This is a genomic window from Pseudomonas sp. NPDC089422 (assembly GCF_044749405.1).
GTDB lineage: Bacteria > Pseudomonadota > Gammaproteobacteria > Pseudomonadales > Pseudomonadaceae > Aquipseudomonas.
In genome coordinates this window covers 109,862-224,812 of sequence record NZ_JBIVHW010000009.1, presented here as the reverse complement: position 1 = coordinate 224,812, position 114,951 = coordinate 109,862, and the positions used below count along the sequence as shown (strand labels likewise).

At 61.8% G+C, this 114,951-nt stretch carries 96 protein-coding genes, 2 tRNA genes and 1 other RNA gene (2 of these 99 only partly in view); 36 read left to right on the top strand and 63 right to left on the bottom strand.

Going from position 1 to position 114,951, the window contains the following annotated elements; all coding sequences use genetic code 11:
• The 11 genes from infB to rlmE form a co-directional block, all read right to left on the bottom strand.
• Positions 1 to 242, bottom strand: the beginning of a protein-coding gene (infB, locus tag ACIPZ8_RS18730) for a translation initiation factor IF-2 (protein ID WP_261941622.1). Its footprint begins 2,305 nt before the window's first position; the window shows 242 of its 2,547 coding nt (coding positions 1-242); it begins with the start codon at positions 240 to 242; its stop codon lies off the left edge, out of view.
• Between the two features lie 27 nt (positions 243 to 269).
• Positions 270 to 1,751: a transcription termination factor NusA gene (gene nusA, locus ACIPZ8_RS18725; RefSeq protein ID WP_110639657.1), complete on the bottom strand. Its 1,482-nt coding sequence runs from the start codon at positions 1,749 to 1,751 to the stop codon at positions 270 to 272.
• A gap of 59 nt (positions 1,752 to 1,810) precedes the next feature.
• A complete protein-coding gene (rimP, locus tag ACIPZ8_RS18720) occupies positions 1,811 to 2,269 on the bottom strand; it encodes a ribosome maturation factor RimP (RefSeq protein ID WP_054885662.1) in 459 nt (152 codons plus the stop codon).
• A gap of 132 nt (positions 2,270 to 2,401) precedes the next feature.
• Positions 2,402 to 2,478, bottom strand: a tRNA-Met gene (locus ACIPZ8_RS18715).
• 100 nt (positions 2,479 to 2,578) lie between these two features.
• Positions 2,579 to 2,664 (bottom strand) — tRNA-Leu (locus tag ACIPZ8_RS18710).
• 20 nt (positions 2,665 to 2,684) lie between these two features.
• Complete coding sequence (gene secG / locus ACIPZ8_RS18705; protein WP_110639658.1) at positions 2,685 to 3,080, bottom strand: preprotein translocase subunit SecG; 396 nt, start codon at positions 3,078 to 3,080, stop codon at positions 2,685 to 2,687.
• A gap of 4 nt (positions 3,081 to 3,084) precedes the next feature.
• Positions 3,085 to 3,840 carry a triose-phosphate isomerase gene (gene tpiA / locus ACIPZ8_RS18700; RefSeq protein WP_400726083.1) on the bottom strand — a complete coding sequence of 252 codons (756 nt, stop codon included), beginning with the start codon at positions 3,838 to 3,840 and terminating at the stop codon, positions 3,085 to 3,087.
• A 66-nt stretch (positions 3,841 to 3,906) separates the two neighbouring features.
• Entirely contained in the window at positions 3,907 to 5,247 is a 1,341-nt protein-coding gene (gene glmM / locus ACIPZ8_RS18695) for a phosphoglucosamine mutase (RefSeq protein WP_400726080.1), read from the bottom strand.
• Between the two features lie 16 nt (positions 5,248 to 5,263).
• Positions 5,264 to 6,115, bottom strand: a complete 852-nt coding sequence (folP, locus tag ACIPZ8_RS18690) for a dihydropteroate synthase (RefSeq protein WP_400726077.1) — start codon at positions 6,113 to 6,115, stop codon at positions 5,264 to 5,266.
• 8 nt (positions 6,116 to 6,123) lie between these two features.
• Entirely contained in the window at positions 6,124 to 8,028 is a 1,905-nt protein-coding gene (ftsH, locus tag ACIPZ8_RS18685) for an ATP-dependent zinc metalloprotease FtsH (RefSeq protein WP_400726074.1), read from the bottom strand.
• A gap of 201 nt (positions 8,029 to 8,229) precedes the next feature.
• Positions 8,230 to 8,856, bottom strand: coding sequence for a 23S rRNA (uridine(2552)-2'-O)-methyltransferase RlmE (gene rlmE / locus ACIPZ8_RS18680; RefSeq protein ID WP_054885642.1), 627 nt, complete (start codon positions 8,854 to 8,856; stop codon positions 8,230 to 8,232).
• Positions 8,857 to 8,958: 102 nt separating this feature from the next.
• Between rlmE and ACIPZ8_RS18675 the strand changes: the two genes are divergently transcribed.
• Complete coding sequence (locus ACIPZ8_RS18675) at positions 8,959 to 9,267, top strand: YhbY family RNA-binding protein (RefSeq protein WP_085677204.1); 309 nt, start codon at positions 8,959 to 8,961, stop codon at positions 9,265 to 9,267.
• A 12-nt stretch (positions 9,268 to 9,279) separates the two neighbouring features.
• Here ACIPZ8_RS18675 and ACIPZ8_RS18670 read toward each other — a convergent pair whose 3' ends face one another.
• From ACIPZ8_RS18670 to grpE, 8 genes are all read right to left on the bottom strand, one after another.
• The gene (locus ACIPZ8_RS18670; RefSeq protein WP_400726069.1) at positions 9,280 to 9,729 is read right to left on the bottom strand and encodes an MFS transporter; all 450 of its coding nucleotides are present in this window, start codon (positions 9,727 to 9,729) and stop codon (positions 9,280 to 9,282) included.
• Entirely contained in the window at positions 9,707 to 10,189 is a 483-nt protein-coding gene (gene greA / locus ACIPZ8_RS18665; protein WP_177326679.1) for a transcription elongation factor GreA, read from the bottom strand. The genes ACIPZ8_RS18670 and greA overlap by 23 nt, the downstream gene beginning before the upstream one ends.
• Positions 10,186 to 13,407, bottom strand: a complete 3,222-nt coding sequence (carB, locus tag ACIPZ8_RS18660) for a carbamoyl-phosphate synthase large subunit (protein ID WP_400726066.1) — start codon at positions 13,405 to 13,407, stop codon at positions 10,186 to 10,188. The genes greA and carB overlap by 4 nt, the downstream gene beginning before the upstream one ends.
• A gap of 106 nt (positions 13,408 to 13,513) precedes the next feature.
• The gene (gene carA, locus ACIPZ8_RS18655) at positions 13,514 to 14,650 is read right to left on the bottom strand and encodes a glutamine-hydrolyzing carbamoyl-phosphate synthase small subunit (protein ID WP_400726063.1); all 1,137 of its coding nucleotides are present in this window, start codon (positions 14,648 to 14,650) and stop codon (positions 13,514 to 13,516) included.
• Between the two features lie 223 nt (positions 14,651 to 14,873).
• Entirely contained in the window at positions 14,874 to 15,677 is an 804-nt protein-coding gene (gene dapB, locus ACIPZ8_RS18650) for a 4-hydroxy-tetrahydrodipicolinate reductase (RefSeq protein WP_016501648.1), read from the bottom strand.
• Positions 15,678 to 15,691: 14 nt separating this feature from the next.
• On the bottom strand, positions 15,692 to 16,810 hold the full coding sequence (dnaJ, locus tag ACIPZ8_RS18645; RefSeq protein ID WP_110639666.1) for a molecular chaperone DnaJ: 1,119 nt from the start codon (positions 16,808 to 16,810) through the stop codon (positions 15,692 to 15,694).
• Between the two features lie 197 nt (positions 16,811 to 17,007).
• Positions 17,008 to 18,936 (bottom strand): molecular chaperone DnaK, encoded by a 1,929-nt coding sequence (gene dnaK / locus ACIPZ8_RS18640; protein ID WP_400726059.1) that lies wholly within the window; start codon positions 18,934 to 18,936, stop codon positions 17,008 to 17,010.
• 102 nt (positions 18,937 to 19,038) lie between these two features.
• Positions 19,039 to 19,593, bottom strand: a complete 555-nt coding sequence (grpE, locus tag ACIPZ8_RS18635; RefSeq protein WP_400726056.1) for a nucleotide exchange factor GrpE — start codon at positions 19,591 to 19,593, stop codon at positions 19,039 to 19,041.
• A 190-nt stretch (positions 19,594 to 19,783) separates the two neighbouring features.
• Between grpE and recN the strand changes: the two genes are divergently transcribed.
• Positions 19,784 to 21,457 carry a DNA repair protein RecN gene (recN, locus tag ACIPZ8_RS18630; RefSeq protein WP_400726054.1) on the top strand — a complete coding sequence of 558 codons (1,674 nt, stop codon included), beginning with the start codon at positions 19,784 to 19,786 and terminating at the stop codon, positions 21,455 to 21,457.
• Between the two features lie 71 nt (positions 21,458 to 21,528).
• On the opposite strand, the gene fur is transcribed toward recN, so the two are convergent.
• Positions 21,529 to 21,933 (bottom strand): ferric iron uptake transcriptional regulator, encoded by a 405-nt coding sequence (gene fur / locus ACIPZ8_RS18625; RefSeq protein WP_008096237.1) that lies wholly within the window; start codon positions 21,931 to 21,933, stop codon positions 21,529 to 21,531.
• Between the two features lie 97 nt (positions 21,934 to 22,030).
• Between fur and ACIPZ8_RS18620 the strand changes: the two genes are divergently transcribed.
• The gene (locus tag ACIPZ8_RS18620) at positions 22,031 to 22,564 is read left to right on the top strand and encodes an outer membrane protein assembly factor BamE (RefSeq protein WP_110639670.1); all 534 of its coding nucleotides are present in this window, start codon (positions 22,031 to 22,033) and stop codon (positions 22,562 to 22,564) included.
• 61 nt (positions 22,565 to 22,625) lie between these two features.
• Here the strand turns inward: ACIPZ8_RS18620 and ACIPZ8_RS18615 are convergent, their stop codons facing one another.
• Entirely contained in the window at positions 22,626 to 22,916 is a 291-nt protein-coding gene (locus ACIPZ8_RS18615; protein WP_400726051.1) for an RnfH family protein, read from the bottom strand.
• Positions 22,903 to 23,343, bottom strand: coding sequence for a type II toxin-antitoxin system RatA family toxin (locus ACIPZ8_RS18610; protein WP_103448894.1), 441 nt, complete (start codon positions 23,341 to 23,343; stop codon positions 22,903 to 22,905). The genes ACIPZ8_RS18615 and ACIPZ8_RS18610 overlap by 14 nt, the downstream gene beginning before the upstream one ends.
• Before the next feature lie 163 nt (positions 23,344 to 23,506).
• Here ACIPZ8_RS18610 and smpB point away from each other — a divergent pair, with 163 nt between their 5' ends.
• The gene (smpB, locus tag ACIPZ8_RS18605; RefSeq protein WP_152955908.1) at positions 23,507 to 23,989 is read left to right on the top strand and encodes an SsrA-binding protein SmpB; all 483 of its coding nucleotides are present in this window, start codon (positions 23,507 to 23,509) and stop codon (positions 23,987 to 23,989) included.
• 153 nt (positions 23,990 to 24,142) lie between these two features.
• Here the strand turns inward: smpB and ACIPZ8_RS18600 are convergent, their stop codons facing one another.
• On the bottom strand, positions 24,143 to 24,910 hold the full coding sequence (locus ACIPZ8_RS18600; RefSeq protein WP_400726046.1) for an FCD domain-containing protein: 768 nt from the start codon (positions 24,908 to 24,910) through the stop codon (positions 24,143 to 24,145).
• Positions 24,911 to 25,166: 256 nt separating this feature from the next.
• Between ACIPZ8_RS18600 and ACIPZ8_RS18595 the strand changes: the two genes are divergently transcribed.
• From ACIPZ8_RS18595 to ACIPZ8_RS18565, 7 genes are all read left to right on the top strand, one after another.
• Positions 25,167 to 26,837 carry a lactate permease LctP family transporter gene (locus ACIPZ8_RS18595; protein WP_400726043.1) on the top strand — a complete coding sequence of 557 codons (1,671 nt, stop codon included), beginning with the start codon at positions 25,167 to 25,169 and terminating at the stop codon, positions 26,835 to 26,837.
• Between the two features lie 63 nt (positions 26,838 to 26,900).
• The gene (gene lldD, locus ACIPZ8_RS18590; RefSeq protein ID WP_400726040.1) at positions 26,901 to 28,046 is read left to right on the top strand and encodes an FMN-dependent L-lactate dehydrogenase LldD; all 1,146 of its coding nucleotides are present in this window, start codon (positions 26,901 to 26,903) and stop codon (positions 28,044 to 28,046) included.
• Positions 28,047 to 28,121: 75 nt separating this feature from the next.
• Positions 28,122 to 30,932, top strand: a complete 2,811-nt coding sequence (locus ACIPZ8_RS18585; protein WP_400726037.1) for an FAD-binding and (Fe-S)-binding domain-containing protein — start codon at positions 28,122 to 28,124, stop codon at positions 30,930 to 30,932.
• 265 nt (positions 30,933 to 31,197) lie between these two features.
• Positions 31,198 to 31,488 carry a hypothetical protein gene (locus ACIPZ8_RS18580; RefSeq protein ID WP_400726034.1) on the top strand — a complete coding sequence of 97 codons (291 nt, stop codon included), beginning with the start codon at positions 31,198 to 31,200 and terminating at the stop codon, positions 31,486 to 31,488.
• 102 nt (positions 31,489 to 31,590) lie between these two features.
• Positions 31,591 to 31,982, top strand: a transfer-messenger RNA (tmRNA) gene (ssrA, locus tag ACIPZ8_RS18575).
• Between the two features lie 381 nt (positions 31,983 to 32,363).
• Positions 32,364 to 32,606: a hypothetical protein gene (locus ACIPZ8_RS18570; RefSeq protein ID WP_400726031.1), complete on the top strand. Its 243-nt coding sequence runs from the start codon at positions 32,364 to 32,366 to the stop codon at positions 32,604 to 32,606.
• 62 nt (positions 32,607 to 32,668) lie between these two features.
• Positions 32,669 to 32,938, top strand: coding sequence for a DUF3077 domain-containing protein (locus tag ACIPZ8_RS18565; RefSeq protein ID WP_400726028.1), 270 nt, complete (start codon positions 32,669 to 32,671; stop codon positions 32,936 to 32,938).
• A 76-nt stretch (positions 32,939 to 33,014) separates the two neighbouring features.
• Here the strand turns inward: ACIPZ8_RS18565 and ACIPZ8_RS18560 are convergent, their stop codons facing one another.
• From ACIPZ8_RS18560 to zorA1, 8 genes are all read right to left on the bottom strand, one after another.
• A complete protein-coding gene (locus ACIPZ8_RS18560; protein WP_400726025.1) occupies positions 33,015 to 36,137 on the bottom strand; it encodes a type I restriction endonuclease subunit R in 3,123 nt (1,040 codons plus the stop codon).
• A gap of 182 nt (positions 36,138 to 36,319) precedes the next feature.
• Positions 36,320 to 37,258, bottom strand: a complete 939-nt coding sequence (locus ACIPZ8_RS18555; protein ID WP_400726022.1) for a COG2958 family protein — start codon at positions 37,256 to 37,258, stop codon at positions 36,320 to 36,322.
• Between the two features lies 1 nt (position 37,259).
• On the bottom strand, positions 37,260 to 38,489 hold the full coding sequence (locus ACIPZ8_RS18550) for a restriction endonuclease subunit S (RefSeq protein WP_400726019.1): 1,230 nt from the start codon (positions 38,487 to 38,489) through the stop codon (positions 37,260 to 37,262).
• Positions 38,479 to 40,212 carry a type I restriction-modification system subunit M gene (locus ACIPZ8_RS18545; protein ID WP_400726016.1) on the bottom strand — a complete coding sequence of 578 codons (1,734 nt, stop codon included), beginning with the start codon at positions 40,210 to 40,212 and terminating at the stop codon, positions 38,479 to 38,481. The genes ACIPZ8_RS18550 and ACIPZ8_RS18545 overlap by 11 nt, the downstream gene beginning before the upstream one ends.
• Positions 40,213 to 40,613: 401 nt before the next feature.
• The gene (gene zorD / locus ACIPZ8_RS18540) at positions 40,614 to 43,862 is read right to left on the bottom strand and encodes a type I Zorya anti-phage system protein ZorD (RefSeq protein ID WP_400726013.1); all 3,249 of its coding nucleotides are present in this window, start codon (positions 43,860 to 43,862) and stop codon (positions 40,614 to 40,616) included.
• On the bottom strand, positions 43,862 to 45,487 hold the full coding sequence (gene zorC / locus ACIPZ8_RS18535; protein ID WP_400726010.1) for a type I Zorya anti-phage system protein ZorC: 1,626 nt from the start codon (positions 45,485 to 45,487) through the stop codon (positions 43,862 to 43,864). Before zorC ends, zorD begins: the two co-directional genes overlap by 1 nt.
• Entirely contained in the window at positions 45,484 to 46,227 is a 744-nt protein-coding gene (zorB1, locus tag ACIPZ8_RS18530) for a type I Zorya anti-phage system protein ZorB1 (RefSeq protein ID WP_110639689.1), read from the bottom strand. Before zorB1 ends, zorC begins: the two co-directional genes overlap by 4 nt.
• A 13-nt stretch (positions 46,228 to 46,240) precedes the next feature.
• Complete coding sequence (zorA1, locus tag ACIPZ8_RS18525) at positions 46,241 to 48,433, bottom strand: type I Zorya anti-phage system protein ZorA1 (protein WP_400726007.1); 2,193 nt, start codon at positions 48,431 to 48,433, stop codon at positions 46,241 to 46,243.
• Positions 48,434 to 49,317: 884 nt separating this feature from the next.
• On the opposite strand from zorA1, the gene ACIPZ8_RS18520 reads away from it, so the two are divergent.
• From ACIPZ8_RS18520 to ACIPZ8_RS18510, 3 genes are read left to right on the top strand one after another with little or no spacing between them, the layout of a single operon-like run.
• A complete protein-coding gene (locus ACIPZ8_RS18520) occupies positions 49,318 to 51,024 on the top strand; it encodes a dynamin family protein (protein WP_400726005.1) in 1,707 nt (568 codons plus the stop codon).
• A 13-nt stretch (positions 51,025 to 51,037) separates the two neighbouring features.
• Positions 51,038 to 53,281 carry a dynamin family protein gene (locus ACIPZ8_RS18515; RefSeq protein WP_400726002.1) on the top strand — a complete coding sequence of 748 codons (2,244 nt, stop codon included), beginning with the start codon at positions 51,038 to 51,040 and terminating at the stop codon, positions 53,279 to 53,281.
• Positions 53,278 to 55,623, top strand: coding sequence for a dynamin family protein (locus ACIPZ8_RS18510; protein ID WP_400725999.1), 2,346 nt, complete (start codon positions 53,278 to 53,280; stop codon positions 55,621 to 55,623). The genes ACIPZ8_RS18515 and ACIPZ8_RS18510 overlap by 4 nt, the downstream gene beginning before the upstream one ends.
• Positions 55,624 to 56,035: 412 nt before the next feature.
• Here ACIPZ8_RS18510 and ACIPZ8_RS18505 read toward each other — a convergent pair whose 3' ends face one another.
• From ACIPZ8_RS18505 to ACIPZ8_RS18480, 6 genes are all read right to left on the bottom strand, one after another.
• The gene (locus ACIPZ8_RS18505) at positions 56,036 to 56,920 is read right to left on the bottom strand and encodes an EcsC family protein (RefSeq protein ID WP_400725996.1); all 885 of its coding nucleotides are present in this window, start codon (positions 56,918 to 56,920) and stop codon (positions 56,036 to 56,038) included.
• A 32-nt stretch (positions 56,921 to 56,952) separates the two neighbouring features.
• Complete coding sequence (locus tag ACIPZ8_RS18500; protein ID WP_400725993.1) at positions 56,953 to 57,078, bottom strand: hypothetical protein; 126 nt, start codon at positions 57,076 to 57,078, stop codon at positions 56,953 to 56,955.
• 398 nt (positions 57,079 to 57,476) lie between these two features.
• Positions 57,477 to 58,136, bottom strand: a complete 660-nt coding sequence (locus ACIPZ8_RS18495) for an ankyrin repeat domain-containing protein (protein ID WP_400725990.1) — start codon at positions 58,134 to 58,136, stop codon at positions 57,477 to 57,479.
• Between the two features lie 11 nt (positions 58,137 to 58,147).
• A complete protein-coding gene (locus tag ACIPZ8_RS18490) occupies positions 58,148 to 61,558 on the bottom strand; it encodes a TM0106 family RecB-like putative nuclease (protein WP_400725987.1) in 3,411 nt (1,136 codons plus the stop codon).
• A gap of 22 nt (positions 61,559 to 61,580) precedes the next feature.
• Positions 61,581 to 63,188: a hypothetical protein gene (locus ACIPZ8_RS18485; RefSeq protein ID WP_400726167.1), complete on the bottom strand. Its 1,608-nt coding sequence runs from the start codon at positions 63,186 to 63,188 to the stop codon at positions 61,581 to 61,583.
• 141 nt (positions 63,189 to 63,329) lie between these two features.
• A complete protein-coding gene (locus tag ACIPZ8_RS18480) occupies positions 63,330 to 64,865 on the bottom strand; it encodes an MFS transporter (protein WP_400725984.1) in 1,536 nt (511 codons plus the stop codon).
• Positions 64,866 to 65,074: 209 nt separating this feature from the next.
• Here ACIPZ8_RS18480 and ACIPZ8_RS18475 point away from each other — a divergent pair, with 209 nt between their 5' ends.
• The gene (locus ACIPZ8_RS18475) at positions 65,075 to 65,938 is read left to right on the top strand and encodes a LysR family transcriptional regulator (RefSeq protein WP_400725981.1); all 864 of its coding nucleotides are present in this window, start codon (positions 65,075 to 65,077) and stop codon (positions 65,936 to 65,938) included.
• Between the two features lie 411 nt (positions 65,939 to 66,349).
• Here ACIPZ8_RS18475 and gabP read toward each other — a convergent pair whose 3' ends face one another.
• The 3 genes from gabP to ACIPZ8_RS18460 all read right to left on the bottom strand — a co-directional run bounded on the left by gabP (position 66,350) and on the right by ACIPZ8_RS18460 (position 70,508).
• Positions 66,350 to 67,741 (bottom strand): GABA permease, encoded by a 1,392-nt coding sequence (gabP, locus tag ACIPZ8_RS18470; protein ID WP_400725979.1) that lies wholly within the window; start codon positions 67,739 to 67,741, stop codon positions 66,350 to 66,352.
• 366 nt (positions 67,742 to 68,107) lie between these two features.
• Positions 68,108 to 69,451 carry an MFS transporter gene (locus tag ACIPZ8_RS18465; RefSeq protein ID WP_400725976.1) on the bottom strand — a complete coding sequence of 448 codons (1,344 nt, stop codon included), beginning with the start codon at positions 69,449 to 69,451 and terminating at the stop codon, positions 68,108 to 68,110.
• Between the two features lie 106 nt (positions 69,452 to 69,557).
• Positions 69,558 to 70,508 (bottom strand): 2-hydroxyacid dehydrogenase, encoded by a 951-nt coding sequence (locus tag ACIPZ8_RS18460; RefSeq protein ID WP_400725973.1) that lies wholly within the window; start codon positions 70,506 to 70,508, stop codon positions 69,558 to 69,560.
• A 99-nt stretch (positions 70,509 to 70,607) separates the two neighbouring features.
• Between ACIPZ8_RS18460 and ACIPZ8_RS18455 the strand changes: the two genes are divergently transcribed.
• The gene (locus tag ACIPZ8_RS18455; protein ID WP_400725971.1) at positions 70,608 to 71,495 is read left to right on the top strand and encodes a LysR substrate-binding domain-containing protein; all 888 of its coding nucleotides are present in this window, start codon (positions 70,608 to 70,610) and stop codon (positions 71,493 to 71,495) included.
• Positions 71,496 to 71,575: 80 nt separating this feature from the next.
• On the opposite strand, the gene gudD is transcribed toward ACIPZ8_RS18455, so the two are convergent.
• Positions 71,576 to 72,931 (bottom strand): glucarate dehydratase, encoded by a 1,356-nt coding sequence (gudD, locus tag ACIPZ8_RS18450; protein WP_400725968.1) that lies wholly within the window; start codon positions 72,929 to 72,931, stop codon positions 71,576 to 71,578.
• A gap of 19 nt (positions 72,932 to 72,950) precedes the next feature.
• A complete protein-coding gene (locus tag ACIPZ8_RS18445; RefSeq protein WP_400725965.1) occupies positions 72,951 to 74,303 on the bottom strand; it encodes an MFS transporter in 1,353 nt (450 codons plus the stop codon).
• Positions 74,304 to 74,563: 260 nt separating this feature from the next.
• On the opposite strand from ACIPZ8_RS18445, the gene ACIPZ8_RS18440 reads away from it, so the two are divergent.
• Positions 74,564 to 75,262, top strand: coding sequence for a FadR/GntR family transcriptional regulator (locus ACIPZ8_RS18440; RefSeq protein WP_400725962.1), 699 nt, complete (start codon positions 74,564 to 74,566; stop codon positions 75,260 to 75,262).
• Positions 75,263 to 75,305: 43 nt separating this feature from the next.
• Here the strand turns inward: ACIPZ8_RS18440 and ACIPZ8_RS18435 are convergent, their stop codons facing one another.
• The 7 genes from ACIPZ8_RS18435 to ACIPZ8_RS18405 form a co-directional block, all read right to left on the bottom strand.
• Positions 75,306 to 76,067: an ABC transporter ATP-binding protein gene (locus ACIPZ8_RS18435; RefSeq protein WP_400725959.1), complete on the bottom strand. Its 762-nt coding sequence runs from the start codon at positions 76,065 to 76,067 to the stop codon at positions 75,306 to 75,308.
• On the bottom strand, positions 76,064 to 77,125 hold the full coding sequence (locus tag ACIPZ8_RS18430) for a FecCD family ABC transporter permease (RefSeq protein ID WP_400725957.1): 1,062 nt from the start codon (positions 77,123 to 77,125) through the stop codon (positions 76,064 to 76,066). Before ACIPZ8_RS18430 ends, ACIPZ8_RS18435 begins: the two co-directional genes overlap by 4 nt.
• The gene (locus ACIPZ8_RS18425; RefSeq protein WP_400725954.1) at positions 77,122 to 78,237 is read right to left on the bottom strand and encodes an ABC transporter substrate-binding protein; all 1,116 of its coding nucleotides are present in this window, start codon (positions 78,235 to 78,237) and stop codon (positions 77,122 to 77,124) included. Before ACIPZ8_RS18425 ends, ACIPZ8_RS18430 begins: the two co-directional genes overlap by 4 nt.
• Positions 78,238 to 78,351: 114 nt before the next feature.
• Positions 78,352 to 79,362, bottom strand: coding sequence for an NAD(P)-dependent alcohol dehydrogenase (locus tag ACIPZ8_RS18420; protein ID WP_400725951.1), 1,011 nt, complete (start codon positions 79,360 to 79,362; stop codon positions 78,352 to 78,354).
• Positions 79,363 to 79,442: 80 nt separating this feature from the next.
• The gene (locus tag ACIPZ8_RS18415) at positions 79,443 to 80,033 is read right to left on the bottom strand and encodes an HAD family hydrolase (protein ID WP_400725948.1); all 591 of its coding nucleotides are present in this window, start codon (positions 80,031 to 80,033) and stop codon (positions 79,443 to 79,445) included.
• Positions 80,030 to 80,899 (bottom strand): acyl-CoA thioesterase II, encoded by an 870-nt coding sequence (gene tesB, locus ACIPZ8_RS18410; RefSeq protein ID WP_400725945.1) that lies wholly within the window; start codon positions 80,897 to 80,899, stop codon positions 80,030 to 80,032. The genes ACIPZ8_RS18415 and tesB overlap by 4 nt, the downstream gene beginning before the upstream one ends.
• A 145-nt stretch (positions 80,900 to 81,044) precedes the next feature.
• A complete protein-coding gene (locus ACIPZ8_RS18405; protein WP_110637711.1) occupies positions 81,045 to 81,617 on the bottom strand; it encodes a GNAT family N-acetyltransferase in 573 nt (190 codons plus the stop codon).
• A 167-nt stretch (positions 81,618 to 81,784) separates the two neighbouring features.
• On the opposite strand from ACIPZ8_RS18405, the gene ACIPZ8_RS18400 reads away from it, so the two are divergent.
• From ACIPZ8_RS18400 to ACIPZ8_RS18390, 3 genes are all read left to right on the top strand, one after another.
• Positions 81,785 to 82,471: a histidine phosphatase family protein gene (locus ACIPZ8_RS18400; RefSeq protein WP_400725941.1), complete on the top strand. Its 687-nt coding sequence runs from the start codon at positions 81,785 to 81,787 to the stop codon at positions 82,469 to 82,471.
• A gap of 38 nt (positions 82,472 to 82,509) precedes the next feature.
• Positions 82,510 to 83,424, top strand: a complete 915-nt coding sequence (locus ACIPZ8_RS18395; RefSeq protein ID WP_159408775.1) for a histone deacetylase — start codon at positions 82,510 to 82,512, stop codon at positions 83,422 to 83,424.
• A gap of 149 nt (positions 83,425 to 83,573) precedes the next feature.
• Positions 83,574 to 84,815: a TIGR03862 family flavoprotein gene (locus tag ACIPZ8_RS18390; RefSeq protein ID WP_400725938.1), complete on the top strand. Its 1,242-nt coding sequence runs from the start codon at positions 83,574 to 83,576 to the stop codon at positions 84,813 to 84,815.
• 120 nt (positions 84,816 to 84,935) lie between these two features.
• Here the strand turns inward: ACIPZ8_RS18390 and ACIPZ8_RS18385 are convergent, their stop codons facing one another.
• From ACIPZ8_RS18385 to ACIPZ8_RS18365, 5 genes are all read right to left on the bottom strand, one after another.
• Complete coding sequence (locus tag ACIPZ8_RS18385; protein ID WP_400725935.1) at positions 84,936 to 86,267, bottom strand: DEAD/DEAH box helicase; 1,332 nt, start codon at positions 86,265 to 86,267, stop codon at positions 84,936 to 84,938.
• A gap of 55 nt (positions 86,268 to 86,322) precedes the next feature.
• Complete coding sequence (gene yedA / locus ACIPZ8_RS18380) at positions 86,323 to 87,237, bottom strand: drug/metabolite exporter YedA (RefSeq protein WP_400725932.1); 915 nt, start codon at positions 87,235 to 87,237, stop codon at positions 86,323 to 86,325.
• A 109-nt stretch (positions 87,238 to 87,346) separates the two neighbouring features.
• Positions 87,347 to 87,952 carry a PolC-type DNA polymerase III gene (locus tag ACIPZ8_RS18375; protein WP_400725929.1) on the bottom strand — a complete coding sequence of 202 codons (606 nt, stop codon included), beginning with the start codon at positions 87,950 to 87,952 and terminating at the stop codon, positions 87,347 to 87,349.
• A gap of 9 nt (positions 87,953 to 87,961) precedes the next feature.
• A complete protein-coding gene (locus tag ACIPZ8_RS18370; protein ID WP_400725926.1) occupies positions 87,962 to 88,441 on the bottom strand; it encodes an NYN domain-containing protein in 480 nt (159 codons plus the stop codon).
• 68 nt (positions 88,442 to 88,509) lie between these two features.
• On the bottom strand, positions 88,510 to 89,271 hold the full coding sequence (locus ACIPZ8_RS18365; RefSeq protein WP_400725923.1) for a DUF2076 domain-containing protein: 762 nt from the start codon (positions 89,269 to 89,271) through the stop codon (positions 88,510 to 88,512).
• Between the two features lie 155 nt (positions 89,272 to 89,426).
• On the opposite strand from ACIPZ8_RS18365, the gene ACIPZ8_RS18360 reads away from it, so the two are divergent.
• A complete protein-coding gene (locus ACIPZ8_RS18360) occupies positions 89,427 to 90,077 on the top strand; it encodes a YciC family protein (RefSeq protein ID WP_400725920.1) in 651 nt (216 codons plus the stop codon).
• Positions 90,078 to 90,095: 18 nt separating this feature from the next.
• Here the strand turns inward: ACIPZ8_RS18360 and hrpB are convergent, their stop codons facing one another.
• Positions 90,096 to 92,624 carry an ATP-dependent helicase HrpB gene (hrpB, locus tag ACIPZ8_RS18355; protein WP_400725917.1) on the bottom strand — a complete coding sequence of 843 codons (2,529 nt, stop codon included), beginning with the start codon at positions 92,622 to 92,624 and terminating at the stop codon, positions 90,096 to 90,098.
• A gap of 116 nt (positions 92,625 to 92,740) precedes the next feature.
• Here hrpB and ACIPZ8_RS18350 point away from each other — a divergent pair, with 116 nt between their 5' ends.
• Together ACIPZ8_RS18350 and ACIPZ8_RS18345 are read left to right on the top strand one after the other, a co-directional pair.
• Positions 92,741 to 93,160, top strand: a complete 420-nt coding sequence (locus ACIPZ8_RS18350) for a polyribonucleotide nucleotidyltransferase (protein WP_400725914.1) — start codon at positions 92,741 to 92,743, stop codon at positions 93,158 to 93,160.
• Between the two features lie 25 nt (positions 93,161 to 93,185).
• Entirely contained in the window at positions 93,186 to 94,055 is an 870-nt protein-coding gene (locus tag ACIPZ8_RS18345) for a cation diffusion facilitator family transporter (RefSeq protein WP_400725912.1), read from the top strand.
• Between the two features lies 1 nt (position 94,056).
• On the opposite strand, the gene ACIPZ8_RS18340 is transcribed toward ACIPZ8_RS18345, so the two are convergent.
• Positions 94,057 to 94,887, bottom strand: a complete 831-nt coding sequence (locus ACIPZ8_RS18340; RefSeq protein WP_400725909.1) for a DUF6515 family protein — start codon at positions 94,885 to 94,887, stop codon at positions 94,057 to 94,059.
• A 391-nt stretch (positions 94,888 to 95,278) separates the two neighbouring features.
• On the opposite strand from ACIPZ8_RS18340, the gene ACIPZ8_RS18335 reads away from it, so the two are divergent.
• A complete protein-coding gene (locus ACIPZ8_RS18335) occupies positions 95,279 to 95,755 on the top strand; it encodes an Lrp/AsnC family transcriptional regulator (protein ID WP_003249795.1) in 477 nt (158 codons plus the stop codon).
• Positions 95,756 to 95,807: 52 nt separating this feature from the next.
• A complete protein-coding gene (locus ACIPZ8_RS18330; protein WP_027917747.1) occupies positions 95,808 to 96,011 on the top strand; it encodes a DUF2788 domain-containing protein in 204 nt (67 codons plus the stop codon).
• Positions 96,012 to 96,015: 4 nt separating this feature from the next.
• On the opposite strand, the gene ACIPZ8_RS18325 is transcribed toward ACIPZ8_RS18330, so the two are convergent.
• The 4 genes from ACIPZ8_RS18325 to ACIPZ8_RS18310 form a co-directional block, all read right to left on the bottom strand.
• Positions 96,016 to 96,651 carry a pseudouridine synthase gene (locus tag ACIPZ8_RS18325; RefSeq protein WP_400725906.1) on the bottom strand — a complete coding sequence of 212 codons (636 nt, stop codon included), beginning with the start codon at positions 96,649 to 96,651 and terminating at the stop codon, positions 96,016 to 96,018.
• A 6-nt stretch (positions 96,652 to 96,657) separates the two neighbouring features.
• Positions 96,658 to 98,121 carry an AMP nucleosidase gene (gene amn / locus ACIPZ8_RS18320; protein ID WP_400725903.1) on the bottom strand — a complete coding sequence of 488 codons (1,464 nt, stop codon included), beginning with the start codon at positions 98,119 to 98,121 and terminating at the stop codon, positions 96,658 to 96,660.
• A gap of 84 nt (positions 98,122 to 98,205) precedes the next feature.
• A complete protein-coding gene (locus ACIPZ8_RS18315) occupies positions 98,206 to 99,858 on the bottom strand; it encodes an acyl-CoA dehydrogenase family protein (RefSeq protein WP_400725900.1) in 1,653 nt (550 codons plus the stop codon).
• Between the two features lie 175 nt (positions 99,859 to 100,033).
• On the bottom strand, positions 100,034 to 102,025 hold the full coding sequence (locus ACIPZ8_RS18310) for a 7TM diverse intracellular signaling domain-containing protein (protein ID WP_400725898.1): 1,992 nt from the start codon (positions 102,023 to 102,025) through the stop codon (positions 100,034 to 100,036).
• Between the two features lie 265 nt (positions 102,026 to 102,290).
• On the opposite strand from ACIPZ8_RS18310, the gene ACIPZ8_RS18305 reads away from it, so the two are divergent.
• From ACIPZ8_RS18305 to ACIPZ8_RS18290, 4 genes are all read left to right on the top strand, one after another.
• On the top strand, positions 102,291 to 103,088 hold the full coding sequence (locus ACIPZ8_RS18305) for a hydroxymethylpyrimidine/phosphomethylpyrimidine kinase (RefSeq protein ID WP_400726165.1): 798 nt from the start codon (positions 102,291 to 102,293) through the stop codon (positions 103,086 to 103,088).
• A 13-nt stretch (positions 103,089 to 103,101) separates the two neighbouring features.
• Positions 103,102 to 103,725: a thiamine phosphate synthase gene (gene thiE, locus ACIPZ8_RS18300; protein ID WP_159408760.1), complete on the top strand. Its 624-nt coding sequence runs from the start codon at positions 103,102 to 103,104 to the stop codon at positions 103,723 to 103,725.
• Between the two features lie 17 nt (positions 103,726 to 103,742).
• Positions 103,743 to 105,026 carry a glutamate-1-semialdehyde 2,1-aminomutase gene (hemL, locus tag ACIPZ8_RS18295; RefSeq protein WP_103448849.1) on the top strand — a complete coding sequence of 428 codons (1,284 nt, stop codon included), beginning with the start codon at positions 103,743 to 103,745 and terminating at the stop codon, positions 105,024 to 105,026.
• Between the two features lie 199 nt (positions 105,027 to 105,225).
• On the top strand, positions 105,226 to 105,771 hold the full coding sequence (locus tag ACIPZ8_RS18290) for a tetratricopeptide repeat protein (protein WP_152956212.1): 546 nt from the start codon (positions 105,226 to 105,228) through the stop codon (positions 105,769 to 105,771).
• A 3-nt stretch (positions 105,772 to 105,774) separates the two neighbouring features.
• On the opposite strand, the gene ACIPZ8_RS18285 is transcribed toward ACIPZ8_RS18290, so the two are convergent.
• Positions 105,775 to 106,101 carry a DUF1820 family protein gene (locus ACIPZ8_RS18285; RefSeq protein WP_400725893.1) on the bottom strand — a complete coding sequence of 109 codons (327 nt, stop codon included), beginning with the start codon at positions 106,099 to 106,101 and terminating at the stop codon, positions 105,775 to 105,777.
• A 174-nt stretch (positions 106,102 to 106,275) separates the two neighbouring features.
• On the opposite strand from ACIPZ8_RS18285, the gene ACIPZ8_RS18280 reads away from it, so the two are divergent.
• The 4 genes from ACIPZ8_RS18280 to lnt are packed head-to-tail and all read left to right on the top strand — an operon-like array spanning position 106,276 to position 110,131.
• A complete protein-coding gene (locus tag ACIPZ8_RS18280; protein WP_400725891.1) occupies positions 106,276 to 107,274 on the top strand; it encodes a PhoH family protein in 999 nt (332 codons plus the stop codon).
• A complete protein-coding gene (gene ybeY, locus ACIPZ8_RS18275) occupies positions 107,267 to 107,740 on the top strand; it encodes an rRNA maturation RNase YbeY (RefSeq protein ID WP_400725888.1) in 474 nt (157 codons plus the stop codon). The genes ACIPZ8_RS18280 and ybeY overlap by 8 nt, the downstream gene beginning before the upstream one ends.
• Positions 107,741 to 107,765: 25 nt before the next feature.
• Entirely contained in the window at positions 107,766 to 108,605 is an 840-nt protein-coding gene (locus ACIPZ8_RS18270; protein WP_027917759.1) for an HlyC/CorC family transporter, read from the top strand.
• 8 nt (positions 108,606 to 108,613) lie between these two features.
• Positions 108,614 to 110,131 (top strand): apolipoprotein N-acyltransferase, encoded by a 1,518-nt coding sequence (gene lnt, locus ACIPZ8_RS18265; protein ID WP_400725886.1) that lies wholly within the window; start codon positions 108,614 to 108,616, stop codon positions 110,129 to 110,131.
• Between the two features lie 64 nt (positions 110,132 to 110,195).
• On the opposite strand, the gene ACIPZ8_RS18260 is transcribed toward lnt, so the two are convergent.
• Both ACIPZ8_RS18260 and ACIPZ8_RS18255 read right to left on the bottom strand, forming a co-directional pair.
• Positions 110,196 to 110,957: a YdcF family protein gene (locus ACIPZ8_RS18260; protein ID WP_400725884.1), complete on the bottom strand. Its 762-nt coding sequence runs from the start codon at positions 110,955 to 110,957 to the stop codon at positions 110,196 to 110,198.
• A gap of 131 nt (positions 110,958 to 111,088) precedes the next feature.
• Complete coding sequence (locus tag ACIPZ8_RS18255) at positions 111,089 to 111,403, bottom strand: hypothetical protein (protein ID WP_400725882.1); 315 nt, start codon at positions 111,401 to 111,403, stop codon at positions 111,089 to 111,091.
• Positions 111,404 to 111,632: 229 nt separating this feature from the next.
• Between ACIPZ8_RS18255 and leuS the strand changes: the two genes are divergently transcribed.
• The 3 genes from leuS to holA all read left to right on the top strand — a co-directional run.
• Complete coding sequence (gene leuS, locus ACIPZ8_RS18250; protein ID WP_400725880.1) at positions 111,633 to 114,239, top strand: leucine--tRNA ligase; 2,607 nt, start codon at positions 111,633 to 111,635, stop codon at positions 114,237 to 114,239.
• Between the two features lie 61 nt (positions 114,240 to 114,300).
• A complete protein-coding gene (gene lptE, locus ACIPZ8_RS18245) occupies positions 114,301 to 114,906 on the top strand; it encodes an LPS assembly lipoprotein LptE (protein WP_400725879.1) in 606 nt (201 codons plus the stop codon).
• Between the two features lie 37 nt (positions 114,907 to 114,943).
• Positions 114,944 to 114,951, top strand: partial view of a DNA polymerase III subunit delta gene (holA, locus tag ACIPZ8_RS18240; protein WP_159408750.1) — the start only. Its footprint extends 1,030 nt past the window's final position; only the first 8 of its 1,038 coding nucleotides appear in the window; its start codon is at positions 114,944 to 114,946; its stop codon lies beyond the right edge, outside the window.

Here is a 114,951-nt window from a genome sequence, read left to right as displayed (position 1 = left end):
CTCTTGCTACCGGCGACACGCAGGGTGCTGGTGGTCTTGCGCTGCAAGGTAATCTTGCGCGGCTCTTCCGCCTTGCTCTTGTGGCTGCTCTTCAAATGGGTCAGCAGAGTCTGCTTCTCATTGTCGGTCACTACCTGACCGGCGTCGGTGTGCGGCAGACCTGCCTCACGCATCTGCTGCAGCAGGCGCTCTACCGGTGCCTCGACCTCTTGGGCCAGTTCTTTCACCGTGACTTGCGTCATGCACTTCTCTCCTCAGGCCGCGCCTAATTACTCGAACCAGTGGGCTCGGGCGGCCATGATCAACTTGCCGGCACGCTCTTCGTCGATGCCGTCGATGTCGAGCAGGTCGTCAATCGACTGCTCGGCCAGGTCTTCGCGGTTAACCACGCCGCGCACCGCCAGTTCCGCTGCCAGGTCCTTGTCCATACCCTCGAGGGAGAGCAGGTCGTCGGACGGATGGGCGTCTGCCAGTTTTTCTTCGGTAGCGATGGCCTTGGTCAACAAACGGTCCTTGGCACGAGCGCGCAGCTCATTGACGATATCTTCGTCAAAGCCATCGATGTTGAGCATTTCTTCCAACGGTACGTAGGCAATTTCTTCGAGGCTGGTGAAGCCTTCGTCGACCAGCACTTGGGCCAGCTCCTCGTCGACTTCCAGCTCTTCGATGAAGTTGCGCAGGATGTCGCCGGTTTCAGCCTGTTGCTTGGCCTGGATGTCCTTCTCGGTCATCACGTTCAGGGTCCAGCCGGTCAGCTGACTGGCCAGGCGAACGTTCTGACCACCACGGCCAATGGCTTGCGCCAGGTTGTCTTCGGCAACGGCAATGTCCATTGCATGGGCATCTTCATCAACGATGATCGCCGCGACTTCAGCCGGCGACATGGCGTTGATGACGAATTGCGCCGGGTTCTCGTCCCACAGGACGATATCCACACGCTCACCACCCAGCTCGCCGGATACGGCCTGGACGCGCGAACCGCGCATGCCGATGCAGGCACCTTGCGGGTCGATGCGCTTGTCCTTGGAGCGGACGGCGATCTTGGCACGCGACCCCGGATCACGGGAGGCAGCCATGACTTCGATGAGGCCTTCGGCGATTTCCGGCACTTCGATGCGGAACAGCTCGATCAGCATCTGTGGCGCGGTGCGCGACAGGATCAGCTGCGGGCCGCGGTTCTCGGTGCGGATTTCCTTGAGCAGCGCGCGCAGGCGCACGCCAACACGGAAGGTCTCACGTGGAATGATGTCTTCGCGGGCCAGCAGCGCCTCGGCGTTGTTGCCCAGGTCGACGATGACGTTGTCGCGGGTGACCTTCTTGACGGTGCCGGAGATGATCTCGTTGACCCGCTCGCGGTAGGCGTCGACCACCTGGGCGCGTTCGGCTTCACGGACCTTCTGCACGATGACCTGCTTGGCGGTCTGCGCGGCGATACGGCCGAATTCGATGGACTCGATCTTTTCTTCGATCACGTCACCGACTTTCGCTTCCGGGTGAGTGTCCTTGATCTTGTCCAGCCAGGTTTCGATCGCCGGGTCGTCCAGGTCGTTCTCGTCGACCACGGTCCAGCGACGGAAAGTCTCGTAGCTACCGGTGTGGCGGTTGATTTCCACACGCAGGTCGACTTCGTCCTCAAAACGTTTTTTGGTTGCAGTAGCCAGGGCCACTTCCAGCGCTTCGAAAATGACGCCGGGCGGTACACCTTTTTCGTTGGATACCGATTCAACAACCAGCAGTACTTCTTTGCTCATCGTACGCCTCGCCTTGCGCAAGCCATTGGGCCCGGATAGTCCGCCGGGCCCGGCACGTCTCAGTCAAAACTGGGAATAATATTGGCCTTGTCGATCGAGTCGATCGGCAGCAGGAACTCCTGGTTGTCCACCTGGACCACCACGTCCTGATCCTCCACACCGCGGAGAAGGCCCTGGAAGTTACGACGACCCTCGAAGGGTGAACGCAGCTTGATCTTCACTTGTTCGCCGGCATGCGAGGCAAACTGTTCCAGAGTGAACAGTGGGCGATCCATGCCTGGAGAGGAGACCTCAAGGGTATATTCGCTGCTGATCGGATCTTCCACATCGAGGATCGCGCTGGCCTGACGGCTGACCGCTTCGCAGTCGTCCACCAGGATGCCGTCTTCCTTGTCGATATAGATGCGCAGTACCGAATGCTTACCCTGGGATACGAACTCGATCCCCCAGCACTGATAGCCCAGACCCTCGACCACCGGGGCCAACAAGGCCTGCAACTGTTCTAGCTTGCTCGACACCTGAACCCCCTCGTGCATGCTGTGCAAATAAAAAATGGGCGAAGCGCCCATCCCTGAAAGCGCCGTAGGACTACGACGCCGTAAATTTCGTTCGGCTAGCAAAAAGCCCCTGAAAAGGGGCTCCGCTGAAGCTGGTTGCGGGGGCTGGATTTGAACCAACGACCTTCGGGTTATGAGCCCGACGAGCTACCAAGCTGCTCCACCCCGCGACAAAGCTGGGGCGAAAGTATAAGACTTAACCTGCTTATGGGTCAAACCCAAACCTTCACCTGCAAGAAAGCCCGCTAAAGCGGGCTCTCAAGCTTCAATTGGTACCGAGAAGGGGACTCGAACCCCTACACCCTATGGGCACAACCACCTCAAGGTTGCGTGTCTACCAATTCCACCACCTCGGCAATACTACATTTGAAACCCGTTACTTCTGCTCTTCGGCTGGAGGAGGAACATCACCTTTAGGGGCGGTGTCGCTCTTCTGTTCCTGGAGCACCGGTACATCATCATTAACTGCCGGTTTCTGCGGCTCTTTCACTTCTAGCACTGCTGGATCTGGAAGACCTGCTTGGCTAAGCTGGTGAGCTTGTTGCTTCGCGAAGTATCCTAACCCAAGTGCTGTCAAAAAGAAAGTGGCAGCGAGTATAGCAGTTAATTTACTCAGGAAGGTAGCAGAACCTTGGCTTCCGAACACAGTGTTTGAGGCACCTGCGCCGAAAGATGCACCTGCTTCCGCACCTTTACCCTGTTGCAACAGAACCAGCACTACAAGCGACAGCGCTGCCAACAGATGAAAAACAACGATAACTGTTTCCAGCATTTGTTCAGTTTCCTGCGGCGCGACAAATTGCACCGAATTCGTCTGCGTTCAGGGACGCTCCACCAATGAGCCCCCCATCGATATCCGGCATGCCGAACAGTTCGGCCGCATTGGCCGCCTTCACGCTGCCGCCGTAGAGAAGCTGCACGTTCGCGGCAACTTCGGCATCTTCGGCCGCCAACTGAGCCCGGATGGCTGCATGCACATCCTGAGCCTGCTGAGGCGAAGCCGTCAAACCTGTGCCAATGGCCCAAACCGGCTCATAGGCGATTACAGCATTGGCGAAAGCCTTAACACCGAACGCGTCGATGATACTGCTTAGTTGACCCCCGACAACTTCGAGGGTCTTGCCTGCCTCACGCTCTTCAAGAGTTTCCCCTACGCAGAGCACCGGCATTAAACCACTAAGTTGAGCGGCTGCAAACTTCTCTTTCAGCTCTTCTTCACTTTCGCCGATGATCTGGCGACGCTCGGAGTGGCCAATCAAGACCAACTTGCAACCTGCTTCAACCAACTGACTCGGTGCAACTTCACCGGTCAGCGCGCCCTGTTCGGGCTTTACTGCAGAATTCTGTGCTCCGACAGTGATCCCTTTGCCTTGCAGCCCATCAACCACCTGGTTGATGAACAGCGTCGGCGGGAACACCGCGACTTCAACACCGCTTGGCACGGACATATTGCCCAGGCCCAGGATCAGCTCAGCGACGCTGGCGCGGGTACCGTGCATCTTCCAGTTACCAGCTACCATGGGGCGACGCATGCTTTACCTCGTCGGTCAAAGTGGGCGCAGATCTTACCCAACCCGATCTGCGCTGGCAAGCCTCTTTCAGACACAAACTTCTGCGACCAGCTTGGCCAGGGCTTCGGCATGGCCGCGCACCTGGTTTTCGTCGTCACCCTCGACCATCACCCGCACCAAAGGCTCGGTGCCGGACTTGCGCAGCAACACACGACCACGCCCGGCCATGGCCTCGGTGACCTTGGCACTGGCTTCTTTGACCGCCGGATGTTCCAGGGGGTCGACCTTGCTTGCACCAAAGCGCACGTTGATCAGCACCTGAGGGCACTTGCGCAGGGCTTGGCGCGCCTGTGCCAGGGTCTCGCCGCGGCGCTTGAGCGCCATCAGCACCTGCAGAGCGGCAATGATCGCGTCACCGGTAGTGGTGTGGTTGCAGCACACGACATGGCCCGAGTTTTCACCGCCCAACAGCCAGTCACGCTCGAGCAGTTCGGCCATCACGTAGCGGTCACCCACCTTGGCGCGCACGAACGGAATGTCGAGGTCCTTGAGCGCAAGCTCCAGGCCCAGGTTGCTCATCAGCGTGCCGACTACGCCGCCCTGCAGCTTGCCGCGCTCGTGCAGGTCACGGGCGATGATGTACAGCAACTCGTCGCCATCGACGATGGCGCCGGTGTGATCGACCATCAGCACCCGGTCACCGTCACCATCGAAGGCGATGCCCAGGTCGGCATGACCAACCAGTACAGCGGCCTGCAGCGACTCGATGTGGGTGGAACCACAACCTTCGTTGATGTTCAGGCCGTCAGGCTGCGCGTGCAGTACGGTGACATCGGCACCCAGCTCGCGGAACACGCTTGGGGCAACCTTGTAGGTAGCGCCATGGGCGCAGTCAACCACCAGCTTGAGCCCTTCGAAGCTGGTGCTGCTCGGTACGCTGCTCTTGCAGAATTCGATATAGCGACCCGCCGCGTCGTTGATGCGGGAAACCTTGCCCAGCTTGCCCGACTCGACCACGGTCATCGGCTGATCGAGCAACTCCTCGATCATCAACTCGACTTCATCAGGCAGCTTGGTGCCCTGACCGGAGAAGAACTTGATGCCGTTGTCGTCGTGCGGGTTGTGCGAAGCACTGATGACGATACCCGCCTCGGCATGGAAGGTACGGGTCAGGTAGGCGATGGCCGGGGTTGGCATAGGCCCGAGCAGCATCACGTCAGCACCCGCTGCAGACAAACCGGCCTCGAGCGCGGACTCGAACATGTAACCGGAAATACGCGTGTCCTTGCCCACCAGCACACGGCAATTGCCTTGCTTGCGGAAGGCCATGCCGGCAGCCCAACCCAGCTTCAGCATGAAGTCCGGGGTGATCGGGTAGACGCCGACGCGGCCACGGATGCCGTCGGTACCAAAGTATTTTCTGCTCATAGGGACTCCAATGTTCTTATTCGGCGCTCTGCACCGCGGCAATCATGCGCACCACGTCGACGGTCTCGGCCACATCATGGACGCGCAGGATGCTGGCCCCCTTGGTCATGGCCAGGGCCGCCAACGCGAGGCTGCCGTACAATCGCTCTGCGACCGGACGATCCAGCGTCAGGCCGATCATGCTCTTGCGCGAAACGCCCACCAGCAGTGGGCGCCCAAGGCGATAGAGCGCTTCCATGTGCTTGAACAGGCTCAGGTTGTGCGCCAGTGTCTTGGCGAAACCGAAGCCCGGATCAAGAATGATTCGTTCGGCAGGGATGCCAGCCGCTGCGCAAGCGGCCATCCGCTGCTCAAGATAGCGCGTAACGTCGGCGGTCACATCTTCGTAATGCGGGTCGTCCTGCATGTTGCCGGGCTCGCCACGCATGTGCATCAGGCAAACCGGCAAGCCGGTGTCTGCGGCCGCATCCAGGGCACCGTCGCGCTCGAGGGCGCGCACGTCATTGATCAGGCCGGCACCCAGCCGCGCCGACTCGCGAATGACCGCAGGCGTTGAGGTATCGACCGAAATGACCACGTCGAAGCGGCTGTTTATGGCCTCGACCATCGGCGCCACGCGCTCGAGCTCTTCGGTGACCGAAACCGCACGCGCTCCGGGGCGGGTCGATTCGCCGCCGATGTCGATCAGCGTGGCGCCTGCCGCAATCATCGCCTCGGCATGACGCAACGCCTCGTCGCGCTGGCTGAAGCGCCCGCCATCGGAGAAGGAATCGGGAGTGATATTGAGAATACCCATGACATGGGTACGAGAAAGATCAAGAACCCGGTTGCCGCAAGGCAACCGGGTCGGGTACTGCACTGAGCTCATAGATGCCCTTAGTGTTGAGCCGCTGGGCCGCCGATCGGCGATTCAGGGCGATCATTCTGGGCAGCCGGGGTGCCCGAATCCTTGTCGTCATCCCAATCGCGCGGTTCGCGTGGCGTACGGCCGGCCATGATGTCGTCGATCTGATCGGCATCGATGGTCTCGTACTTCATCAAGGCTTCGGTCATTGCCTCGAGCTTGTCACGGTTGTCGATCAGCAGCTGCTTGGCAGTGGCATAGCACTGGTCGATGATGCTGCGCACTTCGGAGTCGATCAGCTTTGCAGTCTCGCCGGATACGCTGGCGTGCTGGCTGCCGGCACTGCGGCCGAGGAACACCTCGCCCTCCTCTTCCGCGTACATCAGCGGACCGAGCTTCTCGGAGAGACCCCACTTGGTCACCATGTTCCGTGCGATCTGGCTGGCACGCATGATGTCGTTGGAGGCACCGGTGGTGACGCCATCGAAGCCCAAGGTCATCTCTTCGGCGATACGGCCGCCATAGAGCGAGCAGATCTGACTGATCAGCGCACGCTTGGACAGGCTGTAGCGGTCTTCTTCAGGCAGGAACATGGTCACACCCAGGGCACGACCACGCGGAATGATCGAAACCTTGTAGACCGGATCGTGCTCAGGCACCAGGCGGCCGACAATCGCGTGACCAGCCTCGTGATAGGCGGTGTTCTTCTTTTCCTTCTCGGACATGACCATGGTCTTGCGCTCGGCGCCCATCATGATCTTGTCCTTGGCCAGTTCGAACTCTTTCATTTCGACCAGGCGCTTGTTGGCGCGAGCGGCGAACAGCGAGGCCTCGTTGACCAGGTTGGCCAGGTCGGCACCGGAGAAGCCTGGGGTACCACGGGCAATCACTGCCGGGTTGACGTTTTCGCCGACCGGCACCTTGCGCATGTGCACCTTGAGGATCTGCTCACGGCCACGGATATCCGGCAGGCCGACCACGACCTGACGGTCGAAGCGACCAGGGCGCAGCAGAGCAGGGTCGAGTACGTCCGGGCGGTTGGTGGCGGCAATGACGATGATGCCATCATTCATTTCGAAGCCGTCCATTTCCACCAGCAACTGGTTGAGGGTCTGCTCGCGCTCGTCGTGACCACCGCCCATGCCGGCGCCACGGTGGCGACCAACGGCGTCGATCTCGTCGATGAAGATGATGCAAGGTGCGTGCTTCTTGGCCTGCTCGAACATGTCACGAACACGGCTGGCACCGACACCGACGAACATCTCGACGAAGTCGGAACCGGAAATGGTGAAGAACGGCACCTTGGCTTCACCGGCAATGGCCTTGGCCAGCAAGGTCTTACCGGTACCGGGTGGGCCGACCATCAGCACACCGCGCGGAATACGACCACCCAGGCGCTGGAACTTGCCCGGATCGCGCAGGAACTCGACCAGCTCGCCAACCTCTTCCTTGGCCTCGTCGCAGCCGGCGACATCAGCCAGGGTGGTCTTGACCTGGTCTTCGGACAGCAGGCGTGCCTTGCTCTTGCCGAAACTCATCGGCCCGCCCTTGCCACCCGCGCCACCTTGCATCTGGCGCATGAAGAACATGAACACGGCGATGATCACCAGGATCGGGAAGCTCGCCACCAGCAGCTGGGTCCAGATGCTCTGCTGCTCAGGCTGCTTGCCTTCGACGACCACGTGATTGTCGACCAGGTCGCCGATCAGGCCATTGTCGGTGATGGCCGGGCGCACGGTCTTGAAGTTGTCACCGTCGGCGCGCTTGCCGGTAATGATGTAGCCATCGACGGTCACACGCTCGACCTTGCCATCCTTGACCTGCTGGATGAAGTCGGAATAGTTGAGGGTCTGCGGCTCGTTAGGGCTGGAGAAGTTGTTCATCACTGTCACCAGGACAGCTGCGATGATCAACCACAGGATCAGATTCTTTGCCATGTCGTTCAATTCGCTACCCTCTGAGGCCGGCGCACGACGCAGCCGTGCCTCGCATGATATTCATCGCCCTAACTTACTACATTACCTACGCATCCGCAGGCACCGTCTGTAACCCTTTGTGAAACCTAGACTACACGAAGTTCGGACGATCCAGACGGGGCGGCCGATTGGAAATAACTATCAGCCACCCCGCAACACGCCTCATGCCCCTTTGAAACCCCTGCCCAGCAGGTACTGCTCACGGGAGCGGTCCCGCGAAGACGACGGCTTGCGCATCTGCACCTTGTCGAACTTGCTGCGCACGTCCTTGAGGTACATGTCGAAACCTTCGCCCTGGAAGATCTTGATCAGGAAATCCCCGCCCGGCTTGAGCACGCGGGTCGCCAGATCCAGGGCCAGCTCGCAGAGGAACATGGCTCGCGGCATATCCACCGCAGGCGTACCACTCATATTGGGGGCCATGTCGGAAATCACAAGGTCTACGTGCGAATCACCGACCGCCTGAAGAATCTGCTGCAGCACTTCATCCTGGGTGAAGTCGCCCTGAATAAAGGTCACATCAGGGATCGAGTCCATTTCCAGGATGTCGGAAGCGATCAGGCGACCCTGGCCACCAATCAGACGACTGGTCACCTGCGACCAGCCTCCGGGGGCGGCACCGAGGTCGATCACGCTCATGCCGGGGCGGATCAGGCGGTCTTTTTCCTGGATCTCCAGCAGTTTGTAGCTCGCACGCGAGCGGTAGCCATCCTTCTGTGCCTGCTTAACAAAAGGATCGTTGAAATGCTCTCGCAGCCAGTTTGCGCTGCTTTTGGAACGTTGTACCACGGGGCACCTCGATGATATGCGTCGTGATTGACTGGGCGGAGCCGGTGGCCCTCGGGTAAAATGCCGGTCAATTTTACAGAATCAGACGGAAAGGGTCAGATTATGCCGCTCAATAACGAGCAGAAGAAGCAATACAAGTCCATTGGTCATGACCTGAAGCCGGTCCTGATCGTTGCTGGCAACGGTTTGAACGAAGGCGTGATCGCCGAACTGGAGCGTGCGCTGGCCGATCACGAACTGATCAAGGTCGAAATTCGCTCGGAAGATCGCGAAGAGCGCGCCGCCGCCATTGCCGAACTGTGCAAGGTAGGCCGTGCCGAGCTGGTACAGACCATCGGCAAGAAGGCGCTGATCTATCGCAAGAATCCGCAGCCGAACAAGCAGCTGTCCAACATCCACCGTTACAAGTGACGGTGGCTCCGGTCAGTGGTGCGCCTCGCGCGCCCTGACCGGGACCGGTTGGGCCACCAGCACGATGCCGGAGAAGCCCAGCACCAGGAAACAGAACATCTGCCAGCGCTCGCCGACCGAGATGCCGTAGCGCAAGGTGTAGTACCCCACGCAGGCCGCAAAGCCCAACAACAGCATCTGGCCGCGAAACTGCCGCCACCAGGCCGCCAGGCCGTCCACCCTCGCCAGCACCGCCAGCTGGGTCAACAAGCCAAGCAACGCCACACCGATCAACCAGCGGTCGATCTGCCCGGCGACGTCCTGTACCAGCAAGGGTGCCAGGCCACTGACTTTCAGCGCCGGCACCAGCCCCACATGGAACACCCAAAGGCCACCGACCCAGAAAACCTGGGCCAGCTGCCAGAGGATCCCCTCGAGGGATGGCGCCCGCAGGCGCCGGTCAGATGTGTTTGACTTCGACAATCTCGTACTCGACCGTACCGCTTGGCGTCTTGACCACCACGGTGTCACCTTCTTCCTTGCCAATAATGGCACGGGCGATCGGTGCGCTGCTCGAAAGTTTGCCTTGTTTCACGTCGGCTTCATCTTCACCGACGATCTGGTAGGTCACCTCGTCATCGGTCTCGGTGTTCGCCAGCACCACGGTGGTGCCGAAAATCACCTTGCCCGTGTGGGCGATGGTGGTGACGTCGATCACCACCGAGTTCTGCAGACGGCCTTCGATGTCGCGGATACGCGCCTCGACCATGCCCTGCTCCTCGCGGGCGGCATGGTATTCGGCGTTTTCCTTGAGGTCGCCCAGCTCACGCGCTTCGCCAATGGCTTGGCTCAGGCGCGGGCGCTCGGTCTTGCTCAGGAAGGTCAGCTCCTCTTCCAGGGCGCGAGCTCCCTGGACGGTCATCGGGTACTTGGTCATGCTCATGCTTTGAGTCCTGCATGCAGATCCTGCAGGCGACGAACAGTCTTCTCGGGACCGAATTTCAGCGCCTCGCAGATGGCTTCACCAGCCGCAATGGTAGTGGTGCAGTAGATCTTGTGCTGCAGCGCATTGCGACGAATCGAGTAGGAATCGGCGATCGACTGGCGGCCTTCGGTGGTGTTGATGATCAGCGACACTTCGTCGTTCTTGATCATGTCGACCACGTGCGGACGACCCTCGGTCACCTTGTTCACACGGCGCACTTTCAGGCCAGCCGCTTCGATGACCTTGGCAGTACCCGCCGTAGCAACCACTTCGAAGCCCAGGGCGATCAGGTCACGTGCCACGCCAGCCACTTGTGGCTTGTCGTCGTCACGCACGCTGATGAACGCGGTACCGCCGGTCGGCAGCACTTCGCTGGCACCCATCTGGGCCTTGGCGAACGCTTCACCGAAGCTGTCACCGACACCCATGACTTCACCGGTCGATTTCATCTCAGGGCCGAGGATCGGGTCAACCCCCGGGAACTTGGCGAACGGGAAGACGGCTTCCTTGACGCTGTAGAAGTTCGGGATGATTTCCTGGGTGAAGCCCAGCTCTTTCAGGGTTTTACCGGCCATGACGCGGGCAGCGATCATGGCCAGGGAGGTGCCGATGCACTTGGACACGAACGGCACGGTACGCGAAGCACGCGGGTTGACTTCGATCACGTAGATCTTGTCGCCCTGCAGGGCCAGCTGCACGTTCATCAGGCCGACAACGCCCAGCTCCAGGGCCATTTTCTTGACCTGTACGCGGACTTCGTCCTGCACTTCCTTGCTCAGAGAGTAAGGTGGCAGCGAGCACGCCGAGTCACCGGAGTGAACGCCGGCCTGTTCGATGTGCTGCATGATCGCGCCGATCACCACGTCAGTGCCGTCGCAGACCGCATCCACGTCCATCTCGATGGCGCAGTTGAGGAAGTGGTCGAGCAGTACCGGGCTGTCGTTGGAAACCTGTACGGCTTCACGCAGGTAGCGCTTGAGCTCGTCCAGCTCGTAGACGATCTCCATGGCGCGGCCACCCAGTACATAGGATGGGCGCACGACCAGCGGGTAACCGATGCCGCCAGCAGCGCTGATGGCTTCTTCTTCGCTGCGCACGGTGGCGTTTGGCGGCTGCAGCAGGTTCAGGCGCTGAACCATCTGCTGGAAACGTTCACGGTCTTCGGCACGGTCGATGGCGTCCGGGCTGGTACCGATGATCGGTACGCCGGCCTCTTCCAGGGCGCGAGCCAGTTTCAGCGGGGTCTGGCCGCCGTAGTGAACGATGACGCCCTTCGGCTTCTCGACGCGGCAGACTTCCAGCACGTCTTCCAGGGTCAGTGGCTCGAAGTACAGGCGGTCGGAGGTGTCGTAGTCGGTGGAGACGGTTTCCGGGTTGCAGTTGACCATGATGGTCTCGTAACCGTCTTCACGCAGCGCCAGTGCGGCGTGTACGCAGCAGTAGTCGAACTCGATGCCTTGGCCGATACGGTTCGGGCCGCCACCCAGGATCATGATCTTGTCGCGGGTCGACGGGTTGGCCTCGCACTCTTCCTCATAGGTCGAGTACAGGTAGGCGGTGTCGGTGGCGAACTCGGCGGCGCAGGTGTCGACGCGCTTGTACACCGGGAACACTTCCAGCTTGTGGCGGTGACGGCGCAGGTTCTTGTCGGTGATGCCGAGCAGCTTGGCCAGGCGCTGGTCCGAGAAGCCCTTGCGCTTGAGGCGCAGCATGTAGTCCTTGTCGATCGACGACAGGGCCAGGGTCTTGACCTTTTCTTCTTCCTTGATCAGGTCTTCCATCTGCACCAGGAACCACATGTCGATGCCGGTCAGTGCGAAGATTTCTTCACAGGTCATGCCCGAGCGCATGGCGTCGGCGACGTACCAGATACGCTCGGCACCCGGCACGGTCAGCTCGCGCTTGAGGATGCTGGCGGCTTCCGGGCTGGCCAGGTCGACTTTCGGGTCGAGGCCGCAGGCACCGACTTCCAGGCCGCGCAGGGCTTTCTGCAGGGATTCCTGGAAGGTACGGCCGATGGCCATGACTTCACCCACGGATTTCATCTGGGTGGTCAGGCGGGCGTCGGCTTTCGGGAATTTCTCGAAGGCGAAGCGTGGCAGCTTGGTCACGACGTAGTCGATCGACGGCTCGAACGATGCCGGGGTACGGCCGCCGGTGATGTCGTTCTGCAGCTCGTCGAGGGTGTAACCAATGGCCAGCTTGGCGGCGATCTTGGCGATCGGGAAGCCGGTGGCCTTGGACGCCAGGGCGGACGAACGGGAAACGCGCGGGTTCATCTCGATCACGACCATGCGGCCGGTGTTCGGGCAGATGCCGAACTGCACGTTGGAACCGCCGGTTTCGACGCCGATTTCACGCAGCACCGCCAGCGAGGCGTTGCGCATGATCTGGTATTCCTTGTCGGTCAGGGTCTGTGCCGGAGCCACGGTGATCGAGTCACCGGTGTGCACGCCCATCGGGTCGAAGTTCTCGATGGAGCAGACGATGATGCAGTTGTCCTTCTTGTCGCGGACCACCTCCATCTCGTATTCCTTCCAGCCGATCAGCGATTCGTCGATCAGCAGTTCCTTGGTCGGCGACAGGTCCAGACCACGGGTGCAGATTTCTTCGAATTCTTCACGGTTGTAGGCGATACCGCCGCCAGTGCCGCCCATGGTGAACGACGGACGGATGATGCACGGGAAGCCAAGCTTCTCGAGGACCGCATTGGCCTCTTCCATGCTGTGGGCGATACCCGAGCGCGGGCACTCCAGGCCGATGTCCTTCATGGCCTTGTCGAAGCGCGAACGGTCTTCGGCCTTGTCGATGGTGTCGGCGTTGGCACCGATCATCTCTACGCCGAACTTTTCCAGAACGCCGTGGCGCTCCAGGTCCAGGGCGCAGTTCAGTGCAGTTTGGCCACCCATGGTCGGCAGTACCGCGTCCGGGCGCTCTTTTTCGATGATCTTGGCCACCGACTGCCACTTGATCGGCTCGATGTAGGTAGCGTCGGCCATGGCCGGGTCGGTCATGATGGTGGCCGGGTTGGAGTTCACCAGGATGACGCGGAAACCTTCCTCGCGCAGGGCTTTACAGGCCTGGGCGCCGGAATAGTCGAATTCGCAGGCCTGGCCGATCACGATCGGGCCAGCGCCGAGAATCAGGATGCTTTTGATGTCTGTACGTTTTGGCATGGTTGTCACTCAAATCCGCGGGTCAGTCGGCAAGCCGTCTTGAACAATCTGGGTCAGGCGCTTCCGGGCGCGGCGCGAGCCGGCCCGGGGCCTTGATGCAGGATGCTCAGCGGCGCTTGGCCATGGCATCGGTGAAACGATCGAACAGTGGCGCGACGTCGGTCGGGCCTGGGCTCGCTTCAGGGTGGCCCTGGAAGCTGAACGCGCTCTTGTCGGTGCGCTCGATACCCTGCAGGGTGCCGTCGAACAGCGACTTGTGGATGGCGCGGACGTTGCCCGGCAGGCTGGTTTCATCAACCGCGAAACCGTGGTTCTGGCTGGTGATCATGACCACGCCGGTGTCCAGGTCCTGGACCGGGTGGTTGGCACCGTGGTGACCGTGGCCCATCTTCACGGTCTTGGCGCCGGAGGCCAGGGCCAGCAGCTGGTGGCCGAGGCAGATGCCGAATACCGGAATCTCGGTTTCGAGGATTTCCTTGATCGCCTGGATCGCGTAGTCGCAAGGCTCCGGATCACCAGGGCCGTTGGACAGGAACACACCGTCCGGATTCAGTGCCAGCACTTCGCTGGCCGGGGTCTGGGCAGGCACCACGGTCACGCGGCAGCCGCGGGCAACCAGCATGCGCAGGATATTCAGCTTGACGCCGTAGTCGAAGGCAACCACGTGGTACGGCAGGTCGGCAGCGTCGATGGTCGGGTGGCTGTCGGTTTTCAGCTCCCACACGCTGGAGCGCCACTCGTAGCGTTCCTTGGTGGAAACGACCTTGGCCAGGTCCATGCCCTTCAGGCCTGGGAAGCCGCGGGCAGCAGCGATGGCCGCTTCTTCGCTGATGTTGTCACCCGCCATGATGCAGCCGTTCTGAGCGCCTTTTTCGCGCAGGATACGGGTCAGGCGACGGGTGTCGATGCCGGCGATGGCGACAACGTTGTTGGCCTTGAGGTAGTCAGGCAGCGACTGGGTGTTACGCCAGTTGCTGGCCAGCAGCGGCAGATCACGAATGACCAGGCCAGCGGACCAGACACGGTTCGACTCGGCGTCTTCCGGCGTGGTGCCGGTGTTGCCGATGTGCGGGTAGGTCAGGGTAACGATTTGCTGCGCGTAGGAAGGGTCTGTAAGGATTTCCTGGTAGCCGGTCATAGCGGTGTTGAATACCACCTCACCAACGGTCTGACCGTCGGCACCGATAGCTTCACCGCGGAAAATACTGCCGTCGGCAAGGGCGAGTATGGCTGGCTTTGTCAAGAAGACCTCCCGTAAATCAAGCATGAAAGGGCGATCGCAGGTTGCAAAAAAGCGGAGTGACGTATGGACACGTCACCCCGCTTTCATGTGCTGAATTCAATTCGCTGCGCGCTTTTAGTGGACACACTAAAGCTGTAGCTTACAGAAAAGTGCGTTTTCGGTCTACCGCATATGTGTCTCTAAAACACATGATTGCGACAGAGGGCGCAGCGACCCGAACTGATCAGCGCAGCTCGAGCACGTCCTGCATGTCGTACAGGCCCGGCTCGCGCCCATCCAGCCACAGTGCCGCACGCACCGCACCCTTGGCAAAGGTCATGCGGCTGGAGGCCTTGTGGGTGATTTCCAGGCGCTCGCCTTCAGCGGCGAACAGCACGGTGTGGTCACCGACCACATCGCCGGCACGCACGGTGGCGAAGCCGATGGTCTTGCGATCACGCGCGCCGGTCTGACCTTCACGGCCATACACCGCCACTTCCTGCAGATCGCGACCCAGCGCATTGGCAACCACTTCACCCATGCGCAGTGCGGTACCCGATGGCGCATCGACCTTGTGACGGTGGTGCGCCTCGATGATCTCGATGTCGACATCATCGCCCAGCACCCGCGCCGCCATGTCCAGCAACTTGAGGCTGAGGTTGACGCCGACACTGAAGTTGGCAGCGAACACGATCGGAATATCCTTGCCCGCCTCGGCCAGCAACTGCTTCTCCTCGACGGAGAAACCGGTAGTGCCGATGATCATCGCCTTGCCGTGCTTGCGGCAGAACGCCAGGTTCTTCAGCGTCACCGAAGGGTGAGTGAAATCGATCAGCACGTCGAACTCGTCGGCAACCTTGGCCAGGTCATCGGACAGCAGTACGCCGATCCGACCCAATGCCGCCAGCTCACCGGCATCCGCACCGACCAGCGAGCTGTCCGGACGATCGATCGCCGCCGTCAGCCCCGCCCCCGGGGTTTGCTGAACGGCTTCGATGAGGGTCTTGCCCATCCGCCCCGCCGCGCCCATCACTGCAATACGTCGCATAGCCATTTTCCTTGTCAGAGATCGCCGAAGAAGCGCTTCACGCCATCGAACCAGCCACTGGCCTTGGGCGAGTTGTCGCCTTCCAGCGAGCTGCGCAGCTCTTCGAGCAGTTCGCGCTGACGACGGGTCAGGTTGACCGGGGTCTCTACCGCCACGCGGCACAGCAGGTCACCGGCACCACCACCGCGCACCGGGGCAACGCCCTTGCCGCGCAAGCGGAACTGCTTGCCGGTCTGAGTGCCTTCCGGAATCTTCAGCTTCACGCGGCCATCGAGGGTCGGCACTTCCAGTTCGCCACCCAAGGCAGCATCGGTGTAGCTGATCGGCACTTCGCAATACAGGTGCTTGCCATCACGCTGGAAGATTTCGTGCTCGCGCACGTTGATCACAACGTACAGATCGCCGGTCGGACCACCATGGGTGCCCGCCTCGCCCTCACCGGACAGACGGATGCGGTCGCCGGTATCGACGCCCGCCGGCACCTTGACCGACAGGGTCTTGTATTCCTCGACACGGCCTTCGCCATGGCACGAGGTGCACGGGTCGGTGATGATCTTGCCCTGGCCGTGGCAGCGCGGGCAGGTCTGCTGCACCGAGAAGAAGCCTTGCTGCATGCGCACCTGGCCGATGCCACCGCAGGTCGGGCAGGTCGACGGGGTCGAGCCCTTCTTGGCGCCGGAGCCGTCGCATGGCTTGCAGTTGACCAGCGTCGGTACGCGGATGCTGACCGTGGTGCCACGCACCGCTTCTTCCAGGTTCAGCTCCAGGGTGTAGCGCAGGTCGCTGCCACGCTGGGCACCGCCACGACCACCACCACGACCGCCTCCGAAGAAGTCGCTGAAGACATCGCCGAAGATGTCGGAGAAGTTGGCGCCGCCGAAGCCAGCACCGCCGCCACCCATGCTCGGGTCGACGCCGGCATGGCCGTATTGGTCGAACGCCGCACGCTTGCTCGCATCGGACAGGACTTCGTAGGCCTCGTTGGCCTCCTTGAACTTGTCTTCCGACTCTTTATCGCCCGGGTTGCGGTCCGGGTGGTACTTCATCGCCAGGCGGCGATAGGCCTTCTTGAGGTCAGCTTCGCTGGCGCCGCGCTCGACACCCAGGACCTCATAATAATCACGCTTGGACATAGGTCATTTGCACCTTGTGGGGCGTCCGGCATCTGCGCCGCGCCATCAGCACCTGCCTGCACGCCACGAATGGCCCAGACAAATGCTGTAAAAAATCTCGAATTCCAGATACGCCAACGCGGGAGCAAGCCCCCGCGCGGCGACATCCTACCAGTTCACCGGCACAAGCCGGTGAACGGGTCGACAGCATGCAACGATTACTTCTTGTCGTCGCCTTTCACTTCTTCGAACTCGGCGTCAACCACGTCATCGTGCTTGGCTTCCGGCTCGGCGTGCTGCTGAGCGCCACCCTGAGGCTGTTCGGCCTGCTGCTCGGCGTACATCTTCTGGGCAACCGGAGCCGATACCTTGGACAGCTCTTCGACCTTGGCGTCGATGGCAGCCTTGTCGTCGCCCTTGACAGCGGCTTCCAGGGCAACCACGGCAGCTTCGATCGCGGTCTTCTCTTCAGCGGTGACCTTGTCACCGGCGTCAACGACCATCTTGCGGGTCGAGTGCACCAGCGCGTCACCCTGGTTACGGGCAGCGGCCAGCTCTTCGAACTTGCGGTCTTCCTCGGCGTTGGCCTCGGCGTCACGCACCATGCGCTCGATTTCTTCGTCGGACAGACCGGAGTTGGCCTTGATCACGATCGACTGGGTCTTGCCGGTGGCCTTGTCTTTGGCGCCGACGTGCAGGATGCCGTTGGCGTCGATGTCGAAGGTCACTTCAATTTGCGGTACGCCACGTGGTGCTGGCGGAATGTCAGCCAGGTCGAACTTGCCCAGCGACTTGTTCTGCGCAGCCTGCTTACGCTCACCCTGCAGCACGTGAATGGTCACGGCACCCTGGTTGTCGTCGGCAGTCGAGAACACCTGCGACTTCTTGGTCGGGATGGTGGTGTTCTTCTCGATCAGCGCGGTCATTACGCCGCCCATGGTTTCGATACCCAGGGTCAGCGGGCTGACGTCCAGCAGCAGTACGTCTTTCACGTCACCGGCCAGCACGGCGCCCTGGATGGCAGCACCCATGGCCACGGCTTCGTCCGGGTTGACGTCCTTGCGCGCTTCTTTACCGAAGAAGTCGGCAACGGCCTTCTGCACCATCGGCATACGGGTCTGGCCACCGACCAGGATCACGTCGTCGATCTTGCTGGCGTCGATGCCGGCGTCTTTCAGGGCGATGCGGCAAGGCTCGATGGTACGCTTGACCAGGTCTTCGACCAGCGACTCCAGCTTGGCGCGGGAGATCTTCACGTTCAGGTGCTTCGGACCGGTAGCGTCTGCCGTGATGTACGGCAGGTTGACGTCGGTCGACTGAGTCGAGGACAGCTCGATCTTGGCCTTTTCGGCAGCTTCTTTCAGACGCTGCAGGGCCAGAGGATCGTTCTTCAGGTCCATGCCGGACTCTTTCTTGAACTCGTCGACGAGGTAGTCGATCAAGCGCATGTCGAAGTCTTCGCCACCCAGGAAGGTGTCGCCGTTGGTGGCCAGTACTTCGAACTGGTGCTCACCGTCGACTTCGGCGATTTCGATGACCGAAACGTCGAAGGTACCACCACCCAGGTCATAGACGATCACGGTGTGATCGCCCTTGGCCTTGTCCATGCCGTAGGCCAGCGCAGCGGCGGTCGGCTCGTTGATGATGCGCTTTACGTCCAGGCCGGCGATGCGGCCGGCGTCTTTGGTAGCCTGGCGCTGGCTGTCGTTGAAGTACGCCGGAACGGTGATGACCGCTTCGGTGACGGGCTCGCCGAGGTAGTCTTCGGCGGTCTTCTTCATTTTCTTCAGGACTTCGGCGCTGATCTGCGGCGGAGCCATTTCCTTGCCGCCAGCTTCAACCCAGGCGTCACCGTTGCCGGCTTTGACGATCTTGTAGGGAACCAGCTTGATGTCTTTCTGCACGACGTCTTCTTCGAAGCGGCGACCGATCAGGCGCTTCACGGCGAACAGGGTGTTGTGCGGGTTGGTGACAGCCTGACGCTTGGCCGACTGGCCTACCAGGATTTCGCCGTCGTTGGCGTAGGCCACGATCGAAGGGGTAGTACGCGCGCCTTCGGCGTTTTCGATGACCTTGACGTTACCGTTTTCCAGAATGGAGACGCACGAGTTGGTGGTCCCCAGGTCGATACCGATGATTTTGCCCATGTTAACTCTCCCGAAACTTGAATTTGGCGGCAGCGGCTACTTCTGGCCAACTGCGGTAATACTTGAACGCTTGACACCTAGATGGGGATGCCCCGACAGATTTCAAGCCTTCTCATCGATAGAAGGTTGCGCTGCGGCCGGCGCCTTGCTGACCACCACCATGGCGGGGCGCAGCAGGCGACCGTTGAGCAGGTAACCCTTCTGGAACACGTTGAGCACACTGTTCGGCTCGACGTCGGCGCTTTCCTGCATGGCCATCGCCTGGTGGTGCTCGGCGTTGAATGGCTGGCCGTGCGGGTCGATGGCTTCGAGGTTGTAGCGCTTGAGGGTGTCCTGGAACATCTTCAGGGTCAGCTCGACGCCTTCACGGATCTTCTTGACCTGCTCGTCCTCGACGCTGGAGTGCGCCAGGGCCAGCTCCAGGCTGTCGATGACCGGCAGCAGGTCGCCAGCAAACTTCTCGAGCGCGAACTTGCGGGCCTTGTCGACTTCCTGTTCGGCGCGACGAATGCTGTTCTGCGCTTCGGCAGCGACACGCAGGGACTGATCCTTGGCGGCGGCCAGCTGCTCTTCGAGCTCCAGAACGCGGGCACCGTTATCCACTGCAGCGGACTCTTCGACGTTAAGGTTTTCTTGATCCAGCTGTTCGTCAGCCATGGGTTCTCTCCTCCGCAATTTCTGTTGTACGAGCAAAGCTCGCCGTGTCTGCCGGCTATATGGGGCCGGAAAAACCAGCTTCAAGGGGCAAATGGGTTTTGCTGGCCGCAACAGAATCCGCCAGAGGGCATTGGCAGGGCCGAAAAAAGTACTGTATAAATAACCAGACCTGACTTTCGGGAGCCGCCCCATGCTGGTGCACCTGTCCATTCACAACTACGCCATCGTCGAGCACCTCGACCTCGAAATCGCCCGCGGCATGTCGGTCATCACCGGCGAGACCGGTGCGGGCAAATCGATCATGCTCGACGCCCTCGGCCTGGCCCTGGGCGACCGTGCCGACAGCGGCGTGGTGCGCCCCGGCACCGACAAGGCGGACATCCTGGCCACGTTCGACCTGGTGGACATCCCCGAAGCCCATGCCTGGCTGGCCGAGCGCGACCTGGACAACGACGGCCTGTGCATCCTGCGCCGGGTCATCACCGCCGAAGGCCGCAGCCGTGGCTACATCAACGGCACACCCTGCCCGCTCGGCGACCTCAAGGCGCTCGGCGAGCTGCTGATCGACATCCACAGCCAGCATGAACACCAGTCGCTGCTGAAGACCGATACCCACCGCCGCCTGGTGGACGAATACGCCGGCGCCATCGACCTGGCCCGCCAGGTGCAGCTTGCCGCCAAACGCTGGAACCAGACCCGCCTGGAGCTCGAACGCCTGAGCAATTCCGGCGACGAGCAACGCGCCCGTCACCAGTTGCTCAGCTACCAGCTCGAAGAGCTCGACAACCTCGGCCTGGGTGAAAACGAACTGGAGCAGCTGGAGCAGGAGCACAAGAACCTGACCAACGCCGAAGCCCTGTTCGGCATCTGCCGCCAGGTCATCGACCAGTGCAGCGAAAGCGATTCGGGCAACGTGCTCAGCGCCCTCACCTCCAGCCTCAACCGCCTCGGCGCCGCAGCGAACGCCCCGCGCGCACTGGGCGAGGCCGCGAACATGATCGCCAGCGCACAGATCCAGGTAGAAGAAGCGATGGGCGAGCTGAACCGCTTCCTCGACAACTTCGATGCCGACCCCATGCGCCTGCAGGCCCTGGAAGAGCGCCTCGACACGATCTACACCCTGGCGCGCAAACACCGCGTGCACCCCACCGAGCTGCCACACCTGCAACAGCAGCTGATGGACGAACTCGAAGGCCTGAACGCCAGTGACGAGTCGATCGAACGCCTGGGCGAGGAGCTTGGTGCCTTTGCCCAGCACTATAAGGAAAGGGCACTGGAGCTGAGCGACTTGCGCCAGCAGGCAGCCAAACAACTGGCCGTCGCCGTGGAACAGGAGATCCAGCGCCTGGGCATGCCGGGCGGCCGGTTCTGCATCGAGCTCACGCCCAACGAAGGCAACGACCTGTCGCCGCATGGCCTGGAACAGATCGAACTGCTGGTCAGCGCCAACCCCGGGCAGCCGCTCAAGGGCCTGGCCAAGGTGGCGTCCGGGGGCGAGCTGTCACGCATCAGCCTGGCGATCCAGGTGATCACGGCGCAGACCTCGCGCATACCGACCCTGGTGTTCGACGAAGTGGACGTCGGCATCGGCGGCCCTACGGCTGAAATCGTCGGCCAGTTGCTGCGCCGCCTGGGCGAACGCGGCCAGGTCCTGACCGTGACACACCTGCCCCAGGTGGCAGCACAAGGGCACCATCACCTGTTCGTGCACAAGGTGCGCAACAGCGATACCACCCACACTGCTGTGGCCAGCCTGGGCAAGCGCGAGCGGGTCGAGGAAGTGGCGCGCATGCTGGGCGGCATCGACCTGACCAAGGAATCCCTGGCCCATGCGCGCAAGATGGTGGTGTCCGGCAAGGCTTGAGAACATGAGCCTCCCGGAAAGCACAAAGGCGACCCGAAGGTCGCCTTTGTCATTCATAACGCGCTAAATCGTTACTTTTTCTTACGCACATAGAGGACCAGATTGTGGTCCACGAGTTCGTAGCCATGCTCGGCCACGATCTCTTTCTGGCGGCGCTCGATTTCAGCGTCCATGAACTCGATGACTTCGCTGGTTTCCACGTTGACCATATGGTCGTGGTGACCACCGTCAGCCAGCTCGAACACCGCGTGGCCACCATCGAAGTTATGGCGCACCACCAAGCCAGCCGCTTCGAACTGGGTCAGTACGCGATAGACGGTTGCCAGACCGACGTCCTCGCCAGCCTCCATCAGCGCCTTGTAGACATCCTCGGCACTCATGTGACGTTGCTCGGTGGAGTCGAGCATCTGAAGGATCTTGACTCGAGGCAGGGTCACCTTGAGACCGGCTTTGCGCAATTCGCTATTTTCAACCATGGTCAGCTTTCTCGCCGATGCTGCTTCGCAGCTTCTCTTAATACGGGTATGATCGGGGTTTACGTTGTCCAGCCAAGATAGTGGAAGTCGCCCACCGATGCAAAACACCAAGCTCTTGCTAAACAGCCTCGCCCTCGCGGGACTGCTCGCACTCGCCGGTTGCTCGTTTCCCGGGGTTTACAAAATCGACATCCAGCAGGGCAATGTCGTCACGCAAGACATGATAGACCAATTACGCCCCGGAATGACCCGTCGGCAAGTAAGGTTTATCATGGGCAACCCGCTGCTGCAGGACACTTTCAACACCAATCGCTGGGACTACCTGTACAGCCTGCAACCTGGTGGCGGCAAACGTCAGCAGGAACGCATGAGCATCTTCTTCAACGACAGCGACCAACTGGTCAGCCTGTCCGGCGACTTCATGCCCGGTGTGAGCCGCGACCAGGAAATCCTCGGTGGCAGCAACACCACCACGGTCAGCCCAGCCACCCAGCCAGAGCAAGCCAAGCCGCAGCCGGAAGAGAAGCCAGCCAAGCCAGGCTCGACGGAAGAGTCCATCCAGCGCGAGATCGACACCATCGAAACCACCCCAGTGCCGACGCCGGCACCACTGGAAACCTCGCCGCAATAATTGCCGGCCAGATGAAAAAGCCCGGACCATGGTCCGGGCTTTTTATTGCCTGCCAGAGCCGCTAGCGTTTGGCCTTGGCCTGCGCAGCACGCCGCCTGCGCGCCTCGATCGGGTCGATCAGCAGAGGGCGGTAGATCTCCAGTCGGTCCCCCTCCTCGACCACACGCTCATGCGCATCCGCGACCACCTTGCCAAAAATGCCCACCGGGCATTGCGCGACATCCAGCCCACCGACCTGCGCGGCAATCCCGGACAGGCGCAGTGCTTCACGCACAGTCGTCCCATCCGGTACGTCACAGGCCAATAGCCACTGGCGCTCGGCCGTGGCGTAGGCCACTTCAACCTTGACCATTGAGCTGCTTGGCGCGCTGGCAGAACGCATCCACCAAGGTATTGGCGGCCTGGTTGAACAGCGGCCCGAGCGTGGCACGCACGATTGCACCGGCGTAGTCGAAGGTCAGGTCCAGGCTGATCTTGCAGGCTTTTTCACCCAGCGGCTTGAACACCCACAGGCCATGCAGCTGGGTGAACGGCCCCTCTTCCAGGTTCATTTCGATGGACTGCCCCGGCACCAGCACATTGCGGGTGACGAACTGCTGGCTCATGCCGCCCTTGGCCACTTCCAGCTTCGCCCGCATGTGCGTGTCGCTGGCCTCGATCACCGTCGAAGCCGAGCACCAGGGCAGGAATTCAGGGTAGCTGGCCACATCATTGACCAGATCGTAGAGCGCCTGGGCAGGGTACGGCAGCAGGGCGGAACGTTGAATATGGGTAGTCATCCAGGCGTCACTTCCAAGGCTGGGTGGCGGCGCTTCGCAGCGCGCCGAAAACAGGTTCTGTGCATAGAACAGGCCTTGTATTGTCCGGTATTCATTGCAGTGGCTCAAGCACACCGAAATCCCATAGCCGACCGCGCGATGACTTGCCTATAATGCCGCCCCTATGGCTAAACAAAAGAAACATCCGACCGGGACCATCGCGCAAAACAAAAAGGCGCGACACGATTACTTCATCGAACACAAGTTCGAGGCCGGGCTGGTCCTGTCCGGTTGGGAAGTAAAGAGCCTGCGGGCCGGCAAGGCGCACCTGACCGACAGCTACGTGCTGCTCAAGGATGGCGAAGCCTGGCTGTTCGGCAGCCACATCACTCCGCTGACCGCCGCCAGCACCCACGTCATCGCCGACCCCATGCGCACCCGCAAGCTGCTGCTGAACAAGCGCGAGCTCGAGCGCGTGGAAGCCGCCGTGGCGCAGAAGGGCTATACCTGCGTGGCGTTGGCGCTGTACTGGAGCAAGCACCTGATCAAGTGCGAGATCGCGCTTGGCAAGGGCAAGAAGGAGTTCGACAAGCGCGACACCATGCGCGAACGCGACTCCAACCGCGAGCTGCAGCGTGCGGTGCGGAACAAGGGCAAGGAAGAGTAACCCCAGCCCTGCGCGGCCACTGTAGGAGCGGCCTTGTGTCGCGAAAGGGCTGCGAAGCAGCCCCGGCAGATCAAGCTGCGAAGCTGAGATCCCGGGGCCGCTTCGCAGCCCTTTCACGACACAAGGCCGCTCCTACAGGAACCCAAACGCGCTTCAGCGCCCGCTGCGCCGCTCCGCCCGCGCCACCCGCTGAGCCTCGTCCTGTGCCTCTTCCAGCACTTCCTGCACATACAGAATGTGCCGGCTGGACACCTCCCGCGCATCCTCCGCCCTGCCCTCGACAATCGCCTGGTACAACTCGCGGTGCTGACTGATCAGCATGTCGCGTGTTTCCGTGCGCTGCTGATACATGCCACCGATGTTGGTCACCACGTTGCGCTTGAGCAGGTCGAACAGGCCACGAATGGTATGCAGCAACACCGCGTTATGGCTGGCCTCGGCAATCGCCAGGTGGAAGCGTGCATCGGCCGCGCCCTCCTCCGCCCGCGTCACCTCGTCAGCCCGCGCATAGCAATCCTGCAAGGTATCGAACGCTGCCTTCAGCCGCGCACGATCAGGCTCGGTGGCACGCTGGGCCGCGTAATAGGCGCATGACGCCTCCAGCGTATGGCGAAACTCGAGCAGGTCGCGCTGCGCCTCGGCACTGTGCTCCAGCAACTGCAGCAGCGGGTCGCTGAAGGTCGAGCCAAGCGATTCGGCCACGTAGTTGCCGCCACCCTGGCGGCTCACCAGCAGCCCCTTGGCCACCAGCTTCTGGATCGCCTCACGCAGTGACGGGCGCGACACACCGAACTGCTCGGCCAGGACGCGCTCGGCCGGCAGCCGCTGCCCAGAGGTCAGCGTGCCTTCCAGAATCATCCCTTCCAACCGATCGACGATGTCGTCGGACAGGCGCCGTTGGCGGACCTGATCAAAAACCATCACATGCTCTCCACAAACCCCCGGCCAATTTCAGGGGGCGCCTATTCTCGCCGATCCGGGCCGCGCCAGCACGTATCAGCCGACGGTTTTCGCATGCAAGCAGCTGCCCGTTCATCGACCCGCGACCAAAGTTTTGCACGGGACAAATTGACACACCCACGACAGCGCTTTTAACCTAGCGACCAGCCATTGTAAATTGGTCTTACCAATTATCCAATGCCAGTGCCTGACCAACAACAATTAGGGGCCACCCCATATGCAAACCTGGCAACAACTCTATACCCCGCTTGGTAGTCTCGGCCTGTCCGCACTGGCGGCGGTCATCCCTATCGTGTTCTTCTTCCTGGCCCTGGCCGTGTTCCGCCTCAAAGGCCACGTGGCTGGCAGCATCACCCTTGCCCTGTCGATCCTGGTGGCGATCTTCGCCTTCCAGATGCCTGTCGACATGGCCCTGGCTGCCGCAGGTTATGGCTTCCTTTACGGCCTCTGGCCGATTGCCTGGATCATCGTTGCCGCGGTGTTCCTGTACAAACTCACGGTCAAGAGCGGCCAGTTCGAAGTGATCCGCAGCTCGGTGCTGTCGATCACCGACGACCAGCGCCTGCAGGTACTGCTGATCGGCTTCTGCTTCGGTGCCTTCCTCGAAGGTGCGGCCGGCTTCGGCGCCCCGGTGGCCATCACTGCCGCGCTGTTGGTGGGCCTGGGCTTCAACCCGTTGTACGCCGCTGGCCTGTGCCTGATTGCCAACACCGCACCGGTAGCCTTCGGCGCCCTGGGCATCCCGATCATCGTGGCCGGCCAGGTCACCGGCATCGACGCCTTCCATATCGGCGCCATGACCGGCCGCCAGCTGCCACTGCTGTCGCTGTTCGTACCGTTCTGGCTGGTGTTCATGATGGACGGCCTGCGCGGCGTGAAAGAAACCTGGCCTGCCGCCCTGGTCGCCGGCCTGAGCTTCGCCGTGACCCAGTACTTCACCTCGAACTTCATCGGCCCTGAGCTGCCGGACATCACCTCAGCCCTGGTCAGCCTGATCTGCCTGACGCTGTTCCTGAAAGTCTGGCAGCCCAAGCGCTCGTTCAGCGAAGCCAAGGGCAGCGTCGGCGCCGCCGTGGTGCAACCGAGCGGCAGCCAGCCGACCCCGTACAGCTTCGGCGAGATCTTCAAGGCCTGGTCGCCGTTCCTGATCCTCACCGTGCTGGTCACCATCTGGACCCTGAAACCGTTCAAGGCGGCCTTCGCCCCGGGCGGCGCGATGTACAATTTCGTGTTCAACTTCGCCATCCCGCACCTCGACCAGCTGGTGATCAAGACCGCGCCGATCGTCACCGCGCCGACGGCCATGCCGGCGGTGTTCAAGCTCGACCCGATCTCCGCCACCGGCACCGCGATCTTCCTCTCGGCACTGATCTCCATGGCCGTGCTGAAGATCAACTTCAAAACTGGTCTGACCACTTTCAAAGAGACCTTCTGGGAACTGCGCTGGCCGATCCTGTCGATCGGCATGGTGCTGGCCTTCGCCTTCGTCACCAACTACTCGGGCATGTCCTCGACCATGGCCCTGGTGCTGGCCGGCACGGGCGCCGCGTTCCCGTTCTTCTCGCCGTTCCTCGGCTGGCTGGGCGTGTTCCTGACCGGTTCCGACACCTCGTCCAACGCCCTGTTCAGCTCGCTGCAGGCCACCACCGCGCACCAGATCGGGGTCAACGACACCCTGCTGGTCGCGGCCAACACCAGCGGCGGCGTGACCGGCAAGATGATCTCGCCACAGTCGATCGCCGTGGCCTGCGCAGCCACCGGCCTGGTTGGCAAGGAATCCGACCTGTTCCGCTTCACCGTCAAGCACAGCCTGTTCTTCGCCACTATCGTCGGCCTGATCACCCTGATCCAGGCCTATTGGCTGACCGGCATGCTGGTTCATCACTAAAGTGAAAGGGGCCGGGCGCCATCACGCGCCCGGCATCTCCTTCAACCCACGCTGCGAGAATCCATGATCATTTCCGCCTCCACCGACTATCGCGCCGCGGCCCAACGCAAGCTGCCTCCCTTCCTCTTCCACTACGCCGACGGCGGCGCCTACGCCGAGCACACCCTGCGCCACAACGTCTCGGACCTGGCCAGCATCGCCCTGCGCCAGCGCGTGCTGAAGAACATGTCCGAGCTCAGCCTGGAAACCAAGCTGTTCGACGAGACCCTGAGCATGCCCGTGGCCCTGGCCCCGGTCGGCCTCACCGGCATGTACGCCCGCCGTGGTGAAGTGCAGGCCGCGCGCGCGGCGGCCGCCCACGGCATTCCGTTCACCATGTCGACGGTGTCCGTGTGCCCGATCGAAGAAGTGGCGCCCGCCATCGACCGGCCGATGTGGTTCCAGCTGTACGTGCTCAAGGACCGCGGCTTCATGCGCAACGCCCTGGAGCGGGCCAAGGCCGCCGGCGTGAAAACCCTGGTGTTCACCGTCGACATGCCGGTGCCCGGCGCCCGCTACCGCGACGCCCACTCCGGCATGAGCGGCGCGAACGGCCCGATCCGCCGGGTGCTGCAGGCCATGACCCACCCCGAATGGGCCTGGGATGTCGGCGTGATGGGCCGCCCGCACGACCTGGGCAATATCTCCAAGTACCGCGGCAACCCCACGGGCCTTGCCGACTACATCGGCTGGCTGGGCAACAACTTCGACCCGTCGATCTCGTGGAAGGACCTGGAATGGATTCGCGAGTTCTGGGACGGCCCGATGATCATCAAGGGCATCCTCGACGCCGACGACGCCCGTGACGCGGTCAAGTTCGGTGCCGACGGCATCGTCGTGTCCAACCACGGCGGCCGTCAGCTCGACGGCGTGCTGTCCAGCGCCCGCGCCCTGCCGGCGATTGCCGACGCGGTCAAAGGCGACCTGAAGATCCTCGCCGACTCCGGCATCCGCAGCGGCCTCGACGTGGTGCGCATGATCGCCCTCGGCGCCGACATCGTGCTGATCGGCCGCGCCTTCCTCTGGGCCCTGGCCGTGCATGGCCAGGCCGGGGTGAAAAACCTGCTCGAACTGTTCGAGAAGGAAATGCGCGTGGCCATGGTGCTGACCGGTGCCAAGTCGATCAGCGAGATCACCCGCGATTCGCTGGTCCGCGAACTGGGCGCCTGAGCGCCCCTCCACAGTACCGCCTGAATGACCGGGGCATGCCGCGCACCAGACGCTGCGGCCCCGCGAGGAGATTGCATGAGCCTGCCCGTTGCGTTCCTGCGTGATGCCGAGCGCCTGATCCCCGCCGAACGCCGTTTCGACGACCCGACCTCCACCCTGGCCTTCGGCACCGACGCCAGCTTCTACCGGCTGATCCCCAAGCTGGTGGTGCGCGTCGAGTCTGAGGACGAAGTGGTCGGGCTGCTTCAACTGGCCCAGCGCGACCGCGTACCGGTGACCTTCCGCGCCGCCGGCACTAGCTTGTCCGGCCAGGCCATCAGCGACTCGGTGCTGATCGTGCTCGGCGATAACTGGAACGGCCGCGAGATTCGCGGCCAAGGCGAGCAGATCCGCCTGCAACCCGGCGTCATCGGCGCCCAGGCCAACGCCTGGCTGGCCCCGTACGGGCGCAAGATCGGCCCCGACCCGGCCTCGATCAACGCCTGCAAGATCGGCGGTATCGTTGCCAACAACGCCAGCGGCATGTGCTGCGGCACCGCGCAGAACACCTACCACACCCTCGCCGGCCTGCGCCTGGTGCTGGCCGACGGCACCCGCCTGGACAGCGAAGACCCTGCCAGTGTCGCAGCCTTTGAAAACAGCCACGCCGACCTGCTCGCAGCGTTGGCCCGCCTGGGCCGCGAAACCCGCGCCAACACCGACCTGGCCGACCGCATCCGGCACAAATACCGGCTGAAGAATACCACCGGCCTGTCACTCAATGCGCTGGTGGACTACGACCAGCCGCTGGATATCCTGCAGCACCTGCTGGTCGGTTCCGAAGGCACCCTGGGCTTCATCAGCGCCGTCACCTACGACACCGTGCCCGATCACCCGCACAAGGCCAGCGCGCTGCTGGTATTCCCCAGCGTGGAAAGCTGCTGCCGCGCCGTCACCGTGCTCAAGCGCCAGCCAGTGTCCGCCGTCGAACTGCTCGACCGCCGCAGCCTGCGTTCGGTGCAGAACATGCCGGGCATGCCGCTGTGGGTCAAAGGCCTGTCGGACAACGCCTGCGCCCTGCTGATCGAGTCCCGGGCCGCCAGCCAGAGCCTGCTGCACGAACAACTGCAGTTGGTGATGGCCTCGATCGCCGATTACCCGCTGGAGCAGAAGGTCGACTTCAGCGAAGACCCGGCCGTGTACAACCAGCTGTGGAAGATCCGCAAGGACACCTTCCCCGCCGTCGGCGCCGTGCGCCAGACCGGCACCACGGTGATCATCGAAGACGTCACCTTCCCCATCGAACAACTGGCCGAAGGCGTCAACCGCCTGATCCAGCTGTTCGACAAGCACCACTACGACGAGGCGATCATCTTCGGCCACGCGCTGGAAGGTAACCTGCACTTCGTCTTCACCCAGGGTTTCAACAGCGCCGAAGAAGTGGCCCGTTACCAGGCCTTCATGGACGACGTCGCGCAGCTGGTGGCCGTCGAGTTCGGCGGCTCGCTCAAGGCCGAGCACGGCACCGGCCGCAACATGGCACCGTTCGTGGAGCTGGAATGGGGCCATGACGCCTACCAGCTGATGTGGAAGCTCAAGCGCCTGCTCGACCCCAACAGCATCCTCAACCCCGACGTGGTGCTGAGCGAAGACCCTGACATCCACCTGAAAAACCTCAAGCCGCTGCCCGCCGCCGACGAGATCGTCGACAAGTGCATCGAGTGCGGCTTCTGCGAACCGGTCTGCCCCTCCAAGGGACTGACCCTCAGCCCACGCCAGCGCATCGTCATGTGGCGCGACATCCAGGCGAAGCAACGCGCCGGCATCGACACCCGCGAGCTGCTGCAGACCTACCAGTACCAAGGCATCGACACCTGCGCCGCCACCGGCCTGTGCGCCCAGCGCTGCCCGGTCGGCATCAACACCGGCGAGCTGGTAAAGAAGCTGCGCAGCCAGGCCGCCGATCACGCCAAGGCCGCCGACTGGCTGGCCGAGCATTTCCACACGGCCCTGGGCGGCGCCCGCTTCACCCTGACCGCCGCCAACACCGCCCGCAAACTGCTTGGCGCCCCACGCCTCGGGCGCCTCAGTGCAGCACTGAGCAAGGCCAGCAAAGGCCGCCTGCCGCAGTGGACCCCGGCCATGCCACAGCCGCTGCGCACGATGGAATTCGGCCCGGCGAGCAACGACGCTCGCCCCCGCGTGGTCTACCTCGCCGCCTGTGTTTCACGCGTGATGGGCCCCGCCTACGCCGACCGCGAGCAAAGTTCGTTGCTCGACAAGACCCGCGCCCTGCTGGAGAAAGCCGGCTACCAGGTGGTGTTCCCGGACAACGCCGACAGCCTCTGCTGCGGCCAGCCGTTCGCCTCCAAGGGCTACCCCGAGCAGGCCGAACACAAGCGCCAGGAACTGATCAACGCCCTGCTCCACGCCAGCCGCGGCGGCCTCGACCCGATCTACTGCGACACCAGCCCGTGCACCCTGCGCCTGGTGCAGGACCTGGGCGAAACCCGGCTGGACCTGTACGACCCGGTGCGCTTCATCCGCACCCACCTGGTCGACAAACTGGAGTTCACCCCCCAGGACGAACCGGTGGCCGTGCACGTGACCTGCAGCACCCAGCACCTGGGCGAAAGCCAGGCATTGATCGACCTGGCGCGCCGTTGCAGCAAGCAGGTGGTGATCCCGGAAGGCATCCACTGCTGCGGCTTCGCCGGCGACAAGGGCTTCACCACCCCCGAGCTCAACGCCCACTCGTTGCGCAGCCTGAAGGATGCGGTGCAGTATTGCAGCGAAGGCATCTCCACCAGCCGCACCTGCGAAATCGGCCTGTCCAGCCACAGCGGCATCGACTATCACGGCCTGGTCTACCTGGTCGACCGCGTCACCCGCCCGCGCTCAATCTGAGCGATACCTGTAGGAGCGGCCTTGTGTCGCGAACGGGCCGTAAAGCGGCCCCTCGATTTCAGCGCAAACGCGAAAACCCCGGGGGCTGCAGTGCAGCCCTTTCGCGACACAAGGCCGCTCCTATAACGACCGCATTGCCCGAACAATGGCAACATCCCGCCACACACCACCCTATCGCCAAGCCATCACCCCGATTGAACCCCCGCCAAAACCCAACAGTCCACCCTTACAGGCCCACCTTCCGCGGCCATAAAAGGAGACACCCATGAAAGGTACCGCGCTTTCGGCCCTCTTCGCGGCCGCTACCCTCCTGGCATCCCCGGCCTTCGCCGCCGATGACCTGTGCACCACCAACCTGCAGAAGATCGACGACAGCATGGCCACCGCCGGTGCTACTTCCGAAGGCCTGGACAAGGCCCTGACCGAGCAGGTCGACAAAGCCAAGGCCGCCCAGGCGTCAGGTGACACCAAGGGCTGCATCGCCATCACCAGCAAGGTGCTGGAGCGCCTGGAAAAGACCGAGAAAGGCGGCGGCGCGGCCGGCAGCGGTGCTTGAGCCCTCGCAGCGCGGGCGACAGGACCGGCTGTCGACGTCGCCCGCGCAATGGCGTATACTCCACCTCACGTGCCGTAAGGTGCGTTAGCCAAGAGCTAGTGTGGGGCCGATCAGGATTCGACGCCGGTAGCGAAACTCTAGGTGCATGCCGAGTTGGTAACAGAACTCGTAAATCCACTGTTGCAACTTTCTATAGTTGCCAATGACGAAAACTACGAGGGCTACGCTCTCGCTGCGTAAGCAGCTGAGCCCGCTCTCCTGGTAGCTTCGGCTCCAGCAATCATCAGGGGATGCCTGTAAACCCGAAATGATTGTCATACAGAACAGGATCGTCGTGTAGCACGTTGGGGGCAAAGCGACTAAAACTTACCCAACTCATCCAAAGCACCCTGCCCGTCGGGCGGCTGCGGATTAAATCAGTAGACACGGCTAAGCATGTAGTACCGACAGCGGAGTACTGGCGGACGGGGGTTCAAATCCCCCCGGCTCCACCAAATCCAAAAAAGAAGACGCCTTAGGGCGTCTTTTTTTGTGCCTGGAATAATCTGCTCCACCTGCTTAGGCGTTACAGATTGTTTCGAAATGCAGCGAAAAAATCAGATTTAACCCCTTTCTTGTAGGGCATTTCCCAAAGATACTCGCAGCCATTGTGGTGTTCCGGGCTAGGTACTAGTGTCGGTCTGTCGTTGCCAAGCAACGATCGGCTTTGACAGGCCGCCCTGAACTAACCACATGGCTTTGCCGTTATGGCAGCTGTCCATGGGGCACCTCGTGTGCGCCGGTTTGGTCTGTTCCCGGTCTGTCAACCCATGTACAGCTGCCGCCTTTCTGTTTGACAGCAGACGGTCGTGGCCCCAACTGAACAGGCCTGCATAATGCTGAAGATAGTCCCCGATCCACCCCACCTCCTCCACTCCCTGGAAGACACGCTGATGATGGCCGCCGACTACGCGCTCTGCGCAGAAGCCGTCGCCCAGCAGGCAATGCTGATGCAGCCCAAGTCACCGGTGTCGTTGCTGATCATGACGTCAATGCACGAGCTAGACAGCTTGCGCAAATTGCTCGAAACGGCGCTGGCCCAGATCCAGAGGCCTGCCGATCCGCAGACGCTGCACTGATCCGTATCATGATCTGCCTGGCCAGCGAGGCCAGGCACCTACGACTTCAGGGAGATCAAACAATGGCTACTGAAGAAACCAGATTCACCGTCGGCAAAACCACATTCTTCCAAGGTGAAAACCAGACCCATCCATTGTTCCGCATCGAAGCCGGCATCCCTTGCCAGGCCGCCCGCGAACAAGCTTCGGAACTGATGGGCTACGTTCGCGACCTGTCCATCGACGGCCTCATGGAAGACAAACCCCAGCTACTCTGGGCCTCGCACTACCTCTGCGCCCTGGCCAAGGCCCTGCTGGATGACGCCGAGTTGGGCATGGCAAAAACGCCTTGAAATAACCCCCGCAGCCGCTCTATACAGAAGCGGCCTTGCGTCGCGAAAGGGCCGCAAGGCGCCACCGAACTAAAGCTTACAACCAAGCCTCGCAAAGCGTTTCCGCCTGGTTGAGGATCAGCTGGGCCGCTTCCTCGGCCTGATCCGGCGGGTACTTGTACTTGCGCAAAATCCGCCGCACCAGAATGCGCAGTTTGGCCCTCACGCTTTCACGACTGCTCCAATCGACACTGACATTTGCCCGCAGGCTGGCAGTCAACTCATGGGCGATTTTGGCCAGGATCTCATCGCCCAGATCGCGCACCGATGCCTCGTTGGTCGCCAAGGCATCATAGAACGCCAGTTCGTCATCGTTGAGCCCCAAAGCATCGCCACGCTGGCTGGCGGCGGCGAACTTCTTGGCCATTTCGATCAATTCCTCAATGACCTGAGCGGTTTCGATCGAGCGGTTCTGGTAGCGTTTGATCACATTGGCTAGTAGCTCAGAGAATTTCTTCTCCTGAGCCAGGTTGGTGCTGTAACGGCTTTTGATCTCACCTTCGAGCAAGCGCTCCAAAAGCTCCACTGCCAGGTTCTTCTCCGGCAGGTTGCGCACTTCTGCGAGAAACGCATCATCGAGCAGACCGATGTTAGGCTTGTCCAAGCCTACCGCGTCAAAGATGTCCACCACCTCACCGGAGACCACCGCATTGCCGATGATCTGGCGGATGGCCAATTCACGTTCTTCGTCAGTCTTTTTCTGCTGACTGACTTCACGCTTGATCAGGATCACCTTGATTGCCTGGAAGAACGCCACTTCCTCGCGGACGGCCTTGGCTTCATCCAGAGTGCAGCACAGGGTAAACGCCTTGCTCATGGCCAGTGCGTTGTCGGCAAAACGCTTCTTGCCGTCTTCCAGGCCCAACACATGGTTGGCGGCTCCAGCCAGCAGCTTGTGCCCGCCGGTGAGAAAATCGCTGTAGTCGAAGCCATGCAGCAGGCTACGCAGGACGTCCAGCTTCTCCTCCAGCACCGAGTAGGCCTCATGGGCATCCACGGTAGGTCGGCCCTTGCCCTTGCTGCCGGTGTACTCCTTGAGGGCAGCTTTCAGCTCATTGGCGATGCCGATGTAATCCACCACCAAGCCGCCCTGCTTGTCCTTGAATACGCGGTTAACCCGGGCGATCGCCTGCATCAGGTTGTGGCCCTTCATTGGTTTGTCCACGTACAGGGTGTGAACGCACGGCGCATCGAAGCCGGTCAGCCACATGTCACGAACGATCACCAACTTGAGCGGGTCGAGGGGGTCCTTGAAACGTTTTTCCAAGCGTTTTTTGACCTGGCCGGAATAGATGTGCGGCCGTAGCAAAGCCTTGTCCGAGGCGCTGCCGGTCATGATAATTTTGATTGCGCCTTTCTCAGGGTCTTCGTCGTGCCACTCCGGACGCAAGGCGACAATCTCGTTGTACAGGTGCACACAGATCTCGCGGCTCATGGCCACCACCATGGCTTTGCCGGGCATCTGCCCCACACTCACCATGCCCTGATTCCGTTCCTCGAAATGCTTGACCAGGTCAGCGGCCACGCTATGTACACGTGGTTCTGCACCAACCACTCGTTCCAGGGCGGCCCAACGGGTTCTCAGCCTGGCCTGCTGGTCGTCCTCCTCATCCTCGGCCAGTTCATCGACCTGCTCGTCAATCGCCGGCAGCTCGCTTTCCTTCAAGGACAGCTTGGCCAGACGCGACTCGTAGTAGATGGCAACGGTCGCACCGTCTTCAGTGGCCTGCTGCATGTCGTAGACGTGGATGTATTCACCGAAAACCGAGCGGGTGTCGCGATCTTCGCTGGATACCGGAGTGCCAGTGAAGGCCACGAAAGTGGCGTTCGGCAGCGCATCGCGCAGGTGCTGGGCATAGCCCACCTGGTAACGGGTTCGGCTTTCGGCGGCCTGCAGTACCTCCGAGGTTTTCAGCTCGGCACCAAATCCGTACTGAGTGCGGTGCGCTTCGTCGGCAATGACCACGATGTTCCGGCGATCGGACAGTACCGGGAAGGTATCTTCGTCCGCACCTGGCATGAATTTCTGGATAGTGGCGAAGACAATGCCGCCGCTCGGCCGATTGTTCAGTTTGCGGCGCAAGTCACCGCGAGACTCAACCTGGACGGGCTGTTCGCGCAGCAGATCCTGGGACAGCGAGAACACCCCGAACAACTGGCCGTCCAAGTCGTTACGGTCGGTAATCACCACGATGGTCGGGTTTTCCATTGCTGCTTCCTGCATCACCCGAGCGGCGAAGCAGGTCATGGTGATGCTCTTGCCCGAGCCCTGAGTGTGCCAGACCACCCCGCCCTTGTGGCTGCCGCCGGGGCGCGAGGCGCTGACCACCTGCCCGATGGCAGCGCGCACAGCGTGAAACTGGTGGTAGCCGGCAATCTTCTTCACCAACCGGCCGTCATCCTCGAACAGTACGAAGTAGCGCAGGTAATCAAGCAGCATCGGCGGGGCCAAGGCACCGCGCACCAGGGTCTCCAGTTCGTTGAACTGGCCCAACGGGTCAAGAACCTGACCGTCAATGGTGCGCCAGTTCATGAAACGCTCGGCATCGGCGGACAGCGAGCCCATCCGCGCTTCGCTACCGTCAGAAATCACCAGGATTTCGTTGTACTGGAACAGGTCCGGGATCTGTTCCTTGTAAGTCTGGATCTGATCGAAGGCTTTGCCCAGGTCGGCCTTCACATCCGCCGGATTCTTAAGTTCCAGCAGCACCAATGGCAGGCCGTTGACGAACAGGATGATGTCCGGACGCCGGATATGTTTCGGCCCCTTGATGCTGAACTGATTGATGGCCAGCCAATCATTGGCCTTTACATCGACCCAGTCGATCAGGCGCACAAAGTCGCCACGGGTTTCACCGTCCTTTTGATACTGCACCGACACACCGCTGACCAACAGGCGGTGGAACAAGCGGTTGGCCGACAGCTGAACCGGCAGGCCCAGCTCCTGCACCTGCTTGAGGGCATCCTCGCGTGCGGCCAGCGGCACCGTGGGGTTGAGCTTGGCGATGGCGCTGCGCAAGCGCTCTGTAAGGAGCACCTGGCGGTAGTTGTCACGCTCCGGGTTCTCGCCGTCATGGGCGATAGTCGGGCCATACACATGGCGGTAGCCCACCTCTGCCAGCCAGCCGAGGGTTTCCTGTTCCAATTGGTCTTCGGTCATTTCACTTCACTTCCTGTGTCCCGCTCCCCGTCCACCTCCGCCCCGATCTCGACAATGCTCGGCAGGTTGCGGCCCAAGGGTTCGGGCAATACGTGTAAAAGTTGGTATCTGCCGGCACCGACGGGTTTGTCGATACCAGCTAGCGCGTATTCGGTCACCATCCGTCTAGCAATAACGCGTCATCACTCGTTGGCCTCCCACTCCCTGGCCGCTATTTCGCCAGTCTGATGGAAGCGCCGTACCCGGCCCAGAAACTCGGCAAAGTCAGCATTTTCTGCCGTCAGGCGGTTGCACATGTCCCAGTCGACTTCACTGCGTTCGCGGGCCGGGATCAGAATCTGGCTTTCCGTGGGACTCTGAACGTCAAGCTGAATCACCCCAATGCCATGCGCAGCGGCGAGCATGCGCAATTCTTTGAGAGTGCCGTCGCCCTCCACCGTGGCGGCTACCAGGTAGCCAAAATGCGCCCAAGAAGAGTTGGACACGGCCTGGAAGAAACTCTTGCGCGCATTGGAGCGGTTGAGCAGCAACTTGACTTCGAATGACCACAATCGAGCTCGGCGATCGCCCAACACACGGACGCAGTCACGCAAATCTGACGTCCAGTCGGCCGTCAGGTCTTCCAGACCGACCAGATCTGGATGCAACCATTCATTGCCCCCGATACCAGCACGGTTGGACGAACGTTTTTCGTTGATCCGCATGGCGTACACACGCTGCTCGTCGGTCAACAAGTACTCCGCCAAAAGTGGATAGAGCGCATGCTCACGCAACGGCGCTTGCTCAGGTAGGTCTGACGCTACGAGGGCGACACCTTCAGCCGCCGCCACCTCGGCGTTGGCATCCAACTCCGACCAGTAATAGTGACGTGGCCGTCCTTCGGTCGTTTTTAGTTGCGGGTGCATCTGCTGCCAGCGCGGGCGTGAACCCGAGATCTCCGCCACCAGTTGCTGCACCAGATCATCGTCAGTCTTGATGTAGCTGGCACTACCAGCCTTCTTGGCCGCGCATTCGGCCGGAAACTCCTCAAAAATCCATTGCGCCAGTTCGCGGGCGGTCTGCTGGGTATCCGGCAGGCTTTGCAGGCGTTCGACGACGCGTTGACGCAGATTCAGCGACATATCAGACAGCCTCCGACAACATGGCTTCGACGGAGGCCTCCATTTCCGGCAGGCGCAGCTGGCCGGAGATCAGGCGAGGAAGCAAGGTATCGCGGAGCTGGGTGAGGGTACGGGCTTTCTCCGCATTCACCAGCCAGCGTTCTAGGAGTGGTTCAATCAATACCCCTGCATTGCGAAGCACCTCGGCGGGAGGGACAACAACCTTAGCCTCTGTTAGGTGCTTTCTCTGAATGTGCCCCATCGTGGTCGCCTTGCTGGCAGCTGTATGTTGGAAGTCAGTCAAGTGCTGACGCGTCCAGAGGTAGTAGAACCATTTCGGAAAGTCATTAGACGTCACTTTGAAAAGATGCTGGTTCAGGGCGCCTTCACCACCACACCAAATCACAACCTCAAGGCTGCCCGACCATGAGAACAGGACATCACCGTCCTGAATTATGTATTCGGGGTTTATGTTCCTGCCCGCTCTATCCGCACCAATCGTATCGCCTTTACGTAGCTGGGCTATTTTGATGACTGGAAGCCAGCCATCTTTCGTAGGCGGGAACCTCTGCAGTGCCAAACCATTTAAGTAGTTGGCAATCGAATCCAAGCTGCGGACCATCCATCCCCTCGGGACCAATCCTAACTCTGACTCTTCAAAGCTATCCGGAAAAAGCGCCGTGGTTGTCGCATCCATACCTTCGGGCTCGAGCCCTTCCGCCTTGGCGCGTACCGGGTCGAAATTGACAAACCAAGATTTGAACAGCGCCTGGGCGATGGCTTCTAAGGTGACATTGGTTTCGCGGAGCAGCGTGATACAGTCGTCCAAACTACTAAGCAGATCGGCAATACCTTTTTGCTCGACTGGCGGAGGAACAAAAATAGATACAGGGTATAGATTGTTCCTATTCAGCGACGGTTGAGCACTGCCGGAATTGAACGCAGAAAAATCAAATGCCTTCATGAAATAGAAGACAAATTTAGGAAAGTTCCCTTTAAAATCGGTAACGTATAAAGCAGTATTCAAAGGCCAGTAATCGTGGTCTGTGTATGCTGCCACTCCAAAAGATGCACCACTTCGACCAACTGTCACACCGGGAGCTTTCGCTCTAATAGTATCGTGATAGCCCGTGATGCCGAATGAGCCGAGTATTGGGACTGAACCAGGCTTTCTCTCTTGATCTGGCAGGTCATGGCCACGCTGGATTGCAACGAACTCTCCGAATGTAATTTCGCGCCAATCAGAACTCATAACCCAGCCCTCCCAGCTTCTGCCGGATCACCTGATCTAACTCGGCGCCCTTGGCCACTTGCTCGCCCAGCAGTGCGGTGAGGTGCTGCATCTTCTCGGCAAAGGCTTCGTCGTCATCCTCGATGGCCTCAGCGCCGACATAACGACCTGGGGTCAATACATGGCCATGCTCGGCAATCTCAGCGAGAGGCACGCTGCGGCAGAAGCCAGCCACATCGGCGTATTCGCCGATTTCACTTCCCTCATCCAACGGTACCCCGCGCCAGTTAGCAACAGTCTGGGCGATACGCTCGATGTCGCTATCGAGCAGCTCGATCTGCACCCGGCTGATATTGGTGCCGAGCTTGCGCGCGTCGATAAACAGCACCTCGCCAGGGCGTTTGGCTTTCTGCTTGGCCAAGAACCACAAGCAGGCCGGGATCTGCGTGTTGAAGAACAGCTGGCCCGGCAACGCGACCATCACCTCGACCACATCGGCTTCGACCATCGCCTTGCGGATCTCGCCTTCCATATTCTGGCTGGAGCTCATCGAGCCGTTGGCCAGGACGATGCCGGCACGACCGCTGGACTTGAGGTGGAACAGCATATGCTGCAGCCAGGCGTAGTTGGCGTTGCCTTGCGGCGGCGTGCCGTAGACCCAGCGCGGATCGCCGTCGAGGCTGCCATGCCACCAGTCACTAACGTTGAATGGCGGGTTGGCCAAGACGAAATCGGCGCGTAGGTCACTGTGCTGGTTGCGCACAAAACTGTCGCCTGGCTCTTTGCCGAGGTTAAAGTCGATGCCGCGGATGGCCAGGTTCATTGCCGCGAGGCGCCAGGTGGTCGGGTTGGACTCCTGGCCGTAGATCGACACGTCGCCCAGCTTGCCGCCATGTGCCTCGATGAATTTCTCCGACTGTACGAACATACCGCCGGAGCCACAGCATGGGTCGTAGACCTTGCCGTGATGTGGGTTGAGCACGGCCACCAGGGTTTTGACAATGCTGGCCGGGGTGTAGAACTGTCCGCCCTTTTTGCCTTCGGCACTGGCGAATTGGCCAAGGAAGTATTCGTAGACCTGGCCGAGCAGGTCGCGGGCGACATTGGCGTCGCCGCCGAAACCAATGGTCGAGATCAGGTCGACCAACTCGCCGAGCTTGCCATCCGGCAGCTGGACGCGGGCATAGCGTTTGTCGAGGATGTTCTTCAGCGACGGGTTTTCCGCTTCGATGGCGGCAAGCGCCTCGTCGATGCGTTTGCCGATGTCGACCTGCTTGGCGGCGGCCCGCAGCGACTCCCAGCGGGCCGCTTCCGGTACCCAGAACACGTTGACTTCCTTGTAGTAGTCGCGCTCTTCCAGCTCCTCAGCCAGGTATTCGGGATCGTCACTGTTCAGGCAGTACTCATCCGTGGCGTCGGCAAAGCGGCGCTCCAGCTCGGCACGGCGGCCGGCGAAGCTGTCGGAGATGTACTTGAGGAAGATCAGGCCGAGCACGATGTGCTTGTACTCAGCGGCGTCCATGTTGGCGCGCAGCTTGTCGGCGGTGGCCCACAGGGTCTTTTCCAGATCCTGCAGGGTGCTGCTGGTGGCGCTGACAGCGGCCTTGCGCCCGCGCTTCTTTTTCGCCGGTTCCGACTCTGGCTCGGCCCCGGCTGCGCTCGGCGCCAAGCGGGTGCGGGCCTGCTTGAGTGCCTGTTCAGCGAGACTGCTGGCGGCCTGTTCGGTACTCTTTTGATCCGACATAGACTGATCCCTACATACGACGCAGATGAATTGCGCGGTAAAAAATGAAATCCCGACCACAGAGGCCCGGACGAAAATAGCTGCATGATACCGGGGCAGATAGTTGCCAGTTCAACTTCCTCGGCATCGGCACCATGGCTGCTTCAGCATGCGCGACCGACGATGCCAATTTCCGCGCACAATAGGCCGTTGAGCTGTTAGCGCCAAGACTGGACGTGCCCACAGGTAAACAATCCAGGCAGACTCCGCTGGCGACACTGCGCTAGACATATCTCAGCTGGCTGAAGCGCCCCCATTTGCAAATGCTGCCTTGAACAACCTGTACACATAATTGACATGTCGCTGAGCATAATACCCCGCCGACCCCGAAACCCTGAATTAATGCACTTGCGATTGCAGCCTCACTGCGCACCTAGTAACGCCTCAAAGTCCGAAGCCTGAAGCTCCGAAGCCCCGCTCAACATATCTCGCGCCAACGCCCGCCGCTTACTCAGCAGCTCATCCAGCGTCGCCTCGAACGTCGGCATCGCCGCATCGCGAACCGTCGGGTAGTACACATACACATCCTTCTGCTGCCCAATCCGATAGGCCCGATCGGTCGCCTGATCTTCCTTGGCCGGGTTCCAGCACCGCGTAAAGTGAATGACGTGGTTGGCGGCCTGCACGTTCACCCCGAATCCGACGGCGATAGTGGACAGGATGATGACGGCGAAACCTGGCAGCTCCTGGAATTGATCGATCAGCCGCTGCCGGCTATTGGCGCTCTGACTGCTGGTGCTGGTATCGCCATTGATGACCGTCGCCCGAAAGCCGAAATGCTGCTGAATCGCGTGCTGCAGTTCCCGCTGAATATCTCGCAACTCGGTAAAGACGATGACCTTGTCGCCGTTGCCGGCCCGTTTGATCGACTCGAGCGTCTGCATCAGCCACTGAAGCTTCGGGGAGTTGTCGCGCAAGCGCGTGTCTGGCTGAACGCTGTAAGGGTGGGCGCAAATCAGCTTGAGCTTGTGCAGCAAGCCGAGCATGCCGGAGGTCTTTTGATCGAGCTGCTCTTCGATCTGCTGCTTCTGGCTGTATGCGGATATTTCGGACAGATACAGGTTACGCTGCAGGGCATGCATGCCAAGTGAACGGCATGCTGTGTCTTCGATCTTGGCCGGCAGGTCCTTGGCGATATCCTGCTTGGTCCGCCGCAACGTCTGCGGTTCGATAAGCCCACGCAGGCGTTCCAACGCATCCGTATCACGCTCCAGTGCGGCCTCGATGGGGCGCTGATAGTCGCGACCGAACTGATTCAAACCACCAAGGAATCCTGGCTGAATGAAGTCGAACAGGCACCAGAGATCGATCAGGGTGTTCTCGACCGGCGTACCGGTACACGCCACTCGGAACCGTGCGGGGATGGCTTTGATCGCCTGAGTCACCAGTGCTGCGGGGTTCTTCAACTTCTGAGCTTCGTCGCACACGACGATGGACCATTGCTGGCGCGCCAGGGAAAACTCCTGGTCACGCAGTGTCTCGTAAGTCGTCAGAACAATTCGGGCATCGCCCATCCAACCTGGGCGCAGCAGGTTCTTGATGCCCTTGGCTTTCAAGTCCGCTGGGATTTCATCTTTCTTGAACTTCACTGCACTCAAGGCTGAGCCATACAACTTCAATACAGGCAGCGCATCAGCAAAGAAGAACCGGTGAAGCTCTCGCTCCCAGTTATCGAGCAACGAAACCGGAGCGACGATCAGTGTTGGCTGATCGTTTGGGTACTGTTCCAAGTACCAGACCAGGAAGGTGAGCAACTGGATCGTTTTCCCAAGCCCCATGTCATCCGCGAGCAAGCAACCCGACACGTCCGCGGGGGACAAGCGGAACAAATGCTGCAACCACGCCACGCCTTGCATCTGATGGTCACGAAGAACGACTTCAGGCTTGAGCAAACCAGGCAAACTTGGCGTTGCATCCAAAGCGGCTCGTAACGCTGCTTGACGTACCTGTACGTAAGTCGGCTCGTCAATGTTGTGGCCGATTTGCAGTACGGCGCGGCCAACTTTCTCCCGTTGCTCAACCTGGCCGGTCTCGACAGGTGCAATCTTCTTCGACCAGGCATCCAACAGTTGCTCTGCTGCAGTAATCGAGAGTGGTGTTTCGGACTCTGGCAAACAAACCGTGTCATCACCAGCAGCGCGTGCTTCATCCAGCCGCTGCCCAAACGCTTCAAATTGAGCACGATCGGAAGGATCCCACCGACCCAGGATTTCTGCGTCGATGCCCAGCGCTGCCACATCTTTCGGCAACCAGTTCTCGGTCGCCTCTTTGACCAGGAAAGGCGACGTAATTCTTTCCGCTTCACCAATGCCTGTCACACGGTCGCCGTAGAGAGAAAGGTCCAGGACCGATTCAAATTCGATTCCGGCCGCTTCATTTTGCCAACGCTTGAGCAGGTCATTGATGCCTGCCATCTGGCGCAAATCAAAATCGCTGAGCTCCAGCTCATAGCCCTGCCAGAAGCCCGCAGCCATGCCGGCGGCCAACTTCAGGTGCAATTCATGCACCAGTGGCGCGAACTCATGGGCCGCTTTGAACTCAATTTCGATGGGCGCTTGCGGGGTTGGAGAAATCGGTTCGAGCGTCAGTGTTACCTGCTCGATACGCTGGCCCGCTTCATCCAGTTTGGGTTCCAGATGGAAACGATGAAAGAAAATGCCCGCGTCGGCGAGCTCGTCTTCATAGGCGTCGGCATCTAGCACTTGCGCGGCACCTTCGCCGAGTGTGCTGTAAGGATTACGGACGAATGAAAGGGCATCGTCACCAGCAACCCGACGCCCGGGCAAAGAACGCACGTAGTCCAGTACCGATTTGACTTCAGGCTCAATCAGAACATGAGTCAGCGAGCCATCGTCACCCGTTACCCGGTATCGATCCTGAACCTGCTTGGCACCGTCAAAACTCTCAAGCCAGTTAGCCGGCTGGCCTTCGAAGCTCGGTTGCAACTCGATAACCGGTGTGTCGCCTAACGTCGACTTTCGCGGGTTGAGCCGCAGCTTTTCGGGTTTGATAACGACGGTCTTATCCAGGAAGCCATCCATACCAGCGCCAGCCTTGCGCGCCAGCTTTCTGATGCTGGCCCAGCCAACCTGGTTGGTTACTTCACCGGGCTCATTTTGTTGTGCCAGATAAAGCTGTCGTACCGCACCGGTCAGTTTCCAGGACGCCTCAGGCAGAAGTTCTGTGGCTCCCTGATATTGAACGATGGCGCCCGTTCGTTGCACTTGCACATTGGCATTGGACTGCGAATCGCGCCAGCCACTGATAGAGACCTTGAAATCGTCGGAGGCAAGGCTGCCCTGGCTGCTCAATTGAGGGATGAGGGCTGTCAGCGGCGGCAACCCCAATAGCGGCAGGCTTGTTACGTGCTCGGGCTCACTCAGCAGCCGGTAGAGCTCATCCCACGTCAGTAGCCATCGATCGCTCAGCTGGGAGACGAACTCCTCTTCTTCCAGCTGATCAAGATAACTGGCCAGCGACCAGGACTCGGTATTCTCCGCCAAGCTCAGGGGATAACAGATACCCTGCTCCTCAATGGAAAAAGTCGGCTCAGCCTTTTCTGCTGCCGAATTCGGCTGCAGGCCAATGCCTTTGAGGAAACGCTTGAGCATCACTCTCTCCAGAACCGTAGTGGCTTATTGTTCTCGGGCTTGAAGCCCAATCGCCGGAGGGCGATGGTTGCAGCCTGATCGTTTTCTTCTAGTTGAATATGGATTGCACCGCCCTGCGCACGTCGATCATGGAGCGTGTGTTTAACTGACCTCATGGACTCACGAAGCTGATAGTCAAACGACAGCAGTCTTGAAGTGGCTGGCTCTACCCCCTGGCTTTGAATACGAATGCCCAGTCTCTCTAGGGTGTCATCGAACTTGATCAGCCATCCCTCAACGCGATCTGAGCGGCTCGGAGCCGGGAAGTGACGCATCCACTCTATTACACGATGGCGCTGCTTAATTTCGGTAGCGAGTCCAAGCTGGGACTTCTCTGGATCAAACGGAGCTTTGTCTGCCTGATACACATAGCAGGCGCCCATTCCCGAGAACTCCACGAAAAAGTAGTTCCCGATCTGCATGACGACAGCGTTGTTATGACCAGCTGCGCCTATCAGCCGGCCAAGACGCCCTTTGTTCTTCTCACGGAAATGAGCAAAGTCTCGACCTTCGTTACTCCAAGCATCCGAGCCCATGATGATTCGGGTGTAGCTCATCTGGTTGGCAAACCGCAGCCAGTAGAAAAGGCGTGACTGGTCGACGTCATCATCGCCCTTCAGCAGGTTGAAGAAGTGTTCCAGATCCTCCTTCGCAAACCACGCTACAACCATCGCACAGACATCTTTATCGACATACCGCAGCCAGCTGTTTTGTCTGGAGCGGATCTGCGGACTCCCCCAATTGTCGAGCGCGAGCTGTTTGAGCAGCGACGATGGTTTCTCTCGATAAGCTGCCAAGTGGTAGCGCGCCAGGCATGCACTCAGAATCTGATTCATGTACCCCTGGTGCTGCCGGCCGATGTCGACCAAATCGGCCAGACGCTGAGAGAACTCAGCGTCATCCAACAAGAAAATACGAGAAACCAGTACGGTAAAAATCCTGTTCCACAGCCAACTTTTGTCTGGGATCTGCGCAATCGTCTGCAATGCCGAAAGGTCACTGATCTCACCGTTGAACATCTGCTCACCCAGCGTGGCACCTGCCTGCTCGGAAAAAAGCTCCTGATGTTGCTGAACGATCTGCACCCACTCCTTCACACGCTTCTGCTGGTCTCTGACACATTCGAAACCGAGCTGAACGTCTTCACGCAACAGGCACCAATTGGCGTTCTGCGCAGGCGTAGCAGAGTCGTAGCCAAAGTAGCTGAAGCACAGCGCTAACCAATCACGGCGGCTCAGCTCTCGATTCTCAATGCGCTTATGGACTTCTTGATGCACTCTCGCGTAAAGCTGGTCATCGTCAAGTATCGGTCCGACGCGCTCACTTTTGTCTGAAAGGCCGGCGAACACCAAGCGCCATTCCGAAGCATTGAGTGGCAGTACATTGCGAAACTTGCTTATCGCAGCACGGCGCTTTTCCTCGGGTGGCGGCAAGGCTTTTTCAGCGCGCTCGAATCGCTCGTAAAGATCGACTCCCGCAGCAGCCAGGCGAGGGAAACGCTCCAACGGTTCTGGGGCCTGCACCGTGCGATGAGCTGACAGGCTTTGGCTAATGGCGGCGGAAAGCCTCGCGATCGAGCTGGTCATCGGTTCATCGCCAACTGACATTTTTCCACGTCAGTGTTAGTGAATACCGGCACATCAGGCTTGAGATTGCCTTCCTTCTCCTTCAAGCCAAAGAACTGCATACGCAACTCCACTCGCCGGCTTTCTTCCTTGGTGTCCTTCGCATTGTTGAACGACACGCCACCCGCCAGAAACATCGATCTGATCTGCTGCTGATGCTCCGGCGACAATCCGACCTGGAGCGGACTGCGACTATCGAGCAGGCTGCACATCACCCACTCCGAACGCTGCAATGACAGGTGCAAGTTATAGAGGTAGGAACCGTCCGTGTCGGTCGAACCTTCGATCACAACCTGTTTGAACCATTTACGCCCCTCTTCACTGTTGGCTGCGTCCAGAATCATCGGCACGACCTCTTGAAGAGCCGATTGGCCATCGTTGCTCAGCGCGTACTGGTTATGCCCAAAGCGGCCAGCATCGCCGAAGCTGATCCGGTTGTCCTTGCAGTCCACGACAATGGTCTTGCTGGCAGTCTTCGCCTTGAGGCTCAGGTGCTCGCAAATCTGACTGATGTCCTTGCTACGCTGCTTCTCTCCCTGTTCTGCCTGGTTGATCCGCTGCGTCACGGAACTCAAAGCTGCCACCATGACCACAAGAAACAGAATCATCATCGCGGTCATCAAGTCAGCGAAGGAAATCCAGAAAGGCTTCTCTCCCTCATCCTTTGAACGGGCAGCCGAAGGCATTTGCTTACCAAACATCGACTAGCCTCCGTTACCGCCTGATGCGTTCCATGATGTCGCCGAAGTCTTCGAGACTTTCCTTGACCCCTTCCACACCACCAGCGAGGCTCTTGACGGCTTTATCGAGCTCGGTGTCGAGGCTGCCCAGGGTTTGTCTCAACGCCCGGTCCATGCCTTCACCGAATTCCTTGAAGCCGTTGCCCAGCACACCACTGATGTTTTCGAGGTACTCATACACCTCACGGTTGAGCGCCTGCATCCGCTCGCTCTGAACCTTCAGGTCCTGGAGATACTGGCTGCGACCGCTGGCTTCACCTTGAGCGCTGGCGACTACCCCTTCGATGACAGCGAGGGTTTTCGCGAGCGCTTCACGATTGTTCCGGTAGTCCGCGACAACGGTGTTCAGCTCACGCGACGCCTGTGCAAGCTCAGCCCCTGCGCCCTGGACTGTACCCATCAGCCCCGCCGTCGACTCACTGGCTCGCGCAACGCTTTGCCCAGCGGTTTCAAACCGCTCAGCCGCCGCCCGCATCTTGTCAGCACCCTGCTGCATACTGAGCAGATGCTGCTCTGTCTGGGCGCTCAATGCATTGACAGTGTCCTGGGCAGATTTCTGTTGCTCGGCAACCGTCTGCAACAACGCCTTGACCTGCTCGTCGAGGCCGCCCACCAGGTCGCGGGTACCTTGATGCAGGTCAGCCTGGGCGGCACGGGTGGATTGATCCATCTGCTGCTGACCCTGTTCCAGTTGCTTGAAGACTGCCGAGAGCTGTTCACCCAACACCTCGACGGAGCCTGCAATCTTGGCCATGGTTTCCTGTTGGCCCTGGCCGATGCTCTGCTTGATCGAATCGACGAAAGCCTGGAGATTTTCAGCCATTGCCTGTTGGCGAGCCTCGCTTTGAGCGAACAGCTTCTCCAGCTGCTCGGCCATTCGAGCGCCAGCGCCCTCCCCTTCGTTGCCGATACGGGCAACCGAAGCCTGAAGATTGGCGAGCATCTCGTTCATCCCCGCTTGCATGGCGTTTTGCCCGGCCTGCATATCGGCCAGTAGCTGGGCAATCATGGACGAACTGCTTTGATTCGAAGACTCGCTAGCCGAACGCATGTCCTGGATCAGCGTCGAGAAGCCCTGCTGCATCGACTGCATGGCGGCAACCGACTGGCCCATCAACTCGTGCAGGCCATTGAACTGCTGGCCGAACGTACCTTCCAGCTTGTTCATGAAAGCCACCAGAACATCCTGCAGCAGGTTCTGTACCTGCCCAGACTGATCGCCACTGGCAGCCTGGACTGCTCCCGCGATGGCTTCAAGCGGCGACTTGAGGCTGTTCTCGATTGCGCCGCTCACCTGGTCGGCCAGCAGCTGCCCAGAGTCGCGGTACGTCGTCGACAAGGTATCTGCCAATTTGAGGCTTTCACGGACCTGGGTATCGACGAGGTTCTGTAACATTTCCCGCAGATCAGTCACCAGGCTGTCCTTCAGCTGACGGGTTTGCACCGAGCTTTCAGCGCTGGAGCGCACCAGCTCCGCCAGGTATTCCTCACCGACGCCGCTGTCAAAAAGCCCGTCGATCGTTTCGTTGAGTGCCTCAAGCAGTTTGTAGCATTGCCCCAGGCGCCACTTTTCAGTGAGCGTGACGGCGATGGATGCCATGATCGAAATGAAGGAGCCGATGAACGCGAACAGCACGTCTTTCAACAGTTTGTCGACGCTGGCGTTGACCTGCTCAGGCGTGCTCGGGTCAAAGTGCTGAAGACCCAGCATTAAGCCAAAGAAAGTTCCGACAATACCGATACCGGTCAAGATACCAGGCAGGTGCTTATAGAATTCGGTCCCCAGCGGGGTATCAACCACACTTTGCGGTGAGAAAAAGTGCGCTGCTGCTGCGGTGGCTCGCGATCGGACGAGTACCTGTTCGCCCTCCTTGATCTCGAACTGATCGTGCAACGTTTCAGCGTACTCACGCCAGGAGTGTTCCAGCTTGGTACCACTGAACAGTCGCTCCAGCTCAGACCGCCGAAGTGGCGGGAGAACTGTTTTTGCGTTCTGCACGCTTTTGGTCAAACGCTTCAGCTGAGCGCTAAGTTTGAAAGACCTGCAGAAATAGCGGAAAAAATAAACAACACACAGGACGATAACGAGAAAAACAACCGTTCTTGGTGCAATCAACTGCTCGGAGCTTGCAGCACCCCATAGCTGCAGCAGCGTCGAAAAATCCATACAGTTCCGCCTTCAATTAAGCACTTTATGTTCAGTAAGACCGTACTACCCACACGGGTGCGTCAATCGCAAATCCCGCAGGGGGAGGACGACTGCACCTTACCAAGCACGTTTTGGGGCACTACAAAATCGGAGTGGAATGGGCGCATGGCAGCGACCCAAAAGCCTTCCGTGGACAAAATGCCAGAGAATAATGTCCTTATGCCAGCACCTTAGCCTGCGCCGCAACCGACGTAAAGCTGGGAACGACTAATGGACTACTGCCTTGGGAAATCGAATAGGTATCGTCGTCAATCTCCTCGTAAACGAAGATGTACCCCTTCGACCCACCGCTTGCGCTTCTCGGTGCTCATGACACAACCAGAGGCGACACAGGACCAAGCGGGCGCGGGTCGTAAAGCTCACCTGTAATGACTTCATGTTTCAACAACAATGCGCCAAGTTGAATGCTGGCTAAATAAACAGGTAAATCATCCGCACATATAGTCCTGGGAAACTCGTCAAAAAAGCCACTCTCAGCCCATTTTCCAACTCAATACAGTGCGTTTTATTGACAGTTTACGAAGAGAAATCAGAGTGCCATCATGCGCCCACTCTTACTCATACAGGACGTGTGAATGCCTATCCCACCTTGCCCCATGACCTTCCACTGCGATCAATGCAACTGGAGCAGGACAGTGGCTCCGGTCAGTGACGCGCTTGGCCCGGGAGACTGGCATCACAGCTGCCCTAAATGTGGCAATCCCAACCTGCAAGTATCTCGGGCCGGCGCCCTTGCCAGCCTGCTGGCAAAAGCCGCCCGACATCTGAACATCCGCAAGCATTAAGCACCTTGCGCTAGCCCTCCTTGCCCGAACAAGCCCAGCACTTAAAGGATTATCACCATGCTCGAAAGCCAGAAAGCCTTCGCCACTTATTTGAAGAAAATGCAGGGGCTGCTCGAAGGCCAGACGTTCACCTTCGACCAGACCCTTCTGCCTAAAGTGATGGAGACCGAGTTGGTGGTGCCCGTAATCGGCGCCTTCAGTGCGGGCAAGAGCTCGCTGCTCAACACGCTGATGGGTAAAGAGGTACTGCCCGTTGGCATTGCGCCGGAAACCGAACTGGCAACCGAACTGCGCTACTCAAGCGAACCTTACTTGCTTGCCATCAAGCCCGATGGCGCGCAGGAGCGCCTGCCTGTCGAAGCGCTGAGCTCGATCAACCGTCGCTCCAGCGAGTTCTCACACTTGCGCCTTTACCTGGACAGTGATGCCCTGAAAGCCATCGCACCGCTGGTGCTGGTCGATATGCCTGGGTTCGGCTCTTCGCTGGAGAACCACAATAAGGCAATCGCCTATTACCTGCCGCGGGGGGTGCATTTCGTCGTTCTGACCAGCATCGAAGATGGCAATATCACCCAGTCGATGCTGCGCAAGCTCGACGAGCTGAAAACCTACAACACTGAATTCACTTTCCTGCTGAGCAAGTGCAACCTGCGTGCGGCCGATCAGGTGGAGGAAGTGCAGGCGTATATCGATGATCAGCTTGGAGTCTACTTCGGTGATCATCACCGCAGCCTCACTATTGGCAACCGCGATGGCGAAGCGCTGCAAAATGCGCTGAGTGCCTTGCAGCCTGACGCGCTGTTCTCCCGTCTGTTCATCGATATTCTCAAAGACCAGAACTTCGAGGTTCTGGCACAAATCAATCTGGCGCTCAGCCTGTTGAAGAAAGACAAGGCTGAAAGCGAGCAAGCTGCCCGGGCGCTAGAACAAGCCCTGCAAAAATTGCTGGAGCAGCGCAAGGATGTGGAGTTGGACCTCAAGGATCGCTACTCCGGGAAAATGCTCGACCGCAGCCTGCGCAGCCTCGATAACGCCCTGAATAATGCCTTGGAAGAACTCGTGACGCTGGGTAGCAGCAAAAATCCAGGTGCCATGTCGAACGCGATCTCCGACATCATTCGTAGCACCCTGGCCAACACGATCAAATCTGAAGTGCAGGATATCTCCAGCAATATGGTGGACCGCATTGCCAGCAACTTGAGCGCTACCAACGGCCAAATGGCCCTGTTGGACATCAATGGCAATTGGAGCGAAGAGCTGACGGGCAAGGTCAAGGTGTCACTGGAGCGCACCACCGAACTGCTCAGTGACTGGTCCACGCGCCTGAGCGCGCGTGCCGAAGCCGACAAACCCGGAGGCGTCGCGCTTTATCGCAGCCTTTCCACCGTGCTTGCCGTGACCACATCGGTGGTCAACCCCTTGGTCGAACTGGCGATCATCTTCCTGCCGGAAATCCTCAGGATGCTCAACGGTGGAGGCAACGAGCGCGAGAAGTTCCGCCAGAAACTCACCGGTGAAGTGTTCCCGAACATCAAGGCGGAGCTGCGCGGGAAGATCCCGTCGATCATCGATGAGCAACTCAACGCCATGCTGAAAAAGATCGGCGACGGTTTCGAAGAGCAGATCACCAAACAGAAGCACGTCGTCGACACCATTGCTGAGGAAAACCTGCAGCGCGAAGCCGAGATCGGTCAGAAGACCGCCGCCTTGGAAAACCTGGCCAGCGCCGTGAAGGCGGCTGCAAACGAACACCTGTACAAATAAGGCGGACGACCCGATGAGCTACCAGAAACTTGTTGAGTTCAGCGAAAGCCTTCATGCGTTGGCAGGGAGCAATCAGGACCTGTTTGGGCGAGAAATCGAGCAGTTCAAGCGCATGAACGCCATCGATGAACCGCAACAGCTTGCCCAGTCCTTTCAAGTATTGCAGGACCAGAATCGGCTGATGAACATTGGTATCGTCGGCCGCGTCAAGGCTGGCAAATCGTCGTTGCTCAATGCACTGATCTTCGACGGTGAGCCGATCCTGCCAAAGGCAGCTACGCCGATGACGGCGGCGCTGACCACGATCACCTGGGGAGAGGTGTTCCGAGCCAAGGTCGAGTTCTACAGTGAAGCTGACATAAGGGCAATCAAGTTCAAGTCGGACCATTACGAACAGCGGCTCACAGCGCGCAAGGATGCCTGCCTCGAAGAATTGGTGAAACGACGCAGCACCCAGGCGCCGGGCACGCCGATCGACATGCAGCAACTGACACAGATGGCGGAAAAAAGGGCGCTAACCGAGTTGCAGCGGGAAGAAGGCTTGTTTGCAGCCAACGACCAGTTCAAGCGCATGACAGCCTCCGGCATCGATAGCAAAATGCTGCAGTCGCAAAGCGAAATCAGCGCCAGCAATCCAAAGGAGCTTGCGCAGCGGTTGCACGAGTACGTCGGTGCCAATGGTACTTACATGCCGTTCACCAAGACGGTGCATGTCTTCATGCCGTTGGAAGAGCTGCGCGATATCTGCATCATCGACACGCCTGGCATGAACGACCCGGTACAGTCGCGCGAAGAGCGAACGGTCGAGTTGCTGAAGACGTGCGATGTAGTCTTTATCGTCAGCCCAGCCGGCCAGTTTCTCAATGAGCAAGACCTGGAGGTGATGGGCCGCATCACTAAAAAAGAAGGCATTCAGAAGCTGGTGCTAGTGGCCAGCCAAATCGATACACAGCTCTATGGTAGCGAAAAGCGCGCTCGCCTGAGCGATGCCGTGGAAGCCATTCGCACCCAGCTTTCTGCGCGGGCACAAAGTACCTTGTCTGACATGAAGCAGAGCAGCCCCGAAGTGGGTTCGGTGTTCGACAAACTGATCAGTTCGGCGCACCACAACCTCCTACACAGCTCAGGCTTGTGTCACAGCCTCAATCGCCGCCTCGACGCACCCGAAAGTTGGGACTCGAATGAGCAGGTGACGTGGGAAAACCTGAGTATCGACTACCCAGATTACTTCTCCCGCGACAATCGGGAGCTGACCTTAGGCAGCCTGGAAAGTTTGGCCAATATCCATGCGGTCAAAGCGGTCCTTGCAGAGGTCCGTACAGAAAAAGCCAAGATTACCACTGACATAATCAGCAACCGCCTGGCGACCAAGCAGAAGAGCCTTGATGAGTTCAAGCAATACATCATCTCGCTTGCAAAAAACCAAGTTTTGCAGATCAAAAGCGCTAACGTCGGCGAACTTAACGAGCAACTTGCGTCATTGGAGTCAAAGCGACTGGACCTCGCCTTGGAGCTGGATGGCAGTTTCAAGTTCACCATGGACGACTATCGCCAGAACCTGCGTGAAGGCATGCGTAAGAAGGCATCCCAACTGCTTCGCGAGACGAAGTCGGCTATCGACGATGCCGAAGGGTCCTACAGCCATACCTATACCGTCGATAATGACGGCGCCTTGGGTTGGCTCGCGCGCAAGCTGGGCGTTGGCGGTACAACGGAAAAAACCGAAGTCCGCGCAAAGATCATCAGCAGCCAGGTTGTATCCACGCTCAAAGACTACATGACCGATGTTCAGGACGAATTGAGCGCCACAGTAAGCCATTCCCACCAAGGCTTGAATGAAGCGCTAGCCCGAGCGCTGACGCCGAAAATCCGTGGTGTTCTGGAGCACGATGCCAATCCACAGATGATCAAACTCGCCATCCTGTCCATCATCCAGGCCATTCCGAAAGACGACTTCGATTTGGACATCCCCCTACCTGACGACCTGAAAAGCAAAGGCACCCTCAAGGGCTACGAAGCTGAGCAGTTCAAAGATGCCGCAGATGATTTTGTTGGCTCGCTCGGCAGCAAGGTCAAAACAAAGATCAGCTCATTTCTCAAGCAGGTAGAGCGTAATACACCTGGCACGATCTCTGGCACTTTCGTTGATGAAGTACAGCGCCGGATCAATGTCCTCAAAGTGCAGGTCGACAACGCCGCCCAAACGATCGATCGGCTTGAACGCATGATACGCAAAGCTGGAGAGGTAACCCTGTGAGCAACCCGCCACGCATTGATGACCGGGCGCGGCCGGCCGTGGAATCGCTCGCTCGATTCTGGCAATTCAAGCGCAAAAAACTGGCGCTGGAACTGCAAGACCATCTCGAAGATGCCCAACGCCAGCTAGACACGTTGTTCAACAACCATCAGGCGCTTGCCACGCTATCTGCAAGCCAGAGCGACAGCATACACGCCCTGAGTCAGCGCAATGACACGCTCACCGAAGCGCTACAGGTCGAGACAGGTAAGCTCGCCTCGACCACCAAGGCGCTTGAGCAGGAAACCGCCAAGCTACAGAAGGCAATGCTCGCGCTGGCACAAGCCAAGGTCTACACCAAGGAACTCGAAGAACGTCAGGCACAAGCACTGGCAACAGCCAGCGGCCTGGAGCAAGACCTTGTAGCACACAAGCAACTGCTGGCCGACAAAGAACAGCACATCCTCGACCTTGAGCAAACGCTGGCCAATGTTCGCCAACAACTCGAAGCGCTCGAAAGCCTCAAACAAGCATTGACCGCTCAATGCGCGGAACAGGCAGAACAGATCGGCGATCTGCAAACACGCAAGCAGGCGCTCACTGATGCGCTGCAAGCGAAGACGGCCGAGGCTGAAGATCTGGCACAGCGAGAGGCCCAGGCACTTGATGAGATCGCCAATCTTGAAAAGCGGCTGGCCAAGCTCAACCGAGAGTTGACGGCCAAAGAGGCAGACGTTACGGAGCTGGAGCGGACGATGGCAGAGGTCCAGAAACATCTCGAAGAAGTGAAAGACGCCAATCTATCGTTGACTGAACAATGTGCCGGGCAGGCCACACACATCAGTGAGCTGGTTGCTCACAATGCGTCATTGTCGACCCAGTTGCATACCGAACAGGCCAATGTTGCAGAGCTGGAAGAGCGCAGGGGGCAGGCCCTTGCGCAAATCAGTGAGCTCGAGACCTATCTGGACGAGCACAAAGCCCAACTGTCGGCCCAAGAGCAGAACGTCGAATTGCTGGAGAGCTTCACAGAGGAACTGAAGGCGTCCAAACAGCACCTCGAAAACCACTACGCAGACATTAACCAGCAACATCTGTCGCTCACTGAAAAGTTTTCCCTGGTGAGCAGGGTTCTGGCACAGCAGCCTCCCGTCAATGAAGAGCTGGACCGATTCGCCGAGCTGATCAACAACGATTACATGGCGTTCGCAGTCCGTGAATCGTCGCTGGCAGGCGAAGCACAGGCCGTGCTCGACATGCAGGCGATTCTCGCCGAGCTGCGTATGCTGAACAACTTCCCAAGCATTGCGGGCAAAACCATCCTGAGCATTGCGGGAGGCTTCAGTAGCGGCAAGTCTGCGTTCATCAACAGCTTCATTAAAGACTCGAGCGTGCGCCTGGCGACCGGCATCAACCCGGTGACCGTAGTACCCAGCTATGTCGTGTGCTCTGAAGAAACCAGGTTCAATGGCTATTCGTACAACGGCGGAGCCATCGACCTGGAGCCGAGCCTGTACGCCTCCATGTCCCACGAATACGTCAAAGGCTTCGGCTTCGATCTTCGCCGCATCCTGCCTTTCATCAGCGTCAAGGTGCCCATGGATCCGCAGCTGTTCGGCAACCTGTGCATCATTGATACCCCGGGCTACAACCCAGGTACGTCGGGTGGTGCCTCAGCTGCTGACAGGAGCACCGCAGCCTCTCTCGTCAACCAGGCAAGTGCGCTGGTGTGGGTCATCGGACTTGACCCCGCCGGGACCATCGACCAGTCAGACATTGAGTTCATCGAGTCCACGCCATTCCGTGGCAACTCGCTGTACATCGTGCTGAACAAGGCTGATGTTAAGTCTGACGATGACATTGATCAAATCATGGAACAGGTAGCCGACGACCTTGCCTTCGCAGAGATCGAGTACGCGGGTATGTGTGCCTACTCATCCACTGCACGCAAACGAACCTATCCATCCACAGGGCTGGCGTTCGAACAGTTCCTACGGTCTATTAACTGCAAGGTGGACGTAGTCGGGAAGATTTCCAATAAACTCGATGCCGTTTTCGATGCCTACAAATGTGCGATCAAAGCTGACATTGCGCAATTGAAAGGTCGCAAGAACGAATTCAACGCATTCAAACTAGACGCACTGGAAATTGGCGGAACTGCCTTGCATGATCGCATCGAACGGGCCTTCCCGCTATCAGAACAGATGTTTGACGTCTCGGAACTTGAGCAATTAGTGGGTGATTGCGAAGACCTACGTCACAAACTCAAACTAGCGGCTCAAAAGGCCTTGCGTGGCGCTGATCAAGCTCACAGCAAGAGCGCCGAAACTGAAGAATTTCTTCGGCTTCGAATACGCCGCTAGCTAAGGAAGGCACTAAGCACATGGCCCAGCGCCTTTAAATCAGTGGCGATACAAACCCCATCGAGAGCTGCCTGCAGGCAGCCTCTGATCCATTCGATTCTTTCCATATAACCCATCAACGGACAGAATCCAGTCCATGTAAAATCAACAACTTTCGTTGCAATTTAGCAACATGCTCACGCTTCGCCCTCACTGCCGACTGCAGCTTGCGCCCCCATCCCCCAGATATGCACACACTAAAATAGATGGGGCGCTCATGATGAATTTAAAATTTCGACCCCACACTTCGCGTGCTGTAGCGGCCTCGTAAATGTTTTTCACTTGACGGTTCTAACCCTGCAGAAACCCGGCACAATTTAGTTGACCCATTCTTGCGATAAGATCTGTCTAAGGGCCGCCCAGACCGCGGCCTCTAGACTTGCCCGAGTTTTGGAAGCCCGTCGTAAACTGACTGCACTAGCTCACCACCATATTTTCTTTCGAGACGCCTGACAGTGAAGTGCCCTCTGGCCATGTCCTGAAAGTGATCCATAAATATAGTATTTATAAGCGCACCTCCTGCCGCACCAATTGCCGGAACTGCTTGCGCCGCAACCTTCTCAGTGATTTGAATACTGAATCTCTCTGCAATTGCAGCTATCAGCCTCACTAGAACAGGGGCGCTCTCCTCGGTAAGCTTTTTATTAACAAGAAACTCAGAAGCGGTCGCAACTGATTTAGCGAGGGCTGCCCTCACAGCATAATAAGTACTTTCAGCACAATCATCATCAACACTTTCACCGCCGAGTGCGAATACGGTCAGACACGCTTCTTTAGTCCCTGCTTCAGATATTGACTCGCCTTCGCTTCTTGCTATGTCAGCGATAGATCGCAACATGATCGAGGTAGAGATCGGAAGTTCGATTGCCAGAGCTGGCAATCCAAAAAAACCTCCGATCCCGCCGGTGATAGCCACTCCAAACTTATGCCAAATATTTGAGGACTCTTCACCCGGTACATCTTTCATCGTGAGAGTGGCCATATCTGACGCTTTGAGCAATGCCGTCCTTACAACATCTCCGATATTTTTATTCCAATCCTCGGGCAGCAACTCAAACCCCTTTTCTATTGGGGCACCTATAAAGTTAGTGACCTTCACAGCAACGCCAGGATTCTCCAGAAGATTTTTCGCATTCTGTAGGTCCTTCAGATCAGCATCAGAAATTTGGTCCATCACGGTAAAACCCTCGAAACCTGAACGAAGCCAGTGGAGGCCATATGATATCACTGTTTTTTTGATTCCAGCTTCAACCAGCATCTGCTTCGACTACCAGCCTCGCTGGACACACGTCAAATCGAATAGCCACCCGCCTCCCGCGCCGCTTTCTCACGCTTCATCTCGTTGTATTCGCGGTACAGCTCATACCCCTTGGTGGCGATCACGATGAACCCAATAACGGCAAAAACATTCTTCATGGCTGAATGCTCCTGATTGATCAATTTTCGCTCATACCTTAATTAAATCCGCCGCCGCGCCAGCAACTCCGCCAGCGCCCCGGCCAACCATCCCGCAGCACACACTTTCAACTCCTCACTCCCACACCTCGGGCAACGATCGCTGCACTCCCCTGGCGTCAGCGCATCACTGCGCGGCGCCACGGTTTTCGTCCAACCACATCCTTTACATTCAACGGTGAAGGGTCTGGGTTTGATTGGCATTTTCCAGCTCCTCGATTGCTACACGAACTCATTGCCAAGACCGCCTTCATCTACAGGGTTTAGCTAGCTCAATCTGCTCATCGCTCTTGAATAACTTATCTTTGAAACTCGCGACGTGGGACTTCGTGGCTAGTCGCTGGCCGGCAAACACTCGATCAGCTGCGCCAGTGGCTGCTCATCGTGGCAAGCATCTGCTGCCAGATACGTGCCGCCCGCAAATAGTTGTCGATTTCCCCGATTAGAAGCTGTGCGGCAATATCGTGATGCCCCGCCAGAACGGCAATATTTCGCGCCGTATGCCCTTCGTTGTTCTTCGCGTTCAGATCGAGGCAGAACTTGCTGAAGTGCTTTACAAAGTAGTTCGCCGCCTTGCTTTGGCCATGCGCGACTAGCCAATGCAGTGGCGTATTACCCGCCACGTCGCGGTCGTTCAGGCTACGGCCCTGCTGATATCGCTTGGCAAGCGTTTTTATGATGCCTTGCCTGCCAGGCAAGCGGGCAAAGTTGTCCGGGCTCAGAAAGCTGCCGAGCCCTTTCCAGTCCAGCAGCGCCTTGTCCCCTTCCGCACCCAGGGTCTCCAACCGCTCGATCCAGGCAGTTCGGCCAAGCCGGTAGGCGATGTCCAGGGGCGTGCTCTCGGCGCCGTCGCGGTCATTCATCGCCGCAGGGGCAAGGGACCGAAGGTGCGACAGATCGTCGAGCAACACGGCAACATGCCAGCCTCCAATTTCAAGCGCCAGCAGGTCGTCGACACTGAATCGCGTTATCTTCAATGCCTCTTCCAACACGGTAAGCAAGCCAGGTGGATAGCTCACGGCCCAACGCCTCACGACCCCAATTCACACGCAGCGGGCAGGCCTTGCTGTTGCCCGTACCGGGTCGCCATGCACAAGCCGTTGACCAAGCTCATGTCTTGCGGCGTCAGGCAGCGGACGGCTGTCAGTGCCGGGCTGGCAACGATGCAGGCCAGCGTCTTGGCTCGGCTGACCGCCACATTCAAACGATTTTTCGAGTACAGGAAGCCAATGTCCCTCGGCAGGTAGTCTTCATTCGACGTCGCCATAGACACGATGACAATTTCAGCTTCTTGCCCCTGAAACTTGTCCACGGTGCCAACGCGCGCGCCCGCTGGGAGCACTTGCTTCAGCAGTTGTACCTGCAGATTGTAAGGCGCCACGACCAGGATGTTTTCCAGGCACAGTACACGCTCCACACCGGTTTTATCTACATATCGCTGGCGCAGAAAATACGTGTACAGCGCTTTGACGTAGGCAGCTTCTTCATCGGAACTCTGGCCGTTGCCGTCATGCTCGACAGGGCAGAACAACAACCCGCTGGCCGGTACTTCCGGTCGCTCCCCATCGAGCAGCAACAACTGCCGCTCGGTACCTGGCGCCGATGAAAGCTGACCTTCGTACACCGCCTGGGAGATGAAAGAGCAAACCTGGGGATGCATCCGCCAGGTCTGCGCCAGGAACACTCCTCGGTCAGGTGCGATGGCGGGCGTGCCGTCCAGCAGGTAGTCGAGGATGGAGTCACCGGAGCGGCCCGGGTGCACGCCCTGCACGGGTTGCGACAATTGCATCTGGTCACCCATCAAGACGATGTTACGGGCCGCCATGCCCATGGTGACCAGGTTCGCCACACTCACCTGGCCGGCTTCATCGATGAACAGGTAGTCCAACTGTTCGGTGAAGCTCGCGTCGGCAAACAGCCAGGCAGTACCGGCGGTCAAGTTGATATCCGGCCCCCAGTTGTCGAGAAACTCTTTTTTCTCCTCAATGGAGCGGATGCAACGGCCGATGAATTCTGTGCCCTCGCCTTCCGATGACTTTTTCAGCCCCTTGAATGTAACGCCCTCCACGTGTGCACGTGCCTCGACAGCCATCAGGAGGTTGTTGATGGCATAGTGCGAATTGGAGGTGACCCCGATACGCTTGCCGGCTTTGAGCAGGTCAACGATCACCTGCGAGCCGGTGTAGGTCTTGCCGGCACCTGGCGGCCCCTGAATGAACAGCACACTGTCCTCGAGGTTGCGCACCACCTGCTTGATGGCATCGGTCGTTGCCAGGTTTGGATCAAGCAGAGGCGCACCCGGCTCGACACCTTTGACCCGCGGTGCGCGTCGATGGAGGAAGTCCATCACCGCCTGGAAGCGGTGCTCTCCTGCCAAGACGCTGTCGGCATAGCGAAACAATGCATCGCGCAGCACGGCTGACGGGATCGGCCTGCCGGGGATCATGTCAAAGGCTTCCGGTGGCGCCTTTTTCGCGGTGGCCTTGAATGTCGCCAGGCACGCGTCATTGTCCAGGCTGACCAATTGCACACTGGCCAACGATTCTGCAATGACCCCTTGGGAGCCGGAGCGCATCTTGCTTTCCTGTGGCTCGAAACTGTACTCGAACAGGAACGAACTCTTGATGGGTACCGGCAGTGTTTTAGTGCGGTGCAAACCGGCGAGGCTCTCGATATCCTCCAGCAACTCCTCGGTCGTCATGTCCTGGCGGCTGAACAACTGCCACCACACCGGCTTTTCTGCCCGGCGGTAGAAATCGAGCAACTGGAAGGTCAGCACTCGAACCTGATCCTCGTCGCTCAGGGCGCAGCCCTCAGGCGGCAAGCCCGCAAGCAGTCGATCACGATAGTGTGCCAGCCGAACCTCGATCTCCTTTTGCTCCGCTACGGCTTTCTCGCCTTCGGCTTGCGGCACAAAAGCTGGCCCCGCGTCCGACGGGCTGATGCTCGAAAGCCAGTTGCGCAGCAGATAGGTAGAGCGCACATCGTCTTCGTTGTAGCGCTCGATCTGCTCGAGCAGTGCCGCCTCACGGGTCTCTTTCCAGCGCTCATAGAACACGATGCTCGCACCGGCATTGGTCACGTCGCCGTCTCGCTTTGCCATGTAGAAGTGCTCGATGTACTTGATCGAGTAACTGGGTTCCGACACACGGATCGCTTCGCGCACCACCTTGTAAAGGTCGATCAGTTTGCCATTGCGCAGCAGCCAATCCACCTGCGCCTCGCGCGTACCGTGCTGGCTCATCAGGCGCTTGATAGCCGTTTCTTCATAGCTGGCATAGTGGTAGACATGTGCGTTGGGGTAACGCTCGAGGTGCGCGATGATCCAGTCGATGAACTGCTCGAACGCGATCTTTTCTTCGTCCCGGCTGTTCGCCCAAAAAGCTTTGAAGGTTTGCTCACCGCCTTCGTCTATATACAGGCCGAAGAGATACTCCAGGCCGCCCTCCTCCAGAGGATTGCCTTCCATATCGAAGAACAGATCACCCTCGACCGCAGGCGGCAGCCGGCCAAAGCCACGCCGATGCCCCATGACCGGCAACAGCTCGTACAACGGGGTATCGCTGGAGCGCCCCTGAAACTGCAGTCGCGCCTGATGGCGTAACTTGTTCAGCGACTCCACTTGCAGCTTGGGGATGCGCAAGCCATCGCCACTGGCCGCCAACTGTTGCAACGTGGTCACACCGCCAGCCTGCAATTTGTTGATTTGCGAGCGGCTGATACCGGCGACTGCCGAAAGGTGATCATCCTGCAGGCGTTGTTCGGTACAGCGATCACGCCACCCACAAAAACCACAATGTCCGCACGGTTCCGGGTATGTGTCCCATTGTCCGTCACTGCTCACGAACGCCGTGAAGCGCTGCAGCACCTGTTCCAGATAATCAGCGTAATCGGCTACCCGATAGGCCTGCTCGGTACGCGCGGTATCACCCAGCACGATGTACATGAACTGCGGCTGTACGCCCTGAATCGCAATCAGCATTCTCGAATAGAGCGCAACCTGTACCAGGAACTTGGTCTTTGCGCTCTTGGCCAGCTTGGTGTCGATCACTTCATAGCTGTGGCCACCCAGCGCCGACGGCCGCGGCACTTTGCGCAGGAAGTCGGCATGCCCGATAAAGGCGCCTTCCTGAAGCGACGCCTGAAAGATGATGTCCGCACCCGCCTTCATGGCCTCGATGGTCAGCGCCACCCGCCGTGCGAAACTCGGGTTGCCCTCGGCGATATCGACGACGTGGGCATGACGACTTTTGAGCCGTTCGAGAAATGCCGTTTCATGGGCGAGCCCTTTGTCCTGGATCAAGCGGTTCTGGTCGCTTGCCGGCGCTTTTTCCATCGGCGCGACCAGGTGCTGCAGGTCCAGCGCTGTCAGATGCCGGCATTCCAGATAGCCGCAGATGTCCGAGGCGGAATACAGCTGAAGACCGTTTCGAGTTTGCATGGTGTATTCCGTCCGGTGGGGCTCAGGCGTCGAGCGAACAACCCTGGTAGAACTGCTCGAACAAGGGCGTCGGCAAGTGGTGCGCGTCGAGCAGGCCGAAGTGCTTGCCCACGTTGCGCCCCACGGCCATGAGTGTTCTTGCGGAATTGTCGGTTCCGGCATAGCCAGCATTCACAATGTATTCGACACGCCCCTTGCCACTCTCCGCGCGGGCATAGGCATTGCCGGTGATCAACACATCCACCAGGCAAACACTGACGCGCTCGTCACCCACCGTAAACGGTTCAAGCGTTTCGCTCGACAAGGCCGCCCGCAGTCCGTCCTCGCCACCAGCAACAATGCGCTCCAGGGCGGCCAGCGAGCGGCCGAACAAGTCGAACTCGGCAATGGAAAACGGGAAGCAGTAGTCCTGTGCAGTCGCACGCGAAAGCGCTTTCTCGTTACGCGGCTTGGCCACCAGCCAGTCAACGAACGCGTCTTTGTTGTCGGGCGCACCGCTGCGACGGAAGCTCAGGTAGTCACTGAGCACCTGGCCAAAGGGGTGGCCCGTGGGCACCCAACCGATATTGCCAGGCTCGCGCAGCGATACTTCGCCCTGCTCGCCAACAGTCTTGGCCTCAGGTACTGGCGTCAGGCCAAAGCAGCGAAGGTCATAGCCGAGCATGAACAGGCTCGCCTCGAACGCGTGGCAACACGCAGGCATCGCTCCTTGCTCGGCAAACCAGCCAGTGCGCGCGAGCAACGCACGCGCAATCCACCCCAAGCGCACCTGCCAACGCGCCCACTCGGCGTATTCGAGCGCAGAAAACTGCGGCGCTGCCAAACTGTTCGCAAACGCCCCAGGGTTACGGATCTGGTCGCCGCGCGCGCTGCCAGACGGGAACTTCAGCAGGGGCTTTCCACGCCCAGCCCACTGCTGACGGAACAGCGAATACAACATCGCCATCGCAGCACCGACACGGCTGTCGTAGATGGGCGAGCCCGTCAGATCGAGCAAGGCGTGAATCTTGGTCAGGCCCGAGTCAAAACGCTCGACACTGTTCGCGTCGAGGTCATCCAGGTCATTGTCAGCTTCGAGCGACATGAGCCCTGCCATCGTTTTCAGGTAGTTCGACAATTCGCCCTCTGCTGCCAGGCGGTGCAGGAACACAATGGCGCCGCGCACGCCGCCCCAGCGCAGAATCTGCAAACAGGCCTGAAGCGCTTGTTGCTCATCACCGGCATTGACTGCAGCCGACAACCACTCACGCAGTTGCCCAAGCGAACGCTGGGTCTGCCCCCAGGTTTCAGAGTCGACCGCATGCTGATTGGCGTCGCGCCAGCTTGCCTTCCAGCGGTAGTGCTCAAGTACCTGCTCGATCCCCTGCACATCGACCGCCAGGCCACCGGGCACGAACTTGCTGGACTTGAAGCGCAGCTTGAACGTGAGCACCGGCAAGTTGACTGCCAGCCATGCAATGAAAGCCTCGACTTCAGGTTGTGCCAGGAACTCTTCACGCTTCATGCGGGCCGCCTTGCGGGTAGTATCGAATAGCCATACCCTAAGCAAAATGACCTGCCTCGTCCACGTTGTCTGTTCATACAGGTAAACAATTGGAGCAGGTTTGAATGCCCTGGCCAGGGCGGGCACCAGTGCCAACTGTTATTCAGTTATGGGCCTGTAAAGTTTACAGACACATACAGTCTCTTTACGTACCTCCAACGCCCACCTCATGGACCATCAGGCACTCATGAAAGCGTTTGGGCAGTTGTTCGCCCGACAATGGACGACTCAACGGCATGCTCGCACAATACGCGCCTGCACCTGTGGAAGCGGCCGGCTCAGTAGCAGGCCGACCACCACCGCCAGCAGCAACGCGGAAACTCCGGCAACCTGCAACAACGCCTCGAACCCACCCATGAACGCCTCACGCGCCAACGGCGCCGCCGCATCGCGCAAGCCCGGTGGGAGCAATGCCAATGCCGCCTGCAAATCCCCCGCAGCAACCCGCGTGGCCATCTCTCCCACCCTATCCATCTGCTCAGGCGCCAACCCCGCCATGTCCTCTCGCAACAACTGCCCACTACGCGCAGCCAACACACCCCCAAGCACTCCAATCGCCAACACAATCCCCCCAAACCGCGTAGTCGTACTCAACCCCGAAGCCATCCCCGTCCGCTCCCGCGGCACACACGCCATGATGTTCTTCTGCGTATCCCCATTAAGCAGCCCAGCCCCCGCCCCCAACACCAGACTGGCCAAGGCAAACGCCCCATACCCCCCAACCCCCACAGCCCAGGCACACAGCAAATTCCCCACCCCCACCAACACCAGCCCCAGGGCAAACACCTGCGCCGGGCTCAACCGCCCAGCCAACCGCATCCCCCACCGCGGCGTCAGCAACATCGCCAGCGCAAACGGCAACATCCCCGCCCCTGCCGCCAGCGCCGACAACTGCAACCCGTTCTGCAGATACAACGGCAACAACGTCATCATCACCTGCGCACAAGCTGCATAGGCGAACATCCCCAGCAAGGCCCCGATGAAGCGCCCGCTGCGCATCAGTTGCAGGTCGATCATCGGCCGTTCCTGGCTCCGCTCGACCATGATGAACAGCCCAAACAGGAACGCGCTGATCAGCAGCCGACCGAGCGTATCGACACTGGTCCACCCCACCTGGTTGGCGTCGATCATCGCCCAGATCAGGCAGCCCAGGCTGCCGGCGAAGGTCAGGCTGCCCATCGGGTCGAGCCGTGCGGCGTCACTGTCACGAGACTCTTCGATACTGCGCAGCACCATCAGCGCCAGCACCGCCACCAGCGGCAGGTTGATGTAGAAGATCCAGCGCCAGCCGAGGGTGCTGGCGATCACGCCGCCGAGCAGGGGCGCGAAGGTGATGGTCGCGCCCATGCAGGCGCCCCAGAACGCCCAGGCGCGCATGCGCGCTTGCGGTTCGTGGAAGCGGTGGCCGATGGCGGCCAGGGCCGAGGTCAGCAGCATGGCCGCGCCTATGCCTTTGGCTGCCCGGGCCAGATCGAGGAACAACAGGCTGGGGGCGGCGCCACAGGCCAGCGAGGCGATGCCGAACACGGCCAGGCCGATCAGCAGCATGCGCTGGCGACCGAAGCGGTCGGCCAGGCTGCCGGCGGGCAGCAGGCAGGCGGCGAAGGCCAGCAGGTAAGCGCTGACCACCCATTCGATATCGGCGAACGAACCGGACAGGTCGCGGGCGATGCTGGGCAGGCTGACGGCGACGATGTTGGTGTCGAGGATGATCAGGGCGCAGACCAGGGAGGCGGTGAGCAGGGTGAAGCGGGCTGAGGGCATCGGTGGGCTCCGGTAATTGGTTTTCTGCCAGATCGCGGGGGCTGCTTTGCAGCCCATCGCAGGCAAGCCAGCTCCTACAGGGTGGGAGCCGCGCTTGCTGGCGATGGACCGCGCAGCGGTCCCCTGCAGGTTGGAATCACCTTAATGCCTTCAGGCGCGAAGCTTGTTAGCCTCAAGGGACCGCGTCATTAGCTTGCAGGTAACACCGCATGGAGATTCGCCACTTCCGCTACTTCCTCTGCGTCGCCCGCCACGGTCACTTCACCCGTGCCGCCGAGCAGCTGGGCATCGCCCCGCCCACCCTCAGCCGGCAGATCCAGGACATGGAGCGCGAGCTGGGCGTGCGGCTGTTCGAGCGCAACCAGCGCGAAGTGAACCTCACAGCCGCGGGCCAGGCATTGCTGATCGAAGCCGAGCAGGCGGTGCGCCAGTTCGATGCCGCGCAGCTGGGCGCCCAGCGTGCCGGGCGGGGTGAAAGCGGGCGTATCGAGCTGGGCTATGTGGCGTCGGCGGCGTACTCGGGCATGTTGCAGCGGCAGGTGGTCAGCTTCAGCGATGCGCACCCCGGGGTGCGCCTGAATATCCGTGAGCTGCCCATGACCGAGCTGCCGGGCATGGTGCGTGATGGCCTGCTCGACCTGGCTTATGTGCGCTCGCCGATGGAGCTGCCAGAAGAACTCGAAGCCATCGCCCTGCATCAGGAAGGCTTCGTGCTCGCCCTGCCCGCCAGTTCGCGGATCAACGAACTGGCGCAGATTCCTGCAGCGCGCCTGGCCAACGAGACCTTCATCCTGCCCGAGCAAATTTCCGGCACGCTGGAGGTGGCTGCGCAGGGTGGCTTCGTCCCACGGCTGGGGCCGCAACCGGGCAGCCTGGTGGCGGTGATTACCTTGGTTTCGCTGGGGCAAGGGATCGCCGTGGTGCCGGAGTCGGTGGTGCAGCGCATCAGCCTGCCGCAGGTGAACTACCGGCGGATTGCCGATTGCCAGGCCAGCTCTTGGTTGAGCCTGGTCCATCGGCGCTTTGAGAAAGCGCCTGCAGTGAATAGGTACATCGAAATGGTAGGAGACTAGGTCTCGTGGAATTTGTCTCAGCGCTGATGAGACTTTTATCGCTGCCAGGTGTTCACCGCAACATTTTCAGCGCCTACCAGATCGAGCGCCGCCCGCGCGGCGCATCGCGGATAAATCCGCTCCTACATTTGTTGCAACGTGGCCATGCCTGTGGGGCCATGGTTGTCAGCCGGTCTGCAAGACGCAAGACATGCGCCAAGGCTGGCAACCATGGCGTTACAGGTTCGGCACGTTGCAACAAATGTAGGAGCGGATTTATCCGCGATGCGCCGCGCGGGCGGCGCTCGATCTCATAGGCGCTGAAGGATTCATGGCGAACACATTCCCGCCCCTTCACATTTCCGGACCGAACAAAAAAACAAGGGCACCCATCCACTGGTGCCCTTGCCCTTTGTTGCAAGGTGAACTCAATCACCCCATCGACCGCGCCCCCACCGTTTGCGCATGGCCCCGCGAGGTGACGATCCCCAGGAAGGAAATCACGATCGCCAGGCCCAAGGTCGAACTCACTTCCGCCCGGTGTTCAGGCGTGTACATCATCACCGCCAGCGCGCCGGCGATGAAGATGATCACCGCCCAGGTCAGGTACGGGAACAGCCACATGCGGAACTTCAACTCGGTGTTCTCGCGCTCCAGGCGGCGGCGCATGCGCAGCTGGGAGATGGCGATGACCATGTACACCAGCAGCGCAATGGCGCCGGAGCTGGCCAGCAGGAACTCGAACACGCCCTTGGGTGCGAAGTAGTTCAACACGGCAATGGCGGCGCCGATCAGGGTGCTGCCGAACACCGCTGCGCGCGGCACGCCGACCTTGGAGGTTTTGTTGAGAAACGCCGGTGCGTCGCCGCGCTTGGCCAGCGAGTACATCATCCGCGAGGCGATGTAGATCGACGAGTTCATGCAGCTGGTCACCGCCACCAGCACCACCAGGTCGACCATGAACGCAGCGTTGGGGATGTTCATGATCTCCAGCGCGCGCTGATACGAACCTACCACTGCCAGCTGCGGGTCGTTCCACGGCACCACCGAGATGATCACGAAGATCGACAGGATGTAGAAGGTGCTGATGCGCCAGATCACCGAGCGGGTGGCCTTGGCGATGTTGCGCGACGGGTCGCTGGACTCGGACGCGGCGATGGTCACGGCCTCGGTGCCGATGAAGCTGAACATCACGGTGATGAACGCGCCGATCACTGCCGACCAGCCTTTCGGCGCGAAGCCGCCATGTTCGGCCATCAGCCCGCTCAGGCCGCTGACTTCACGGTTGGGCAGCCAGCCCATCAGCGCGGCGAAACCGAGGCCGATGAAGCCGAGAATCGCCGTGACCTTGAGGATGGCGAACCAGAACTCGAACTCGCCGTACTTGGCCACGCTGAACAGGTTGGTGCCCGCCAGCAACAGCACCGAAGCGAGGGCGAAGATCCAGCTGGGGATATCGGGGAACCAGGCGTTGAGCACATGCCCCGCCGCCAGTGCCTCGATCGGGATCACCAGCACCCAGAACCACCAGTACAACCAGCCGATGGTATAGCCGGCCCAGCGGCCGATGGCCTGGTCAGCGTAGGTGGAGAACGATCCAGTGTCCGGGTGTGCCACGGCCATTTCGCCGAGCATGCGCATGACCAGTACCACCAGGGTTCCGGCCACGAAGTACGAAAGAATGGTGGCTGGCCCGGCCGCCGCGATGGCGTGCCCGGAGCCTACGAAAAGTCCGGCACCGATGATGCCCGCGATGGACAGCATCGTTACATGACGTGGCTTGAAACCTTGTGCAAGGTTGCCATCAGATCCCACGGTGTTCATTGATCTTGTTCTCTTTTTGCTGACACAAGGAAGGACGGGCAGGCGTAGGCGAAAAATATCTCCTTTGAAATCAATAAGTCGACACGTTTCTGGTGCGCTGTTGTTGATCTTTGGCACACGTCACAGAGCAAGATGCCGGTGTGGTTCGGGCTTCATTTAAGCCTCGCGAGGCTGCGGGAAATTACACGAGAACGCCTCGGAACTGTTCGATCACGACAGCGCATTTCCATAAACGCCAGATGTCGCGAATGGCATGTCCGATCACGCCAGCGGGCCATCTGGCGCTTTCGTTTTCCATTTGAATGTGTTTTCACCAGGCACAAAAAAGCCCCGGTCTCCCGGGGCCTCTGTTGCTCAGGCGTCTGCCTACGCCTGCCCGGTACGCTCGAAGCGCCTGGCCAGCAACAGGTAAGCGAAGATCCCCAGCACGCCATGGGCGGCCACGAACCAGAGTGCGTTGTGGAACGAGCCGGTGCTCGCCACCACATAACCGATCACCAGCGGGGTGACGATGCCGGCGATGTTGCCGATGCCGTTGAACACGCCACCGCACAGGCCGACCATCTTCTTCGGCGCCACGTCCGACAGCACCGCCCAGCCCACCGCCGCCAGGCCCTTGCCGAAGAAGGCCAGGGTCATCAGGGCGATCACTGCGGCGTTGCCCTCCACATAGTTGGCCAGCACCAGGCTGGTGGACAGCGCCATGCCTATCACGAACGGGGTCTTGCGTGCCTTGGACGGGTGCACGCCGCGGCGGATCAGCCAGTCCGAAACGAAGCCGCCGAGAATGCCGCCGGTGAAGCCGCAGATGGCTGGCAGCGCAGCGACCCAACCGGCCTCCATGATGGTCATGCCACGGCCCTTGATCAGGTAGATCGGGAACCAGGTGATGAAGAAGTAGGTGAGCGCGGTGATGCAGTACTGGCCCAGGTACACCGCCCACAGGTTGCGGCTGGTGAACAGTTGCGCGATCTCGGCGCGGGTGGGTTTGCTCTTGGCGGTCTTGCGTTCCTTTTCCAGGTCGACCAGGGCGCCGCCTTCGCGCATGTAGTCCAGCTCTTCGCGGCTCAGCCCCGGTGCGCTGTGCGGTTCGTGATAAAGGCGGAACCACACCACGCTCAGCACCAGCCCCAGCACGCCCATCCAGATGAACACCTGCTCCCAGCTCAGGGTATGGGTCATCCACGCCATCAGCGGGGCGAACACCACCACGGCCATGTACTGCGCCGAGTTGAACAAGGCAGAGGCCGTGCCGCGCTCACGGGTGGGGAACCAGCAGCTGACAATACGCGAGTTGGCCGGGAACGCCGGTGACTCCACCAGGCCGAGCATGAAGCGCATGGAGAACAGCGCCACCGCCGCTGAAACACCGGCCAGCCCCAGCCAGCCGACCGTGCCTTGCAGCAGGGTGAACAGAGACCAGAGGATCAGGCTGACGCCATACACCCAGCGCGCGCCGAAGCGGTCGAGCAACCAGCCGCCGGGGACCTGGCCCAGGGCGTAGGCCCAGGCGAAGGCCGAGAAGATCATGCCCAGCATCACCGGGTCCAGGCCCAGGTCTTTCAGGACTTCGGTGCCGGTGATCGACAAAGTGGCGCGGTCGGCGTAGTTGATCACGGTGATGACGAAGATCAGCGCCAGGACCAGGAAGCGATGGCGACCGATCCCGGCCACGGCCTGCGGTGCGGCGACGGCGGATTTGCTGTTCATGTGGACCCTCTTGCTTCTCGGTGGAAGCGATTGTTCTTGTGCGGAGAAGGTGTGGCCTTGTGTTGCCTGTGCAGGCCTCTTCGCGGGGCAAGCCCGCGAAGAGGCCCTAGTGGTCGATCACCCGATTCGGCGGCACCTCGCCTCGAAAACAGGCTGCAAGGTTGTTCAACACCATGCGCCCCATCTCCAACCGGGTCTGCAGCGTGGCGCTGCCGCGATGCGGCTGCAGTGCGACCTGGTTCAGGTCACGCAATGCCGGCGGGACATACGGCTCATCAACGAACACATCCAACCCGGCCCCGGCGATGCGCTGTTCACGCAACGCCTCGACCAGCGCGTCCTCGTCAACCAACTTGCCGCGCGCCACGTTGACCAGGTACCCCTCCGGCCCCAGTGCATCGAGCACCTCGGCCGTCACCAGTACCTGGCCGCCATCAGCGGAAGCCGCCACCACCAGCACATCCACCGAGCGCGCCAGCTCGACCAGATCGGCCTCGTAGCGGTAACCGGTTTCTGGCTGCTCGCGCCGCCCGTTGTAGGCAATGCGCATGTCGAATGCAGCGGCGCGCCGTGCGATAGCCTTGCCCACCTCGCCAAGCCCGACGATGCCCAGTTCGATACCGCTGACCTTGCGCGCCAAGGGCAAGTTGACCGTGCCCCACAAACCGTCGCGCACCATCCGCTCACCCTCGCCCAGGCGGCGCAGGGTGCTGATGATCAGGCCCATCGCCAGGTCGGCCACATCGGCAGTCAGCACGCCGGGTGTGGTGGTGACGTGAATGTTGCGGCGGGCCGCGTGGCGCAGGTCCACGGCGTCGGTGCCGATACCGCTGATGGCGATGATCTCAAGGGCGGGCAGCTGCTCCATCAGCGCGTTCGACAAGCCCTTGGCGCCGCCAGTGACCACCGCGCGAATGCGCGGGCCAATTTCGGCGAGCAGCTGTTGCGGGTGGTCATGCTGATACAGCCGATGTACCTGGTAGGCACTGACCAGCTGGGCATCGATGGCCTCGGGTACGGGCTGGGTCAGCAACAGGTCGATGGGGTTGTTGTTCATCCTGGGCATCCGGCAGTTCAAAGACATGACTCGATGCTAGGCCCGCATTTGATACAGGTCTAATATAGATGCTGGATCGAATAATTCAGGAATTGAATCATGGAGCTGCACCAGTTGCGCTGCTTCGTCGCCGTCGCCGAAGAGCTGCATTTCGGCCGCGCCGCCACCCGCCTGCACATGACCCAGCCGCCGCTGAGCCGGCAGATCCAGCTGCTGGAGCATTCCCTTGGGGTGCTGTTGCTGGAGCGCAACAACCGCCAGGCGCGCCTGACCCTGGCCGGGCAAGGCTTTCTCGAAGATGCCCGGCGCATCCTGCAGGTCGCCGAATCGGCCAGCCAGTCGGCGCGGCGTATTGCCCATGGCGAAGCCGGCCGCCTGACCCTGGGCTTCACCGCCGTTGGCGCCTACAACATGATCCCACGCTTGCTGGTACATGCCGGGCAGACCTTGCCGGACATCGAGCTGGTGCTCAGCGAACGGGTCTCGTCCACCCAGGTGCATGACCTGGAAGCTGGCCTGATCGATGTCGGCCTGGTGCGCCAGGTGCTGCCCAGCGCGCGCGTGGAGTACCTGCCGATCCACCGCGAACCCTTCGTCGCCGCCCTGCCCGCCGGGCATGTGCTGGCGGCACGCGAGCGGCTCAGGCCGAGCGATTTCGACAAGCAGCCGTTCGTGATGTACAGCGCCAACGAAGGGCGGTATTTCCATGACCGTATCGCCAACCTGTTTGCCCGGCATGAGGTGCAGCCGCGGTACCTGCATCAGCTGGGGCAGACGCATTCGATCCTGGGCCTGGTCAATGTCGGGCTGGGCTGTGCGGTGGTGCCGGCTTCGGCGCAGGCTTTGCGGCTGGAACAGGTGGTGTTCAGGCCGTTGGTGGGGATGGAGCAGCAGGCGGAGATCTTTCTGGCGTTTTGCCGGGATAACCCGAACCCGGTGCTGGGGGGCTTTGTAGCGATGGCGCGGGCGTTCTTCGAGGCTGAATGACCTGAGCTGCACTGCTTTTTGTAGGAGCGGCCCTTTCGCGACACAAGGCCGCTCCTACAGGCGCCGGCAGGCCCGATGTTTTAGCGCACCAGGCAAGGCCGCTTGTTGTCGAAGCTCCAACCGGGAATCAGGAACTGCATCGCCACGCTGTCATCCCGCGCCCCCAGGCCCATGTTGCGGTAGCACTCATGGGCCTTGGCCAGTTGGTCTTCATCCAGCTCCACCCCCAGCCCCGGCCGCGCTGGCACCCGCACATGGCCGTCGACGATGCGCAGCGGCTCACGGGTCAGGCGCTGGCCGTCCTGCCAGATCCAGTGGGTATCGATGGCGGTGATTTCACCCGGCGCCGCCGCGGCCACCTGGGTGAACATCGCCAGCGAAATGTCGAAGTGGTTGTTCGAGTGCGAGCCCCAGGTCAGGCCCCAGTCGTTGCACATCTGCGCCACCCGCACCGAACCCTGCAAGGTCCAGAAGTGCGGGTCGGCCAGGGGGATGTCCACCGACTGCAGCTGGATCGCATGGCCCATCTGCCGCCAGTCGGTGGCGATCATGTTGGTGGCCGTCGGCAGGCCGGTGGCACGACGGAACTCGGCCATCACCTCACGGCCCGAGTAGCCGTTCTCGGCACCGCACGGGTCTTCGGCGTAGGCCAGCACATCGTGCTTGTCGCGGCACAAGGCGATGGCTTCTTTCAGCGACCAGGCGCCGTTCGGGTCGAGGGTGATACGCGCTTCGGGGAAGCGTTCGGCCAGGGCCGTTACCGCTTCCATTTCCTCCTCGCCACGCAACACGCCCCCCTTGAGCTTGAAGTCGCTGAAGCCATAACGCTGCTTGGCGGCTTCCGCCAGGCGCACCACGGCTTCCGGGGTCAGGGCCTTTTCGTGGCGCAGGCGGAACCAGTCGTCGTCGGCATCGGCTTCATTGCGGTAGGCCAGGTCGGTCTGCTGGCGGTCGCCGATGTAGAACAGGTAGCCGAGCATCTTCACCGCTTCGCGCTGCTGGCCTTCACCCAGCAGTGCCGCCATCGGTACGTTGAGGTGCTGGCCGAGCAGGTCGAGCAGCGCCGACTCGATGGCGGTCACTGCATGCACGGTGATACGCAGGTCGAAGGTCTGCAGGCCGCGGCCAGCGGAGTCACGGTTGGCGAAGGTCTGGCGCATGGCATTGAGCACGCGCTGGTAATGGCCGATCGGCTGGCCGACCACCAGGCTGCGGGCGTCTTCCAGGGTCTGGCGGATCTTCTCGCCACCGGGCACTTCGCCCAGGCCGGTATTGCCGGCGCTGTCGCGCAGCACCACGACGTTGCGGGTGAAGTACGGGCCATGGGCGCCACTGAGGTTGAGCAGCATGCTGTCGTGGCCGGCGACGGGGATCACGCGCAGCTCGGTGACGACCGGGGTGCTGGTGTGAACGGCGGGATTGGTCTGCATGTTCATGGTTGTTGTCTCGCAGTCATCAGTGGGTCTGGCCCAAGGCCGAAGGCGCCTTGAGGTCGTCAGAAGGAGCGCCCTTCGGGCGAATGCGTACGAAGAAGATGGCGATCGCCGCCAGCACCGAGGTCACGGCCAGGCCATACAGCCCGCCCTGGATCGACCCGGTCTGCTGTTCGAGCAGGCCGAAGGTGGTGGGGGCGACGAAGCCGCCGAGGTTACCGACCGAGTTGATCAGCGCGATCACGGCCGCGGCGATACGGGCGTCCAGGTAGCCTTGCGGAATCGGCCAGAACAGCGACGAGGCCGACTTGAAGCCGATGGCGGCGAAGCACACAGCGACGAAGGCGAACACCGGGCCACCGGTGGTGGACATGAACATGCCGATGGCGGCGACTATCAAGGCACCGGCCACCCAGGCCTGCTGGAACTTCCAGCGCGTGGAGCCGGCAGCGAAGGCATACATGGCGATGATCGAGATCAGCCACGGGATCGAGTTGAAGAAGCCGACCTGCAGGTCGCTGAGGTCGCCCATGCGCTTGATGATGCTTGGCAACCAGAAGGTGGCGGCGTAGATGGTCAGCTGGATGCAGAAGTAGATCAGGCAGAACAGCACGATCTGGCGGTCCTTGAGCAGGCTCCAGGCCGAAGGCTTCAGTGCACCGACGGCTTCGCGTTCGAGCTGCTCGCGGTCGATGGTCGCCACCAGCGCGTCCTGTTCGGCCTGGCTCAGCCACTTGGCATCCTGCGGCTTGGAATCGAGCCAGAAGAACACGAAGAAGCACAGGGTCACCGAGGCCATGCCTTCGATGAACAGCATCCACTGCCAGCCGTGCAGGCCCAGGCCCTGGATCTGCATCAGCGCGCCGGCCAGCGGCCCGGAAATCAGCGAAGCCAGGGCCGAACCGCTGAGGAAGATGGCAATCGCCTTGCCGCGCTCGGCGGCCGGCAGCCAGCGGGTGAAGTAGTAGATCACGCCGGGGAAGAAGCCCGCCTCGGCCACGCCCAGCAGGAAGCGCAGCACATAGAACTGGGTTTCGTTCTGGACAAAGGCCATGGCGGTGGCCACCAGGCCCCAGGTGAACATGATGCGGGTCAGCCACAGCCGCGCACCGACCTTTTGCAGCAGCATGTTCGAGGGCACCTCGAACAGCGCGTAGCCGATGAAGAACAGCCCGGCGCCGAAACCAAAGGCAGCTGCACTGATGCCCAGGTCGCTTTCCAGGTGCGGGCGGACGAAGCCGATGTTGACGCGGTCGAGGTAGTTGACGATGAACATGATGACGAACAGCGGCAGGACGTGGCGCTTGACCTTGGCCACGGCACTGGCCAAAGCGTCGCCTTCATTCCGGGCAGACGGAGCGAGGGTGTCGTTCACTTGTGGATCTCCCACTAATTGTTTTTGTGCGGGTCGAAGTTGTCTGACATGACAATGAGGCAGAGCATATGCGCAGCGAGGTTGTACGACAAGATGCCGAATGTCGCCTAATTAGCAAAATACAAGCTTATAAAGGGTAATATTGCATCGATTGTGCTTCCATCGTTTTAAACAGCTCGATACCGTGCAGAGAAAAACCGGGCAGAAAATATTTTTGCGGGTTAACTTGTCGTACAAGATAACCCCAAGCGGAATCCACCATGGATACATCCCCAGTCAAACGCAGCCACAGCCGCGCCCATGACCTGGTCTCGAGCCTGACCCAGCAGATTCTGCTGGGTACCTTCAAGCCGGGGGACAAACTGCCGTCGGAGAACACCCTGGTGCGCGAGCATGGCGTCAGCCGCACCGTGGTCCGCGAAGCGCTGTCGAAGTTGCAGGCCTCAGGCCTGGTGGAACCGCGCCACGGCATCGGCACTTTCGTGATGGAGCGCCAGGGCCAGGCGGGTTTGCGCGTGGGGGCGGAGAATGCCGCCAGCGTGCGCGACCTGCTGGAGCTGCGTATCGGCCTGGAAGGCCAGGCGGCCGCTTTGGCCGCCGTGCGCCGCAGTGACGAGCACCTGGCACGCATGCGCAAGGCGCTGGATGACTATCAGGACCTGGCGGCTGCAGGGGACAGCTGCATCGAGGCGGACCGACGCTTTCACCTGTTGATCGCCGAGGCCACCGGCAACTTGTATTTCAGCGAGATGATGGCGCAGCTGGGCAACGGCCTGATTCCGCGTAACCGCATGGCCCTGGCCGAACGCGCCGGGGCCAACCTGGCGCGGCATGCATACCTGGCCAACCTCGAACATGAGGCGATCCTCAATGCCATCCGCCGGCAGGACCCGGATGCCGCACGGGCGGCGATCTGCCTGCACCTGTCCAACAGCCGAGATCGCCTGCTGCCGGACTGAAACTTCCCCTGCTGACGCGCTCCTACAACGACCGCGTCAGAAATCAGGCCAACGCCCGGTCCACCAACACTTGCAGCCTTCCCTGCGAACAGCACTCAACCCGCGCCTCGACCCCATATACCTCAGCCAGCAGCTCAGGCTGCAGCACCTCCCCCGGCACCCCGCACGCCACCACCCTGCCCCCGCGCAACACCACCAGCCAATCGGCATGGCTGGCCGCCAGGTTGATGTCATGCAACACCGCCACCGCCAGCAACCGATGCGCCACCACCCGCTCGCGCACCGCGCCCATCACCCGCAACTGGTAATGCAGGTCCAGCGCACTGGTCGGCTCATCGAGCAACAGCACCTGCGGATTGCGCGCCATCAACTGCGCCAGCGCCACCAGTTGCCGCTGGCCACCGGAAAGGCTGTCGAGCGAGCGCTCGGCCAGCGCCTCGATGCCCAGTTGGCGCAGCGCCTGGTACGCGCTGCCGAGCAGGTCATCCGTACCACTCACGCGCAACGCCGCGACAATGCTTTCCAGCACCCCAAGGGCAATCCCCGGCGGCAGTTGCTGGGGCATGTAGGCCAGCCGCCGCGAGCGCTCGGCAAAGCTCAGCCGGGTCACGTCCTGGCCATCCAGGCTCAAGCCGCCCTTCATCCGCTCCAGCCCCGCCAGCGCCCGCAGCAAGGTCGACTTGCCCGCGCCATTGGGCCCGACCAGCGCCACCAGGCTGCCGGCCGGCAGCGCCGGCAAACTCACCCCGTGCAGGATCCGCCGCGCGCCATAGGCGACCGTCACGTCATCGATCAACAGGCTCACAGTCTTCTCCCCCGGCGGAACACCAGCAGCACGAACACCGGCACCCCGACCAGCGCCGTGACGATGCCCACCGGCACGATCACCCCGGGCAGGATCAGCTTGCTGGCAAGCGACGACATCGACAGCATCAACGCCCCCACCAGTGCGCTGGCAGGCAGCAGAAAGCGCTGGTCCTCACCGACCAGCAAGCGGGCGATGTGCGGCCCGACCAGGCCGACGAAACCGATGGTGCCGACGAACGCCACGGCCGTGGCCGACAGCAGGCTGATGCGCAGCAGCGAGGCAAAGCGCAGGCGCCGGGTATCCACGCCAAAGCTGCGCGCGCGGTCCTCACCCATGCGCAACAGGGTCATGGCCGGCGCGGCGCGCAGCGAGAATGGCAACAGCAGCGCCAGCACCAGGGCAAGGATGCCGAGCTTCTGCCAGTCGGCTCGGGCCAGGCTGCCCAAGGTCCAGAACACCAGTTGCTGCAGCACGTCCTCGGTGGCCAGCAGCTGCAACAGCGAGACCAGCGCGTTGCAGCTGAACACCAGGGCGATGCCGAACAGCACCAGGCTCTCCACCCCGGCCCCACGCAAGCGTGACATGGCTTGCAGCAATACCACCGACAGGCAGGCGAAGACGAAGGCCATCAGCGTCACCTGCGCGCTTGGCGCCAGCCACGAGATAGCCAGCGGATAGGCAATCGCCAGCGACGCACCGAGCGCCGCCGACGACGACACACCCAGGGTAAAGGGGCTGGCCAGCGGGTTGTCGAGGATCGCCTGCATCTCGGCGCCAGCCAGGGCCAAAGCCGCGCCCACCAATACCGCCATCAGCGAGTACGGCAGGCGCACGTTCCAGATGATCACCCGCTCGGTGGCGCTCAGCGTCGCCGGGTCGAAGATACCCTGCAGCAGTTGCCCCAGGCCCATCCCCGAGGCGCCGCTGGCCAGGTCACCGAGCACCGACAGCAGCAACAACAGCGCCAGTGCCAACACCAGCAAGGCCCGCCGCCAGAGCAGGCGGCGATAATGCCAGGCCGCGAGTGCCGCACCCTCCTGCGCCAGCGCGGTCAATTGGCGTCGACCCAGTACTGGCCATCCAGGCCCACCTTCAGCATGCGGTTGATCTCGCCCAGGGTGGCCTGTGGGTCGACATCCTCGAAGCGCTCGGGATGCACCCAACGCGCCATGGCCTCGATCGCGAGGATGTTGAACGGCGAGTTGTAGAAGTCATGCCACAGGCCGTGGGCCTGCCCAGCCTGGATCGGCCGCAGCGGCGCGAACTCGGCGCGTGCGGTGATCTTCGCCAGGCTCTGGCGGGCTGTCTGGGTGGATACACCCGCGCCCAGCAGCACGCCCGGTGCACGGTTGCCGGTGACGATGTACACGTCAGGGTCGGCCTGCAGCACGTATTCGACACTGACGTCGCCGAGTGCGCCCGGCACCACGTCGGCACCGATGTTGTGCCCGCCAACTGCCTCGACCACGCTGCCCAGGCCGCTCTTGCCGGTGGTATGCCCCGGTGCCTGCCACACGCCCGCCAGCAATTCGAGAAACACCTTGGGCCGCTCACTGGCGGTGAGCCCGGCCACGCTGTCGGTGATGTGCTTGAGGTGGCGGTCGTACAGGCTCAGGTACTCCTGCGCCTGCTGTTCACGCCCGAGCAGGGTGGCCAGCGCCTGCATGCTGACCCGGGTATTGCGGATCGGGTGCACGCGGAAGTCGACGAACAGCACCGGCACCCCGGCCTTTTCCAGCAGGTCGGCCACGGGGCTGTGCTGGGTCGGGCCTTCGCCAGCGATGCTGAAGATTGCCAGGTCCGGCTTGAGCGCGAGGATCTGCTCGGCACTGACGCTCTGCTCGGAGGCCTGGCCGATCAATGGCAGCCTGGCGACCTGCGGGTACAGCTTGGCGTACACCTCGTAGGTGTGCGGATCGAGCAGGCGCATGTCGTTCTGCCAGCCGACCACGCGCTGGAACGGGTTGTCGCGGTCAAGCAGCGCCAGGGCGAAGAACAACCGCCCTTCGCCAAGCACGATGCGCTGCGGCGCATGCTCGATCTCGACCTGGCGCCCAAGCACGTCTGTCACTTGCAGGGCGCTGGCGGTTTGCGCAAAGCCGGCAGCAGTCGCCAGCAGAACGAGGGCAGGCAGCAAGCGCTGCCGGAGACGGGAAAGGAAGCTCATCGGGGGAATCCTCTTGAAGAGAATCAGTCGCATCTGAAGCGGGGCATTCTAGCCAGCCGCTTTCCCCTGCCGATGTGCGCAAATGTATTGGCTTGTCGGGTGCCCGTTACAGTTTCACCAGGTCAGGCAGATCTTGCCGAAATGCCGGTTGCTCTCCTGATAGCGGAACGCCTCGACGATCTGCTCCAGCTCGAAGTGCTTGTCCACCACCGGCCGCAAGCCGTTGGCATCGATCGCCCGCACCATCGCCTGCTGCTGCGCGCGGCTGCCCACCAGCACACCTTGCAGGCGGATCTGCCGCACCAGTGCCTGCACCAGCGGCAGCTGCCCGGCCACGCCGGTGAGAATGCCGATCAGCGACACATGCCCACCGATGCGCGCGGCGATCATCGACTGCTCCAGGGTCGCCGGCCCACCCACTTCGATCACATGATCGACGCCGCGGTTGCCCGTCAGCTCACGCGCCTTCTCGCCCCAGGCCGGGGTGCTCCTGTAGTTGATCAGGTGGTCGGCGCCGAGGGCTTTCAGGCGTTCGAGCTTGGCGTCACTGGACGACGTGGCGATGACCGTGGCACCTGCCAGCTTGGCAAACTGCAGGGCGAAGATCGACACGCCGCCAGTGCCCTGCACCAGCACCGTGTCACCCGGCTTGAGGTGGTCATCGCTCATCAAGCTGCGCCAGGCGGTGAGGCCGGCCGTGGTCAGGGTCGCAGCCTCGGCGTGGCTGAAGCCCTGGGGTGCCAGGGTGAACGAGGTGGCCGCCGCCGTGACCTGTTCGCGGGCATAACCATCGATGCCGTCACCGGGCACCCGGCCAAAGCCTTCGACATTGGCCTGGCCGTCGAGCCAGTCGGGAAAGAAGGTGCTGACGACGTTGTCGCCGACCTTGAATTCACTCACGCCTGCACCGATGGCGATCACTTCGCCGGCACCGTCGGCCATGGGAATGCGCCGCTCGCTCGGGCCCCACATGCCGCTGACCACGGCGAAATCGTGATAGTTGAGGGAGCTGGCATGCAACTGCACGGTGATCTCGCCGGCCTTGGGCGCTGGGGCCTCGCAGGTGCCGACTTCGACCTTGTCGTAGCCGCCGCCGGCTTGCACATAGATGGCCTTGCTGGTCATGACTGAGGTTCCATTCAGGGAAAGACAGGGGTTCAGCATAGCCAGTACCCGCGAAGAGGCTCTGTAAGGCGATACAAGAGTCAGCCCAACAACACCCGAAGCGCCCGGCAATCTGCTGCGTGCCAGTCCACCAGCTCCGGCCACGGATTGTCCGGCAGATTGACCAGCACCGTGCGCGCACCTGCGGCCCGCCCACAGTCCAGGTCAAAGCGGTAATCCCCAACCATCACCAGCTCGCCGGGCGCCACGCCCCAGGCGCGGGCAATTTTCAACAGCCCATCCGGGCTTGGCTTGGGCTCTGCCTCATCGCGCCCGAGAATGTGCTCGACCGCGAAGCAGTCTGCCAGGCCGATGGCTTCCAGCGTCACATGCGCCAGCTCCCGCGCATTGCGGGTCAGGATGCCCAGCCGGCAACCGCGCCCGGCCAGCTCACGCACCAGCTCCACCGCACCGGTGGCCGCTGTCGAGGCGATTGCCAGGTCGCGTTCATGTTCCAGCAGCCAGGCATGCTTGGCCGCCGCTTCCGCCGCCGGCAGCGCCGCCAGGTGGGTGAGAATGTCGTGCTCGGCCGGGATGTCCAGGGCGACGCGGATGGCGGCGAAATCGTGCACCGCCACGGTCAGGGTGCCGTCCATATCGAACACCCAGTTGCGGATTTCGCCCAGGCTCATGCCCAGTCCTTGCGGTGGCGAATCAGGCCTTCCTGGGTCGACGACGCCACCAGCTGGCCGGCGCGGTTGAAGATGCTGCCGCGGCAGAAACCGCGGGCATTGCCGGCCCACGGGCTGTCGGTGGCGTACAGCAGCCACTCATCGGCGCGCAGGTTGCGGTGGAACCACAGCGAATGGTCGAGGCTGGCGATCTGCATGTCGCGCTGCCACACCGACTTGCCATGGGGCAACAGCGAGGTGGTCAGCAAGCCGAAGTCGGAGGCGTAGGCCAGCAGGTACTTGTGCAGCGCCGGCACGTCCGGCAAGGCGCCGTCGGCGCGGAACCAGGCGTACTTCACCGGGTCGCCGGGCTGGGGGTTGAAGGGGTCGCGCTCGGTCACCGGGCGGATCTCGATCGGCTTGGCGCACAGCACCTTGTCGCGGATGCGCTCGGGCAGCTTGTCGGCATGGGCACTGGCCAGCTCGACTTCGGTGGGCAGGTTTTCCGGGCCGACCACATCGGGCATCTGCACCTGGTGCTCGAAGCCTTCCTCGTCGTACTGGAACGACGCGCTGCAGGTGAAGATCGGCTGGCCCTTCTGGATCGCCGTTACCCGCCGGGTGCTGAAGCTGCCACCGTCACGCACGCGGTCGACCGAATAGACCACCGGCAGGCTGGCGTCGCCAGGGCGCAGGAAGTATCCGTGCAGCGAATGCACATGGCGCGCGTCCTCGACCGTCTGGCTGGCGGCCGACAGCGACTGGCCCAGCACCTGGCCACCGTACAGCTGGCGGAAGCCCAGGTCCTGGCTGCGGCCACGGAACAGGTTCTCCTCGATCGACTCGAGGCTCAACAGGTCGACCAGGTCGTCCAACACATGACTCATCGGGGGTTCTCCTTGTAGGAGCGAGCTTGCTCGCGATGCGCCGCGTGAGCGGCGCTCGGTTTCACAGGCGCTGAACATCTTTCGGCGAGCACCTTACGGATAGGGAAATGATACAGGGTTTGCCATTGACGCCGTGCATGACGGCTCATTCAGTACGCAAGGTCTGTTCCCAATGTGCACGGTCTATGCGGTACAGCACATGGGGGCGCAGCGGGTGACCGATGGGCAGCCGGGGGTGGTCGAAGCTGCCATTGGCGTCCTGGACCATGCCGATGGCCTGCATGACTTTCTGCGACGGCAAATTGCTCTCGCTAGTGAACGACACCACCTCTTCCACACGCAATTGGGCGAAAGCACAACGCAGGCAAGTCCATGCCGCCTCGCTGGCAAAACCCAGGCCCCAATGGCGTCGGGCCAGGCGCCAGCCGATCTCCACCGCCGGTGCGAACGGTGCGTCGAAATTGACATTGAGCAACCCCGTCATGCCGATGAAAGCCCCGCTATCCTTTCGCTCCAGGGCCCACAGGCCGAAGCCGTATTCGTTGAAGTGCCCACGAATCCTGCCGATCAGCGCCGCCGCCTCCAGCCGCGTCATCGGCGCCGGGAAGTAACGCATCACCTGCGGGTCGGCACACAGCGCGGCGAACTCGCGCAGGTCGTCATCGTGCCATTGGCGCAGCACCAGGCGTGCGCTTTCCAGGTGAAGGATGGGGGTCATGGGACGAACTCCGGTTTTGCGCTGTGGCATCTAACAGCGTAGGCGCGGCCAGGTTTTTCACGCAACCGACGGCGCCCAGAATGCAATTTTCACAACCCCTTCACCAGCCCCCGACAGACGGCTGAGCACTATACCGCCACACCACCGCCGCGCCATTGGAGTGACGCATGCAGCCGAGCAACACCTTGGGCCATCCCGCCATCCACGCCCGTCGCAAGCGACGCATGTCACGCAAAGCCCTCGGTGCCGCTCTCGGCCTGTGCATGGTCATCGCGGCAGTGACCACCTGGCTGGCGACGAGGACCCATATCGTCGACCTTGGCAACGAGCAGCAGTTGAGTGAAAGCGGCCTCCTGCAGGACTGGGCCGAAGGCGCGGTGATCGTGATGATCCGCCATGCCGAACGTTGTGACAGCGCACCTGGCCCGTGCCTGAACGACCCCACCGGCATCACCGTGGCCGGCAGCGAAGCCGCCACGCGGGTCGGCCAGGGCTTGAAGCAACTGGGCCTGACCAACGCCGATGTGCTCGCCAGCCCCAAAGTGCGCACCCTGCAAACAGCGCACTTCATCCTTGGCCAGGCCGTACCGAGCGAAGCCTGGCTGGAAAGCTGCGACAACCAGTTCGCCAGTGAAGCGCTGGAGCGCAAGCGTGCCGGGCACAACCTGGTGCTGGTGACCCACAATGGCTGCATCGACCATTTCGCCCGGCAGCAGCGCGTGGCTGGCGGTGAGCGGGAAAGCAACTACGCCAGTGCGCTGTTCGTTTCCGTGGATGCCAATGGCAAGGCACGCATCCTGGGTCGGCTGAACGAGCCGGACTGGCAACGCGTATTGGCCAGCGCGGGGAAATAACTGGCAAGATCAGCACTGGCCCCGATTGCGAAGTCCCCATGCCGTTGCCGCTGATCTACCACGAAGACTACAGCCCGGAATTCCCCGCCGAGCACCGCTTCCCCATGGACAAGTTCCGCCTGCTGCGCGATCACCTGGTCGACAGCGGGCTGACCACCGACCAGGCCCTGCTGCGCCCGGACATCTGCCCCAACGATATCCTCGCCCTGGCCCATGACCGCAGCTACATCGAGCGCTACATGAACGGCGAACTGTCCCGCGAGGACCAGCGTCGCCTCGGCCTGCCCTGGAGCGAAGCCCTGGCCCGGCGTACCGTGCGCGCGGTGGGCGGCTCGCTGCTGACTGCCGAGATGGCGCTGCAGCATGGCATCGCCTGTCACCTGGCGGGCGGCACCCACCACGCCCACTATGACCACCCGGCCGGCTTCTGCATCTTCAATGACCTGGCAGTGATCAGCCGCTACCTGCTCGAGGCCGGCCGCGTGCACCGGGTGCTGATCTTCGACTGCGATGTGCATCAGGGCGACGGCACGGCACGCATCCTCCACGACACCCCGGACGCCATCACCGTGTCCCTGCACTGCGAGCAGAACTTCCCGGCGCGCAAGGCTCACAGTGACTGGGACATTCCCCTGCCCCGGGGCATGGGCGACACGGCTTACCTGAAGGTGGTGGAGGATGCGCTGAACTACCTGCTGCCGCTGTATCAACCCGACCTGGTGCTGTACGACGCTGGCGTCGATGTGCACAAGGACGATGCCCTGGGCTACCTGCAACTCACCGACCAGGGCCTGGCGGCGCGTGACGAGCGGGTGATGCGCCATTGCCTGGGCCGCGATATCCCGGTGGTCGGGGTGATCGGTGGGGGCTACAGCAAGGACCGTGAAGCCTTGGCCAGGCGTCACGGCATTCTGCACCACAGTGCGGCACGGGTCATCGGTTGTTCACAATGACTGTGGAACCGCTTGTGGATAACCTGCGGGAAAGGCGCTGCAGCCCTTTACTGGCTTGGCCTGCAGAGTATTGATCATTTTTTGTTCAGTGCTTACGTTGGCCCGGCTGCGCTAGAATGTGCAGTCTTTTCCACAGCCTGCTGCCTACCATGTCAGAAAAATCCCCCGCTTCCCCTCCCCTGGCCGTCGTTATCGGCGGCGGCCCTGCCGGCCTGATGGCTGCAGAAGCCATGGCCCAGGCGGGCCTGGCGGTGGAAGTGTTCGACGCCATGCCATCGGTGGGCCGCAAGTTCCTGCTGGCCGGCGTCGGTGGCATGAACATCACCCACTCGGAGGCTTATCCACAGTTCGTTTCGCGATACGCCGAGCGGCAGAGCGAGATCGACGGGTTGTTGCGCGACTTCGATGCCGATGCGCTGCGCCAGTGGATTCACGGGCTGGGTATCGAAACCTTTGTCGGTACATCGGGCCGGGTGTTCCCGACCGACATGAAAGCAGCCCCGCTGCTGCGCGCCTGGCTGAAGCGCCTGCGGGACAACGGTGTAGTTATCCACACCCGCCATCGCTGGCTGGGCTGGAATGCCGACGGCAGCTTGCGGATTGCTTATCCACAGGGTGAATTGCAGGTCAAGGCCGACGTCGTGGTGCTGGCCCTCGGTGGTGCCAGCTGGGCAAGGTTGGGCTCCGACGGCGCCTGGCAAGCATTGCTGGCCGAACGCACTGTGGATATCTCGCCGCTGCGGCCAAGCAACTGCGGTTTCGAGGTCGAAGGCTGGAGTCCAGTGCTTGTGGACAAGTTTGCCGGGGCGCCGCTGAAGAACATTGCCCTGAGCGTGCCGGGCATGGCGCCGCGCAAGGGCGAGTTCATCCTCACTGCACAGGGCGTCGAGGGCAGCCTGGTGTATGCGTGGTCGGCGCACCTGCGCCAGGCCATCGAGCATCAGGGGCAGGCCAGGCTGTTGCTCGATCTGCTGCCGGACAAGCCTGTGGACAAGATTGCCCAGGCGCTGGCCAAACCACGCGGGTCACGGTCGATGGCCAAGCATCTGCAGGGCCAGTTGGGGATCGATGGGGTCAAGGCAGGATTGCTGCGGGAACTGACGGATCAGGCGACGTTTGCCGATCCTCAGGCGTTGGCGCGGGCGATCAAGGCCTTGCCGATCACGCTGGTTAGAACGAGGCCGCTGGACGAAGCGATCAGCAGTGCCGGTGGCGTGCGCTTCGAAGGGCTGGATGAAGGGTTGATGGTTCGCCGGATGCCAGGGGTGTTCTGTGCGGGCGAGATGCTCGACTGGGAGGCGCCGACTGGGGGGTATCTGCTGACGGCGTGCTTTGCCACTGGACTTTGTGCGGGGCGTGCGGCGGTGGATTGGTTGACGCGATCTGCCTGATCGATTGCCGGGGCTGCCTCGCAGCCCTTTCGCGACACAAGGCCGCTCCTACAGGAAACCGCGTGCCCTTGTAGGAGCGGCCTTGTGTCGCGAAAGGGCCGCAGAGCGGCCCCAGAAATCTCAAGGTTTACGCTTGCGCGGCCCGCCGTTGAAGCTCGGCACCTTGCGCACGGCCTTCACCGATGGCTCGGCAGCACCCGCCTCGGCACTGTCCATCCAGCGCCCCAAACCACGCTTGGCGCTGTTCTCTTTCGGCTTCTTGGGTTTCTTCGGCTTCTTGATCACCTGGCCGCTGGCATCGGTCATCGGCACCCGGTGCTCGGGGATGAAGTCGGGCTCTTCATGACGCGGCAGGGTCTGCCGGGTCAGCACTTCAATCGCCGACAGCATCTGCACCTCATCGGCACACACCAGCGAAATCGCCTCGCCCTTGTTGCCGGCTCGGCCGGTACGGCCGATGCGGTGCACATAATCCTCGGCCACGATCGGCAGGTCGAGGTTGACCACCAGCGGCAGGTCGTCGATGTCCAGGCCACGGGCCGCGACATCGGTCGCCACCAGCACCTGGATCTCCCGCGCCTTGAAACTGTCCAGCGCGCGCTGGCGGGTGGCCTGTGGGCGGTCGCCGTGGATGCCGTCGGCATTGACACCGTCCGCCAGCAAGCGCTCGACCAGCTGATCGACGCCATTGCGGGTCTTGGCGAATACCAGCACCTGCTTCCAACGCTGCTTGCGCAGCAGGTGCATGAACAAGTCGGTCTTGCGCTTCTTGTCCACAGGCACCAGCCACTGCTTGACCGTGGTCGCCGCCGCGTTGCGCGGGCTGACTTCAATGCTCAGCGGGTCGTTCAGGGCCAGGCCCGCGAGCATGCGGATCTGCTCGGAGAACGTGGCGGAGAACAGCAGCGTCTGACGCTTGCGCGGCAAGGCGGCGTATACCGACTGCAGCTCCTCGGCAAAGCCCAGATCGAGCATGCGGTCGGCTTCGTCGAGCACCAGGGTCTGTACCTGGTTGAACTTCACCGCGTTCTGACGGAACAGGTCGAGCAGGCGACCGGGCGTTGCCACCAGCAGGTCGACGCCACGGCGCAGGCGCATCATCTGCGGGTTGATGCTGACCCCACCGTACACCGCGTAGGTGCTCAGCGGCAGGTTCTCGGCATACTCGCGCACGTTGTTGTGCACCTGCTCGGCCAGCTCGCGGGTCGGCACCAACACCAGTGCACGGATCGAGTTGCTGGCAACCTTCTCACCTTCCAGGGCCAGGCGTTGCAGCACCGGCAGGGCGAAACCGGCGGTCTTGCCGGTGCCGGTCTGGGCGGCGGCCATCAGGTCGCGGCCGGCCAGCACGGCAGGGATGGCCTTGGCCTGGACCGGGGTCGGGGTGGTGTAGTCCAGCTGCTGCAAGGTGCGCAGCAGCGGTTCGATCAGGCCGAGTTGGGCGAAATTCATGGCAATACCGTCAGGGGGTTCAGCGAAGGCGGCAAGTTTACCGCATCGCCCCTGGCTACTTGCAGATTTCGCCCTTCAGCGGTTGTTCGGGTGCCTTGCGCCACTGCGGCAGGCCGATCAGCACCACGGCGCCGATGATCACCGCCATGGCCAGGCATTCTTCCGCGCCGATCTGTTCGCCAGCGAAGAGGATGCCCAGCAGCACCGCCACCGCCGGGTTGACGTAGGCATAACTGGTGGCAGCGGCCGGGCGCACGTTCTTGAGCAGGTACATGTAGGCACTGAAGGCGAGGATCGAACCGAACAGCACCAGGTAGGCCAGCGCGCCCCAGCCGGCAGCCGTCGGCATTTGCGTCATGCGCTCACCGGACAGCACGCTGCCCAGCAGCAATACCGCACCGCCGACCAGCATCTCGGCAGCACTGGCCATCGGCCCCTGGGGCAGCGGCAGGCTTTTGCTCCACACCGAACCGAACGCCCACGAAGCCGCCGCGAACAGGATCAGCGCGGCGCCGATGGGGCTGGCCTGCAGGTTCGAGCCGAGGTTGAGCAAACCGATGCCGAGCAGGCCGAGGAAGATCCCGGCCCATTCCAGGCGCGAGTTGCGGTGGCCGAACAGCAAGCCAAAGACCAGGGTGAACAGTGGCACCGTGGCCACTGCCAGCGCCGCAACGCCCGATGCCACGCCAGCATGCTCGGCCACGGTCACACCACCGTTGCCGCAGCTGAGCAACAGAAAGCCGATGGCACCTGCCGCGCGCCATTGTGGCCAGGTCGGTGCCTGTACTCCGCGCCAGCGCAGGAAGCCGTACAGCAACCCGCCCGCGATCAGGAAGCGCACCCCTGCCATCAGCATCGGTGGCCATGACTCGACGCCGATGCGAATGAACAGGTAGGTGGAACCCCAGACCAGGTACAAGGCCAGAAAGGCGCCGACGAGCAACAGCGGAAAGCGACGGGAGGCAGGCATGGCAGACAACTCAGAAATCCGTTTTCGGGTGACCGAGTTTAAGGCTCTGCTTCAGTAAACATAAGTTACAAAACAGCGCGAAATGAGCGGCACACTTTTGGTGCGCGCTTCAGGCGAACCTGGCCAGGGTTTCGCGGACTTTCGCCGCAGGCGTTTTCTGCAGGCGGCAGAGCAGTTCGTGGGAGAGTTGCTGCACGCCGTGCGACTGACGCAGCACACCGGCCAGGTGTTGCAGCAGGTTGGCGGCCATTTCGGCATCGGCCATGGCCCGGTGCGCGGTACCGGTATCCGGCAGCCCGGCCCAACGGGTCAAGGTACCCAGCTTGTGGTTCGGTGCCGCCGGCAGCAGGCGCCGTGACAACAGCAGGGAACAGGCGAAGGACTGGCGACGGCTGCGGCCGATGCGGCTCAGCTCGTAGTCCCAGAACTTCTGGTCGAAGGCCGCGTTGTGGGCCAGCAGCGGGGTATCACCGACGAACTCGGCCACTTCGTTCATCACCTTGTCCACCGGCGGCGCGGTGCGCAGCATGGCGGTGGTGATGCCGGTCAGCCCGGCGACGAAGGCTGGCACCGGCACACCGGCATTCATCAGGCTTTGATAGCGCTCGACAATACGCCCGCGTTCCAGCATCACCACCGCCACCTCGGTGGCGCGGCAGCCGGCACCGGGGGAAATACCGGTGGTTTCAAAGTCGATGACAGCAATACGTTCCATGAAAAAACCTTAGTGCTTGAGCAACAGCGCGCCCTCGATGGGCACATAGCGGGTGGCGGCGCGAATCAGCGACAACGCGGTCAGGCCGGGGACGCCATAGACCACCGCCTCGGTGCCGTGGCGCTCGATGACCCGCTCCAGCAGCAGGTCGAAGTCACCATCACCGGAGGCCAGCACTACCTGGTCGACCCGGCTGGCCGCATCGATCACATCGAGGGTAATGCCCACGTCCCAGTCGCCCTTGGCCGAACCGTCGCTGCGCTGGATGAACGGTTTCAGGCGCACGTCGAAACCGAGGTTGCGCAAGATCTGCTGGAATTGCTGCTGCTTGCTGTCACCGCGATCGATGGCATAGGCCACGGCTTCGACGATCTCACCTTCGCGGCTGACGTCCTTCCACAATGCGGTGTAGTTGAAGTGGCAGCCATGGGCCTGGCGCACGGTGTAGTAGAGGTTCTGCACATCGGCGAACAGCGCGATCTTTTTCACCACATACCCTCGACATGAAAAGGGGCGCAAAGCGCCCCTTCGGAAATGCCAGCAGTATGCCAGACCGGTCAGACGAACGTATCGTCATCCGAGAAGAAGCCACCTCCATCGTTACCGTAATCGGTATCGGCCCAGCCGCCCTGGTCATTGCCCCAGCCACCGTTGTCGGCGACCTGCTGCTGTGCGCCCTGGTCATTCCAGCCGCCGTTGTCACTGGCCGGTGCCGGTTCTTCCTTGATCACCTCGACCACCTCTTCAGGCTGCGAGTGGTGGTTGAACAGGCTGCTGATGCCTTGCGCCAGCAACACGCCACCGGCAACCCCTGCAGCGGTCTGCATCGCGCCACCGAGGAAGCTGCTGGCTCCGCTGCGCGCCGGCGCGGCGCCAAAACCGGCCTGTTGCGGTTGTGCTTGCATTTGCGGTTGCGGCTGGGAGAAGCCCGGCGCACTCGGCTCGCGCCAGCCGCCACCCGAGGCTACCGGCGCACTTGGGCGCTGCGGTTGAACCGGCTCCGGATTGCGCGCACCGGCGCCGAAGATGCTCGACAGGAAACCACCCCCGCCATTGCCACTGCTGGCACGGGTAGCGTCAAGCTGGGCCCGGGCTTGCTTCAGCTCAGCCTCCAGCTGCTTGTTCTGCTCGTCCAGGCGCTTGATCGCGGCTTCCTGAACCAGGATCGCCTGGGTCATGTAGTAAGGCGCCGCCGGCTGCTGGCGGACATGCTCCTCGATCCGTGCCTGCGCCTGCGCATCACGCGGCTGGCTTGGGTCTTCGGCTTGCTTGATGCGGCCGAACAGGCCGTCGATCAGGGTTTGTTCATCAGTGTTCATTGGGCTACCTCATGGGCTAGCAGGACATCGGACATGGCAAAGATGGGGCGCACGGGCTGCGGATTCAATCACCGCGCGGGTGAAACTTTTTTCAGCAAGTGACGGCTCTGGGCTAAAGTTAGGCCCCTGCTTTTACTGCCTTGCGATGTTGACTGATGAATCCGCTGAGCGTTCTGCGCGACTCCCTGTACTTCTTCCGCCGCCACCTGGCCAGCATCATCCCGCTGTGCCTGCCGCTGGTGGTGCTCGAAGCCCTCATTACCCAACTGCTGTACCGGCAGCTGGGCGACCAGGCCTCGCCGGCCTATGGCATGCTGATCAGCCTGCTGTTCTACCCGCTGTACAGCGCGGCGCTGATCCTCTACTTGGATACCCGCAGCAACGGCCAGGAGATCGCCAAGCGTGACCTGTTCGCCCGCGCCGTGCAGCTATGGCCGCAACTGGCGCTGCTGATCCTGATCAGCTCGTTGCTGATCATGGCGGGCCTGGCGCTGTTCATCTTCCCGGGCGTGTGGATCATGATCAACCTGGTGTTCGCCGAGTACCTGCTGGTGCTGCGTGGCCTGCCAGTGGTGCAGTCGATGCGCGAAAGTGCGCGCATGACCACCGGCCACTTCATGCGCATCATGATTTGCGTGGTGGGCGTGCTGGCGCCGATCTGGCTGATCGACGGGCTGCTGCTGATGGCCATCCCCGAGCCCTCGCCAGCAGCCGAACTGGCCATGGACAGCCTGAGTGGCTTCCTGCAGCTGTTCAGCACGGTGGTGCTGTATCGCCTGTTCATGCTGCTGGAAGCAGAAAGCTGACAAGCACCTTCCTCCCGCTCAGGTGCCGCGTGGCTTTGCCCGCGCGGTAGCTTCTGCCACCAAGGGGTCATCCGGCCAGTAGTGCTTGGGATAGCGCCCCTTCAAGTCTTTCTTCACTTCGGCATAGGTCGTGCGCCAGAAATTGGCCAGATCCTGGGTCACCTGCACGGGCCGGCGCGCTGGCGACAACAGGTGCAGTTTCACCTGCTGGCGGCCCTGGGCGATGCGCGGGGTATCAGCCAGGCCGAACAGCTCCTGCAGGCGCACAGCGAGAATCGGCGGGTTTTCACTGTAGTCCAGGCGGATGTTCGAGCCGGACGGCACCGCCAGATGCGCCGGAGCCCATTCGTCCAGGCGCTGTGGCAGCGGCCAGGGCAGCAGGTTGCGCAAGATCGAGGACAGGTCCAGGGCGGCGAAATGGCTGAGGCGCGAAACTTTGCCCAAGTACGGCTGCAGCCAGTCTTCCAAAGTCGCCAGCAGCGCCTCGTCACCCAGATCGGGCCATTCGCTCTGCCCCTCCTTGTCCAGGTCCAGCTGACGCAACAGCGTCACCCGCGCTTGCCATTGGCGCAGCTCCGGGGTCCAGGTCAGCAGGTTCAGGCCCTTGCGCCGCACCAGGCCAAGCAGCGCTTTGGCGCGGGCTTCGTCATCCAGGCCGGGCAACGGTTCGCGAGCCAGTACCAGTTCGCCGACCTTGGTCTGGCGTTCGGCACGCAACACCTGCTCGCGCTCGTCCCAGTCGAGGATATCGACACGCTCTACCTGCTCGGCCAGCACGTCGTCGAGCAGCGCAGGCTCGAATTCGGCCGCAAGATAGATGCGCTCTTCGCGCTGGCCCTGGCGGCTGCCGAGGTCGGCGATCACCAGCCACGGGCATTTCATCAGCGCATCGACCTCGGCGAACAAGGCGGCGCGGCCGTTGGCCAAGCGATATTCAGCACCGCCCTCGCGCCGCTGCTGGGCGACTCGATCGGGATAGGCCAACGCCAGCAGCGCGCCGAGCCAGCGGGGGTGATCGGGGTCGGCAACGGCTGCTCCGGGCTTGCCGCGCAGCAGGCCACGGTACTGACGAGCGAGCTGCCGCGCGCGTTGCACGCCACCCTGGCCACCGCGGCTGGCCCTGCTTTCACCGCTGACCAGCGCCAGGCGGCTGTGCAGGTCGGCACCACCACCGCGCTGGATATCGCGCTCGCCGAGCAAGGCGGCGACATCGCAGGCCATCGTCGCCAGGCCCAGGTCCTGGCCACGCAGCAGCAGGTGGGCAATGCGTGGGTGGGCCGGCAACTCGGCCATGGCCTGGCCGTGGTCGCTGAGGTTGTCGCGGCTGCCCGGCTTGAACGCGCCCAGCCGCGCCAGCAGGTCCTGGGCCTGGGAGAAGGCCGCGGCCGGCGGCTGGTCTAGCCAGCGCAGCTGGTCGGGGGTAACCCCCCAGCGAGCAAGCTGCAGGGCCAGGCCGGCGAGGTCGGCCTGGAGGATCTCGGCGCTGCCGTGGGCGGCCAGCTGGTCATGCTGGGCTTCGGACCACAGGCGGTAGCACACCCCTGGTTCCAGGCGCCCTGCTCGGCCGGCGCGCTGGGTGGCGCTGGCGCGGGAGATGCGCTGGGTGTCCAGGCGGGTCATGCTGCTTCCTGGATCGAAGCGCGGCACGCGCGCCAGGCCAGCATCGATGACAACGCGCACGCCGTCGATAGTCAGGCTGGTTTCGGCGATGTTGGTCGCCAGTACCACCTTGCGCAGGCCTTTGGCCGGCGGGTCGATGGCGGCGCGCTGGGCATTGAGGTCCAGTTCACCGTGCAGCGGACACAGCAGCACATCTGGCCGCTCACCCAGAGCCTCCTGCAGGCTTTGATGCACGCGGCGGATCTCGGCCTGGCCGGGCAGGAACACCAGCACGCTGCCGGGTTGTTCGGCCAATGCCAGCAGCACGTTGTCCACAACCCGTGGCTCGATGAACTCGCCCGGCTGGAACGGCCGGCCCCAGCGGATATCCACCGGGTGCATGCGGCCTTCGCTGCTCACCACCGGCGCGTCACCCAGCAAGCGCGACAGGCGCTCTCCTTCCAGGGTCGCCGACATCAGCAGGATTTTAAGCGCGGGGTCATCGCGCAACAGTTCGCGGCCATTGAGGCTCAGCGCCAGGGCCAGGTCGGCATCCAGGCTGCGTTCGTGAAATTCATCGAAGATCAGCAACCCCACGCCGTCGAGTGCCGGGTCGGCCTGCAACCGGCGGGTGAGGATGCCTTCGGTGACCACCTCGATACGCGTGTTCGGCCCGACCTTGCTGTCCAGGCGGATGCGGTAGCCCACGGTTTCACCGACCTTTTCGCCCAGCTCGCTGGCCAGGCGCTCGGCCGCCGCCCGCGCAGCCAGGCGGCGCGGTTCGAGCATCAGGATGGTCTGCCCGGCCAACCACGGCTCGTTGAGCAGCGCCAGCGGCACGCGGGTGGTCTTGCCCGCACCGGGGGGCGCTTCGAGCACGGCTTCGTCGCGGTTTTCCAGGGCTTCGCGCAAGGCGGGCAAGACAGCATCGATCGGTAAAGAAATCATGATGGTCCTCGAACAGTCTGGCGAGTATAACGGCGAACCCAGCCTGCTCTATCATGGTCTTAGCTTCAGGTGCTGGCGCTTCGCTTGCCCTGCTGAATACTTTTTCGGAGATTTACATGCGCATCCCATCCCGCGTCATTGGTGGCGCCCTGATCGTCACCCTGCTGACCCAGCTGACGGCCTGCGGCACCATCTTGTATCCCGAGCGCCGTGGCCAGATCGGCGGCAAGATCGACCCCGTGGTAGCCGCAATGGACGCCATCGGCATCCTGTTCTACGTGATCCCGGGCCTGATCGCCTTTGGTATCGACTTCGCCACGGGTGCCATCTACTACAAGGGCGGGCGCACGGCCCAGGTCGATCCGGCAAAACTGCGTGACGCCGTCAGCCCGGATGGCAAGGTCGACAACCTCAAGCTGCAGGCCATTCTCGAAAGCGAACTGGGCCAGCGCCTGCCGCTGGATGACCCGCGACTGATCCAGCACCGCGGTAGCGTCGAACAGCTGGCGGCCTTGGGCCTGGTACCTGCGGCCTGATTTTCACAAGGACATCACCCTGAGCATGATTACCCCTGCTGAACACCAGCGCCTGCTGCGCCTGGCCACCCGCGCATCACTGGCGGTGGCCAGCATTCTGGTCGTGAGCAAGGCTGTCGCCTGGTGGCTGAGTGGCTCGGTCAGCTTGCTGGCCGGGCTGACCGACTCGGCACTGGACGCCGTCGCCTCGTTCCTCAACCTGCTTGCCGTGCATTACGCCCTGCGCCCGGCCGATGACGACCACCGTTTCGGCCACGGCAAGGCCGAGGCGCTGGCGGGCATGGCCCAGGCACTGTTCATCGGGGTGAGCGCGGTGTTGATCGGGGTGCAGGCTGTCGAGCGCCTGCAAGCCCCCGAACCGCTGGGTGACACGGCCATCGGCATCGCCGTGATGCTGCTGTCGCTGGCACTGACCGTGGCCTTGCTGGCATTGCAGCGCAAGGTCATTCGCCTGACCGGCTCCACTGCGGTGCGCGCCGACTCGCTGCATTACCGCTCTGACCTGCTGCTCAACGGCAGCATCCTGCTCGCCCTGCTGCTGGCACGCTTCGGCTGGCCGCAGCTGGATGCGCTGTTCGGTCTCGGCATCGCGTTCTACATTCTCTGGAGTGCACTGCAGATTGCCCGCGAAAGTACGGCGATCCTGATGGACAAGGAATTGCCCGGCGACATTGGCGAAGGGATGGTCGAACTGGTCCTGGGCATTCACGGTGTGAAAGGTGTCCACGACCTGCGTACGCGGGTGTCAGGCAACCAGTGGTTCGTGCAACTGCACCTGGAACTGCCGGGGCAGCTGCCACTGAATGAGGCCCACGACCTGTGCGTGGAGGCTTCGGCAGTCATCCGCCAGCGTTATCCACAGGCGGATGTGATGGTGCATGCCGACCCGGTGTGAATCAGTTGACGCTGTAGCCGCGGCCACTGAAGCAGGCACTCAGCGCCCGTCGGTAGTTGCTCGCCACTTCGACAGGTGGCGCATAGGGTGCCGTTGCCGGGTCGAAGCCTGACTGGCTCACCGCCCAGCGGTGACACTGGTAGCGGTCCTGGTCCTGCTGCTCCTGCCCTTGGCCATACATCGGGTAGGCAATCACGTCGTAGCTGTTGCTGGCCGGGGCTGCCGCCGGCAAAGGTGCCGGGGCCATGGCGGGCGGGTTGACCACGACATACTCCTGGCTGTCGGCCAGGTACTGGTAGTAGGTGTCGGCCACCAGGAAAAACAGCGCGCCACCCAGCCAGACTTCCCGTGCATAGGACGGCAGGTAGTTGACCCGCACGCCATAGGGCGGGGTCACTACCACATAGCCGCCACCGTGCGGGCGGTACCAGTAACCACCGGAGTAGAAATAGTCATTGCCGCGGTACGGCACCTTCCAGTAACGGTCCGGGAAATGATCGATGGCGTGGCCCGGGCGATACTGCGGCCCGGGGCCCCAGCCATTGCCGTGGCCATCCGGGCGGCCTTGCCAGTCGCCGCCGGGCCGTTGCCCTGGGCCGCCGGCTTGCCAGTGACGGTTGTCGCCGTTATGCCGGGAGATATCCTGGTAATAGCCCTGCCGCGCGGGCTGGGTCTGCTGCACTTCGTCACGCGAGTTGAGTGAACGGCCGGGGCTACCCTCGTTGCCATGCCCCTCTCCGTGCCCCTCGCCCGGCCCTTCTGCCATGGCCCCGAGGCTGATGCTCAAACCCAGCAAACCAACACCTGCCAACTGCCAGATGCGCGACTTCATGTTCTTCCTCACGGTGTAGAAAACGGCATGCTGCCAGTCTACCGCGCCGACACCACAGGCAGATGAAATCGCAGCCATGAAAAAAGGGAGGCCATTGGCCTCCCTTTGAGAATTGTCGTCCGTGCTCGGCACTTGTGGCGCCGGCTCACCTCACAGCGTCTTCTGGAAGCTGTGTAGCCCGGGGGCCTGCAGATCCTGTTGGATGGCTGGCCGCGACCGCCCGCCTAGGGCGCGTCGCCGTGGACTGATGTCCGGGCAGTGATTCTGTAGGTAAAGATACGGGAGAGGCTGCGGCAGAGGATTGCGAAGATTGCTCAGATAAATAGCACTTGCGCAATTTTTAACCCTGGATCGATAATTCACCGCAATCCGAACAGAAAAGGCCTTTTCCATGAGCAAACTTGACCGCTACGACCTGAGCATCCTCGCCGAATTGCAGCGCGACGCGCGCATCTCCAACCAGGAGCTGGCCGAACGCATCGGCCTGTCGCCATCGCCATGCTCGCGTCGGGTCAAGCAACTGGAAGACGACGGCTACATCTCGCGCCAGGTCGCCCTGCTCGACCGCAAGAAGCTCGGCCTGAGCCTGACCGCCTACGTGCTGATCGGCATGGACCGGCACACCCCGGAGCGCTTCGAAACGTTCGAAGCGGCCATTCGCAACCTGCCGCAGGTGCTCGAATGCAGCCTGGTCACCGGTATGGATGCCGACTACCAGCTCAAGGTGGTGGTGCCGGACATGGACCACTATCAGAAACTGCTGCTAGGCAGCCTGACCCGTATCGAAGGCGTGACCAGCGTGCGTTCGAGCTTCGTGCTCAACCAGGTACTGGCAAGCACCGAGCTGCCATTGACCCACCTGCGCTAAACCCCCGCTCGCCCGCGTATAATCGCAAGCTCAGCCTGCCTGGAGAACACAGATGGATCCCGCCGTATTCGAAGAATGGATGATGATCGTGCTGGTCACCGTACTGATCGGCTTCATGGGTTTCATCGTCTGGGACCTGGCGAAAAAGTCCAAGGCCGGGCGCTTTGGCACGATGATCCTGTTCTTCGTGCTCGGGCTGGGGGTGTTGGCCTTCATCATCAAGAGCGTGGTAGTGGCGTTTCTCGAAGGGGTCTAGGCCGTTAACGCGTGAGCTTCGGGGCCACTTCGCGCCAGCACCCTTGCTCCAGCCCATCCAGCGCCCAGTCGCCGATCCGCACCCGCACCAGGCGCAAGGTCGGCAAGCCCACTGCGGCAGTCATCCGCCGCACCTGGCGATTACGCCCCTCGCGAATCACCAGCTCCAGCCAGCTGGTCGGCACGCTCTTGCGAAACCGTACCGGCGGATTGCGTGGCCATAGTTCGGGTTCGTCCAGGCGCCGGGCCTCGGCGGGCAAGGTCGGGCCATCATTCAGTTCCACGCCATTGCGCAAACGCTGGATCTGCTCGTCGCTCGGTTCGCCTTCCACTTGCACCCAGTAGGTCTTGGGCAACTTGTGCTTCGGATCGGCAATGCGCGCCTGCAGCCCGCCATCGTTGGTCAGCAGCAACAAGCCTTCACTGTCTCGGTCGAGCCGCCCGGCCGGGTAGATGCCCGGGATGTCGATGAAATCCTTGAGGGTCGCGCGCCCTTCGCCGTCGCTGAACTGGGTCAGCACGTCGAATGGCTTGTTGAACAGGATCAGGCGTGGCTCGGCCGGTGGCGCCTTGGCCTGGCGACGGGGGCCGACAGGCCGCGCCTGGGGGCGGCGCGGCTTGGAACGGGGTGGCAGTGGCATGGATCCTCAGCGGAACGGCGGCTCATCGAAGCTGCGCAGTTTACGCGAGTGCAACGAATTGAGCTCGGTGCGCAGCAGGTCGAGGGCGGCGATGCCGATCTTCAGGTGCTGGCTGACCGCACGGTTGTAGAAGGCGTTGGCCGAACCCGGCAGCTTGATTTCGCTGTGCAGCGGCTTGTCGGAAACACACAGCAAGGTGCCGTACGGCACCCGCAGGCGATAACCCTGGGCAGCGATGGTGCCGCTTTCCATGTCCACCGCCACGGCACGCGACAGGTTGATCAACGGTCGCTCCTGGGCCCAGCGCAGTTCCCAGTTGCGGTCGTCGTAGGTCAGCACGGTACCGGTACGCAGGCGCTTCTTCAGTTCTTCGCCACGCTCGCCGGTCACCTGTGCTGCGGCCTCCTGCAGCGCCAGCTGTACCTCGGCCAGGGCCGGAATCGGAATGTTCGGCGGCACCACACGGTCGAGAATGCCATCGCGGCGCATGTAGGCGTGGGCCAGGACATAATCGCCGATGGTCTGCGACTGACGCAGGCCACCACAGTGACCGATCATCAGCCAGCAGTGCGGGCGCAGCACCGCCAGGTGGTCGGTGATGTTCTTGGCGTTGGACGGGCCGACGCCGATGTTGACCAGAGTCACGCCATCACCGTCGCCAGCGATCAGGTGGTAAGCCGGCATCTGATAGCGGTGCCAGACCACACTGGCCACCAGGGCCTGGGTTTCGCCATGGTCCATGCCCTTTTCGATCACCACGTTGCCCGGCAGCACCATGCGCACGAAGCGCGGGTCTGCGCGTAGCTGCTCGAGGCCGTGGCTGATGAACTGGTCGACGTAACGGTGGTAGTTGGTCAACAGGATCCACGGCTGTACGTGGCGCCAGTCGCTGCCGGTGTAGTGCACCAGGCGGCGCAGCGAGAAGTCCACGCGGGCGGCATCGAACAGCGCCAGCGGCAGGGTTTCGGCATTGCCCCAGTCGCACAGGCCATCGGCGATGTTGTCGGTGGCTGCCGACAGGTCGGTGCTGGGGAACACCCGCGCCAGTTCCGCGGCGGTGATGCCGCTGCCGGCCAGCTCATCGCCCTGGTCGACCACATAGGGGTACGGGATGTTCTGTTCGCTGACGCCGACTTCCACGGTCACCGTGTAGTCATGCATCAACGGGCGCAGCTGCTCCAGCAGGTAACCCCGGAATGCCGCCGGCTGGGTAACGGTGACGCTGTAGGTGCCCGCCACCTGGACCTTGGCATAGGCGCGGGTAGTGGCGGCCACTTCGCCGTGGCTGTAGTAGGTCAGGCGCAGTGCCGGGTAGCGGTACAAGGCGCGCTCGTCTGCACCCGGCTCGGTACGGTCCTTGAGGTAACGCTTGAGGGCCTGGCTCAGGGCCCCGGTGGCCTGTTCATGCAAGGCCGCCAGACGATCGACGGCCTGTTCGGGGGTATCAACGACTACAAAAGCTTGGCTCACACTGGGCTTCCTGTCTGGACATGCATGTCAGCCATCTTGCCTGCCTTTGTTGCCAAATACATCCCCGGTGGTCAGCCGCCGTCTTCAAGCTGGCCAGGCCGGTGTCGCCCGCGCCACCAGAGCCTCGACATCGATGCCACGCGGCAATGCGCCATACACCCGCCCGCCGCCGGTCAAACGGCTACCGATGAACGCATCGCTGACCACGGCATTGCCCGCCTCCAGCAGCAGTTTGGCCTGCAGTGCCAAGGCAATGTCCTCGGTCAACTGCCGAGCCCGGTACTGGATATCGCTGGTATCGGCAAACGCCCCCTTGAGGTTGCCGATATGGGCGGCCAGGCGCGGGTCGCCATGCCCATCGCCCAGCTCGGCGAACAGTGCATCGAGCACGCCGGGTTCCTTGGACAGCGCGCGCAACACGTCCAGGCATTGCACGTTGCCGGAACCTTCCCAGGTCGAGTTGACCGGCGCTTCGCGATACAGCCGCGGCAGGATGCTGTCTTCGACATAACCGGCACCGCCCAGGCACTCGGCGGCCTCGTTGATCATGGCCGGCGCCCGCTTGCAGATCCAATACTTGCCCACCGCCGTGACCAGCCGTGCGAAGTGCGCCTGCTGCGGATCGTCGGGCTGCTCCAGGGCTTGCCCCATGCGCAGGCTCAGGGCCAGAGCGGCCTCGCTTTCCAGGGCCAGGTCGGCCAGCACGTTCTGCATCAGGGGCTGTTCGCTCAACACCCGGCCGCCGACCTTGCGATGGGCGCAATGGTGTGCCGCCTGGGTCAGCGCCTGGCGCATCAGCGCACTGGAGCCGACCATGCAATCGAAGCGGGTCATGGCAACCATCTCGATGATGGTCGGCACGCCACGCCCCTCTTCGCCCACCATCCACGCCAGGGCACCGCGAAACTCGACTTCGCTGGAGGCATTGGAGCTGTTGCCCAGCTTGTTCTTCAGGCGCTGGATGTAGAACTGGTTGCGGCTGTCATCAGGCCGGTGGCGCGGCAGCAGGAAACAGCTCAGGCCCTTGTCGGTCTGCGCCAGGGTCAGGAAGGCGTCGCACATCGGTGCCGAACAGAACCACTTGTGCCCGACCAGTTCGTAGGCCTGCCCCGGGCCGGGGCTGCCGACCGGGTATGCGCGGGTGGTATTGGCGCGCACGTCGGTGCCACCCTGTTTCTCGGTCATGGCCATGCCAAGGGTCACGCCGGCCTTGTGGCGGTCACCGACATTGCGCGGGTCGTATTCGCGGGCAAGGATCTTCGGTAGCCAGTATTCGGCCAGCTCGGGCTGCAACCGCAATGCAGGGACGGCAGCGAAGGTCATGGTGAGCGGGCAACCGGTACCGGCTTCGGCCTGGCTGTGCAGGTAGGTCATCGATGCCCGCGCCACATGGGCACCGGGGCGAGGCTCGGCCCAGGGCAACGATGGCAGGCCGTGCTCGACCGCGGTGCGCATCAGCTCGTGATAGGCGGGGTGGAACTCGACCAGGTCGATGCGATGGCCGTAGCGGTCATGGCTGCTGAATTCCGGCTTGTGCGCATTGGCCAGGAAGCCTGCGGCCATCAGCGGCCCACCGGCGAGGGCACCGTAGGCGTCGATCCGCGCTTCGGCCCAACCGGCCCCGAAACGCCGTGACCACTCCTGCAGCGGCAGGTCGAGGCGGTACAGGTTGGCACCGTCGAGTGACGGCGGTTGGTTGGTGACTTCGTGGGTTTCAGCGTACTGGTGCAGGTTCATCGGGAGCTCCTGGATCCGGGCATGCCTGAAAGGCCCAGTGAAGCACTCCCTGCGGGTCAGTCAAAGTGACGATAATGACTAAACAGGTGGCAGGCGGGTTCATGCGGGGATCGGGTGAGGGCCACCAGGGGCTTGCCACAAGATCTCACAGGCGCCAAACCTCTCAAGGCATACCCTAAAAACGCGTAGCCCCCGAAACCACCCTCCCCGGCGGCATCTGCACCTGGGCAATAGCCACATTCAAGGTCAACTCGAAGCGGCTCCCCAATCCTCGCGTCGACTCATGGGACAGCTTGGCGTCGAGCAGTTCGGCCATGTGCCGACAGATCGACAAGCCAATACCGAGCCCGCCATAGCGCCGGGTCATCGAGCCATCGACCTGGAAGAAACGCTGATAGAGGATCGCCTGGTCCAGGTCATCGAAACCGATGCCGCTGTCACTGATGGTGAAGGTCAACGCCAGGCTGTCGGGCCCAAGGCGGCGACCGCGCACCTGCACCATCACCCCTCCGTGATGCGTGAACTTCAGGCCGTTGTCCACCAGGCAGCCCAGGCAGCGAGCGACTTTCTGCGCATCGCCGAGCAATTCGTCCGGCAGCTCGGCGGGGATGTCCAGGCTCAGGTACAACCCCTTGCCCAAAGCCGTTCCGGCATAACCGGCACGCAGCTCCTGCAGCGTGCGCCGCAGGCTGAACGGCAGCGCTTGCGGGCGCACGCGGCCGGCCTGCAGCTCGGTCAAGGTGAGAATGTCGTCAACCATGGCCATCATGTCCTGAGCCGAGCCGACCGCCGTGCGGTGGTACTGGGCCATCTCGGCAGTCATGGGCAGTGTGTGCATCAACTCCAGCGAGCCGATCACGCCATTCATCGGTGTGCGCAGTTCGTGGGTAACGGTGGCGAGGAACTCGTCCTTCAGGTGATTACTCCTGGCCAGTTGCTGGTTCATCTGCTCCAACGCCTCACCGGTATCACGCAGGGTCTTCGCCTGCTGCTCGCGCATGCTGTTGATGCGGTCGGCCAGCGCCAGCGACAGCAACGCCACTTCCAGCGCCGACCCCAGCTGGCTGGAATACATGGTGATGAACAGGTTGGGCAGGTAACCCAGCACCATCAGGGTATTGACCAGCCCACCCAGCAGGAACGCCGTCCAGGCAATGATGAACCAGCGCGCCACACGCAGACCGCGTACCCAGGCATACAAGCCGGCGGCGAAGATACTCACGGTAAACAGCAGTGCCAGCACCGTGGCCATGCGCAAGGCGATGCCGTAGCGCATGCTCACCGACAACACCATCACCAGCACGCCCCCGAGCATCAACAGCTGCAGCAGACGGTCGAAGCTGCGGCTGATTTTGCCCAACTGCAGGAAGTGACGCGCGAACTGGCAACCGAACAGGCCAGCAGCGCCGATGAACAGAGGCGTCGCGGCGTTGGCCCACCACGGGCTGTCCGGCCAGAAGTAGGCAACCCCTGCCCCATTGACCGACACCTGATAAAAGCCGAACGAGGCAATGTAAAGGATGTAGTAGAGGTAACTGACGTCTCGCACGCTGAAGTAGATGAACAGGTTGTACACCGCCATCACCAGCAGCACGCCGTAGATCATGCCCAGCACATAGAGGCGGGTCGGCTGGTCCTCCATGTAGGCTTCGGCTGACCACAACGCCAGCGGTGCCTGCAGCGAACCCTGACTGTGCAGGCGCAGGTAGGCGGTGGTCGACTGCCCGGGCTGCAGTGGCAGTTCGAACAGGTAATTGTTCTGGCGGATCTGCCGGCTGTCGTAGGGCAAGGCGTCGCCGGTACGCTGGGCCAGTCGGAACTTGCCATCACTGCCCGGCAAGTACAGCTCGATATGGTCCATGGGTGGGTAGGCCAGTTCCAGCAACCACTGGCGCGGCAGCGTATCGGCAGCGGCGACGTAGTGGAGGTCGACCTTGAGCCAGAACACCGAAGTCGAATAGCCGGCATTCAGCACGTCCTGGGAGTGCGTGCGGAAACGGCTGGCGAAAATGGGCGCGCTGACCTGGGCAATGCTGGCGCTGCCATCACGGTCCTCGTAGACCTGCATGACTTTGCCCAATGGAAGGTGCCGGGTCGCCTCGTCGAATTCGACGGCTCCGGCCAGCACGGGCAGCAAGCCCAGAAGCACAATCAGCAAATAGCGCATACAGCCCCAGCATGGCCTGTCCGGTCGCGTCGCGATGGCCTCCGATCCTTTTGAGACGACGAAATCCGGCAGAGCCCGTTTGTCGAGTTATCCGAGCACTCTAGCATAGCTTTCAACGCTGGCCACGGGCCACTCCAATTTTCAATGAAATGGCTCTAGAACAATGCTTACAGAGACAACACACAGGCAAATCTGACCAATCGATCAGCAAATCTCGTTTGTAGGACGATCCGCACAAATGGGTTTGGTGGTAAGCTCGCCGACCATGAATACCTACAGCTCCCGCCCTGTTGTCCTCTGTCTCTCCGGCCACGACCCAAGTGGCGGCGCCGGCTTGCAGGCAGATATCGAAGCCCTGATCGCCCAAGGCTGTCACGCCGCACCTACCGTGACCGCCCTGACCGTGCAGGATACCGTCAACGTTTCCGACTTCCGCGTGCTCGACCGCGAGTGGGTCCTGGCCCAGGCCAATGCCGTGCTGGCCGACTCCACGGTCGCCGCCGTCAAGCTGGGCATGCTCGGCTCGATCGACATGGTCGACACCGTCGCCGAACTGCTCAGTGCCCACCCGCACCTGCCGCTGGTCTGCGACCCGGTGCTGCGTGCCGGTGGCGGTGGCCGCCTGGGCAAGGACGAAGTCGGCTATGCCCTGCGCGAACGCCTGCTGCCGCTGGCGACCATCGCCACGCCGAACCTGCCAGAAGCGCGTATCCTGGCCGAACTGCCTGAAGGCACTGCCGACGAGTGTGCCGAAAAACTGTTGCCGTACATTAAACACCTGCTGATTACCGGTGGTCACGGCGACGAGGACGAAATCCACAATCGCCTGTACAGCCGCGACGGCCAGAGCCATACCTGGACCTGCCAGCGTCTGCCGGGCAGCTACCACGGTTCGGGCTGCACCCTGGCCAGCGCCCTGGCCGGCCGCCTGGCCCTTGGCGAGCAACTGCAAAGCGCGGTGAAAAGCGCCCTGGACTACACCTGGCGCACCCTGCGCGACGCCGAGCAGTTGGGCAAGGGCCAGTTCGTCCCACGCCGCCTGCCCCTGGATTTCTGCTCCTGATACGAGGCTTTCAATGAAGCTACGCGGTCTGTACGCAATCACCGACAGCCAGCTGCTCGCCGGCCGTTTCCTGTCCCACGTCGAAGCCGCGCTGGAAGGCGGTGTGTGTCTGCTGCAGTACCGCGACAAGAGCGACGATGCCGCCCGCCGCCTGCGCGAGGCCGAAGCGCTGATGAAGCTCTGCGAGCGCTACGGCACCCAGCTGATCATCAACGACGACGCCGAACTGGCCGCACGCCTGGGCGTCGGCGTGCATCTGGGCCAGACCGACGGCCCGCTGACACCGGCTCGCGCCCTGCTCGGCCGCCAGGCAATCATCGGCTCCACCTGCCACGCCAGCCTTGAGCTGGCCGCCCAGGCTGCCAGCGAAGGTGCCAGCTACGTGGCCTTCGGCCGCTTTTTCAATTCCGTCACCAAGCCCGGTGCGCCGGCTGCCAACGTCGATCTGCTGGAGCAGGCCCGTGCCCAGGTGAAGCTGCCGATCGCCGTGATCGGCGGCATCACCCTCGACAACGCCGCCCCGCTGATCGCCCATGGCGCTGATCTGCTGGCGGTGATCCACGGCTTGTTCGGTGCCGACAGCGCGCAGGAAGTCACCCGCCGCGCCCGCGCCTTCAACGCCCTGTTCGCTTCCTGATTTCGAGAGAAGATCCCATGTCCCGTTCCGAAGCCCTGTTCGCCCAAGCCCAGAAGCACATCCCTGGCGGCGTCAACTCGCCGGTCCGCGCTTTCAAGAGCGTCGGCGGCACCCCACTGTTCTTCAAGCATGCCGAAGGCGCCTACGTCGTCGACGAAGATGACAAGCGCTACGTCGACTATGTTGGCTCGTGGGGCCCGATGATCCTCGGCCACGGCCACCCGGACGTGCTCGATGCAGTCCGCCGCCAGCTGGAACACGGCCTGTCCTACGGCGCACCCACCGCGATGGAAACCGAGATGGCCGACCTGGTCTGCTCGCTGGTGCCGTCGATGGAAATGGTGCGCATGGTCAGCTCGGGCACCGAAGCGACCATGAGTGCCATCCGTCTGGCCCGCGGCTACACCGGCCGTGATGCCATCATCAAGTTCGAAGGCTGCTACCACGGCCACTCCGACAGCCTGCTGGTCAAGGCCGGTTCCGGCCTGCTGACCCAGGGCGTGCCGAGCTCGGCAGGCGTACCGGCGGACTTCGCCAAGCACACCCTGACCCTGCCGTTCAACGACATCGCTGCGGTCGAGAAGACCCTCGCCGAAGTCGGCCAGACCGTGGCCTGCATCATCGTCGAACCGGTCGCTGGCAACATGAACTGCGTGCCGCCGGCGCCTGGCTTCCTCGAAGGCCTGCGCGAGCAGTGCGACAAGCACGGTGTGGTACTGATCTTCGACGAAGTGATGACCGGTTTCCGCGTCTCGCTCGGCGGCGCCCAGGGTTACTACGGGATCAAGCCGGACCTGTCGACCTTCGGCAAGATCGTCGGCGGTGGTATGCCGGTCGGCTGCTTCGGTGGCAAGCGCGAAATCATGGGTTGCATCGCCCCGCTGGGCCCGGTCTACCAGGCCGGCACGCTGTCGGGCAACCCGTTGGCCATGGCCGCTGGCCTGACCACCCTGAAGCTGATCAGCCGCCCAGGCTTCCATGACGAACTGACCGCCTTCACCAGCCGCATGCTCGATGGCCTGCAGCAGCGTGCCGATGCCGCGGGCGTGCCGTTCGTCACCACCCAGGCGGGTGCCATGTTCGGCCTGTACTTCAGTGGCGCCGACGACATCGTCACCTTCGACGACGTGATGGCCAGCGATGCCGAACGCTTCAAGCGCTTCTTCCACCTGATGCTCGACGGTGGCGTGTACCTGGCGCCGAGTGCGTTCGAGGCGGGCTTCACGTCGATCGCTCACGGTGAAAAAGAGCTGCAGATCACCCTGGATGCAGCTGAGCGGGCATTCGCTGCGTTGAAATAATGCGGTAACTGTGCCGGCCTCTTCGCGGGCAAGCCCGCTCCCATAGAGGCCGGCACAGGCAATAGATCCCCCTGCACAATCAGTTATCTTCCCCACCCGGACAGAAATTCGCGTAAAACTTTGTAAGGTTGGCGCTGCTTATCCCATAATGTGCCACCAGAGACATTGGCCGCAGCTTTGCAGAGGTAAGTCGATCCCCATGAACCGCACCGGCCGCGCCCTGACCTTGGGCTGCCTGTTGCTTCTTCAGCCCCTGCTGGCCTTGGCGGAGGGCGGTAACTCGTTGCTGATTCCGGCAACGGGGCGCTGCACGCTCAATGTTCAGCCAGAAGACCTGCAGAACGCGCTGAAAGCCTGCGAGGAAACAGCGGCGACCGGGGACGCCCAGGCACAGTTCGAGCTGGGCGAGTACTACTACACGCTGACGCCGAAAAACCTGAAAAAGGCGTTGGACTGGTTCGAGAAGGCCTCGCTGCAAGGCCACGCCGAAGCCCAGTACCGCCTTGGCGCCATGTTCTTCCATGGCGAAGGGGTCAAGGCCAACAACGTGCAGGCCTATATCCTGCTGAAGATGGCCGCGGTCAACGGCGCCGAGGATGCGCTGGACATGGCTGACGAAGTGACCGAGCAAATGCCGCGCGACGAACTGGAGCACGCCACCCAGGTGCTCGGCCAGATCTTCCGCAAATACCTGCTGGAGCTGCAGAACGCCGAAGGTCGCACGCCGTTCTCGCCACTCCCCTGATCCTTACTTCTCCGGCATCGGCATGGGGAACGGCATCACGTTGCCGCTGGCCCTGGCCTCGCTGATCTTGGCCGTGCCCAGGCGCTCCACCTCGTCGATGCGCACGATCGAGTGCATTGGCACGAAACTGCGGACCACCCCTTCGAACTGGTTCTTGAGCTTCTCTTCGCTCGGGTCGACCACCACCTGGGTACGTTCGCCGAAAACGAACTCCTCGATTTCCAGAAAGCCCCACAGGTCGCTCTGGTAGATCTGCTTGGCATACATCTCGAAGACCTGCCCCTGATTGAGGAAGATCACTTTATAGATGGCGGGTTCGCGTTTGCTCATGTTCGGCGGGATAACACATGCGTAAGAAAAGGCGCGCATCATAGCAGAGCGGGCCCAGGCCCGCGCAGGTACACGGCCTGTACCAACCCTTGATCGTTTCAGTGCTTTCGCCACTGCCCTTCAAGGGTTATTCTTGAGTTCACATTCATTGCCGTCGAGCGGCTAAAAACGACCTTGAACGCACCCATACAACCCCATCGTTTCATCCTCGAACCTTTCGAGGCCCACCGTTTCGCCAACTTGTGCGGCCAGTTCGACGAGCACCTGCGCCTGATCGAACAACGCCTGGCCATTGAAATCCGCAACCGCGGCAATCAATTCGAGCTGATCGGCGAACCCAAGACCACGTCTGCTGCCGAGCAGCTGCTGCGCCGTCTCTACCGCGAGACCAAGGCGAATGACCTGTCGCCGGAAACCGTGCACCTGTACCTGCAGGAGTCGACGGTGGAGAACATCGACAACCCGGCGGTCAACGAGGTCAGCGTCTCGCTGCGCACGCGCAAGGGCAATATCCGCCCGCGCGGTGTCAACCAGCAGCGCTACGTCAAGGAAATCCTGGGTAACGACATCAACTTCGGCATCGGCCCGGCCGGTACTGGCAAGACTTACCTTGCCGTGGCCTGCGCCGTCGACGCCCTGGAGCGCGAGCAGGTGCGCCGCATCCTGCTGGTGCGCCCGGCAGTCGAGGCGGGCGAAAAGCTCGGCTTCCTGCCTGGCGACCTGGCCCAGAAGATCGACCCGTACCTGCGTCCGCTGTACGACGCGCTGTACGAAATGCTCGGCTTCGAGCACGTGGCCAAGCTGATCGAGCGCCAGGTGATCGAGATCGCCCCGCTGGCCTACATGCGCGGCCGCACCCTGAACAACAGCTTCATCATCCTCGACGAAAGCCAGAACACCACGCTCGAACAGATGAAGATGTTCCTCACCCGTATCGGCTTCGGCTCGACCGCGGTGATCACTGGCGACATCACCCAGGTCGACCTGCCTCGCGGCACCAAGTCGGGCCTGGCCCATGTCATCGAGGTGCTCAGGGACGTACCGGGGATCAGTTTCACCCACTTCCAACCCAAAGATGTGGTTCGTCACCCACTGGTGCAGCGTATCGTCGAGGCCTATGACCGCTTCGAAGCGCGCCAGGCCAAGCCCGAGGCGCCCGGCAAAGATGCTTGAACTCGACCTGCAACGGGCCACGGATGCTGCCGCCCCGGATGACGCCGCCTTCCGCCGCTGGTGCGAACTGGCCTTGCGCCAGCGCACGGCCGATTCGGAAATGACCATTCGTCTGGTCGACGAAACCGAAGGCCGCGAACTCAACCACACCTATCGGCACAAGGACTACGCGACCAATGTGCTGTCGTTCCCGGCCGACGTGCCCGATGACCTGCTCGATATCCCGCTGCTGGGCGACCTGGTGATCTGCGTGCCGGTGGTCGAGCGCGAGGCGGCGGAACAGGGCAAGTCGCTGGAAGCGCACTGGGCTCACCTGGTCATCCACGGTTGCCTGCACCTGCTTGGCTACGACCACATCGAAGACGATGAGGCCGAGGAAATGGAAGCACTGGAACGGGAATTGCTGGCAGAACTGGGTCACCCCGACCCGTACGCCGACGATGAAAACGAACCTCTCACACACTGATACACGAAGGATCACGAGAACCGCCATGAGCGAAGATCGATCGAGCAACGGGCAGAAGTCCTGGCTGGGTAAACTGACCCAGGCTTTTGCCCATGAGCCGAAAAACCGCCAGGAGCTCCTCGAGCTGCTGCGCGAAGCCCATCAGAACAAGCTGCTCGACAGCGAAGCGCTGACCATCGTCGAAGGCGCCATCCAGGTCGCCGACCTGCAGGTTCGCGACATCATGGTCCCGCGTTCGCAGATGATCAGCATCAAGGCGACCCAATCGCCGCGCGAGTTCCTGCCGGCCGTCATCGACGCCGCCCACTCGCGCTACCCGGTGATCGGCGAAAGCCATGACGATGTGCTCGGGATCCTGCTGGCCAAGGACCTGCTGCCGCTGATCCTCAAGGAGAACGGCGACAGCTTCAACATCAAGGACCTGCTGCGCCCGGCTACCTTCGTGCCGGAGTCCAAGCGCCTGAACGTGCTGCTGCGCGAGTTCCGCGCCAACCACAACCACATGGCCATCGTCATCGACGAGTACGGTGGCGTGGCGGGCCTGGTGACCATCGAAGACGTGCTGGAACAGATCGTCGGCGACATCGAGGATGAGCACGACGTCGAGGAAGACAGCTACATCAAACCGCTGCCCAGCGGCGACTTCCTGGTCAAGGCGCTGACCCCGATCGACAACTTCAACGAGTTCTTCGACAGCGAGTTCTCGGACGATGAGTTCGACACCGTCGGCGGCCTGGTGATGAGCGCCTTCGGGCACCTGCCCAAGCGCAACGAGACCACCGAGATCGGCGCCTACAAGTTCCGTATTCTCAATGCCGACAGCCGGCGGATACACTTGCTGCGCCTGACCCCGATCACCCGCTAAGGACAAACATGCGTTGGATCACCCGCCCCGGCTGGCCCGGTAACCTGCTGGCCCTGGCGGCCGGCGCATCGACCCTCCTGGCCCTGGCGCCGTTCGACATCTGGCCGCTGGCCCTGCTGTCCATCGCCCTGCTCTACCTTGGCCTGCGCGAGCTCAGCCCGCGCCAGGCCATGTGGCGCGGCTGGTGGTTCGGCTTCGGCCTCTACGGCGCAGGCACCTGGTGGATCTACGTCAGCATGAATACCTACGGCGGCGCCTCGCCGCTGCTGGCGATCGTGTTGCTGCTGGCGTTCTTCGCCGCCCTCGCCTGGTTCTTCGCCCTCCCCACCTGGCTGTGGGCGCGCTGGTTCAGGCGTAACGAGGCGCCCCTGGCTGACGCCCTGTGCTTCGCCGCCCTGTGGCTGCTGCAGGAGGCCTTCCGTGGCTGGTTCCTGACCGGCTTCCCTTGGCTGTATGCCGGTTACAGCCAGCTCGATGGCCCACTGGCGGGCCTTGCGCCGTTGGGTGGCGTGTGGCTGATTTCCTTCGTCCTGGCGCTGAGCGCCGCATTGCTGTGCAACCTGCACCGCTTGCGCGAACGCCCGTCGTTCCTGGCCATCGGTGCAGTACTGCTGCTGGCGCCGTGGGTGATCGGCATGGCCCTCAAGGACCACGCCTGGACCAAGCCAGCCGGCGACCCACTGAAGGTTGCAGCCCTGCAGGGCAACGTCGAGCAAGACCTGAAATGGGACCCGGCGCACATCGACGCACAGCTGGCGCTGTACCGTGACATGAGCTTCAGCTCCAGGCCGGTAGACCTGCTGGTGTGGCCGGAAACCGCCGTGCCGGTGCTCAAGGACCAGGCCCAGGGCTACATCGATGTGATGGGGCGCTTTGCTGCCGACCGGCATTCGGCGCTGATCACCGGCGTGCCGGTGCGTGAAGTGGTGCATCACCAGCGCCGCTATTACAACGGCGTCACCGTGACCGGCGAAGGCGACGGTACCTACCTCAAGCAGAAACTGGTGCCGTTTGGCGAGTATGTGCCGTTGCAGGACATGCTGCGTGGCGCGATCGAGTTCTTCAACCTGCCGATGTCGGACTTTGCCCGCGGCCCCGCGGACCAGCCACTGCTGCAGGCCAAGGGCTACCAGATTGCGCCGTTCATCTGCTACGAAGTGGTCTACCCCGAGTTCGCTGCAGGCCTGGCCGCACGCAGCGACCTGCTGCTGACCATCAGCAACGACACCTGGTTCGGCACCTCGATCGGCCCGCTGCAGCACCTGCAGATGGCGCAGATGCGTGCACTGGAGGCCGGCCGCTGGATGATCCGCGCCACCAACAACGGCGTGACCGCACTGATCGACCCGTTTGGCAGGATCACCGCAGAAGTGCCGCAGTTCCAGCGGGCGGTGCTGTATGGCGAAGTGGTGCCGATGCAGCAGCTGACGCCTTACCTGCAGTGGCGGTCGTGGCCGCTGGCCATTCTGTGTGTGCTATTGCTGGGGTGGGCGCTGCTGGCGGGCCGTATAGCCAAGACTGTTTAAGTCTTCATGCACCGGCCTCTTCGCGGGTTTACCCGCGAAGAGGCCGGCACAAGCGACACAAGGTTCAGTAGAACAACCGATACCCCAGCAACCCCACCGCCTCATTGAGCAACTGCCCGCTCTGCCACATGGCCCGGCTCTCCGGCAGCAACCCACCAAACGGCCGTGCATGATCGCGCCCCAGGAACCCCACCGGCGCCGGCACCACCTCGAACCCGGCCCGCTCGAAGCTCCAGCGCGAGCGCTGCATGTGCCACGCCTGGGTCACCACCACCACCCGGCGTACACCCAATGGCTGCAACACCTTGGCGCTCAACTGGGCGTTCTCCCAGGTGGTGCGGCTGGCTTCTTCCTTCCATTTCACCTCAACGGCGAAATCTTCGCGCAGGCGATCCGCCATCAACTGTGCTTCGCTAGGCGGCGTACCGTAGTGCAAGCCACCGCTGGTCAGCACTGGTAGCCCCGAGGCTTTCGCCAGCCGAGCAGCAAAACGCATGCGCTCAAGGGCCGTGACCGTAGGCTGGTCAGTTCCCCCCCAGGCCGGGTCCCCGCGTTCGCGCCCTGCGCCAAGCACGACGATGGCGTCCGCCCTGCTCGCCAGTCCGGCCCAATCCCCTGTCGACAGCGGCGGTTCGGTCTCAAGCAGGCGGGCAGACTCCTGCACCACCAGCGGCAAGCTCATCAGCCACAGGCCTCCCAGCCCCACGGCAAAACACAACGCCGCCAGCCGCGGCCGCCGCCTGCGCAACCACCACGCCGCGAGCAGCAGCAGGAACAGGACGCCAGGCGGCATCAGCCATTGCTTGACGAAGAAACGGATCGGCATCGACACACCTCCATGGAAGGCGTGCAGCCTATAGAGGATCGACGCCGGTCAACAAGTCCGGGCCGGCGTCGATCGAAGGAAGTGTGTTGAAGAACCGGCGCGCGATAGCCTGCGCCTGGCGTCCTGAACGGCTAGCGATGCGGCAGCGTCCTGGATCTCGCCGAGTTGGCGGGGCGTTTCTTGTCCTTGAGCCAGATAATCTTGGCCGTTGCCGGTTCCGCTTGCGGGAAACTACCGGCGCAGGCATTGCGGCGTTCCGGGAGGGACTCCAGGTAGGCCTTGATCACTTCGAACTCTGCATGGCTCAAGCCACGCAACTCCAGCTCGGCTGGCATCTCGTCGCGTAATCTCACCGAGGTCCTGGCGACTTCCAGTGCCAGGCCAAGACGGTCGATCAGGCGTTCGTAAAGCTCCGGTTTGATTGCGGGTAGCTGCGTCTCTCCCATCCGTTCACCTCATTGAAGATAAAGAATATCTCCCCCCACACCTGAGCTTAGCGTTGCTGCAAAAAGCAGCCGGATGCCGCGACCAGCGGGCATTCGCAATCAAGGTTTCCCACGATGCGCGGCGCTGCTGTATGCTACGGCGTTCACTCTAAAACGACACCGGAGTGCCGGACGCAGCGAGGTTCCGCTGCCTGGAACAAGGTCTCTTCTCTCTCAGCAAAAAGTAGCCATGCACGAACAATACACGCCCCGTGATATCGAAGCCGCCGCCCAGAACTTCTGGGACGAGCAACAATCGTTCGCTGTTACCGAACAGCCAGGCAAGGACACCTACTACTGCCTGTCGATGTTCCCGTACCCGAGCGGCAAGCTACACATGGGCCACGTGCGCAACTACACCATCGGTGACGTGATTGCCCGCTACCAGCGCATGCTGGGCAAGAATGTCCTGCAACCGATGGGCTGGGACGCCTTCGGCATGCCGGCAGAAAACGCGGCGATGAAGAACAACGTCGCCCCGGCCAAGTGGACGTACGAAAACATCGACTACATGAAGACCCAGCTCAAGAGCCTGGGCCTGGCCATCGACTGGGCACGTGAAGTCACCACCTGCAAGCCGGACTACTACCGCTGGGAACAGTGGCTGTTCACCCGCCTGTTCGAAAAAGGCATCATCTACCGCAAGAACGGCACCGTGAACTGGGACCCGGCCGACCAGACCGTACTGGCCAACGAGCAGGTCATCGACGGCCGTGGCTGGCGTTCGGGCGCGCTGATCGAGAAGCGCGAAATCCCGATGTACTACTTCCGCATCACCGATTACGCCGACGAGCTGCTGGAAAGCCTCGACGAGTTGCCGGGCTGGCCTGAGCAGGTCAAGACCATGCAGCGCAACTGGATCGGCAAGTCGCGCGGCATGGAAGTGCAGTTCCCGTTCGACCAGGCCAGCATTGGCCACGAAGGCACCTTGAAGGTCTTCACCACCCGTCCGGACACCCTGATGGGCGCCACCTACGTCGCCGTTGCCGCCGAGCACCCGCTGGCTACCCAGGCCGCCCAGGGCAACCCGGCGCTGCAGGCGTTCATCGACGAATGCAAGAGCGGCAGCGTCGCCGAGGCCGACATGGCCACCCAGGAGAAGAAGGGCATGCCCACTTCCCTGTTCGTCGAGCACCCGCTGACCGGCGAGAAGCTGCCGGTGTGGGTCGCCAACTACGTGCTGATGCACTACGGCGATGGCGCCGTGATGGCTGTACCGGCCCACGACGAGCGCGACTTCGAGTTCGCCCACAAGTACAACCTGCCGGTCAAGGCCGTGGTGCGCACCAGCGCGGGCGATGACGTCGGCAGCGAGTGGCTGGCGGCCTATGGCGAGCATGGCCAGCTGATCAACTCCGCCGAGTTCGACGGCCTGGACTTCGCTGGCGCCTTCGACGCCATCGAAGCGGCCCTGATCCGCAAGGAGCTGGGCAAATCGCGTACCCAGTTCCGCCTGCGCGACTGGGGTATCAGCCGCCAGCGCTACTGGGGCTGCCCGATCCCGATCATCCACTGCCCATCCTGTGGCGACGTGCCGGTGCCGGAAGACCAGCTGCCAGTCACCCTGCCGGAAAACGTGGTGCCGGACGGCGCCGGTTCGCCGCTGGCTCGCATGCCTGAGTTCTATGAATGCAGCTGCCCGAAATGCGGCAGCGCGGCCAAGCGCGAAACCGACACCATGGACACCTTCGTCGAGTCGTCCTGGTACTTCGCCCGTTACGCTTCGCCGAACTACGAAGGTGGCATGGTCGACCCGAAAGCGGCCAACCACTGGCTGCCGGTCGATCAGTACATCGGTGGTATCGAGCACGCGATCCTGCACCTGCTGTACGCGCGCTTCTTCCACAAGCTGATGCGTGACGAGGGCCTGGTCACCTCCAACGAGCCGTTCAAGAACCTGCTGACCCAGGGCATGGTGGTCGCCGAGACCTACTACCGCGTCGCCAGCAACGGCGGCAAGGACTGGTTCAACCCGGCCGACGTCGAAATCGAGCGCGATGCCAAGGCCAAGATCATCGGCGCCCGCCTGAAAACCGACGGTTTGCCGGTGGAAATCGGCGGCACCGAGAAGATGTCGAAGTCGAAGAACAACGGCGTCGACCCGCAATCGATGATCGACCAGTACGGTGCCGACACCTGCCGCCTGTTCATGATGTTCGCCTCGCCGCCTGACGCGAGCCTGGAGTGGTCCGACTCCGGCGTCGAAGGTGCCAGCCGCTTCCTGCGCCGCGTCTGGCGCCTGGCCCAGGCTCACGTGGCCCAGGGCCTGCCGGGCAAGCTGGACGTCGCTGCCCTGGACGACGCACAGAAAGTCATCCGCCGCGCCATCCACGCTGCGATCAAGCAGGCCAGCACCGACGTGGGCCAGTTCCACAAGTTCAACACCGCCATCGCCCAGGTGATGACCGTGATGAACGTGCTGGAAAAGGCCCCGCAGGCCACCGAACAGGACCGTGCCCTGCTGCAGGAAGGCCTGGAGGCCGTGACCCTGCTGCTGGCGCCGATCACCCCGCACATCTCCCACGAGCTGTGGAAGCAGCTGGGCCACGACCAGGCCGTCATCGACGCTGGCTGGCCAGCCGTCGACGAGAGCGCCCTGGTACAGGACAGCATCACCCTGGTGGTGCAGGTCAACGGCAAGCTGCGCGGCCAGGTGGAAATGCCGGCCGCCGCCAGCCGCGAGGAAGTCGAAGCCGCTGCCCGCAGCAACGAAAACGTCCTGCGCTTCATCGATGGCCTGACCATCCGCAAGGTCATCGTGGTACCGGGCAAACTGGTCAACATCGTCGCCAACTGATGGCAACGCCCACCTGCACCCCGTGCGGGTGGGCGGTATCGGCCCACAAGGGAGCAACAACATGATCAAACGCAATCTGCTGGTAATAGGCCTGGCTGTGCTGCTCAGCGCCTGCGGTTTCCAGCTGCGCGGCACCGGCACCAACGCACTGAGCGTCAAGGAAATGGACGTCAGCGCGCGCAACGCCTACGGCCAGACCGTGGTGCAATTGCGCCAGGTACTTGAGCGCAGTGGCGTCAAAGTCCACGCTGGCGCACCGTATCGCCTGGTACTGACCAACGAGCAGGAAAACTCGCGCTCGGCCAGCTACACCGGTGGCAACCGCGCCGCCGAGTACGAACTCACCACCACCCTCAACTACAGCATCCTGGGCCTGAACAACCTCGAGCTGCTGAGCGACAAGGTGGAAGTGCGCAAGGTTTACGTGCGTGACGGCTCCAACATCACCGGCTCCGATCAGGAAGCCCAGCGCTCGCGCGAAGAGATGCGTCGCGAACTGGTGCAGTCGATGGTCGCGCGCCTGCAACTGCTGAGCCCTTCGCAGCTCGATGAGCTGCAGCGCAAGGCAGACGCACGTGCCAAGGCCGAAGCCGATGCCCTCGAGGCAGCACGCCGTCAACAGGCGGAAACGCCGCAGCAGTCGCCTCTGGAAATCCCGGGCAACTAAGCCCGAGTGGGGCACTTCGGTGCCCCGCCTACTGCCCATGAAGCT

What these genes read in the sequence shown, in the direction of transcription:
- nusA (WP_110639657.1), bottom strand. Translation starts at nt 1,751, where the DNA reads ATGAGCAAAGAAGTACTGCTGGTTGTTGAATCGGTATCCAACGAAAAA.
- secG (WP_110639658.1), bottom strand. Translation starts at nt 3,080, where the DNA reads ATGCTGGAAACAGTTATCGTTGTTTTTCATCTGTTGGCAGCGCTGTCG.
- tpiA (WP_400726083.1), bottom strand. Translation starts at nt 3,840, where the DNA reads ATGCGTCGCCCCATGGTAGCTGGTAACTGGAAGATGCACGGTACCCGC.
- glmM (WP_400726080.1), bottom strand. Translation starts at nt 5,247, where the DNA reads ATGAGCAGAAAATACTTTGGTACCGACGGCATCCGTGGCCGCGTCGGC.
- folP (WP_400726077.1), bottom strand. Translation starts at nt 6,115, where the DNA reads ATGAGCTCAGTGCAGTACCCGACCCGGTTGCCTTGCGGCAACCGGGTT.
- ftsH (WP_400726074.1), bottom strand. Translation starts at nt 8,028, where the DNA reads ATGGCAAAGAATCTGATCCTGTGGTTGATCATCGCAGCTGTCCTGGTG.
- ACIPZ8_RS18675 (WP_085677204.1), top strand. Translation starts at nt 8,959, where the DNA reads ATGCCGCTCAATAACGAGCAGAAGAAGCAATACAAGTCCATTGGTCAT.
- greA (WP_177326679.1), bottom strand. Translation starts at nt 10,189, where the DNA reads ATGAGCATGACCAAGTACCCGATGACCGTCCAGGGAGCTCGCGCCCTG.
- carB (WP_400726066.1), bottom strand. Translation starts at nt 13,407, where the DNA reads ATGCCAAAACGTACAGACATCAAAAGCATCCTGATTCTCGGCGCTGGC.
- dapB (WP_016501648.1), bottom strand. Translation starts at nt 15,677, where the DNA reads ATGCGACGTATTGCAGTGATGGGCGCGGCGGGGCGGATGGGCAAGACC.
- dnaJ (WP_110639666.1), bottom strand. Translation starts at nt 16,810, where the DNA reads ATGTCCAAGCGTGATTATTATGAGGTCCTGGGTGTCGAGCGCGGCGCC.
- dnaK (WP_400726059.1), bottom strand. Translation starts at nt 18,936, where the DNA reads ATGGGCAAAATCATCGGTATCGACCTGGGGACCACCAACTCGTGCGTC.
- grpE (WP_400726056.1), bottom strand. Translation starts at nt 19,593, where the DNA reads ATGGCTGACGAACAGCTGGATCAAGAAAACCTTAACGTCGAAGAGTCC.
- recN (WP_400726054.1), top strand. Translation starts at nt 19,784, where the DNA reads ATGCTGGTGCACCTGTCCATTCACAACTACGCCATCGTCGAGCACCTC.
- fur (WP_008096237.1), bottom strand. Translation starts at nt 21,933, where the DNA reads ATGGTTGAAAATAGCGAATTGCGCAAAGCCGGTCTCAAGGTGACCCTG.
- ACIPZ8_RS18620 (WP_110639670.1), top strand. Translation starts at nt 22,031, where the DNA reads ATGCAAAACACCAAGCTCTTGCTAAACAGCCTCGCCCTCGCGGGACTG.
- ACIPZ8_RS18615 (WP_400726051.1), bottom strand. Translation starts at nt 22,916, where the DNA reads ATGGTCAAGGTTGAAGTGGCCTACGCCACGGCCGAGCGCCAGTGGCTA.
- ACIPZ8_RS18610 (WP_103448894.1), bottom strand. Translation starts at nt 23,343, where the DNA reads ATGACTACCCATATTCAACGTTCCGCCCTGCTGCCGTACCCTGCCCAG.
- smpB (WP_152955908.1), top strand. Translation starts at nt 23,507, where the DNA reads ATGGCTAAACAAAAGAAACATCCGACCGGGACCATCGCGCAAAACAAA.
- ACIPZ8_RS18600 (WP_400726046.1), bottom strand. Translation starts at nt 24,910, where the DNA reads ATGGTTTTTGATCAGGTCCGCCAACGGCGCCTGTCCGACGACATCGTC.
- ACIPZ8_RS18595 (WP_400726043.1), top strand. Translation starts at nt 25,167, where the DNA reads ATGCAAACCTGGCAACAACTCTATACCCCGCTTGGTAGTCTCGGCCTG.
- lldD (WP_400726040.1), top strand. Translation starts at nt 26,901, where the DNA reads ATGATCATTTCCGCCTCCACCGACTATCGCGCCGCGGCCCAACGCAAG.
- ACIPZ8_RS18585 (WP_400726037.1), top strand. Translation starts at nt 28,122, where the DNA reads ATGAGCCTGCCCGTTGCGTTCCTGCGTGATGCCGAGCGCCTGATCCCC.
- ACIPZ8_RS18580 (WP_400726034.1), top strand. Translation starts at nt 31,198, where the DNA reads ATGAAAGGTACCGCGCTTTCGGCCCTCTTCGCGGCCGCTACCCTCCTG.
- ACIPZ8_RS18570 (WP_400726031.1), top strand. Translation starts at nt 32,364, where the DNA reads ATGCTGAAGATAGTCCCCGATCCACCCCACCTCCTCCACTCCCTGGAA.
- ACIPZ8_RS18565 (WP_400726028.1), top strand. Translation starts at nt 32,669, where the DNA reads ATGGCTACTGAAGAAACCAGATTCACCGTCGGCAAAACCACATTCTTC.
- ACIPZ8_RS18560 (WP_400726025.1), bottom strand. Translation starts at nt 36,137, where the DNA reads ATGACCGAAGACCAATTGGAACAGGAAACCCTCGGCTGGCTGGCAGAG.
- ACIPZ8_RS18555 (WP_400726022.1), bottom strand. Translation starts at nt 37,258, where the DNA reads ATGTCGCTGAATCTGCGTCAACGCGTCGTCGAACGCCTGCAAAGCCTG.
- ACIPZ8_RS18550 (WP_400726019.1), bottom strand. Translation starts at nt 38,489, where the DNA reads ATGAGTTCTGATTGGCGCGAAATTACATTCGGAGAGTTCGTTGCAATC.
- ACIPZ8_RS18545 (WP_400726016.1), bottom strand. Translation starts at nt 40,212, where the DNA reads ATGTCGGATCAAAAGAGTACCGAACAGGCCGCCAGCAGTCTCGCTGAA.
- zorD (WP_400726013.1), bottom strand. Translation starts at nt 43,862, where the DNA reads ATGCTCAAGCGTTTCCTCAAAGGCATTGGCCTGCAGCCGAATTCGGCA.
- zorC (WP_400726010.1), bottom strand. Translation starts at nt 45,487, where the DNA reads ATGACCAGCTCGATCGCGAGGCTTTCCGCCGCCATTAGCCAAAGCCTG.
- zorB1 (WP_110639689.1), bottom strand. Translation starts at nt 46,227, where the DNA reads ATGTTTGGTAAGCAAATGCCTTCGGCTGCCCGTTCAAAGGATGAGGGA.
- zorA1 (WP_400726007.1), bottom strand. Translation starts at nt 48,433, where the DNA reads ATGGATTTTTCGACGCTGCTGCAGCTATGGGGTGCTGCAAGCTCCGAG.
- ACIPZ8_RS18520 (WP_400726005.1), top strand. Translation starts at nt 49,318, where the DNA reads ATGCTCGAAAGCCAGAAAGCCTTCGCCACTTATTTGAAGAAAATGCAG.
- ACIPZ8_RS18515 (WP_400726002.1), top strand. Translation starts at nt 51,038, where the DNA reads ATGAGCTACCAGAAACTTGTTGAGTTCAGCGAAAGCCTTCATGCGTTG.
- ACIPZ8_RS18505 (WP_400725996.1), bottom strand. Translation starts at nt 56,920, where the DNA reads ATGCTGGTTGAAGCTGGAATCAAAAAAACAGTGATATCATATGGCCTC.
- ACIPZ8_RS18500 (WP_400725993.1), bottom strand. Translation starts at nt 57,078, where the DNA reads ATGAAGAATGTTTTTGCCGTTATTGGGTTCATCGTGATCGCCACCAAG.
- ACIPZ8_RS18490 (WP_400725987.1), bottom strand. Translation starts at nt 61,558, where the DNA reads ATGCAAACTCGAAACGGTCTTCAGCTGTATTCCGCCTCGGACATCTGC.
- ACIPZ8_RS18480 (WP_400725984.1), bottom strand. Translation starts at nt 64,865, where the DNA reads ATGCCCTCAGCCCGCTTCACCCTGCTCACCGCCTCCCTGGTCTGCGCC.
- ACIPZ8_RS18475 (WP_400725981.1), top strand. Translation starts at nt 65,075, where the DNA reads ATGGAGATTCGCCACTTCCGCTACTTCCTCTGCGTCGCCCGCCACGGT.
- gabP (WP_400725979.1), bottom strand. Translation starts at nt 67,741, where the DNA reads ATGAACACCGTGGGATCTGATGGCAACCTTGCACAAGGTTTCAAGCCA.
- ACIPZ8_RS18465 (WP_400725976.1), bottom strand. Translation starts at nt 69,451, where the DNA reads ATGAACAGCAAATCCGCCGTCGCCGCACCGCAGGCCGTGGCCGGGATC.
- ACIPZ8_RS18460 (WP_400725973.1), bottom strand. Translation starts at nt 70,508, where the DNA reads ATGAACAACAACCCCATCGACCTGTTGCTGACCCAGCCCGTACCCGAG.
- ACIPZ8_RS18455 (WP_400725971.1), top strand. Translation starts at nt 70,608, where the DNA reads ATGGAGCTGCACCAGTTGCGCTGCTTCGTCGCCGTCGCCGAAGAGCTG.
- gudD (WP_400725968.1), bottom strand. Translation starts at nt 72,931, where the DNA reads ATGAACATGCAGACCAATCCCGCCGTTCACACCAGCACCCCGGTCGTC.
- ACIPZ8_RS18440 (WP_400725962.1), top strand. Translation starts at nt 74,564, where the DNA reads ATGGATACATCCCCAGTCAAACGCAGCCACAGCCGCGCCCATGACCTG.
- ACIPZ8_RS18425 (WP_400725954.1), bottom strand. Translation starts at nt 78,237, where the DNA reads ATGAGCTTCCTTTCCCGTCTCCGGCAGCGCTTGCTGCCTGCCCTCGTT.
- ACIPZ8_RS18420 (WP_400725951.1), bottom strand. Translation starts at nt 79,362, where the DNA reads ATGACCAGCAAGGCCATCTATGTGCAAGCCGGCGGCGGCTACGACAAG.
- ACIPZ8_RS18415 (WP_400725948.1), bottom strand. Translation starts at nt 80,033, where the DNA reads ATGAGCCTGGGCGAAATCCGCAACTGGGTGTTCGATATGGACGGCACC.
- tesB (WP_400725945.1), bottom strand. Translation starts at nt 80,899, where the DNA reads ATGAGTCATGTGTTGGACGACCTGGTCGACCTGTTGAGCCTCGAGTCG.
- ACIPZ8_RS18405 (WP_110637711.1), bottom strand. Translation starts at nt 81,617, where the DNA reads ATGACCCCCATCCTTCACCTGGAAAGCGCACGCCTGGTGCTGCGCCAA.
- ACIPZ8_RS18400 (WP_400725941.1), top strand. Translation starts at nt 81,785, where the DNA reads ATGCAGCCGAGCAACACCTTGGGCCATCCCGCCATCCACGCCCGTCGC.
- ACIPZ8_RS18395 (WP_159408775.1), top strand. Translation starts at nt 82,510, where the DNA reads ATGCCGTTGCCGCTGATCTACCACGAAGACTACAGCCCGGAATTCCCC.
- ACIPZ8_RS18390 (WP_400725938.1), top strand. Translation starts at nt 83,574, where the DNA reads ATGTCAGAAAAATCCCCCGCTTCCCCTCCCCTGGCCGTCGTTATCGGC.
- ACIPZ8_RS18385 (WP_400725935.1), bottom strand. Translation starts at nt 86,267, where the DNA reads ATGAATTTCGCCCAACTCGGCCTGATCGAACCGCTGCTGCGCACCTTG.
- yedA (WP_400725932.1), bottom strand. Translation starts at nt 87,237, where the DNA reads ATGCCTGCCTCCCGTCGCTTTCCGCTGTTGCTCGTCGGCGCCTTTCTG.
- ACIPZ8_RS18375 (WP_400725929.1), bottom strand. Translation starts at nt 87,952, where the DNA reads ATGGAACGTATTGCTGTCATCGACTTTGAAACCACCGGTATTTCCCCC.
- ACIPZ8_RS18365 (WP_400725923.1), bottom strand. Translation starts at nt 89,271, where the DNA reads ATGAACACTGATGAACAAACCCTGATCGACGGCCTGTTCGGCCGCATC.
- ACIPZ8_RS18360 (WP_400725920.1), top strand. Translation starts at nt 89,427, where the DNA reads ATGAATCCGCTGAGCGTTCTGCGCGACTCCCTGTACTTCTTCCGCCGC.
- hrpB (WP_400725917.1), bottom strand. Translation starts at nt 92,624, where the DNA reads ATGATTTCTTTACCGATCGATGCTGTCTTGCCCGCCTTGCGCGAAGCC.
- ACIPZ8_RS18350 (WP_400725914.1), top strand. Translation starts at nt 92,741, where the DNA reads ATGCGCATCCCATCCCGCGTCATTGGTGGCGCCCTGATCGTCACCCTG.
- ACIPZ8_RS18345 (WP_400725912.1), top strand. Translation starts at nt 93,186, where the DNA reads ATGATTACCCCTGCTGAACACCAGCGCCTGCTGCGCCTGGCCACCCGC.
- ACIPZ8_RS18340 (WP_400725909.1), bottom strand. Translation starts at nt 94,887, where the DNA reads ATGAAGTCGCGCATCTGGCAGTTGGCAGGTGTTGGTTTGCTGGGTTTG.
- ACIPZ8_RS18335 (WP_003249795.1), top strand. Translation starts at nt 95,279, where the DNA reads ATGAGCAAACTTGACCGCTACGACCTGAGCATCCTCGCCGAATTGCAG.
- ACIPZ8_RS18330 (WP_027917747.1), top strand. Translation starts at nt 95,808, where the DNA reads ATGGATCCCGCCGTATTCGAAGAATGGATGATGATCGTGCTGGTCACC.
- ACIPZ8_RS18325 (WP_400725906.1), bottom strand. Translation starts at nt 96,651, where the DNA reads ATGCCACTGCCACCCCGTTCCAAGCCGCGCCGCCCCCAGGCGCGGCCT.
- ACIPZ8_RS18315 (WP_400725900.1), bottom strand. Translation starts at nt 99,858, where the DNA reads ATGAACCTGCACCAGTACGCTGAAACCCACGAAGTCACCAACCAACCG.
- ACIPZ8_RS18310 (WP_400725898.1), bottom strand. Translation starts at nt 102,025, where the DNA reads ATGCGCTATTTGCTGATTGTGCTTCTGGGCTTGCTGCCCGTGCTGGCC.
- ACIPZ8_RS18305 (WP_400726165.1), top strand. Translation starts at nt 102,291, where the DNA reads ATGAATACCTACAGCTCCCGCCCTGTTGTCCTCTGTCTCTCCGGCCAC.
- thiE (WP_159408760.1), top strand. Translation starts at nt 103,102, where the DNA reads ATGAAGCTACGCGGTCTGTACGCAATCACCGACAGCCAGCTGCTCGCC.
- hemL (WP_103448849.1), top strand. Translation starts at nt 103,743, where the DNA reads ATGTCCCGTTCCGAAGCCCTGTTCGCCCAAGCCCAGAAGCACATCCCT.
- ACIPZ8_RS18290 (WP_152956212.1), top strand. Translation starts at nt 105,226, where the DNA reads ATGAACCGCACCGGCCGCGCCCTGACCTTGGGCTGCCTGTTGCTTCTT.
- ACIPZ8_RS18285 (WP_400725893.1), bottom strand. Translation starts at nt 106,101, where the DNA reads ATGAGCAAACGCGAACCCGCCATCTATAAAGTGATCTTCCTCAATCAG.
- ybeY (WP_400725888.1), top strand. Translation starts at nt 107,267, where the DNA reads ATGCTTGAACTCGACCTGCAACGGGCCACGGATGCTGCCGCCCCGGAT.
- ACIPZ8_RS18270 (WP_027917759.1), top strand. Translation starts at nt 107,766, where the DNA reads ATGAGCGAAGATCGATCGAGCAACGGGCAGAAGTCCTGGCTGGGTAAA.
- lnt (WP_400725886.1), top strand. Translation starts at nt 108,614, where the DNA reads ATGCGTTGGATCACCCGCCCCGGCTGGCCCGGTAACCTGCTGGCCCTG.
- ACIPZ8_RS18260 (WP_400725884.1), bottom strand. Translation starts at nt 110,957, where the DNA reads ATGCCGATCCGTTTCTTCGTCAAGCAATGGCTGATGCCGCCTGGCGTC.
- ACIPZ8_RS18255 (WP_400725882.1), bottom strand. Translation starts at nt 111,403, where the DNA reads ATGGGAGAGACGCAGCTACCCGCAATCAAACCGGAGCTTTACGAACGC.
- leuS (WP_400725880.1), top strand. Translation starts at nt 111,633, where the DNA reads ATGCACGAACAATACACGCCCCGTGATATCGAAGCCGCCGCCCAGAAC.
- lptE (WP_400725879.1), top strand. Translation starts at nt 114,301, where the DNA reads ATGATCAAACGCAATCTGCTGGTAATAGGCCTGGCTGTGCTGCTCAGC.